Annotated in this window: 100 protein-coding genes, 1 pseudogene and 1 riboswitch (1 of these 102 running past the window's edge); of the genes and pseudogenes, 52 read left to right on the top strand and 49 right to left on the bottom strand. The window is 58.3% G+C overall.

Annotated elements, in window-relative coordinates; all coding sequences use genetic code 11:
• Positions 1-114: the 3' portion of a PA3496 family putative envelope integrity protein gene (locus ACWKV9_RS01825; protein WP_483834374.1), read on the top strand. It extends 69 nt beyond the left edge of the window; 114 of the gene's 183 nt are visible here — the last part of the coding sequence; its start codon lies off the left edge, out of view; the stop codon is at positions 112-114.
• Between the two features lie 143 nt (positions 115-257).
• On the opposite strand, the gene ACWKV9_RS01820 is transcribed toward ACWKV9_RS01825, so the two are convergent.
• The gene (locus ACWKV9_RS01820) at positions 258-884 is read right to left on the bottom strand and encodes a response regulator (RefSeq protein WP_483834373.1); all 627 of its coding nucleotides are present in this window, start codon (positions 882-884) and stop codon (positions 258-260) included.
• Positions 885-2,037: 1,153 nt separating this feature from the next.
• Here ACWKV9_RS01820 and ACWKV9_RS01815 point away from each other — a divergent pair.
• The 3 genes from ACWKV9_RS01815 (at position 2,038) to ACWKV9_RS01805 (ending at position 3,825) form a co-directional block, all read left to right on the top strand.
• Entirely contained in the window at positions 2,038-2,589 is a 552-nt protein-coding gene (locus ACWKV9_RS01815) for a hypothetical protein (protein ID WP_483834372.1), read from the top strand.
• 255 nt (positions 2,590-2,844) lie between these two features.
• The gene (locus tag ACWKV9_RS01810) at positions 2,845-3,219 is read left to right on the top strand and encodes a hypothetical protein (RefSeq protein ID WP_483834371.1); all 375 of its coding nucleotides are present in this window, start codon (positions 2,845-2,847) and stop codon (positions 3,217-3,219) included.
• A 330-nt stretch (positions 3,220-3,549) separates the two neighbouring features.
• Positions 3,550-3,825: a hypothetical protein gene (locus ACWKV9_RS01805; protein WP_483834370.1), complete on the top strand. Its 276-nt coding sequence runs from the start codon at positions 3,550-3,552 to the stop codon at positions 3,823-3,825.
• Between the two features lie 86 nt (positions 3,826-3,911).
• On the opposite strand, the gene ACWKV9_RS01800 is transcribed toward ACWKV9_RS01805, so the two are convergent.
• Together ACWKV9_RS01800 and ACWKV9_RS01795 are read right to left on the bottom strand one after the other, a co-directional pair.
• Positions 3,912-5,129, bottom strand: a complete 1,218-nt coding sequence (locus ACWKV9_RS01800; RefSeq protein ID WP_483834369.1) for an argininosuccinate synthase — start codon at positions 5,127-5,129, stop codon at positions 3,912-3,914.
• A 129-nt stretch (positions 5,130-5,258) separates the two neighbouring features.
• On the bottom strand, positions 5,259-6,167 hold the full coding sequence (locus ACWKV9_RS01795) for a flagellar protein MotY (RefSeq protein ID WP_483834368.1): 909 nt from the start codon (positions 6,165-6,167) through the stop codon (positions 5,259-5,261).
• A gap of 148 nt (positions 6,168-6,315) precedes the next feature.
• On the opposite strand from ACWKV9_RS01795, the gene pyrC reads away from it, so the two are divergent.
• From pyrC to bfr, 4 genes are all read left to right on the top strand, one after another.
• Positions 6,316-7,362, top strand: coding sequence for a dihydroorotase (pyrC, locus tag ACWKV9_RS01790; protein ID WP_483834367.1), 1,047 nt, complete (start codon positions 6,316-6,318; stop codon positions 7,360-7,362).
• The gene (gene rnt / locus ACWKV9_RS01785; protein WP_483834366.1) at positions 7,359-8,036 is read left to right on the top strand and encodes a ribonuclease T; all 678 of its coding nucleotides are present in this window, start codon (positions 7,359-7,361) and stop codon (positions 8,034-8,036) included. Before pyrC ends, rnt begins: the two co-directional genes overlap by 4 nt.
• A gap of 175 nt (positions 8,037-8,211) precedes the next feature.
• Positions 8,212-8,430: a bacterioferritin-associated ferredoxin gene (locus tag ACWKV9_RS01780; protein ID WP_483834720.1), complete on the top strand. Its 219-nt coding sequence runs from the start codon at positions 8,212-8,214 to the stop codon at positions 8,428-8,430.
• A 200-nt stretch (positions 8,431-8,630) separates the two neighbouring features.
• On the top strand, positions 8,631-9,104 hold the full coding sequence (gene bfr, locus ACWKV9_RS01775; protein ID WP_483834365.1) for a bacterioferritin: 474 nt from the start codon (positions 8,631-8,633) through the stop codon (positions 9,102-9,104).
• A gap of 66 nt (positions 9,105-9,170) precedes the next feature.
• Here bfr and grxD read toward each other — a convergent pair whose 3' ends face one another.
• The 3 genes from grxD to ACWKV9_RS01760 form a co-directional block, all read right to left on the bottom strand.
• A complete protein-coding gene (gene grxD / locus ACWKV9_RS01770; protein WP_483834364.1) occupies positions 9,171-9,500 on the bottom strand; it encodes a Grx4 family monothiol glutaredoxin in 330 nt (109 codons plus the stop codon).
• 112 nt (positions 9,501-9,612) lie between these two features.
• Positions 9,613-11,721, bottom strand: coding sequence for a molybdopterin oxidoreductase family protein (locus tag ACWKV9_RS01765; protein WP_483834363.1), 2,109 nt, complete (start codon positions 11,719-11,721; stop codon positions 9,613-9,615).
• A gap of 282 nt (positions 11,722-12,003) precedes the next feature.
• Positions 12,004-12,306, bottom strand: coding sequence for a hypothetical protein (locus tag ACWKV9_RS01760; protein WP_483834362.1), 303 nt, complete (start codon positions 12,304-12,306; stop codon positions 12,004-12,006).
• Between the two features lie 448 nt (positions 12,307-12,754).
• Here ACWKV9_RS01760 and argF point away from each other — a divergent pair, with 448 nt between their 5' ends.
• Together argF and ACWKV9_RS01750 are read left to right on the top strand one after the other, a co-directional pair.
• Positions 12,755-13,675: an ornithine carbamoyltransferase gene (argF, locus tag ACWKV9_RS01755; RefSeq protein ID WP_483834361.1), complete on the top strand. Its 921-nt coding sequence runs from the start codon at positions 12,755-12,757 to the stop codon at positions 13,673-13,675.
• A complete protein-coding gene (locus ACWKV9_RS01750; protein WP_483834360.1) occupies positions 13,672-14,739 on the top strand; it encodes an ABC transporter ATP-binding protein in 1,068 nt (355 codons plus the stop codon). Before argF ends, ACWKV9_RS01750 begins: the two co-directional genes overlap by 4 nt.
• Positions 14,740-14,781: 42 nt before the next feature.
• On the opposite strand, the gene ACWKV9_RS01745 is transcribed toward ACWKV9_RS01750, so the two are convergent.
• Entirely contained in the window at positions 14,782-15,564 is a 783-nt protein-coding gene (locus tag ACWKV9_RS01745; protein WP_483834359.1) for a PhzF family phenazine biosynthesis protein, read from the bottom strand.
• 100 nt (positions 15,565-15,664) lie between these two features.
• Positions 15,665-16,135 carry a Cys-tRNA(Pro) deacylase gene (gene ybaK, locus ACWKV9_RS01740; RefSeq protein WP_483834358.1) on the bottom strand — a complete coding sequence of 157 codons (471 nt, stop codon included), beginning with the start codon at positions 16,133-16,135 and terminating at the stop codon, positions 15,665-15,667.
• A gap of 236 nt (positions 16,136-16,371) precedes the next feature.
• Between ybaK and glpK the strand changes: the two genes are divergently transcribed.
• From glpK to aauR, 9 genes are all read left to right on the top strand, one after another.
• On the top strand, positions 16,372-17,877 hold the full coding sequence (gene glpK / locus ACWKV9_RS01735) for a glycerol kinase GlpK (RefSeq protein ID WP_483834357.1): 1,506 nt from the start codon (positions 16,372-16,374) through the stop codon (positions 17,875-17,877).
• A gap of 180 nt (positions 17,878-18,057) precedes the next feature.
• On the top strand, positions 18,058-18,813 hold the full coding sequence (locus ACWKV9_RS01730; RefSeq protein ID WP_037012305.1) for a DeoR/GlpR family transcriptional regulator: 756 nt from the start codon (positions 18,058-18,060) through the stop codon (positions 18,811-18,813).
• Between the two features lie 342 nt (positions 18,814-19,155).
• Positions 19,156-20,694 carry a glycerol-3-phosphate dehydrogenase gene (gene glpD / locus ACWKV9_RS01725; protein WP_483834356.1) on the top strand — a complete coding sequence of 513 codons (1,539 nt, stop codon included), beginning with the start codon at positions 19,156-19,158 and terminating at the stop codon, positions 20,692-20,694.
• Between the two features lie 358 nt (positions 20,695-21,052).
• Complete coding sequence (locus ACWKV9_RS01720; RefSeq protein ID WP_483834355.1) at positions 21,053-21,967, top strand: glutamate/aspartate ABC transporter substrate-binding protein; 915 nt, start codon at positions 21,053-21,055, stop codon at positions 21,965-21,967.
• A gap of 113 nt (positions 21,968-22,080) precedes the next feature.
• Complete coding sequence (locus ACWKV9_RS01715; protein ID WP_483834354.1) at positions 22,081-22,827, top strand: amino acid ABC transporter permease; 747 nt, start codon at positions 22,081-22,083, stop codon at positions 22,825-22,827.
• Positions 22,824-23,492, top strand: a complete 669-nt coding sequence (locus ACWKV9_RS01710; protein WP_483834719.1) for an amino acid ABC transporter permease — start codon at positions 22,824-22,826, stop codon at positions 23,490-23,492. Before ACWKV9_RS01715 ends, ACWKV9_RS01710 begins: the two co-directional genes overlap by 4 nt.
• Positions 23,489-24,223: an amino acid ABC transporter ATP-binding protein gene (locus ACWKV9_RS01705; protein ID WP_483834353.1), complete on the top strand. Its 735-nt coding sequence runs from the start codon at positions 23,489-23,491 to the stop codon at positions 24,221-24,223. The genes ACWKV9_RS01710 and ACWKV9_RS01705 overlap by 4 nt, the downstream gene beginning before the upstream one ends.
• A gap of 87 nt (positions 24,224-24,310) precedes the next feature.
• Positions 24,311-26,200 carry a two-component sensor histidine kinase AauS gene (aauS, locus tag ACWKV9_RS01700; protein WP_483834352.1) on the top strand — a complete coding sequence of 630 codons (1,890 nt, stop codon included), beginning with the start codon at positions 24,311-24,313 and terminating at the stop codon, positions 26,198-26,200.
• A gap of 141 nt (positions 26,201-26,341) precedes the next feature.
• On the top strand, positions 26,342-27,667 hold the full coding sequence (gene aauR / locus ACWKV9_RS01695; RefSeq protein ID WP_483834351.1) for a two-component response regulator AauR: 1,326 nt from the start codon (positions 26,342-26,344) through the stop codon (positions 27,665-27,667).
• A 206-nt stretch (positions 27,668-27,873) separates the two neighbouring features.
• On the opposite strand, the gene ACWKV9_RS01690 is transcribed toward aauR, so the two are convergent.
• The 7 genes and pseudogenes from ACWKV9_RS01690 to ACWKV9_RS01660 all read right to left on the bottom strand — a co-directional run.
• Positions 27,874-28,806, bottom strand: a complete 933-nt coding sequence (locus ACWKV9_RS01690; protein ID WP_483834350.1) for a PfkB family carbohydrate kinase — start codon at positions 28,804-28,806, stop codon at positions 27,874-27,876.
• Positions 28,796-30,265, bottom strand: a complete 1,470-nt coding sequence (locus ACWKV9_RS01685) for a purine-cytosine permease family protein (RefSeq protein WP_483834349.1) — start codon at positions 30,263-30,265, stop codon at positions 28,796-28,798. Before ACWKV9_RS01685 ends, ACWKV9_RS01690 begins: the two co-directional genes overlap by 11 nt.
• A gap of 166 nt (positions 30,266-30,431) precedes the next feature.
• Positions 30,432-31,448 (bottom strand): ADP-ribosylglycohydrolase family protein, encoded by a 1,017-nt coding sequence (locus tag ACWKV9_RS01680; RefSeq protein WP_483834348.1) that lies wholly within the window; start codon positions 31,446-31,448, stop codon positions 30,432-30,434.
• The gene (locus tag ACWKV9_RS01675; protein WP_483834347.1) at positions 31,445-32,158 is read right to left on the bottom strand and encodes a GntR family transcriptional regulator; all 714 of its coding nucleotides are present in this window, start codon (positions 32,156-32,158) and stop codon (positions 31,445-31,447) included. The genes ACWKV9_RS01680 and ACWKV9_RS01675 overlap by 4 nt, the downstream gene beginning before the upstream one ends.
• A 180-nt stretch (positions 32,159-32,338) precedes the next feature.
• Positions 32,339-32,995: a DsbA family oxidoreductase gene (locus tag ACWKV9_RS01670; RefSeq protein WP_483834346.1), complete on the bottom strand. Its 657-nt coding sequence runs from the start codon at positions 32,993-32,995 to the stop codon at positions 32,339-32,341.
• Positions 32,996-33,160: 165 nt separating this feature from the next.
• Positions 33,161-34,153: an alpha/beta fold hydrolase gene (locus ACWKV9_RS01665; protein WP_483834345.1), complete on the bottom strand. Its 993-nt coding sequence runs from the start codon at positions 34,151-34,153 to the stop codon at positions 33,161-33,163.
• A gap of 234 nt (positions 34,154-34,387) precedes the next feature.
• Positions 34,388-35,395: pseudogene (locus tag ACWKV9_RS01660) on the bottom strand (5-methyltetrahydropteroyltriglutamate--homocysteine S-methyltransferase); the annotation flags it as partial.
• A gap of 107 nt (positions 35,396-35,502) precedes the next feature.
• On the opposite strand from ACWKV9_RS01660, the gene metR reads away from it, so the two are divergent.
• Complete coding sequence (gene metR, locus ACWKV9_RS01655) at positions 35,503-36,420, top strand: transcriptional regulator MetR (protein WP_483834344.1); 918 nt, start codon at positions 35,503-35,505, stop codon at positions 36,418-36,420.
• A gap of 128 nt (positions 36,421-36,548) precedes the next feature.
• Here the strand turns inward: metR and ddlA are convergent, their stop codons facing one another.
• Both ddlA and ACWKV9_RS01645 read right to left on the bottom strand, forming a co-directional pair.
• On the bottom strand, positions 36,549-37,640 hold the full coding sequence (ddlA, locus tag ACWKV9_RS01650; protein WP_483834343.1) for a D-alanine--D-alanine ligase: 1,092 nt from the start codon (positions 37,638-37,640) through the stop codon (positions 36,549-36,551).
• Between the two features lie 167 nt (positions 37,641-37,807).
• The gene (locus tag ACWKV9_RS01645; protein WP_483834342.1) at positions 37,808-38,089 is read right to left on the bottom strand and encodes a type B 50S ribosomal protein L31; all 282 of its coding nucleotides are present in this window, start codon (positions 38,087-38,089) and stop codon (positions 37,808-37,810) included.
• Between the two features lie 205 nt (positions 38,090-38,294).
• Between ACWKV9_RS01645 and ACWKV9_RS01640 the strand changes: the two genes are divergently transcribed.
• Positions 38,295-38,663, top strand: a complete 369-nt coding sequence (locus tag ACWKV9_RS01640) for a hypothetical protein (RefSeq protein ID WP_483834341.1) — start codon at positions 38,295-38,297, stop codon at positions 38,661-38,663.
• A gap of 58 nt (positions 38,664-38,721) precedes the next feature.
• Here the strand turns inward: ACWKV9_RS01640 and ACWKV9_RS01635 are convergent, their stop codons facing one another.
• Positions 38,722-40,047, bottom strand: a complete 1,326-nt coding sequence (locus tag ACWKV9_RS01635; protein WP_483834340.1) for an APC family permease — start codon at positions 40,045-40,047, stop codon at positions 38,722-38,724.
• A 129-nt stretch (positions 40,048-40,176) separates the two neighbouring features.
• Positions 40,177-40,998 carry a carbon-nitrogen hydrolase family protein gene (locus tag ACWKV9_RS01630; RefSeq protein WP_483834339.1) on the bottom strand — a complete coding sequence of 274 codons (822 nt, stop codon included), beginning with the start codon at positions 40,996-40,998 and terminating at the stop codon, positions 40,177-40,179.
• Positions 40,999-41,132: 134 nt separating this feature from the next.
• Between ACWKV9_RS01630 and ACWKV9_RS01625 the strand changes: the two genes are divergently transcribed.
• Both ACWKV9_RS01625 and ACWKV9_RS01620 read left to right on the top strand, forming a co-directional pair.
• Positions 41,133-41,945: a helix-turn-helix transcriptional regulator gene (locus tag ACWKV9_RS01625; protein ID WP_483834338.1), complete on the top strand. Its 813-nt coding sequence runs from the start codon at positions 41,133-41,135 to the stop codon at positions 41,943-41,945.
• Between the two features lie 97 nt (positions 41,946-42,042).
• The gene (locus tag ACWKV9_RS01620; protein ID WP_483834337.1) at positions 42,043-43,653 is read left to right on the top strand and encodes an FMN-binding glutamate synthase family protein; all 1,611 of its coding nucleotides are present in this window, start codon (positions 42,043-42,045) and stop codon (positions 43,651-43,653) included.
• A 42-nt stretch (positions 43,654-43,695) separates the two neighbouring features.
• Here the strand turns inward: ACWKV9_RS01620 and ACWKV9_RS01615 are convergent, their stop codons facing one another.
• From ACWKV9_RS01615 to ACWKV9_RS01605, 3 genes are read right to left on the bottom strand one after another with little or no spacing between them, the layout of a single operon-like run.
• Positions 43,696-45,213 carry a glucosyltransferase domain-containing protein gene (locus tag ACWKV9_RS01615; protein ID WP_483834336.1) on the bottom strand — a complete coding sequence of 506 codons (1,518 nt, stop codon included), beginning with the start codon at positions 45,211-45,213 and terminating at the stop codon, positions 43,696-43,698.
• On the bottom strand, positions 45,200-46,183 hold the full coding sequence (locus tag ACWKV9_RS01610; RefSeq protein ID WP_483834335.1) for a glycosyltransferase family 2 protein: 984 nt from the start codon (positions 46,181-46,183) through the stop codon (positions 45,200-45,202). Before ACWKV9_RS01610 ends, ACWKV9_RS01615 begins: the two co-directional genes overlap by 14 nt.
• Positions 46,180-46,551 carry a GtrA family protein gene (locus tag ACWKV9_RS01605; protein ID WP_483834334.1) on the bottom strand — a complete coding sequence of 124 codons (372 nt, stop codon included), beginning with the start codon at positions 46,549-46,551 and terminating at the stop codon, positions 46,180-46,182. The genes ACWKV9_RS01610 and ACWKV9_RS01605 overlap by 4 nt, the downstream gene beginning before the upstream one ends.
• 292 nt (positions 46,552-46,843) lie before the next feature.
• On the opposite strand from ACWKV9_RS01605, the gene opgC reads away from it, so the two are divergent.
• The 4 genes from opgC (at position 46,844) to ACWKV9_RS01585 (ending at position 52,938) form a co-directional block, all read left to right on the top strand.
• Entirely contained in the window at positions 46,844-47,980 is a 1,137-nt protein-coding gene (gene opgC, locus ACWKV9_RS01600; RefSeq protein WP_483834333.1) for an OpgC domain-containing protein, read from the top strand.
• A gap of 253 nt (positions 47,981-48,233) precedes the next feature.
• Positions 48,234-51,353, top strand: coding sequence for a transglycosylase domain-containing protein (locus tag ACWKV9_RS01595; protein WP_483834332.1), 3,120 nt, complete (start codon positions 48,234-48,236; stop codon positions 51,351-51,353).
• A gap of 197 nt (positions 51,354-51,550) precedes the next feature.
• Positions 51,551-52,171, top strand: a complete 621-nt coding sequence (locus tag ACWKV9_RS01590; protein WP_483834331.1) for a PadR family transcriptional regulator — start codon at positions 51,551-51,553, stop codon at positions 52,169-52,171.
• A complete protein-coding gene (locus tag ACWKV9_RS01585; protein ID WP_483834330.1) occupies positions 52,168-52,938 on the top strand; it encodes a siderophore-interacting protein in 771 nt (256 codons plus the stop codon). Before ACWKV9_RS01590 ends, ACWKV9_RS01585 begins: the two co-directional genes overlap by 4 nt.
• An 83-nt stretch (positions 52,939-53,021) precedes the next feature.
• Here ACWKV9_RS01585 and ACWKV9_RS01580 read toward each other — a convergent pair whose 3' ends face one another.
• Both ACWKV9_RS01580 and ACWKV9_RS01575 read right to left on the bottom strand, forming a co-directional pair.
• Positions 53,022-53,672 carry a Pr6Pr family membrane protein gene (locus ACWKV9_RS01580; RefSeq protein WP_483834329.1) on the bottom strand — a complete coding sequence of 217 codons (651 nt, stop codon included), beginning with the start codon at positions 53,670-53,672 and terminating at the stop codon, positions 53,022-53,024.
• On the bottom strand, positions 53,673-53,900 hold the full coding sequence (locus ACWKV9_RS01575; protein ID WP_483834328.1) for a VF530 family protein: 228 nt from the start codon (positions 53,898-53,900) through the stop codon (positions 53,673-53,675).
• A 291-nt stretch (positions 53,901-54,191) separates the two neighbouring features.
• Between ACWKV9_RS01575 and ACWKV9_RS01570 the strand changes: the two genes are divergently transcribed.
• Both ACWKV9_RS01570 and ACWKV9_RS01565 read left to right on the top strand, forming a co-directional pair.
• On the top strand, positions 54,192-55,553 hold the full coding sequence (locus ACWKV9_RS01570; protein WP_483834327.1) for a carbohydrate porin: 1,362 nt from the start codon (positions 54,192-54,194) through the stop codon (positions 55,551-55,553).
• A gap of 128 nt (positions 55,554-55,681) precedes the next feature.
• Positions 55,682-58,102, top strand: coding sequence for a glucose/quinate/shikimate family membrane-bound PQQ-dependent dehydrogenase (locus ACWKV9_RS01565; RefSeq protein ID WP_483834326.1), 2,421 nt, complete (start codon positions 55,682-55,684; stop codon positions 58,100-58,102).
• Positions 58,103-58,557: 455 nt separating this feature from the next.
• On the opposite strand, the gene ACWKV9_RS01560 is transcribed toward ACWKV9_RS01565, so the two are convergent.
• The 4 genes from ACWKV9_RS01560 to ACWKV9_RS01545 form a co-directional block, all read right to left on the bottom strand.
• Entirely contained in the window at positions 58,558-58,989 is a 432-nt protein-coding gene (locus tag ACWKV9_RS01560) for a group I truncated hemoglobin (protein WP_483834325.1), read from the bottom strand.
• Positions 58,989-59,807: a DUF3034 family protein gene (locus ACWKV9_RS01555; RefSeq protein ID WP_483834718.1), complete on the bottom strand. Its 819-nt coding sequence runs from the start codon at positions 59,805-59,807 to the stop codon at positions 58,989-58,991. Before ACWKV9_RS01555 ends, ACWKV9_RS01560 begins: the two co-directional genes overlap by 1 nt.
• 93 nt (positions 59,808-59,900) lie before the next feature.
• Positions 59,901-62,255: a bifunctional diguanylate cyclase/phosphodiesterase gene (locus tag ACWKV9_RS01550; RefSeq protein WP_483834324.1), complete on the bottom strand. Its 2,355-nt coding sequence runs from the start codon at positions 62,253-62,255 to the stop codon at positions 59,901-59,903.
• Positions 62,239-62,925, bottom strand: coding sequence for a methylamine utilization protein (locus tag ACWKV9_RS01545; protein ID WP_483834323.1), 687 nt, complete (start codon positions 62,923-62,925; stop codon positions 62,239-62,241). The genes ACWKV9_RS01550 and ACWKV9_RS01545 overlap by 17 nt, the downstream gene beginning before the upstream one ends.
• A 263-nt stretch (positions 62,926-63,188) precedes the next feature.
• Between ACWKV9_RS01545 and lon the strand changes: the two genes are divergently transcribed.
• The 3 genes from lon (at position 63,189) to ACWKV9_RS01530 (ending at position 66,618) form a co-directional block, all read left to right on the top strand.
• A complete protein-coding gene (lon, locus tag ACWKV9_RS01540) occupies positions 63,189-65,609 on the top strand; it encodes an endopeptidase La (protein ID WP_483834322.1) in 2,421 nt (806 codons plus the stop codon).
• Between the two features lie 180 nt (positions 65,610-65,789).
• A complete protein-coding gene (locus ACWKV9_RS01535) occupies positions 65,790-66,182 on the top strand; it encodes a protease inhibitor I42 family protein (RefSeq protein WP_483834321.1) in 393 nt (130 codons plus the stop codon).
• Between the two features lies 1 nt (position 66,183).
• Positions 66,184-66,618, top strand: a complete 435-nt coding sequence (locus ACWKV9_RS01530; RefSeq protein ID WP_483834320.1) for a GNAT family N-acetyltransferase — start codon at positions 66,184-66,186, stop codon at positions 66,616-66,618.
• Positions 66,619-66,694: 76 nt separating this feature from the next.
• Here the strand turns inward: ACWKV9_RS01530 and ACWKV9_RS01525 are convergent, their stop codons facing one another.
• On the bottom strand, positions 66,695-67,483 hold the full coding sequence (locus ACWKV9_RS01525) for an NAD(P)H-dependent oxidoreductase (RefSeq protein ID WP_483834319.1): 789 nt from the start codon (positions 67,481-67,483) through the stop codon (positions 66,695-66,697).
• A gap of 85 nt (positions 67,484-67,568) precedes the next feature.
• Between ACWKV9_RS01525 and ACWKV9_RS01520 the strand changes: the two genes are divergently transcribed.
• Positions 67,569-68,477, top strand: a complete 909-nt coding sequence (locus tag ACWKV9_RS01520) for a LysR family transcriptional regulator (RefSeq protein WP_483834318.1) — start codon at positions 67,569-67,571, stop codon at positions 68,475-68,477.
• Between the two features lie 27 nt (positions 68,478-68,504).
• Here the strand turns inward: ACWKV9_RS01520 and ACWKV9_RS01515 are convergent, their stop codons facing one another.
• From ACWKV9_RS01515 to ACWKV9_RS01505, 3 genes are all read right to left on the bottom strand, one after another.
• Positions 68,505-70,301, bottom strand: a complete 1,797-nt coding sequence (locus ACWKV9_RS01515; RefSeq protein ID WP_483834317.1) for a methyl-accepting chemotaxis protein — start codon at positions 70,299-70,301, stop codon at positions 68,505-68,507.
• Between the two features lie 305 nt (positions 70,302-70,606).
• The gene (gene katG, locus ACWKV9_RS01510; protein WP_483834316.1) at positions 70,607-72,877 is read right to left on the bottom strand and encodes a catalase/peroxidase HPI; all 2,271 of its coding nucleotides are present in this window, start codon (positions 72,875-72,877) and stop codon (positions 70,607-70,609) included.
• A gap of 225 nt (positions 72,878-73,102) precedes the next feature.
• Positions 73,103-75,124, bottom strand: a complete 2,022-nt coding sequence (locus tag ACWKV9_RS01505; RefSeq protein WP_483834315.1) for an acyltransferase family protein — start codon at positions 75,122-75,124, stop codon at positions 73,103-73,105.
• A 429-nt stretch (positions 75,125-75,553) separates the two neighbouring features.
• Between ACWKV9_RS01505 and ACWKV9_RS01500 the strand changes: the two genes are divergently transcribed.
• The 3 genes from ACWKV9_RS01500 (at position 75,554) to cmoB (ending at position 79,736) form a co-directional block, all read left to right on the top strand.
• Entirely contained in the window at positions 75,554-77,674 is a 2,121-nt protein-coding gene (locus ACWKV9_RS01500) for a TonB-dependent siderophore receptor (RefSeq protein ID WP_483834314.1), read from the top strand.
• 362 nt (positions 77,675-78,036) lie between these two features.
• Positions 78,037-78,780: a carboxy-S-adenosyl-L-methionine synthase CmoA gene (gene cmoA / locus ACWKV9_RS01495; protein ID WP_483834313.1), complete on the top strand. Its 744-nt coding sequence runs from the start codon at positions 78,037-78,039 to the stop codon at positions 78,778-78,780.
• Positions 78,777-79,736: a tRNA 5-methoxyuridine(34)/uridine 5-oxyacetic acid(34) synthase CmoB gene (gene cmoB / locus ACWKV9_RS01490; RefSeq protein WP_483834312.1), complete on the top strand. Its 960-nt coding sequence runs from the start codon at positions 78,777-78,779 to the stop codon at positions 79,734-79,736. Before cmoA ends, cmoB begins: the two co-directional genes overlap by 4 nt.
• Positions 79,737-79,861: 125 nt before the next feature.
• Here cmoB and pdxJ read toward each other — a convergent pair whose 3' ends face one another.
• The 7 genes from pdxJ to lepA all read right to left on the bottom strand — a co-directional run bounded on the left by pdxJ (position 79,862) and on the right by lepA (position 86,251).
• The gene (gene pdxJ, locus ACWKV9_RS01485; protein ID WP_483834311.1) at positions 79,862-80,608 is read right to left on the bottom strand and encodes a pyridoxine 5'-phosphate synthase; all 747 of its coding nucleotides are present in this window, start codon (positions 80,606-80,608) and stop codon (positions 79,862-79,864) included.
• A gap of 68 nt (positions 80,609-80,676) precedes the next feature.
• The gene (gene recO, locus ACWKV9_RS01480; RefSeq protein ID WP_483834310.1) at positions 80,677-81,366 is read right to left on the bottom strand and encodes a DNA repair protein RecO; all 690 of its coding nucleotides are present in this window, start codon (positions 81,364-81,366) and stop codon (positions 80,677-80,679) included.
• 163 nt (positions 81,367-81,529) lie between these two features.
• Entirely contained in the window at positions 81,530-82,432 is a 903-nt protein-coding gene (gene era / locus ACWKV9_RS01475; protein ID WP_483834309.1) for a GTPase Era, read from the bottom strand.
• Entirely contained in the window at positions 82,425-83,114 is a 690-nt protein-coding gene (gene rnc / locus ACWKV9_RS01470; protein ID WP_483834308.1) for a ribonuclease III, read from the bottom strand. Before rnc ends, era begins: the two co-directional genes overlap by 8 nt.
• Positions 83,111-83,488, bottom strand: coding sequence for a DUF4845 domain-containing protein (locus ACWKV9_RS01465; RefSeq protein WP_483834307.1), 378 nt, complete (start codon positions 83,486-83,488; stop codon positions 83,111-83,113). Before ACWKV9_RS01465 ends, rnc begins: the two co-directional genes overlap by 4 nt.
• 111 nt (positions 83,489-83,599) lie before the next feature.
• Positions 83,600-84,454 (bottom strand): signal peptidase I, encoded by an 855-nt coding sequence (lepB, locus tag ACWKV9_RS01460; RefSeq protein WP_483834306.1) that lies wholly within the window; start codon positions 84,452-84,454, stop codon positions 83,600-83,602.
• 9 nt (positions 84,455-84,463) lie between these two features.
• Positions 84,464-86,251 (bottom strand): translation elongation factor 4, encoded by a 1,788-nt coding sequence (gene lepA, locus ACWKV9_RS01455; RefSeq protein ID WP_483834717.1) that lies wholly within the window; start codon positions 86,249-86,251, stop codon positions 84,464-84,466.
• Here lepA and ACWKV9_RS01450 point away from each other — a divergent pair.
• Positions 86,135-86,473, top strand: a complete 339-nt coding sequence (locus ACWKV9_RS01450; protein WP_483834737.1) for a hypothetical protein — start codon at positions 86,135-86,137, stop codon at positions 86,471-86,473. The genes lepA and ACWKV9_RS01450 overlap by 117 nt on opposite strands.
• Here ACWKV9_RS01450 and ACWKV9_RS01445 read toward each other — a convergent pair.
• The 4 genes from ACWKV9_RS01445 to rpoE all read right to left on the bottom strand — a co-directional run bounded on the left by ACWKV9_RS01445 (position 86,431) and on the right by rpoE (position 90,344).
• The gene (locus ACWKV9_RS01445) at positions 86,431-87,873 is read right to left on the bottom strand and encodes a DegQ family serine endoprotease (protein WP_483834305.1); all 1,443 of its coding nucleotides are present in this window, start codon (positions 87,871-87,873) and stop codon (positions 86,431-86,433) included. The two genes, ACWKV9_RS01450 and ACWKV9_RS01445, sit on opposite strands and share 43 nt — an antisense overlap.
• 293 nt (positions 87,874-88,166) lie before the next feature.
• The gene (locus ACWKV9_RS01440) at positions 88,167-89,132 is read right to left on the bottom strand and encodes a MucB/RseB C-terminal domain-containing protein (protein ID WP_483834304.1); all 966 of its coding nucleotides are present in this window, start codon (positions 89,130-89,132) and stop codon (positions 88,167-88,169) included.
• Between the two features lie 8 nt (positions 89,133-89,140).
• A complete protein-coding gene (locus ACWKV9_RS01435; protein ID WP_483834303.1) occupies positions 89,141-89,728 on the bottom strand; it encodes a sigma-E factor negative regulatory protein in 588 nt (195 codons plus the stop codon).
• Between the two features lie 34 nt (positions 89,729-89,762).
• Positions 89,763-90,344, bottom strand: a complete 582-nt coding sequence (rpoE, locus tag ACWKV9_RS01430; protein WP_268797658.1) for an RNA polymerase sigma factor RpoE/AlgU — start codon at positions 90,342-90,344, stop codon at positions 89,763-89,765.
• Between the two features lie 496 nt (positions 90,345-90,840).
• Here rpoE and nadB point away from each other — a divergent pair, with 496 nt between their 5' ends.
• A complete protein-coding gene (gene nadB / locus ACWKV9_RS01425) occupies positions 90,841-92,457 on the top strand; it encodes an L-aspartate oxidase (RefSeq protein ID WP_483834302.1) in 1,617 nt (538 codons plus the stop codon).
• On the opposite strand, the gene ACWKV9_RS01420 is transcribed toward nadB, so the two are convergent.
• Together ACWKV9_RS01420 and ACWKV9_RS01415 are read right to left on the bottom strand one after the other, a co-directional pair.
• The gene (locus tag ACWKV9_RS01420; RefSeq protein ID WP_483834301.1) at positions 92,426-92,893 is read right to left on the bottom strand and encodes a protein YgfX; all 468 of its coding nucleotides are present in this window, start codon (positions 92,891-92,893) and stop codon (positions 92,426-92,428) included. The two genes, nadB and ACWKV9_RS01420, sit on opposite strands and share 32 nt — an antisense overlap.
• Positions 92,877-93,131, bottom strand: coding sequence for an FAD assembly factor SdhE (locus ACWKV9_RS01415; RefSeq protein WP_483834300.1), 255 nt, complete (start codon positions 93,129-93,131; stop codon positions 92,877-92,879). The genes ACWKV9_RS01420 and ACWKV9_RS01415 overlap by 17 nt, the downstream gene beginning before the upstream one ends.
• A gap of 142 nt (positions 93,132-93,273) precedes the next feature.
• Here ACWKV9_RS01415 and ygfZ point away from each other — a divergent pair, with 142 nt between their 5' ends.
• Both ygfZ and ACWKV9_RS01405 read left to right on the top strand, forming a co-directional pair.
• On the top strand, positions 93,274-94,215 hold the full coding sequence (ygfZ, locus tag ACWKV9_RS01410) for a CAF17-like 4Fe-4S cluster assembly/insertion protein YgfZ (RefSeq protein ID WP_483834299.1): 942 nt from the start codon (positions 93,274-93,276) through the stop codon (positions 94,213-94,215).
• Positions 94,216-94,317: 102 nt separating this feature from the next.
• On the top strand, positions 94,318-95,139 hold the full coding sequence (locus ACWKV9_RS01405; protein WP_483834298.1) for an HDOD domain-containing protein: 822 nt from the start codon (positions 94,318-94,320) through the stop codon (positions 95,137-95,139).
• A gap of 145 nt (positions 95,140-95,284) precedes the next feature.
• Here ACWKV9_RS01405 and ACWKV9_RS01400 read toward each other — a convergent pair whose 3' ends face one another.
• Entirely contained in the window at positions 95,285-96,709 is a 1,425-nt protein-coding gene (locus tag ACWKV9_RS01400; protein ID WP_483834297.1) for a sensor histidine kinase, read from the bottom strand.
• Positions 96,702-97,373: a response regulator gene (locus ACWKV9_RS01395; protein ID WP_483834296.1), complete on the bottom strand. Its 672-nt coding sequence runs from the start codon at positions 97,371-97,373 to the stop codon at positions 96,702-96,704. Before ACWKV9_RS01395 ends, ACWKV9_RS01400 begins: the two co-directional genes overlap by 8 nt.
• Before the next feature lie 524 nt (positions 97,374-97,897).
• On the opposite strand from ACWKV9_RS01395, the gene ACWKV9_RS01390 reads away from it, so the two are divergent.
• The 4 genes from ACWKV9_RS01390 (at position 97,898) to ACWKV9_RS01375 (ending at position 101,899) form a co-directional block, all read left to right on the top strand.
• Positions 97,898-98,836 carry a Bug family tripartite tricarboxylate transporter substrate binding protein gene (locus ACWKV9_RS01390; RefSeq protein ID WP_483834716.1) on the top strand — a complete coding sequence of 313 codons (939 nt, stop codon included), beginning with the start codon at positions 97,898-97,900 and terminating at the stop codon, positions 98,834-98,836.
• Positions 98,837-98,900: 64 nt separating this feature from the next.
• A complete protein-coding gene (locus tag ACWKV9_RS01385; RefSeq protein WP_483834295.1) occupies positions 98,901-99,359 on the top strand; it encodes a tripartite tricarboxylate transporter TctB family protein in 459 nt (152 codons plus the stop codon).
• A 1-nt stretch (position 99,360) separates the two neighbouring features.
• The gene (locus tag ACWKV9_RS01380; protein ID WP_483834294.1) at positions 99,361-100,875 is read left to right on the top strand and encodes a tripartite tricarboxylate transporter permease; all 1,515 of its coding nucleotides are present in this window, start codon (positions 99,361-99,363) and stop codon (positions 100,873-100,875) included.
• Positions 100,868-101,899, top strand: coding sequence for an AbrB family transcriptional regulator (locus tag ACWKV9_RS01375; protein WP_483834293.1), 1,032 nt, complete (start codon positions 100,868-100,870; stop codon positions 101,897-101,899). The genes ACWKV9_RS01380 and ACWKV9_RS01375 overlap by 8 nt, the downstream gene beginning before the upstream one ends.
• 113 nt (positions 101,900-102,012) lie before the next feature.
• Here ACWKV9_RS01375 and ung read toward each other — a convergent pair whose 3' ends face one another.
• Complete coding sequence (gene ung / locus ACWKV9_RS01370) at positions 102,013-102,708, bottom strand: uracil-DNA glycosylase (RefSeq protein WP_483834292.1); 696 nt, start codon at positions 102,706-102,708, stop codon at positions 102,013-102,015.
• A gap of 170 nt (positions 102,709-102,878) precedes the next feature.
• Between ung and ACWKV9_RS01365 the strand changes: the two genes are divergently transcribed.
• Positions 102,879-103,991, top strand: a complete 1,113-nt coding sequence (locus ACWKV9_RS01365; RefSeq protein ID WP_483834291.1) for an enoyl-CoA hydratase/isomerase family protein — start codon at positions 102,879-102,881, stop codon at positions 103,989-103,991.
• Between the two features lie 78 nt (positions 103,992-104,069).
• Here the strand turns inward: ACWKV9_RS01365 and ACWKV9_RS01360 are convergent, their stop codons facing one another.
• Positions 104,070-104,648 carry a hypothetical protein gene (locus tag ACWKV9_RS01360; protein ID WP_483834290.1) on the bottom strand — a complete coding sequence of 193 codons (579 nt, stop codon included), beginning with the start codon at positions 104,646-104,648 and terminating at the stop codon, positions 104,070-104,072.
• Positions 104,649-104,948: 300 nt separating this feature from the next.
• A riboswitch (guanidine-I (ykkC/yxkD leader) is annotated at positions 104,949-105,050 on the top strand.
• A 59-nt stretch (positions 105,051-105,109) separates the two neighbouring features.
• Between ACWKV9_RS01360 and ACWKV9_RS01355 the strand changes: the two genes are divergently transcribed.
• The 7 genes from ACWKV9_RS01355 (at position 105,110) to atzF (ending at position 114,985) form a co-directional block, all read left to right on the top strand.
• Complete coding sequence (locus ACWKV9_RS01355) at positions 105,110-106,177, top strand: putative urea ABC transporter substrate-binding protein (RefSeq protein ID WP_483834289.1); 1,068 nt, start codon at positions 105,110-105,112, stop codon at positions 106,175-106,177.
• A 28-nt stretch (positions 106,178-106,205) separates the two neighbouring features.
• Positions 106,206-107,021, top strand: a complete 816-nt coding sequence (locus tag ACWKV9_RS01350) for an ABC transporter permease (RefSeq protein ID WP_483834288.1) — start codon at positions 106,206-106,208, stop codon at positions 107,019-107,021.
• On the top strand, positions 107,018-107,782 hold the full coding sequence (locus ACWKV9_RS01345; protein WP_483834287.1) for an ABC transporter ATP-binding protein: 765 nt from the start codon (positions 107,018-107,020) through the stop codon (positions 107,780-107,782). Before ACWKV9_RS01350 ends, ACWKV9_RS01345 begins: the two co-directional genes overlap by 4 nt.
• Positions 107,783-107,794: 12 nt before the next feature.
• Positions 107,795-108,520 (top strand): urea amidolyase associated protein UAAP1, encoded by a 726-nt coding sequence (locus tag ACWKV9_RS01340; RefSeq protein WP_483834286.1) that lies wholly within the window; start codon positions 107,795-107,797, stop codon positions 108,518-108,520.
• 10 nt (positions 108,521-108,530) lie between these two features.
• Positions 108,531-109,154 (top strand): urea amidolyase associated protein UAAP2, encoded by a 624-nt coding sequence (locus tag ACWKV9_RS01335; protein WP_483834285.1) that lies wholly within the window; start codon positions 108,531-108,533, stop codon positions 109,152-109,154.
• 121 nt (positions 109,155-109,275) lie between these two features.
• Complete coding sequence (locus ACWKV9_RS01330) at positions 109,276-113,136, top strand: urea carboxylase (RefSeq protein ID WP_483834284.1); 3,861 nt, start codon at positions 109,276-109,278, stop codon at positions 113,134-113,136.
• Positions 113,137-113,173: 37 nt separating this feature from the next.
• Positions 113,174-114,985, top strand: a complete 1,812-nt coding sequence (gene atzF, locus ACWKV9_RS01325; protein WP_483834283.1) for an allophanate hydrolase — start codon at positions 113,174-113,176, stop codon at positions 114,983-114,985.
• The last annotated feature ends 358 nt before the right edge of the window (positions 114,986-115,343 follow it).

Here is a 115,343-nt window from a genome sequence, read left to right as displayed (position 1 = left end):
CAATCCCCTGTTGAGACCGCGAAAACGAACCTTAGCAAACGACGCACAATCGATAACCTTCTGGAGGAGCGTCGCCTGCAGAGGCAGCTGGCGGACTATGATTTCGATCTTTGAATTCTAGTCTGCTCGCACCGTCCTAAGCGTTAGCCGGCTAAGCCTCTCATGTAGGTGTCGAAAGGCTGTCTACCGGCTTTGTCGAATTCAATAGGTACAACCTCACACGCGCGCAACGTCCTGCCTCTTACCTTCCTAGATCCCTAGACAAGCCCGTTCCGTTGCGCGAGTTCGATAAGATCCACCAGCGAATGTGCATTCAGCTTCAGCAGGAGCCTTGTCTTATAGGTACTGACTGTTTTATTGCTCAAAAACATACCGTCGGCAATTTCCTTGTTAGTTCTGCCGCGAGCTAATTGTTGCAAGACCATCATCTCTCGGCCGGACAGTCGGTCAACCATTTCCGCCTCACTGGCATTACCCAAACTTGAACGAACAGTGTGCAAAGCCTGATTCGGAAAATAACTGTAACCCGACAGTACAGCTTTGATGGCACTGAGTAGCTCTGTAAGGTCTTGCTGCTTACAGACGTAGCCTGCAGCACCGGCTTGCATGCAGCGCATGGAGAAATGCCCCGGCGCCTGCGAGGTGAGGATCAGTACCTTGAAAGGTAAGGTCATTGCCGAAAGCCTGGCGATGACTTCAAGACCGTCGAGCTTGGGAATACCGATGTCCAGGATGACGATATCAGGCAGATGCTCGCGTGCCAGCTGCAGGGCATCCACTCCATTATCCGTCTCTGCGACGACCTCATAACCATGACGCTCCATTAGCATGCGCACGGCAAGGCGAATGACAGGGTGATCATCGACGATCAACACTTTATTCATGAGCAGTCCATTTTTTGCTGTTCGAATTTTTGGAGCCCGCACAATAGCCTAGTCGTTTAGTACTTTGCATGGCGCTCCCCCCCGCAGAACAACAGGCAAAGACCGTTCTCACGACTACAACAGAAACTTCCTACAGGATTTGCCTTAATCGACGTCAATTTGGATGTAGTCACAGCATCCCCTCCATGGGATAGGGCAGTAGGTACGTCAGCCATATTTCGCGGGCATTTGTCCGTAATCGGCGTTCAATCATTACTGTAGTAGAAACGTACATCGCTAATACCTCGTTGGCCGTTATTCCTGACCGCTGGCTGGGGAGTGAGTATCAGACGTTTGTCAGGGTCCAGATCGAAGGCAACCTTGGCAGAGCGCGGGTGACTAACTGTGGGCTATTCCAGCGCTGTGCTTAGGCCGATTACCCGAGTATCGCGCCTTCGCTAACCCTCATGCTTGTCAGCGTAAGCCTAATCCCGCGTCGAGCCAAAAAAACAAGAATCATAAAATATTTCGGAGTACGCCGATCAGTGTGACTGACACTGGGTGTTTAAAAATACACACGCACGGAGGCATATTGCTATATTTATTTACTCAGAGAATATTCCTACACGGGTTACAGAAATCTCTTATAAATGTCGTAGCGTGCTCGTCATAAGTCTCACAAACGCCGGATCGAGACGAGCACAGGTAGAAGCTGAATAATTAAATGTTACGCCTCCATACACGCGGCGCTCTGCATGCTAGACCTATTGTCAGCCAAAGTTCGTCCGACCTCCACGTAATACGAAATCACTTCGCAAATCCAGACCTAACATGTAGAAGAAGAAAAGTACTACAAAACTAAAAGACGCGCACGAACTTAATGTAAGACAAGGACTTGTGAAAAAAAACAATTCAAAGAAAGAGCATTTTTTACTTGCATATTTTATTACCAGTCGTTACTTTTTTGATAGTGAAGCGCCAATAGTCACGAAAGCTCTATCTCAACTCATCGCTGACGAGATAACGATCGAAACAAAAACCTCCAGTTACTTTATATGACCGAGCATGAATAATATTGACGGATTAAATATGACTGCCCGGTCGCGAATGCTTAGGCACAAGAGGTGCATGGCATCTGGATGCATGTTATCAATCTATCCAAAAGGACTTTGTCATGAACAAGAAAACTTGCACTACATCGCTGCATGACAGTGAAAGCAACAAACTTTCTACAGCAGTTAAACTATTCGTTGCCGAAGGCGGAGTTATTGATATTGTGCAAAGCGGGGAGTCCGGAGAATCAGTATCCGGGCCTGCAATCCTGGAAACACCAGAGCCAGAGGCTGACGCCGATGTACTGATGAAAACAAAGGTGGAACTGCTCAAAGGCCTTATCGCCAAGGGCGCGGGGGTGTCTGCCCTGCAGTACTCGCTGCGAATGAACAGGAAAGACATAAAGCGTCTGGCCCAAGAGAACGGGTTGACGATTCGATACAGCCAACCTGTGCGAGGTCACAGGCCTGGCAGACAAAAGGAATCGGTGGCTTCGGATGACGTCGTCGCTGGCCACGCAATGCATTACTCAAGCCTGGGCTATACCGCACCGGAGATCGCGCAACTGCTGGGCTTGAGCATCCGCGATGTCTGGAATATCGGCAAAGCCTATCGCATCGAATTCAAGCAACCGTCGACCAGGGAAGCGGGTGGGAGTGGGTCACCCGATTAACTCCCGCCATCGACTACGCTTACGCTGCGAATTCTGGATCTGGTTATGCGGGTCCACTGGAGGCTGGCGTCGTGTTCGGTAGCCTAACGGGTGCCGCCTCCAAAGTGGATGCACCGTACCCAGCTGTACACATAACTTCCGCCAACGCCCTGCCCAGTATCCTCATTCTGTTTATTGCAATTCGAACCACATACTGATTAAACAAAGAACAGGGACTGGTTTCCCTTCACCTATTGTGCCTATCAGGGATTCGCTATGAAGAGCCTTAACCGAATCATCACCCCCCTTAACTTCCTTGCTATATTTGCTGCCCTTTCTGAGGCATCTGCCGCAACCACTCTTCCATATCTGGACGAGGAATCCAGAAAATTCTTTATTGGGTTCATTATTGTTTTTCCATGCGTATTGTCAGCCATGTGGTTCTTTGTAATGCGCTCTCACAGCCGCACGGCGATTCATCCGACAGAGCCTGAATGCCTAACCGACCGGCCACCGATCTCGCGGGTTGTACATGCCGGTTTTTTGTCAACGTCGCTGGACGCTGCGCAGCTCACTCTATTCACGGGCGCCGCGCCAACGGCCCTCTATAAAAAAAATCAGTTCGAAGTGTTACTGATACAACACACATGACCACTATGGGATCACGGCGCGAAAGTAGGAAGCTGGGCAACTCACCGCCCCTCAATATACCGAGAAACAAATGGAATTACCGATGTGATAAGTGGGAAACGGCGACTTCGGATATTCCCTTTTTCCTCCCATAGGAGGGGATCTTTGCTAGCCCCCTGTTTTATATAGGCAACTCGTGTCGACACATATCAAACATTGATTATTTTCTGAAAGGAGCAACGGGACGATGTTGAGAAAAAAAGACTAGAGTTACCTGAAACCCGCCGTTACGTAAAACGAACGTCACCCTGCTGTACTGAAATCATCACTACAACAAATAACGGAAATACTATGTCTCGACTAAAACAGTTCCATGATTTGGAAGATGCCTTGAAGATCCAGATAGCTCAGCTGGAGATTCTAAAAAAAGAAGACGAGCTGATTGCAGAGCTTGAATTCGAAAAGAAATTGACCACGCTTATGAAGCGGCACGGCAAATGTTCGGACGATGTTATCGCGATACTGAAATGGCATCTATCCTCGGCCTCAGATACGGTTCATGAAAGCAAAGCCGACTATGCCCCCAACAACAAGCTGCGCGAAAAAAAGCCTGCAGCTAAGCGCTGACAGACCTGGAGCTTCACAAGGCATTTATTGCCAGGCGCAAAAAAAGCAGCCTCTATTGAGGCTGCTCTCTGTTCGGTAGCAGCGGCTTAGAACAATTTGCGATTCTTGTTCGCGGCAATCCGCATGCGCAGTGCGTTGAGTTTAATGAAGCCTGCTGCGTCGGCCTGGTTGTAGGCACCACCATCTTCTTCGAATGTAGCGATGTTGGCATCGAACAACGAATCGTCGGACTTGCGGCCGGTCACGATGACGTTCCCTTTATACAACTTCAGGCGAACCACACCATTAACGTGAGCCTGAGAAGCATCGATCATCTGTTGCATCATCAAACGCTCAGGGCTCCACCAGTAACCGGTATAGATCATGCTCGCGTACTTGGGCATCAACTCGTCTTTCAGGTGAGCGACTTCCCGATCAAGCGTGATCGACTCGATGGCACGGTGCGCGCGCAGCATAATGGTCCCGCCCGGGGTTTCGTAGCAACCGCGAGACTTCATGCCCACATAACGGTTTTCAACGATGTCCAGACGACCGATACCATTCTCGCCGCCAATCCGGTTGAGAGTGGCGAGAACCGTTGCCGGGGTCATTTCGACGCCGTCCAGCGCAACGATATCGCCGTTACGGTAGGTCAGTTCGAGATAAGTCGGGGTGTTGGGCGCGTTTTCAGGGGATTTGGTCCAACGCCACATGTCTTCTTCGTGCTCGGTCCAGGTATCTTCCAGCACGCCACCTTCGTAGGAGATGTGCAGCAGATTGGCGTCCATGGAGTACGGAGATTTTTTCTTGCCGTGACGCTCGATCGGGATCGAATGCTTTTCAGCGTAATCCATCAGTTTTTCACGAGAGAGCAAGTCCCACTCACGCCATGGAGCGATAACTTTCACGCCTGGCTTGAGGGCATAGGCGCCCAATTCAAAGCGAACTTGATCGTTTCCTTTGCCGGTCGCGCCGTGGGAAATGGCATCAGCGCCAGTTTCGTTGGCGATCTCGATCAGACGCTTGGCGATCAACGGACGGGCAATGGACGTACCGAGCAGGTACTCGCCTTCGTAGACAGTGTTGGCGCGAAACATTGGAAACACGAAGTCGCGCACGAATTCTTCACGCAGGTCGTCGATGTAGATTTCCTTGACGCCCATGGCTTGTGCCTTGGCACGCGCTGGCTCGACTTCTTCACCCTGACCGAGGTCGGCTGTGAAGGTCACCACTTCGCAGTTGTACGTATCCTGCAGCCACTTGAGGATTACCGAAGTATCCAGGCCTCCGGAATACGCGAGAACTACCTTGTTTACGTCCGCCATGCCATCACTCCAACGCGTTGTACGGAAAACCGACGATTCTACCGTTCAAACCCGTGGATTTACAGTCTCGCGACAGCTTGTGACGACGAAGCGACAAAACGTATCGACAATACGACGTGTGTTTGGCGATCAGGAAGTGGCGCCAGTGCTTCCCGCAGATGCAACGGGCGCAGGCCTGTTGTCCGGCGCAACGCGTTCAAGATGGAGGTTCACCCGCCTGTTACGGGCGCGATTGGCGTTGTTGGTATTAGGTACCAGCGGATATCGCTCGCCGTGAAAACGCAGAGTGACTTGCTCTTCGGGGATACCTTGAGCTTTGAGATAGTCCATCACGGCCAGGGCGCGACGCCGCGACAAATCACGGTTGGTGAGACGGTTGCCGCTGTTGTCCGAGTGACCGTCCAGTTCGACACGATTCACTGTGGGATCGGCCTTCATATACGCCACCACGACATCCAGCTTCGCCTTGCCCGCTGTATCGAGGTCGATCCCGCCGCCTGGGAAGCCGATTTCAGCCTGTTTTACTTGCTCGTAGTTCATCGGCAACAGCTTTGTGGTGCATATCTGAAAATCGCTGAAGGCTTTGCTGAATTTCACTGGCAGTAGTCGGACCTCCATGGCGCCGCCACCGTCCCGCGCGAAATGCCTGATTACCGGACTGCGCCCGTCCATCAAGCCGCTGATCAACCTGCCCGCCTGAGCCTGGGAAGTGTTGAAGGGAATTTGACCGTTGATCACTTTCACGGCGCCCAGATTCAGGTCGCCTCGACCCGGCTGCCATGGCGCGGCTGCTGCCAGCAACGTGGCGGACCCTGCCCCGAGCGCATAACCGGTGGCTTTGAGCCGAAAGGTCGCCTGCTCGCCAGCACGCCGCACGAACTCACCAGCTCCAAAGTCGGTAATCGGCTGAGTCAGACGGCATTCGAACTGATCGCCTTCTACCTTCCACTCAATATTTTCCAGACGCGTCTGGAAAGTGATCGCCATGGCCGGCAGGCTGGCAAACACGCTGAGCAGGGCTAGATATCGCTGGCGCACGGGAGGCTCCACAAAGATTTTTTCGCGTTTCAAAATTTATTGCTTACACGGGGGCTATCGGTTCGTTCCTGTAAAACTTGATAGCGAGTGCCTGGATGAGTCTTTTCCGGTAGCATTCCCAGCGAGTTTGACCCGCCTGGAATCCCCAATGTCCGACCGCCTGACCCTCCTGCGCCCCGACGACTGGCACATCCATCTTCGAGATGGCGCTGTTTTGCCACACACTGTCGCGGACGTTGCTCGCACCTTTAGCCGCGCCATCATCATGCCAAACCTGGTTCCTCCGGTACGCAACGCCGAGGAGGCCGACGCGTATCGTCAGCGCATCTTGGCTGCACGCCCCGCAGGCAGCCGCTTTGAGCCCCTGATGGTGCTTTATTTGACCGACCTGACCCAGCCGCAAGACATTCGCGCTGCCAAGGCCAGTGGCTTCGTGTACGCCGCCAAGCTTTACCCGGCCGGTGCGACCACCAACTCCGACTCCGGCGTCACCAGTATCGACAAGATTCTGCCGACGCTTGAAGCCATGGCCGAAGTCGGCATGCCGCTGTTGGTCCATGGCGAGGTCACACGCGGTGACATCGACGTGTTCGACCGCGAAAAGATCTTCATTGATGAGCATCTGCGCCGTGTCGTCGAGCTATTACCAACGCTGAAAGTGGTGTTTGAACACATCACCACGGCCGAGGCTGTGCACTTCGTCAATGAGGCGTCGGCCAACGTGGGAGCGACGATCACGGCGCACCATTTGCTCTACAACCGCAATCACATGCTGGTGGGCGGTATTCGCCCGCACTTCTATTGCTTGCCGATCCTAAAGCGCAACACGCATCAGATTGCACTGCTCGATGCCGCAACCAGCGGCAGCAGCAAGTTCTTTCTGGGCACCGATTCTGCGCCCCATGCTCAGCATGCCAAAGAAGCCGCCTGTGGCTGCGCCGGTTGCTATACCGCGTTTGCCGCGATCGAGCTGTACGCCGAAGCGTTCGAACAGCGCAATGCGCTGGACAAGCTCGAAGGCTTCGCGAGCCGCAACGGGCCGGCGTTTTACGGTCTGCCGGTCAACACCGACACCATTACCCTGGTTCGTGAAGAGTGGACTGCGCCAACCAGCCTGCCATTTGGCGAGCTTTCTGTTATCCCGCTGCGCGCCGGTGAAAAACTGCGCTGGCGCCTGCTGGAGGAACACGCGTGAGTGAAGACCAATACGACGACGATCAGGAAGGCTCTGGCGGCGGTACAGGTTCCAGGCACCCTATGGCGGCCCGCTTTCGCGGTTACCTGCCCGTTGTCGTTGATGTAGAAACCGGCGGCTTCAACTCGGCCACCGACGCCCTGCTGGAAATCGCCGCAGTGACCATCGGCATGGACGAGAAAGGTTTCGTGTTCCCTGAACACACCTACTTTTTCCGGGTAGAGCCGTTCGTAGGCGCGAACATTGAAGCAGCAGCGCTTGAGTTCACCGGTATCAAGCTCGATCACCCACTGCGCATGGCTGTCAGTGAAGAAACTGCGCTGACTGATATCTTCCGTGGCGTGCGCAAAGCGTTGAAAGCCAACGGCTGCAAGCGCGCGATCCTGGTTGGCCACAATGCCAGTTTTGATTTGGGTTTTCTCAACGCGGCAGTTGCGCGTCTGGACATGAAGCGCAATCCGTTTCACCCCTTCTCAAGCTTTGATACCGCAACGCTTGCTGGCCTGGCTTATGGTCAAACAGTATTGGCGAAAGCCTGCCAGGCTGCTGACGTGGATTTCGACGGTCGCGAGGCTCACTCAGCGCGCTACGACACAGAGAAGACCGCTGAGCTGTTCTGCGGCATCGTAAATCGCTGGAAAGAGATGGGCGGCTGGGAAGACTTTAACGACTGAGTTTGCACGCATCCCGAGAACCGGCCGATATGGCCGGTTTTTTGTTTCTATCGTGGGGGCGTCGTAACCACTCATCGGGCTTCACACGTGAGGCAGGAAGTAGTTTTGACAAGCATTCTCATTAACATTAGTATCCATCGCATTGAGCAAATCACTCAGCGACGGTCCTTTATTTATGTATGTCTGCCTCTGCCAAGGTGTTACTGACGGACAAATCCGCGAAGCGATCATGGAAGGATGCTGCAGCTATCGCGAGGTTCGCGAAACGCTGAATGTAGCCAGTAAATGTGGTAAATGTGCCTGCCTTGCCAAGCAAGTGGTGCGTGAAACCCTGACTGAGCTGCAAGTGAGCCATGCAGCGCTGGCCTATCCCGCAGAATTTTCAGCTGCCTGATCTACCGAATTTCGAAGAACCGGACCTTGCGTCCGGTTTTTTTATGCCTTTAATTCAATCGCTTAGCGTTCGGATGCGGAACACAAACATTCTTATTCTTATTTAATTTCACTTATTATTCAATAACTTAGGTTTGACAGAGTTATAGGCGGCGCTCAAACTTGCGCTCTATATGTGACTTCATCGACAGGACCCCGATCATGAAAGGCGACATTACAGTCATCCAGCATCTCAACAAGATCCTCGGAAACGAGCTGGTCGCGATCAACCAGTATTTTTTGCATGCTCGGATGTACGAAGATTGGGGTCTGAACAAGTTGGGCAAACACGAGTACCACGAGTCCATCGACGAGATGAAACACGCGGACAAGCTGATCAAGCGCATCCTGTTTCTCGAAGGCCTGCCAAACCTGCAAGACCTGGGCAAAATCCTGATCGGTGAACACACCAAGGAAATGCTCGAGTGCGACCTGCGCATCGAGCGCACGGGCCACGCAGACCTGAAAGCCGCCATTGCTCACTGTGAAGTGGTTGGCGATTTTGGCAGCCGTGAACTGCTCGAAGATATTCTTGAGTCAGAAGAAGAGCACATCGACTGGCTGGAAACCCAGCTGGGCCTGATCGACAAAGTCGGCATCGAGAACTACCTGCAATCGCAGATGGGCGAAGAGTAAGTCAGCGCCCACAAAAAGCCCCGCTCTCGTAAGAGAAGCGGGGCTTTTTTACGTCTTGCATGCAGATCAAGCAGTCGCGTTTTTCGCTACAGCTTCTTTGACTAGCGTTTGCAGCGAGCCATCTGCCTGCATCTCGGTGATGATGTCGCTACCGCCTACCAACTCACCGCCGACCCACAATTGTGGGAAAGTTGGCCAGTTAGCGTATTTTGGCAGGTTGGCGCGGATTTCCGGGTTCTGCAGGATATCGACATAAGCGAACTTTTCGCCGCACGCCATCAATGCCTGAGAAGCCTTGGCCGAAAAACCGCACTGCGGAGCATTCGGAGCGCCTTTCATGTACAGCAGAACGGTGTTGTTGGCGATCTGCTCTTTAATCGTTTCGATGATATCCATGGAACACCTCGGCTTAACTTTACGACTCTGTGAGTCGACACGGTGGCGCATTGTAACGGAATCCCTAGCGTAACGCTCGGACATGGCTTTAGTCGAACGTCCGCCAGCCTTTTCACGCCGCTTCAACGCGCACCGGCACTCCATTTAACGCAGCATTGCCGGACAGTGCATCGAGTTGCCGCTCGTCGGTCAGGTCATTGGCGCTGACGCCTGGCTGGTCCCTGGCAATATCCATTTTTACACCTGGCCGCGCATGTCCCCAGCCATGGGGCAGGCTCACCACGCCCTGCATCATGTCGGTCGATCCCAGCACCTGCACTTCAATCACCCCGACTCGCGAACTGACGCGCACGATCTGTCCGTCGACCAGCCCACGGTTCGCAAGATCCTGGGGATGCATGAGAAGTTGATGCCGTGGCTTGCCCTTCACCAGCCGATGATAGTTGTGCATCCAAGAGTTATTGCTGCGCACATGACGACGACCAATCAACAACAATTCATCCGCCTGCGGCACCGAAGCCTCTTTGAAGCGCACCAGGTCAGCGAGAATGATCGCAGGGGCAGCCTGAACGTGCTGGTTCGCCGTTTTCAGGCGCCCCGCGAGGTTAGGCTTCAATGCACCGAGATCAAGCCCGTGAGGGTAGTCCGCCAGTGCATCGATCGACAGCTTCCACGCCGAGGAGTCGCCATACAGGCCGCCACGTATACCGCGATCAACAATTTGTGCCGGAGCGATTGTCGGTTTCAGTTCGCGGCCACCCTTGGCGGCAAACGCTGTGGCCAGCCCGACGAAGATTTCCCAATCATGTAAAGCGCCTTCGGGCTTACTCAGAATTGCCTTGTTGAAACGCGTGACGTTGCGCACCGCAAACATGTTGAACGTGGTGTCGTAATGATCGTTTTCCAGCGCCGATGTGGACGGCAGAATCAAATCCGCATAACGGGTGGTTTCGTTGATGTACAGATCTATGCTGAGCATGAACTCCAGACCTTCAAGCGCCTGTTCCAGACGCCGGCCATTGGGCGTCGACAGCACCGGATTGCCCGCCACCGTAATAAGCGCCCTCACCTGCCCTTCGCCCTCGGTGAGCATCTCTTCGGCCAGCGCCGACACAGGCAACTCGCCACTGTATTCGGGAAGTCCGGACACTCGGCTCTGCCAGCGATTGAACCCGCCGCCAGAAGTCGACTGCACCAGATCGAGCGCCGGCTCGGTACACAGCGCACCGCCAACACGATCAAGATTGCCTGTCACCAGATTGATCAGTTGCACCAGCCAATGGCAAAGCGTGCCAAATGACTGCGTGGAAATCCCCATTCGGCCATAGCAGACCGCTTTGTCAGCGGTGGCAAAATCCCGTGCGAGCTGACGAATAATCTCGGCCGGGATGCCACAGCGCGGGCTCATGCTATCCGCGTCCAGGTCCGCTACGGCGTGCCGCACCTCGTCCAGACCATCGATGGGCAGATGGCTGTCTCGGGTCAGACCTTCCGCAAATAAAGTGTGGAGCAGGCCCAACAACAAGGCGGCATCACCTCCCGGTCGCACGAATACATGCTGATCAGCAATGGCGGCTGTTTCACTGCGTCTCGGGTCAATCACGACTACCTTGCCACCGCGCGCCTGGATCGCTTTCAGCCGCTTTTCGACATCCGGCACGGTCATAATGCTGCCGTTGGAAGCCAGCGGATTACCCCCCAGGATCAGCATGAAATCGGTGTGGTCGATGTCGGCAATCGGCAGCAACAGGCCATGGCCGTACATCAGGTAGCTGGTGAGGTGATGCGGGAGTTGGTCCACCGATGTGGCCGAGAAGCGGTTGCGGGTCTTCAACTGGCCCAGGAAGTAATTGCTGTGGGTCATCAGCCCGTAGTTATGAACGCTCGGATTGCCTTGATACACCGCAACAGCGTTTTGCCCGTGCCGCTGCTGGATATCGAGCAAGCGCTCTGCAATCAGGTCGAACGCAGCGTGCCACTCGATGGGCTGCCAATCGTTACCGATCCGCCGCATGGGCTGTCGCAGCCGGTCAGGGTCATTCTGGATGTCTTGCAGCGCTACCGCCTTGGGGCAGATGTGACCACGACTGAAGGTGTCCAGCGGGTCACCCTTGATCGAGGTAATACGAGGTTTAGCGTTGTCTTCAACGGTGGTTTCGATGGTCAGGCCGCAAATGGCCTCACACAAATGACAGGCTCGGTGGTGGAGAGTCTTGGTCATCGCCAGTCTCATATTCTTGTAGGGCGATCAGGATGATCACGCAAACAAAACTATGGCGTGGGACGCGTCACTTCGCCAGAAAGGTTCGTGACGTGAATCGGGCAGCATCAGGCGAGCCGATAGGGTTCGCATGGGACGCGCCAAGGAGAGTGGGAGGGAGCTTGCTCGCGATTGAATAGCTCAAGCGACAAACTTGTAAGTCATATTACGGCCCTTCGCGAGCGAGCTCCCTCCCCCGATCAACTCCGCAGTCGAAAAGAACTGCAGGGAAGACGACTCAGATCAGGAACCAGACCCACCAATCGGCGTGACCACTTTGCGCTGCAACTGAATTTCGTGAACGGTTTCGACCTGCTCCTGAGAGACCTGGATGCCCGTCAACTCACCAATCAGGCGCCAATGATCATCAAGACCTGAACTGATGGTCGCCATGCGATCGATCATGCGGCGACCTGCCGAACGTGTGACTTCGTCTTCACTGCGCATCAATTCAAAGGACATCGAGGTCATGGACGCGGTGAGGTGCGTGAGGGTGCGGGCAGTGAGCCCGAGCAGTTCCGTTAGTTGTTTCTCTTTTGAATCCATTCCCCACCCCCTGAGGTGTACATAAGCGCTATTTATAACTCACGCCCGATATTTAAGAAACGTCCGGGTTTCCGAGGCGTGAAGCATGTCGCATAAGGCGCTGCGGCAGTTTCTCACTGTTACAGATTCGGCAGCAATTGCCAACGCTGACGATGGCAGTGTACAACTGAGCACCTCGACACGCGTGACGGTGGCGAAGTGCCTTAATGTCTATGCCACTGTAGCATCTGGAAACACTCATAGCGCCTGAAAACGCCACTTTCCAGCTACCGAGCGTCTGAGGGGATTAACCCGATGACCTAGGCCCTTGGCATCAAGCGACATTTTCTTATACCCTCGCGCCTTCCCTATTCGTCGCCCCGTGCGGCTTTCGCCGCAGGTCTCGCCCGTTTTCCCGATAAAACCCGGCTTTGAGTATCTGCGGTCTGTTGCAGAAAGGTAGTTAATGATGAGCGCAAGGCACTTTCTCTCGATGATGGATTACACGCCGGATGAGCTCCTCGGCGTGCTTCGTCGCGGCATAGAGCTAAAAGACCTGCGTAACCGCGGCGTACTTTTCGAGCCGCTACGAGGCCGCGTGCTGGCCATGATCTTCGAGAAATCTTCGACTCGTACCCGTGTTTCCTTCGAAGCGGGCATGATCCAACTCGGCGGCCAGGCTATTTTTCTATCCCCCCGTGACACCCAGCTGGGCCGTGGCGAGCCTATCGCTGATGGCGCGCGAGTCATGTCGCGCATGGTCGATGCGGTGATGATCCGCACCTTCGCTCACAGCAATCTCACAGAATTTGCAGCCAATTCTCGCGTTCCGGTCATCAACGGCCTGTCGGATGACCTGCACCCCTGCCAGTTGCTGGCGGACATGCAGACTTTTCTTGAGCACCGCGGCTCGATCAAGGGCAAGACCGTGGCCTGGATCGGCGATGGCAACAACATGTGCAACAGCTATATAGAAGCGGCGATCCAGTTCGACTTTAATCTGCGTATCGCCTGCCCTGACGGCTATGAGCCGGACCAGCGTTTCCTGGCCCTCGCCGGAAATCGCGTGACCCTCACCCGCGATCCCCGGGAAGCAGTAAAGGGCGCGCATCTTGTCAGTACCGACGTCTGGACCTCCATGGGCCAGGAAGAGGAAACCGCCAAGCGCATCGCCCTGTTCACGCCATTTCAGGTCACCCGCGCGTTGTTGGACCTGGCCGCTGACGACGTACTGTTCATGCATTGCCTGCCAGCGCACCGGGGCGAAGAAATCAGCCAGGACTTACTCGACGATGTCCGGTCAGTGGCATGGGATCAGGCGGAAAACCGCTTGCACGCTCAAAAGGCCTTGCTGGAATTCCTCGTCGCGCCTGCTTTGCAGCCTGCATGAGTGCGCCGATGCTGTTGAAACTGCGAAATCTGGCCTGCGGCTATGAGGACCAGCGTGTGGTGCAGGATTTGAACCTGCACCTCAACGCAGGAGACATCGGCTGTTTGCTGGGTTCTTCAGGCTGCGGCAAGACCACAACCCTGCGCGCCATTGCCGGGTTCGAGCCAGTGCATGATGGTGAAATCATTCTGGATGGCGAAGTCATTTCCCGCGCGGGCTATACGCTGGCCCCGGAAAAGCGCCGAATCGGTATGGTGTTTCAAGACTACGCGCTGTTTCCGCACCTGACAGTCGCTGAAAACATTGCGTTCGGTATTCGCAAGCACCCGCGTCTGGCGCAGTTGACCAGCGAGATGCTAGAGCTGGTCAATCTAGGTGCGCTGGGCAAGCGCTACCCTCACGAACTTTCCGGCGGGCAACAGCAGCGTGTGGCGTTGGCCCGCGCGTTGGCGCCTGAACCGCAGTTGTTATTGCTGGATGAGCCGTTTTCCAATCTGGATGGGGAATTGCGTCGGCGTTTGAGTCATGAGGTGCGCGACATCCTCAAGGCACGCGGCACCAGCGCCATTCTCGTCACCCATGATCAGGAAGAAGCCTTCGCGGTCAGCGATCACGTTGGCGTCTTCAAGGAGGGTCGACTGGAACAATGGGACACGCCCTACAACTTGTATCACGAACCGGCCACGCCATTTGTAGCCAGCTTCATCGGCCAGGGTTACTTCATTCGAGGGCAACTGGTCGACGCAGAATCGGTACAGACCGAAGTGGGCGTGCTGCGTGGCAATCGCGCCTATGCTGGTGTCAGCGGTGCGCCTATGGATGTGCTGCTAAGGCCCGATGACATTATTTATGCGCCGGACAGTGCGCTTAAGGCACGGGTTGCGAGCAAGAGTTTCCAGGGCGCGGCGACGCTGTATCGCCTGCAACTGCCGACCGGCACGCAATTGGAGGGATTGTTCCCAAGCCACGCCGATCTGAATCCTGGCGATCAGGTGGGCATTCAAGTGGCGGCCGAGCATTTGGTGTTGTTTCCGGCGGTGGGCAGCGTCCCGGTCCACTCTTGAGCGCGCTCCTACAAAAAACCGAGTCCGATGCAGAATCTGCTTTCACCCCACCTTCAGCGTCCCGCTCGCCACCAGGGTCGCATAACCGCCGATTTTCACCCGATCTCCTTCCAGCCGGCAGAACAACTCCCCGCCCCGCGCCGAACATTGAAACGCGCTCAAACTGAGTTTATTCAGCCGCCCGGACCAGTACGGAATCAATGAGCAATGGGTCGAACCGGTGACTGAGTCTTCGACGATCCCCAGCCCCGGGGCAAAGTAGCGGGAAACGAAATCATGCTGATCGCCTTTGGCCGTGATGATCACGCCCGGCCATGGCAAGCGAGCGATGGCGGCCATGTCGGGTTTGCAGTCGCGCACTGCCTGTTCGGATTCCAGCACCACCAGCAATTCAGCCGCGCCCAGCACATCGACCACTTCAACGCCCAGCGCTCGCTCGATGTCGACCGTCACGCCCACCTCGCTGGGCGGCATCGCCGGGAAATCCAGAAGCAGGCGCCCGCCCTCGCGGCTGACGCTCAACGGCCCGGACTTGCCGACGAACTCAATGGTGTCCGACGTCTCGCCGTATATTTCAAAGAGCACATGGGCACTGGCCAGCGTCGCATGGCCGCACAGCGGGACCTCGGTGGTCGGGGTGAACCAGCGAATGTGCCAGCCCAGCGTTTCGCGCACAAAAAAAGCGGTCTCGGCCAAATTGTGCTCAGCGGCGATGCGTTGCATCAGCTCATCCGCAAGCCAGGTGTCGAGGCGATACACCATCGCAGGGTTGCCAGCAAATGGCCGATCACTGAAAGCATCGACCTGATGAAATTCTAGCTGCATGCAAGACGTCCCCATTAGTTAATCGCCACAGCGGCCATGCGGACGCCAGACATCATTACTGCACAACCGAGAATCGGAAATCGTCGAGCCGTAGCCCAGATCACTCACGGCCAATTTGCGCAAATGTCGCATGGGTATGCTCAGCGAGTACAGCAGCGGATAACTCAACTTCAAGCCCGCGTCGTCCGGCGCTGACGTAAATGGTCGCGAACGGTTGAGCGGACACGTCGATGAACGTGCGAAGACGTTTTTTCTGGCCCAGCGGGCTGATGCCACCCAGTAAATAACCGGTCGCCCGCTGCGCCGCTACCGGGTCAGCCATTTCGGCCTTTTTCGCGCCCGCCGCGTGGGCAAGTGCCTTGAGATCCAGGGTGCCAACCACCGGCACCACTGCCACCAGCAGCTCGTGCTTTTCGGTGCTGGCCAACAAAGTCTTGAACACCTGAGCGGGTGGCAGACTCAGCTTTTCAGCGGCTTCCAGGCCGTAAGACGCTGCCTTGGGATCATGCTCATAGCTGTGAACACGATGGTCGGCCCGGGCTTTTTTCAATAGATCCAATGCGGGTGTCATTCAGGCACTCCAGGCGTACTGGGCAATGTGTTGGCAGATGCCGCTACTTTAGGCCATCTGCCCGGCAAACGCTTTCGTCCCGTTACGGACGCGACTGTTCAGTTCCGACTTTGACAGGCTTCGTTTATGTCTATATTTTTTCGAATACGAATATCCAGAGCTGTACTGCCTCACTCATGGGTCTGGCTGGATTTTGGACGTAAACTGACGCCACGCTTTACTACCAGGCAATCGACATGACTGACACAGACAATAAAAACTACATCATCGCCCTCGACCAAGGTACGACCAGCTCCCGTGCCATTATTTTCGACCGCGATGCCAATGTGGTCAGCACGGCGCAAAGTGAATTCGTTCAGCATTACCCGCAACCGGGCTGGGTCGAGCACGACCCCATGGAAATCTTTGCCAGCCAGACCGCCTGCATGACCAAGGTTCTGGCGCAGGCCAATCTGCACCACAACCAGATCGCTGCCATCGGCATCACTAATCAGCGTGAAACCACGGTGGTCTGGGAAAAGGACACCGGCCGACCCATCTACAACGCTGTGGTCTGGCAGTGCCGTCGCAGCACCGAGATCTGTCAGCAACTCAAGCGTGATGGCCTTGAGGACTACATCAAGGAAACCACCGGTCTGGTCATCGACCCTTATTTTTCCGGCAGCAAACTCAAGTGGATTCTCGATCACGTCGAAGGCAGCCGTGAACGCGCCCGACGTGGCGAGCTGCTGTTCGGCACCGTCGATAGCTGGCTGATCTGGAAATTCACCGGCGGCACCACCCACGTTACCGATTACACCAACGCCTCGCGCACCATGATGTTCAACATCCACAAACTGGAGTGGGACCAGCGCATGCTCGACGTGCTGGACGTGCCGCGAGAAATGCTCCCCGAGGTCAAGTCGTCTTCAGAAGTCTATGGCCACAGCAAGAGCGGCATCCCTATCGCCGGAATCGCCGGGGACCAGCAATCGGCGCTGTTCGGCCAAATGTGCGTCGAAGCAGGCCAAGCCAAAAACACCTACGGCACCGGCTGCTTCCTGCTGATGAACACCGGCAAAAAAGCGGTGAAGTCCAATCATGGCCTGCTGACCACCATCGGTTGCGGCCCACGGGGCGAAGTGGCTTATGCACTGGAGGGCGCGGTATTCAACGGCGGCTCGACCGTGCAGTGGTTGCGTGACGAGCTGAAAATCGTCAATGACTCGATGGACACGGAGTACTTCGCCACTAAGGTCAAGGACAGCAACGGCGTGTACCTGGTGCCGGCGTTCACTGGCCTGGGCGCCCCCTATTGGGACCCGTACGCCCGAGGCGCGCTGTTCGGCCTGACTCGCGGCGTGAAGGTCGATCACATCATTCGTGCGGCACTCGAATCAATCGCCTATCAAACCCGGGACGTGTTGGACGCCATGCAGCAGGACGCTGGCGAACGCCTCAAAGCCTTGCGGGTGGATGGCGGCGCGGTGGCGAACAACTTCCTGATGCAGTTCCAGGCCGACATTCTGGGCACCGAAGTGGAGCGCCCGAAAATGCGCGAAACCACAGCGCTTGGTGCCGCGTACCTGGCAGGGTTGGCGATCGGGTTTTGGAGCAGTCTGGACGAATTGAAAGACAAAGCAGTGATCGAGCGCCGATTCGAACCGCAGTGCGGTGAGGAGCAGAAAGAAAAACTCTACGCTGGCTGGAAAAAAGCGGTGGATCGCACGCGGGATTGGGAGCCGCACGAAACGGCGGATTAAGTTCACAGCCCCCTGCAGGAGCGAACTTGTTCGCGAAGCGTCATAAACGGCGCACCGCGTCAGACGCCTCGCCAACAAGTTGGCTCCTACCGAAACTCCAATCCTGTGCTTCATATTTTTCCGGCTGACAGGTAATGCGCGCCTGCGGCATGATGGGCGCCCTTGCCCGAAGGAAGAAAAATGAATCTGCCACCCCGTCAACAGCAGATCCTCGAGCTGGTCCGTGAGCGCGGCTACGTCAGTATCGAAGAAATGGCCCAGCTATTCGTCGTCACCCCGCAAACCATCCGTCGCGACATCAATCAGCTGGCAGAAATGAACCTGCTGCGTCGCTATCACGGTGGTGCTGCCTACGATTCCAGCATCGAAAACACCGCTTACGCCATGCGCGCCGATCAGATGCGCGACGAAAAGCAACGCATCGCTGAAGCCATCGCCGCGCAGATTCCCGATCACGCCTCGCTGTTCATCAACATCGGCACCACAACCGAATCCATTGCTCGCGCTTTGCTCAATCACAACCACCTGAAGATCATCACCAACAACCTGCATGTCGCTTCGATTCTTAGCGGCAAGGATGATTTCGAGGTGCTGCTCGCCGGTGGCAATGTTCGTCGCGACGGTGGCGTCGTCGGTCAGGCCAGCGTTGATTTCATTACCCAGTTCAAGGTCGATTTCGCACTGGTGGGGATCAGCGGCATCGACGAAGACGGTAGTCTGCTGGACTTCGATTATCAGGAAGTGCGGGTTTCCCAAGCGATTATCGCCAACGCGCGCCAAGTCATTCTGGCTGCTGACTCCAGCAAGTTCGGGCGCAACGCGATGGTCCGGCTCGGGCCAATCACGCTGATCGATTGCCTGGTCACCGATCAGGCGCCCGTACCAGCGTTGGCGCAATTGCTGACACAGAACAAGATTCGGCTGGAAGTGGTTTAACGCCATACTCCGCTGGCATAGGGTAAACGCGCCCCGTGGGAGCGGGCCTGTCCGCGAAGGGTCCGGTAGGTGCGCTGCATTTTTCGCTGTCCGGACCATCGCATTCGCGGACAGGTCCGCTCCCACGTTTCGCCTTCAGACGGCCAAAGCGTGGCATTAGCCCAAAGCCATCCATGTTCGTTTTTGTTCCTTTCCTCTCTCCTTGATCAGTATTTTCAATCAATACCGGCTGGCTGGTGCCTTCTGTTTGCGCTACTATTTTCGGAAATGAACATTAATGTTCGAATCTAGCCTTTCGCGGTCATCATTCGAACTCGAAAAAAACGCACACAGGAGGCTCCGATGCCCCATTCCACACTGTCTACGCCGCCGCTCTCCGAGATTTACGACATTGCTGTCATCGGTGGCGGCATCAATGGTGTTGGCATTGCCGCAGATGCTGCAGGGCGCGGCCTCTCGGTTTTCCTGTGTGAGAAAGACGATCTGGCCAGCCACACTTCATCAGCCAGCAGCAAGCTGATTCATGGCGGCCTGCGTTATCTGGAGCATTACGAATTTCGCCTGGTGCGCGAGGCATTGGCGGAACGTGAAGTGCTGCTGGAAAAAGCCCCGCACATCGTCAAGCCAATGCGTTTCGTTCTACCCCATCGTCCCCATTTGCGCCCTGCCTGGATGATTCGCGCCGGTCTGTTCATGTATGACCACTTGGGCAAACGCGAGAAGCTTGCTGCGTCCAAAAGCCTGCGCTTTGGGGCCAACAGCCCGCTTAAGTCTTCCATCACCCGCGGTTTCGAATATTCCGATTGCTGGGTCGACGACGCCCGATTGGTGGTGCTCAACGCCATGGCTGCCCGTGAAAAAGGCGCGCACATTCATACCCAGACACGCTGCCTGAACGCTCGCCGGAGCAAAGGCCTGTGGCATCTGAACATGGAGCGTGCCGATGGCAGCCTGTTTTCTATTCGTGCCAAAGCATTGGTCAACGCAGCTGGCCCTTGGGTAGCAAAGTTCATCCGCGAAGACTTGAAGCTGGAGTCGCAATACGGCATCCGTCTGATTCAGGGCAGCCACCTGATCGTGCCGAAACTGTATGAAGGCGAGAACGCGTTCATCCTGCAGAACGAAGATCAGCGCATCGTGTTCGCGATTCCGTATCTGGAGCGATTCACCATAATTGGCACGACGGACCGTGAGTACACCGGCGATCCGAGCAAAGTGGCAATCACCGAAGGTGAGACCGATTACCTGCTGAAGATCGTTAACGAACACTTCAAGGCGCAACTGAGCCGCGATGACATCATCCGCACTTACTCCGGCGTTCGGCCGCTGTGCAACGACGAGTCGGACAACCCGTCAGCGATTACCCGCGACTACACGCTGTCGTTGACGGGCAGTGCCGAAGAAGCACCGATTCTGTCGGTGTTCGGCGGCAAGCTCACCACTTACCGTAAGCTCGCTGAATCGGCAATGCAGCAATTGGCACCTTTCTTCCCGCAGATGAAGCCAAGCTGGACCGCCAAAGGCAGCCTGCCCGGTGGCGAGGATATGACTACGCCTGATGCGTTGGCCGGCGACCTGCAGCGGCGCTGCCCATGGCTGCCCGCTGAAACCGCCCGACGCTGGGCCATCACCTATGGCAGCCGCGCCCTGCGAATCGTCGAAGGCGTGCAAAGTCTGGCGGACATGGGTGAGCATCTGGGCGGCGACTTGTACTCTCGTGAAGTCGATTACCTGTGTGCCGAGGAGTGGGCAACCCAGGCTGATGACATCTTGTGGCGCCGGACCAAGCTGGGGCTGTTCACCACCGCTGAGGAGCAGCATAACGTTCAGGTCTATCTCGATAAGGTCGCCAGCAGCAAAAGTGCTATAGCAGCCGCCTGATCAATCTGTAGGAGCGAATTTATTCGCGAGGCGGTGTGGCTGTGACTACCGCGCCACCGCCTCGCCAACAAGTTGGCTCCTACAGATATCTCTTCCCATTCGGTTTTCCGAACGCATCTTCCGCGGTAATTCGGCATCCCGGACACCGCCCTCTCCCCGCTCAACCCTCCTCAACTTAAAATCCATAAAGATCAATTGGTTAGCCTGCGTCACATCCTTGGCATGAGTCATGCTCTACACTTGTCAACGATTGCTCCGACCGTAGCGTGCGCCTGATTGGGCCGCCGTTGAAGCGTTCTGAAACAAGCGGGCCGTCCACCATCGGTCCCATAAAAAAAACAAAGTCGAGGATTCATTGATGCGCATCGTTCCCCATCTCCTGGGCGCAGCTATCACTGCTGCTCTGATCACCACTCCAGTTTTCGCCGCCGAACTCACCGGCACTCTGAAGAAAATCAAAGAGTCTGGCACCATCACCCTCGGTCACCGCGACTCATCCATTCCGTTTTCCTACATCGCAGACGCCTCGGGCGTTCCGGTTGGCTACTCCGCCGACATCCAGCTGAAGATCGTTGAAGCGATCAAAAAAGATCTGGACATGCCGGACCTGAAGGTCAAATACAACCTCGTTACCTCCCAAACCCGTATCCCATTGGTCCAAAACGGCACTGTTGACGTTGAATGTGGTTCGACCACCAACAACGCCGAGCGCGGCCAGCAAGTCGACTTCTCCGTCGGCATCTTCGAAATCGGTACTCGTCTGCTCTCCAAAGCTGATTCGTCCTACAAAGATTTCGACGACCTGAAAGGCAAAAACGTCGTCACCACCGCTGGCACCACGTCAGAACGCATTCTCAAGTCCATGAACGCTGACAAGCAGATGGGCATGAACGTCATCTCCGCCAAAGACCACGGCGAGTCCTTCCAGATGCTGGAATCGGGCCGCGCTGTTGCCTTCATGATGGACGACGCACTGCTCGCCGGTGAGATGGCCAAGGCCAAGAAGCCAACCGACTGGGCCGTAACCGGCACTCCGCAATCCTACGAAATCTATGGCTGCATGGTTCGCAAGGGCGATGCTGACTTCAAGAAAGCCGTCGACGACGCCATCGTTGCAACCTACAAATCGGGCGAGATCAACAAGATCTACGACAAGTGGTTCACCCAGCCGATTCCACCAAAAGGCCTGAACCTGATGTTCCCGATGAGCGAACAGCTCAAGGCTCTGATCGCCAACCCGAACGACAAGCCGGCGCCGGACAAGAAGGCCTGAGTAACCACTCTCAAGCCCCAACCGTGACAGCCTGATCCTGGGGGAAACTTCGGTTCCCCCAGGATTCGCTAACAAGAAAGCGTGCATAACGATCGATCAGAGGGGAGACCCTGATGAATTACAACTGGGACTGGGGCGTGTTCTTCAAGTCCACGGGCGTTGGCAGCGAGACCTATCTGGACTGGTACATTACCGGGCTGGGCTGGACCATCGCGATTGCCGTCGCCGCCTGGATCATCGCGTTAATCCTGGGCTCAGTGCTCGGGGTCATGCGCACGGTACCAAACCGTCTGGTATCGACCATCGCCACGGTATACGTGGAAATTTTCCGTAATGTGCCACTGCTGGTGCAGCTGTTCATCTGGTACTTCCTGGTGCCGGACCTGCTGCCTGAAAACCTGCAGGAGTGGTACAAGCAAGACCTCAACCCCACCACCTCGGCGTTTCTGAGCGTGGTCGTGTGCCTGGGCCTGTTCACCGCTGCACGGGTTTGCGAGCAAGTGCGCACCGGTATTCAGGCGCTGCCCCGGGGCCAGGAATCCGCCGCCCGTGCGATGGGTTTCAAACTGCCGCAAATCTACTGGAACGTGCTGCTGCCTCAGGCCTACCGGATCATCATTCCGCCGCTCACCTCCGAATTCCTCAACGTGTTCAAGAACTCGTCCGTGGCTTCGTTGATCGGCTTGATGGAGCTACTGGCGCAAACCAAACAAACCGCTGAATTCTCGGCCAACCTGTTCGAAGCCTTCACATTGGCCACGCTGATCTACTTCACGCTGAACATGAGCCTGATGCTGTTGATGCGCGTGATTGAGAAGAAAGTCGCGGTGCCGGGCCTGATTTCCGTGGGGGGCAAATAATGGACTTCTCTGGAATCGTCCCTGCCATTCCCGGCATGTGGAACGGCATGATCATGACCCTGCAATTGATGGTCATGGGTATCGTGGGCGGCATCATTCTTGGCACGTTGCTGGCGCTGATGCGTCTGTCGTCCAACAAGCTGCTGTCCAACGTCGCTGGCGCATACGTCAACTATTTCCGCTCTATCCCGCTGCTGCTGGTTATCACCTGGTTCTATCTGGCAGTGCCTTTCGTGCTGCGCTGGATCACGGGCGAAGACACGCCAATCGGCGCGTTCACCTCCTGCGTCGTGGCTTTCATGATGTTCGAGGCCGCTTACTTCTGTGAAATCGTCCGCGCCGGTGTGCAGTCGATTTCTCGCGGTCAGATGGGCGCCGCGCAAGCGCTGGGCATGACGTACGGCCAGATGATGCGCCTGATCATCCTGCCTCAGGCGTTCCGCAAGATGACCCCTCTGCTGTTGCAGCAGAGCATCATCCTGTTTCAGGACACCTCGCTGGTTTACACCGTGGGTCTGGTGGACTTCCTCAACGCCTCGCGCTCCAGCGGCGACATCATTGGCCGCTCCAATGAATTCCTGATCTTCGCCGGTCTGGTCTACTTCATCATCAGCTTCGCTGCCTCGCGCCTGGTGAAGCTTCTGCAGAAAAGGTTTGCCGTATGATTTCCATCAAAAATATCAACAAGTGGTATGGGGACTTTCAGGTACTGACCGATTGCAGCACCGACGTCGCCAAAGGCGAAGTGGTGGTGGTCTGCGGTCCGTCGGGCTCGGGTAAATCGACCCTGATCAAATGCGTCAACGCGCTGGAACCGTTCCAGAAAGGCGACATCGTGGTCGACGGCACCTCCATCGCCGACTCGAAAACCAACCTGCCAAAACTGCGTTCGCGCGTGGGCATGGTGTTTCAGCATTTCGAACTGTTCCCGCACCTGACCATCGTCGAAAACCTGACCATTGCGCAGATCAAGGTCCTGGGTCGCAGCAAGGAAGAAGCCACCAAAAAAGGCCTGGCCCTGCTAGAACGCGTCGGGCTGTCGGCTCACGCACACAAGCATCCAGGGCAACTGTCCGGCGGCCAGCAGCAGCGCGTGGCGATTGCCCGTGCGCTGGCGATGGACCCGGTAGTCATGCTGTTCGACGAACCGACCTCGGCGCTGGACCCGGAAATGGTCAACGAAGTGTTGGACGTCATGGTGCAACTGGCCCATGAGGGTATGACCATGATGTGCGTGACCCACGAAATGGGCTTCGCCCGCAAAGTAGCGAACCGGGTGATCTTCATGGACCAGGGCCAGATCGTCGAAGACTGCGCCAAGGAAGAGTTTTTCGGTGACGTCAGCGCACGTTCCGAACGTGCCCAGCAGTTCCTCGCCAAAATCCTGCAGCACTAAAAAAGCCCCACAAGGGCACAAAACCCTCCGGCCGCTCGTTTTCCGATATCCAGGAAACGCGCGGCTGGTCGGTCCAGGACGACTGTGATGAAATGCGACCCCCCTCTCTATCGCGACCCGCCGCCATCACTCGCCGTGAAACCCCGTCTGATACGCCAAATGTTCCTGCCGCCGCTGATCATCCTGTTGATGATCGGGTTGGGCTACGTCAGCTATCTGTTCAGCGAAACCAACGGCATCAAGGCCCTGAGCGAAAACGGCGAGCGCCAGCTTGAGCTGCATGCGCGCACCGTCGAAAGCGAGATCAACAAATACAACTATCTGCCCAGCGTGCTGGAGCTTGAATCCAACGTATCGGATTTGCTCAACGGGCCGTCTCCCGAACTGCGCGGCAAGGTCAACGATTACCTTGAAGGCCTCAACCGCCGCAGCCGTAGCCGCGCGATTTATGTGCTCGACACCACAGGCCGCGTGCTGGCCACCAGCAACTGGCGCGATGCCGACAGCTATCTGGGCGAGGACCTGTCGTTCCGCGCCTATTACCAGGATGCGATTCGCGGCCTGCCCGGTCGCTTTTATGGCATCGGAAGCACTACTGGCGAGCCGGGTTATTACCTGGCCCATGGCCTGGAAGAGAAAGGCAAGATCATCGGCGTGGCGGTGATCAAGGTCCGGCTTGAAGCATTGGAAGAGCGCTGGCAGCGGGCCCGTCTGGAAGCGTTCGTCAGCGACGAGAACGGCATCATTATCTTGTCCAGCGACCCGGCCCGGCGGCTCAAGTCAGTGCGCGCCCTTACCCCGGAAGTCAAAGAACGTCTGGCGCGCAGCCTGCAGTACTACTGGTGGCCGCTGAACGAGTTGGTGCCGCTGGAGCGCGAATCGATTTCCGAAGGGGTGGAAAAGCTCACCTTTCCCGCCAACAGCAGCGTCGACCATGAGCACACAGTGGTCAGCTATCTGGCACAAACCAGAGATTTGGCCGACACGCCTTGGCACCTCACCCTACTGACGCCGCTCGAAGATCTGCGTCGTGAAGCGGCCAATCAGGGAATGCTGGTTGCAGTAGCCTGTGCGTTGGTGGCGTTTTTGCTGATTGCCTGGAACGAGCGGCGCAAGGTGATTTCCACTCGCCTCGCGGCCCGTGAAGCATTGGAACAAGCCAATAACGAGCTGGAGCGGCGGATCACCGAACGCACGGCTGATCTGCGCGCCAGCAACGAGCGGCTCAAGGGTCAGATTCGTGAACGTCGGCAAGCGGAAGACACCTTGCGACAGGCGCAGGATGAGCTGGTGCAGGCCGGAAAACTAGCGGCCATTGGGCAGATGTCCACCAGCATCGCCCACGAACTCAACCAGCCGCTGGCAGCGTTGCGAACGTTGTCCGGCAATACCGTGCGTTTCATCGAGCGTGGCATGTTGGATACCGCCAGCACCAATCTGCGCACGATCAATGACCTGGTGGATCGCATGGGCCGCATTACCGCCAGCCTGCGCGCCTTCGCCCGTCGGGGCGAAGACAAAGGCCAGGCCTCGCTGGGCAAGGCGGTTGAAGCAGCGCTGCAATTGCTCGCCGCTCGCGTTGAGAAAAGCTCGCTGCAACTGCATCAGGATTTCAACGACGTCGCGCTGATGATTGATCAAACGCGTCTGGAGCAGATTCTGGTCAACCTGATTGGCAATGCCCTTGACGCCATGCAAGCCCAACCTTTGCCGGAACTGTGGCTGGAAGGTGAAGTAGCTGAAGGGCGCTATCGCTTGCGGGTCCGGGACAACGGTCATGGCATCGACGCCGAAGCGCGCAAGCACCTGTTCGAGCCGTTTTTCACCACCAAGCCGGGTGAGCAAGGGCTGGGATTAGGATTGACCTTGTCCGCCAGCCTCGCTGCGGCAGCGGGTGGCAGTTTGAACGCCGAGCATCCGCCGGAGGGTGGCACGGTGTTTGTGTTGAGTGTGCCGATGGTGGGGCCAAGCGCATGAAAACACGCCGCAGAACACATCGCATTTGTAGGAGCGCGCTTGCCCGCGATGGCGGTGTGAAAGGCTACATAGATATCTCTGATCCACTGCTATCGCGGGCAAGCGCGCTCCTACAACGGGCCTCACCAATCGGAATTTCCAATGAACACTGACCTCACCGTCCTCATCGTCGAGGACGACCCCCACGTGCTGCTCGGCTGCCAACAGGCGCTCGCGCTGGAAGACATTCACAGCGAAGGCGTGGCCAGCGCCGAGGAAGCACTGGAGCGAGTGGGCGATAACTTCCCGGGCATCGTCGTCAGCGATATTCGCCTGCCCGGCATCGATGGCCTGGAGTTGCTGACCCGCCTCAAAGCGCGGGACCGCAGCCTACCCGTCGTGCTGATCACTGGGCACGGCGACGTGACCATGGCCGTCAATGCCATGCGCGACGGCGCCTACGATTTCATGGAAAAGCCCTTCTCCCCCGAGCGCCTTGTCGATGTGGCGCGGCGTGCGCTGGAACAACGCGGGCTCGCGCGGGAAGTCTGGTCGCTGCGCAAGCAATTGGCTGAACGTGATTCGCTGGAAGGCAAAATCATTGGCCGCTCCCCGGCCATGCAACAGCTTCGGGCGCTGATCGCCAACGTCGCCGACACCTCGGCCAATGTCCTGATCGAGGGGGAAACAGGTACTGGCAAGGAACTGGTCGCCCGTTGCTTGCACGATTTCAGCCGTCGGCATTCACAGCAGTTCGTCGCGCTGAACTGCGGCGGGCTGCCGGAGAACCTGTTCGAAAGCGAGATATTCGGTCACGAAGCCAACGCGTTCACCGGCGCGGGCAAACGTCGGATCGGCAAGATCGAACACGCGCACAACGGCACGCTGTTCCTCGATGAAGTGGAAAGCATGCCGATCAGCCTGCAGATCAAACTGCTGCGGGTGTTACAGGAGCGCACGCTGGAACGGTTGGGTTCGAACCAGAGCCTGGCCGTGGATTGCCGGGTGATCGCGGCTACCAAATCGGATCTGGCCGAGCTGAGTAAAGTCAGCCAGTTCCGTAGCGACCTCTATTACCGTCTGAACGTGGTGACGCTGGAAATTCCGCCGCTGCGTGAGCGTCGCGAGGACATCCTGCAACTGTTCGAGCACTTTTTGCAGTTGTCAGCGTTGCGCTTCGACCGCGAGCCCGCACAACTGGACGCGCAAACGATGTCTGCGTTGATGAGCCACGACTGGCCCGGCAACGTGCGCGAGTTGCGAAATGTGGCCGAGCGGTATGCATTGGGCCTGCCAGCGTTCAAGAAGAGCGGTGCCATTGCATACAGCCAGAGCCTGGGGTTTTCGGAAGCGGTGGAAGCCTTCGAGAAAAACCTGCTCAGCGAGGCGTTGCAACGCAGCGGCGGCAACCTGAGCCAGGCCAGTCTGGAATTGAGCATGGCCAAAACCACGTTGTTCGACAAAGTGAAGAAGTACGGGTTGGGGTGACACCCACATTCTCTGTAGGAGCGAACTTGTTCGCGAGACGGCTTACATGACACGCCTCCAAATCGCCTCGCCAACAAGTTGGCTCCTACAGGCAGAAAGGACGCGGCAGTAAGTCGCCCACCCTGCGCATTCTCTGTAGGAGCGAACTTGTTCGCGAGACGGCTTACATGACACGCCTCGAAACCGCCTCGCCAACAAGTTGGCTCCTACAGATCAGGGTTCGCTGCGATTAAGGCGTCAACCTCCGCGGCGGTGGGCGATGTCGCAGGGCCCCAGCGGGTGACGGCGATGGCCGCCGCTGCATTGGCGCGCAACGCCGCCTGTTCCGCCGAATACCCCGCCGCCAGGTTGGCCAGCAACACACCGGCATGGGCATCACCCGCGCCGTTAGTGTCGATGGCCGTCACCGGAAAGCCGCGCACCTGCTTCGTTTTCGCGCCCTGACGAATCCAACAGCCCTGCGGCCCGTCGCGCACCACAATCAACGCATCGCGCTTGAGCAATTCACTCAACCGATCAAGCGCATCGGCGATCTCTTCGCACTGGGTAAAGCGCAGCGCCTCTTCACAATTGCTGGTCCACAGCGAGATCAGCGGCAACACGGCCCTCATCTGCGGGCCGTCCGGTGAATTGACCAACGGCCCCGGATCGAACACCACGCCAGCGCCCTCGGGCAAATCAGCCAGCCAGGCCAGCAAACTCGGCACCTTGTCCTCGTGCAACAGACTGTAACCGCTGACAAACACATAATCATCGGCCTGCACTGACACGCTGCTCAGATCCTGCGCCGACAACCCGCCTTCGGCCCCCACATAGGAAATGAATGAGCGCTCGGCAGAGGGTTCGATCAGCGCAACCGACAAGCCGGTGTCCTGATCGTCCGACGCTGGCGTGGCGATTTCGATGCCTTCAGCTGCCATCGACTGACGCGCCAGATCACCAAATCGCCCCTTGCCATGACGACCGAGGTACACCGTTTGCAGACCATTCCTACAAGCAGCGGCCATCACATTGAAGCCCCCGCCAGTCTCGAATTTCGCTGAACTGGCAAGCACGTCGCCACCCGAACGGGGCAGCGCGTCAAGGGCCATGACCAGGTCAACCACGACTTGGCCGGTATAAAGCAATCTAGCGGGCATGAGCAGACTCGTTTGTGGCCAGACGACGGTCGCGAGAACCGCCGAGAAGTGCGTACAGGCCGCCAGCAACCACGAAGGTCACGATCCAGCCCAGGCCGTTATGACCGAACCAGGAATCAGACAAAAAGCCCTTGAACAGCACGTTTTCCGGGGTGGTGGCTACGGTGGTGAAGCTGAAACCGAGGATGATCGCCAAGGCCCAGGCACCAACTGCACGCCACTCCACGCCGCCGCGATACCAGTAAGCACTGGTTGGCGTGGTGTCCATCAGGTCTTCGGCCGAGTAGTAATGGCGATGGATCAGGTCGACGATGAAGATCCCGACCCACGCGGTGATCGGTACCGCCAACATCGAAATGAAGGTAATGAACGGGCCGTAGAAACTGTCGGCGATCAGCATGAAGTAAATGGAGCCAGCGAAGATCGCGACGATATCGACGATCACCGCGTGAACCCTTTTGATCTTCAAACCCAGAGTCAGGGTGGTCAGACCGGCCGAATACACCGACAGGTTGTTGGACAGCAACAGACCGCCAAATGCAGTGATCAGGTAAGGAACGGCCATCCAGGTCGGCAGCAATTCACGAATCGCGATGATCGGGTCGGTGGCTGAAGCCAAATGATCGTTGCCCACCGACAGCAGGCCGCCGAGGGTAATCAACAGCACCAGCGGAATGCCCGCGCCAAATGCTGCGGACGCTACAAGCCCTGCAGCTTTGACGCTGCGATGTTGATAACGCGACATGTCCGCGCCTGCGTTGGCCCAGCCAATACCGGTGCCAGCGGCCATGGTGCCGACGCCGATGATCATGGCGCTGAGCGGCGCAGGCGTGGCGTTGAACACCGCTGTCCAGTCAATGTGCGCAATAAGGAAACCGCCGACGACTATGTTCAGCGCACCGAAGATGTAGGTGGCCCATTTCTGAATGACCAGCAGCGTGGCGTGACCTAGACCGGAAACCGAAAGAGTCATCAGCACGAAGATCGCGATGAACAACAGCGTCAGACCTGGCGCGCTCTTGGCTTCAACGGGCGTGCCGAACAGAATTGCGCACAGCGACAGCAGTACAAAAGCGGCCGTTGTGGTGTTGACCGTCTCCCAGCCAAGGCGCGACATCAGCGAGACAATGGTAGGACCGATATTGCCGCGCACACCGAAAATGGCGCGGGACAGCGTCAGACTCGGCGCTCGTCCGCGTCGGCCAGCAATCGATATGACGCCGACCACCGCGAACGAACCTGCTGCGCCGAGAATCGCGACGATGATCGCTTGCCAGATGGACAGCCCCCGAAACGCAATGAGCGTTGCGCCAAGCGGCAGTCCGAGGATGCTGATGTTGGCAGCGAACCATACCCAGAACAGTTGCAGCGGATGGCCGTTGCATTCGTTTTCCGGAACCGGCTCGATGCCGCGTGTTTCAAGTTGTCCTGCGCCTTGAGTGGCGTTGGATGAAGTCATGGGTTTGCTCCTGTTGCCGTTTATTCTGGTTGTGGGCAGTGCGCAATCCAAACGACATCCGTGTCATGCGGGGCTTTTCAGGCTGCAAAAAGCCCCAGGTCGCCGCCGAACAGTCGGCCGCAACTTGTCAGTCTTATTAAATGTTCTGCGTTGCTGCGGGCGGCTGTCAGACCGCGCGCAGGGACAACAAATGCTCGACCAGCGAATACAGATCCAGATCGTTGACAGACTTGATCTGCTCGATCATGTCCGTGGGCCACGCGTTCAAGCCTTGGCATGCACCGAGCATGGCGCCAAGAATGGCCGCGATGGTGTCAGTGTCGCCGCCCAGACTGGCCGCCATGCACACGGCATCGAACGCCGACAACCGACCTGCCGCCACCTGATGCGCCAGTGCAAACGCTGCCACCACCGACTCCTGCGACGCCACCGATGTGCCGATCACGTCGTAGATCAATGTCGGCAGTTGCTGGTTATCGCAATCAGCGCAAAGTTTTTGCGCCCACTGAATACGCGCAGCGATACGACCGCCAGCGACCCAGTGACCAAATTTTTCGGCCTGCTGCGCAATCGTCACGCCAATTTCCAGAGCATCGCCCAGGGACTGACCGTTTATCCCGGCAGAAACCACTGCCGCCACCGCAGCAGCACTGGAAATACCCAGCGTCGTGTTGTGGGTGACCTGACAGGCCTGAACCACAGCCTCGACGAATTGCGTCTGATCACTCACGTCCGCAGCGATACCCACGGGCGTGATGCGCATCGCGGCGCCGTTTGTAGTGCCGAAGCGGCCAGCCTCTTCCGGGCTGTGGCCTGCGAGGATCATTTCAATCGCGCGCTTGGTCGACGGGCCAAGCAGGTCCTGCGAGCCTTTGGCCTGCATGACCGCTTCCCAGTCGATTAGGCTCTGCGCCAGGTCCGAGGGATCAATCCGCCCCCCCCCGGTGACCAGCAATTCGCCTACCAGGACCGCCTGCTCGGTGTCGTCGGTGATGGAACCGGCGGCCATGTTCGGTGCAATCGGCTGGTCGGCATCCGCTGCGGTCAGCGTGGTGATGCGGCCGAAGCGTTGCTTGATCTGCTCGCGACTCAATGACTGGGTCGGCATACCCAGGGCATCGCCCAGTGCCAGGCCGTAAAACGCACCCAGTGCGCGGTCGCGGGTATCAATAAGAGCGGTCATGAGGAGGTTCCAAACGCCAGATGCAGACGGAAATGCACGGGGTCCAGAAGACTTTCCACATGCTCCATGAAACGTTCGCGGCGGTCGTACGTTGTGCGCAGGGCCTTGAGGAAGACCGTGCCGGGCTCGCGCATCACCAGCGTGGCATCGTCGGCGGTCAGCGGCTCGGCGCCGATCCACTGATCGCCGCGATCACCGACGAAACCGTGAGCGGCCAGTGTGATGGTCAGGGAATCTTCAATCAGGCCGGTTTTTGGCACGCTTTCCAGGCCATCGCTGGCCGGGATCAGTGCGCGCTCCAACGAAACGACACTGCCATCGGCAGCGGTGCGACGACGGTCCAGTGCGATGAAGTGCCGCGTGCCGAATCGGCTTTCAAGGTCCGGACGCTCGACTTCCACCAGACGCAAAATTTCGGTGTCGATTCGCGCGCCGGTGTCAGCTAGCGCCTGCGCCCAGCCGCTGCGCTGATCCAGCGAGATGCCATCGTAGGTGACAATCGAACCGACACCCGATTGGGTGGCGATGTAATTGCGCCGCTTGAGTTCGGAAAGGGCCTCACGCAGCGTGCCGCGGCTGACATCGAATTCCTGCGCCAGCAAATGCTCTCCGGGCAGAAGATCACCGGACTCCATCTCACCGGATTCGATGCGTCGGGCGAGCTCGTCGACCACGCGTTTTTTCTTGTCAAATCGAACATGTCTAATCATGTACAAATTGATAGCGGAAAGTGGGTGAGATGAGCAAGCGATTTTTGTTACAGATCAGATATCAGTGGCCTTTGATTTGCCGCTTTCGCGGACCGGTCCGCTCCCACAAAGAAAGCATTTATCCCGTGGGAGCGGACCTGTCAGCGAAGAAGCCAGCCTAAACGACGCGTGATTGAGCGATTAAATGACCTTGCCCTGCTCATCAATCACCTGACGAATGGCACCGACAAATACGTCCACCGGCTGCCCTCCCGACACGGCATATTGATCATTGAACACGATGGTCGGCACCGAACTCACGCCGCGCTGTACCCATAGCTGTTCAAGTTCTCGGACCTCGGCGCTGTATTCGTCCGATGCCAGAATTGCCTCAGCACGCAGGCGGTCCAGCCCGACCTTTTGCGAGGTGTCGGCCAATACCCGATGGCTTGAAGGATCAGCGTGCTGACTGAAGTACGCGGCAAACAAGGCGTTTTTCAGTTCGTGCTGCTTGCCTTCCAGTTCGGCCCAATGCAGCAATCGGTGAGCGTCGAAGGTGTTGTAAATGCGCCGATCCCCCTCTTTGAAAACAAAACCCAGCTCAGCGCCGCGCTCGCGGATGTGTTCGCGGTTGGCTTTGGATTGCTCGGGCGTCGAGCCGTATTTCTGGAAAATGTGTTCGTTGAGGTCTTGGCCTTCGGGCGGCATGTTCGGGTTGAGTTCGAACGGCTGGAAGTGGATCTGCGCCTGAACGTCGTCGCCCAGATATTCCAGCGCCTGATCCAGCGCGCGCAGACCGATGACGCACCAAGGGCAGGAAACGTCGGAGATAAAATCGATTTTCAGCGGAGTGCTCATGGAAAGGCTCACTCGGTGGGAGGAAACTTCGCACGATACGCTGACAGGCTTCTTACGCAACCCGTTGTAGGAGCGCGCTTGCCCGCGAATACATTGCGTCAGGCGACATTTTTGCTGCTGACACACCTAATCGCGGGCAAGCGCGCTCCTACGACGGGATTGCATTCAGAGCTGTGCGACGTGCGAAGCATCTTCGCGATGCTCGCGCAAATACGGCAGCACCGCCCCGAGCAACGGTGCTTTGAACGCCTCTTGAAACCGATGCGCCAATCCCGGAATCAGCTTCAGCTGGCTGCCCTGGATGTGCGCCGCGACATGGATGCCGTGCATCACCGGCAGCAACGGATCTGCCGTGCCGTGCACCACCAGCGTAGGTACACGTAGGCGATTCAACAATTCCACGCGGCTGGGTTCGGCCAGTATCGCCAAAATCTGCCGTTTCACCCCTTCAGGATTGAACGCTCGATCGTAGGAAGCGGCCGCCTGTTGCAGCAGCGCTTGGCGGTCGTCTTTGACTTCCGGGCTGCCGAGCGCCGCCAGCAAATCCGCCTGCTGCTCTAAAGCAGTCTGCCGGTCAGGGGCACCCCGCCGCGCCAGCAATTGCAGCAACGCCGGGCTCGGCATCGGCAGGCCGGGCGCGCCGGAGCTGGTCATGATCAGCGTCAGGCTTTCCACCCGTTTGGGGGCCATGTCCGCCAGATGTTGGGCAATCATGCCTCCCATGCTCGCGCCCAGGACGTGAAACTGCTGCACGTGCAACGTGTCCATCAGACCCAGCGCGTCCTGCGCCATGTCCGTCAGCGAATACGGGGCAGACACAGGCAACCCGATCTTGTAGCGCAGCACTTCGTAAGTCAGGTTTGGTGAAGAAGGCGCTTGTACCCAGGTCGACAGGCCGACATCGCGGTTATCGTAACGAATGACACGAAAACCCTGCTGACACAGGGCGACTACCACCTCATCCGGCCAGTGAATCAGCTGTCCGCCCAGCCCCATGACCAGCAGCAACGCAGGGTCGGACTCGCGCCCGATGCTCTGATAGGCCAGGTGCACATCATTGAGCTCGGCCACTTGCGTGGGAACGTTGACATCGCATCGAGAAGCCGCAAAAGACGGCAGGCTGCAGAACAAGGCAGCCAGAAAAAGTAAAACCCGCATGAAAAACACCGAAACGCAGAACCCCAGTAGGCCGCGAGTCTGATGAAGTTTTCTAAAGCGCGCTGCCACAGTTGCGTGACAGTTTGATGAAGGGGGCTGAGCGGTAGCAAACCCTGTAGGAGCGAACCTGTTCGCAAGACAGTTTAACGGGCACGCCGCGTGAGCCGCATCGCCAACAAGTTGGCTCCTAGGGGAGCATTTCAGTTACGCCGCTGCCGCGCTGCGACCATCCTGCAACGTGCTGGAAGTGGCGACCCACAAGTTAGTGCCAAAACGCAATTCGGCTTCTTTGAGCAGTGCCAGTGCGTTATCGAGATCACAGCGCGAGACGTTGCGGCCGTCGACCACGCCCAAAGACAAGATCTTGTAGGTCGGCAAGCGATCAAACACCAACCCGAGCTGATCAGGTGCACAAGCCAGATCCACGTGCAAGCCATCCACAGGCAGCGACACGGCGAGGCCAAGGTTGGCTCCTAGGCCACCCAAATACGTCGCGATGAGTTTTTTCAGCGGCGAATATTGCAAGCTGTGATAGGCGCGTTCGAAAGCGTTTTTCCAGTCCTGAGGCAGATCAAGGCTGAGAATCGGCTCATCGATTTGCACCCATTCCACGCCCTGCCCGGCCAGACGACCGAGGATTTCGCCGTAGATCGGCAGCAACCGGTCCAGCAAATCCAGCTTGTCAAAAGTGTCGCCTTTGGCTTTGCCCAGCCAAAGATAGGTGAGCGGCCCAATCAATACTGGCTTGACCATGTGGCCCAGCGCGATGGCTTCGTCGACTTCTTCGAACAGCTGTTCCCAACTCAGCTTGAAGCGCTGGTCTTCCGTGAATTCGGGGGCCAGATAATGGTGGTTGGTATCGAACCACTTAGTCAGCTGCTGCGTATATTGCGTTTCGCCGTGATCTCCATGAGAACCGGTGTCGGTGGCGCCGCGGACCATCGCGAACAGGGTATCCAGAGTGGGCAAGCGGCGAGCGTCTTTGGTGTCGGCGAAGCGCTCAGGGGTCACACCGAACGTCAGGGAATGGGTCAGGACCCGATCGTGCCAGGCGAAATCACCGACCGGCACCAGATCGATGCCAGCCTCTTTTTGCAGTTGCCAATGAGCGGCACGCAATTGCTGGCCAACCAGACGCAAACCTTCCTGATCAAGATCACCCTTCCAATACGCTTCCAGTGCTTTTTCCAATTCACGATCCGCGCCGATACGCGGGAATCCAAGAGTGTGGGCCAGGGCCATGTCAGGTCCTCCATGCAAAAGATGGCGCCATTGTCGACACTGAACACAACATGAGACAAACTCATTGTATTCGTGTTGATCACAAGTTTTACTCATGGAGCACAGCCGTGCTGGAAATACGCCACCTCAAAACCCTGCATGCACTGCGTGAAGCCGACAGCCTTGTAGACGCCGCTGACCGGCTGCATCTGACGCAGTCAGCGCTCTCGCACCAATTCAAAGAGCTGGAAGAGCGCATGGGCATGCCGCTGTTTGTGCGTAAGACCAAACCCGTGCGTTTCACCAGTGCAGGGCTGCGTCTGCTGCAACTGGCGGACTCGGTGCTGCCGCAGCTACGCGCGGCCGAGCGCGACATCTCACGGCTGGCGGGTGGTGTGGCTGGGCGCTTGCACATGGCGATCGAATGTCACAGCTGCTTTCAGTGGCTGATGCCGACCATCGATCAGTTTCGTGATGCCTGGCCCGAGGTCGAGCTGGACTTGGCTTCCGGTTTTGCCTTCGCGCCGCTTCCGGCCCTGGCCCGCGGCGATCTGGATCTGGTCGTCACTTCGGACCCGCTGGAACTGGTCGGCATCACCTATGTGCCACTGTTTACTTACGAAGCGATGCTCGCAGTCGCCAATCAACACGCGCTGGCGAGCAAACCCTATATCGTGCCGGAAGATCTGACGACCGAAACGCTGATTACCTACCCCGTCGAACGTGATCGCCTGGATATCTTCACGCGTTTTCTGGAGCCTGCTGACGTGGAACCCGCGCAGGTGCGCACCTCCGAGCTGACGGTCATGATGATGCAGCTTGTCGCCAGCGGCCGAGGCGTGTGTGGGATGCCGCACTGGGCCCTGCATGAATACAGCTCACGGGGCTATGTGAAGGCAAAACGTCTAGGCGAGAAAGGCCTGTTTGCCACGCTCTATGCCGGCATCCGCGCCGACATGCTGGATGCGCCGTACATGAGGGATTTTCTACTGACGGCCAAAGACACGTCGTTTTCGACGCTAGATGGGGTGAGCGCGGTTCGGTAGCAAATGGACGAAGCTTTGTAGGAACGCGCTTGCCCGCGAATAGGGAGGGTCAGAGTCGAATATGTCGTCTGATCCACCTCAATCGCGGGCAAGCGCGCTCCTACATAACGCGTGTCAGCAAATTTCCCTCAAACAAACGCCTCATGCTTCAACGCACCGATCTCGTCTGCGCGCTCGAAGGCCAGCACGATCAAGCGATCGATCAGTTCCGGATAGGTCAAACCGCTGGCCTGCCAGAGCTTGGGGTACATGCTGATGGAGGTGAAACCCGGCAGCGTGTTGATCTCGTTGATGATGATTTCGCGGGCGGCGGTGACGAAGAAATCGACGCGGGCCAGCCCTGCACAACCCAGTACCTGATAGGCCTGAAGAGCCACAGCGCGAACCTCGTCGCTGAGGTCTTGGGGCATGTCGGCGGGAATCGCGATACGCGCCTGACCATCGTTCAGGTACTTGGTGTCGTAGGCATAAAACTCGTCATTGGCGATGACCTCGCCACACACGCTGACCTGCGGTTCGCGGTTGCCGAGCACGGCGCATTCCACTTCGCGGCCCACCATGCCCTGCTCGATCAAGACCTTGGTGTCGTAATCAAAGGCGAGTTTCAGCGCATCGGCAAAACCTGCGGCGTCCATAACCTTGCTCACGCCGACTGACGACCCCTGGCACGCGGGCTTGACGAACATCGGCAAGCCCAATTTCGCCGAGACGGTGTCGAAATCCACGGACTGGCCGCGCTCAAGTACCACGAATGGCGCCACTGCGATCCCTGCGTCGCGCAGCAGGCGCTTGGTCACGTCCTTGTCCATGCACGCCGCCGAACTCAGCACATCCGGCCCTACGCACGGAATATCCATCAAGCGCAGCAAACCTTGCAGGGAGCCATCTTCGCCCAGATTGCCGTGGATCAGCGGGAACACCACGTCAATGCGCGGCAGCTCCAACCCGCTTACGACCTCAACGAACTGCGCCCCCCGGCTGCCCGGCAGCAGCGACAGCAACAAGCCTGATTCACTGAGCTTGATGGTCGAAGGATCAGTCGCGTTCTGCAGGTAATCGCGCTCGTCAAAACGCAGCCAGCGGCCTTGTTTGTCGACGCCAATGAGGGTGAGGAAATAGCTGTTGCGATCAATCGCGTTGATCACGTTGCGTGCCGATTGCAGCGACACTTCATGCTCGGAGGACTGACCGCCGAAGACGATGGCGACTGATTTTTTCAAAACGCAAACTCCTGGATTTCAGGTCGCAAAGCTAAAAGCAATTTGCGGCCTACGTCCAGTCCCGCGATCGGCTGTTTGGCGCAATGCTGCCCGGTTTCTGACGGACACAAAAAACCCGCGCCCTGAAAGAGTCCTTGGGATCTTCCGGGGCGCGGGCAGCGAAACGGTCATTCAGCAGCAGATGAATCTGTTTTGCCGCCTGAACCAAAGGTTGCGAACCGCTTGTTGAAGCCAGCGATACGGCCTTCGGACGTGCTTTTGCGTTGCTGACCTGTGTACATCGGGTGCGAAGCGCTGGACACGTCGAGCGCTACATAGGGATAGGTATTGCCGTCAGTGTGTTGTTGCGTGCGTTCGGTATCAACGGTGGAGCCGATTAGGAAAAACACATCGGCAGCGGTGTCGTGGAACAGCACAGGGCGGTATTGGGGATGGATATCGGGTTTCATGTCTGTCTCCAGATTTAAGTGATCATGTAATATGTTATACAGTAACAATCGAGAGAAGTTCAACTCAAACAAATTTTGTTACGGTTACATTTTTTGGCTTTTCCCGGTCCGGCGCAGGAGGCTAAGGTTCGCGCCGCTGCAAAACTGCTCACGCCTGATGCATCTTCAGGAATGGAGTGAAGAATCCACCAAGGAGGTTTTTGCCATGTTGATGATTGATCGCTATGAACTGTCCCTCGCAGGCCATGAACGCCTGCTCCATGCTCAGCAATCGCTGCGCGAACTCGACAACTACATCAAGAATGCCAATGGCGGTTATGACCTGCACACCCTCAGGGATCAGGCTGATGCCGCACGCAAGGCGCTGGATAAAGTTGTCGAAGACTCCCTTGCCGTCGATGGCCGTGACGCGTTCATGCGCAAGGCATGCGAGTGGGGGTTCATCGGGCTTGCGCCTGTCGAACGTGCGCTGATTCACCACGTGCGCGTGAGCAGCGCAGAGGGCGCAAAGGAAATCCATGAAATGGCCGAGACAACAGCCAGAACCAGGCCCTACGTCAAGGAAGACATCTGAGTCTTCAACGGCGGCACTGCAAACCGGAGGGCGCGCAATTGCTGCGCGCCCTCTCTGCTCAAGCTGATTCCTGAAAGTCCATCTCAGGCGGTTGGCGACGAAAGCCGCCCGTCAGCCACGCCAGATAGATGCAGCCAATGGCGAGCCAGCTAACTCCGAGCATGATCGCCAGCTTGTCCAGGCTAACCATCAGCCACAAGTCCGCAAGCAGCCCGATCAACGGGAAAATCAAAAACAGGACCAGCTCACGCAAGCCACGTTTTTGGCCGCCAATCCAGTAATGGAAAATCACCGACAGGTTGACGAGGCTGAACGCCAGGAACGCACCAAAATTGATGAACGACGTCGAGGTGGTCACATCGAGTTTCAGCGCCAGCAACGCCACAACTGCGCACAGCAAGATGCTATTGACCGGCGTGCCGTAACGTTCGCTCAAGGTCCCGAAAAAGCTTTTTGGCAGCACACCGTCACGGCCCATGGCGAATAGCAGGCGTGAGCCGCTGGCCTGAGCGGAAAGTCCGGACGCAAACTGACCGACGATCAGGCCGACCAGAAACAGGGTCACGAACACGTCGCCACCGATGTTGCGGGCGATTTCATAGGCCGCCGAATCGACGCTCTCGAACTGAAACGAAGGATGCGCCAGCTGCACGAAGTACGACACACCGACAAAGATCAAACCGCCGATGAGCGTGATCAGCATGATCGCTCTAGGAATGGTGCGGCGGGGATCTTTGGTTTCTTCGGTCAACGTACTCACCGCGTCGAAACCCAGGAAGGAGTAACAGGCAATCGCGGCCCCGCTCATGATCAACGGCATTTGCATGTCGCCATTGAAGAACGGCGTCAGGGTCCACAACGGTTTGCTGGCATCGCCACCGATGTAGTGGATGCACAGGCCGATGAATGCTGCGAGCACCAGAAACTGCACGATCATCAGCAATGCATTGACCGTATTGGCCAGCTTTAACCCGACGATGTTGATCAGGCTGGTGATCACGATAAACGCCAGCACCCAGATTGGCTGCGGAATGGATGGGAAGGCTGACCCCAGATACGCCGCACCGATCAGCCAGATCGCCATCGGCAAGAACAGATAATCGAGCAGCACCGCCCAGCCAGCGATAAATCCAAGCTTTGGGCTGATGGCTTTGCGCACGTAACTATAAGCCGAGCCTGCGACCGGAAACGCCGAGGCCATGCGCCCGTAACTCATGGCGGTGAAAAACATCGCCACCAATGCTGCCAGGTAAGCCGCAGGCACCGCGCCATTGGTGGACTGCGCCAGAATGCCGAACGTGCCAAGCACAATAATGGGTGTCATATAAGCGATGCCGAACAGCACCACCGACCCTAATGAAAGGGTGCGTTGCAAACGAGCCATGAGCGACTACTCCGAATTTATAGGTTTTATGGCAGAGAAAAGTTCGGCAGAACAAAGGCATTTCTTATAGAAAATCAGCTATGGGTGGATCGTCCGCTTATGGATGCGGATCGATCGCGAAGTCACTGCTTATGGGTGTGGTATCAACAACTCCCGGCGACCGTCCGGGTGCTCAATCACTTCGCCTGGCAACCGCAGGCGCTGATCATCCAGATAGCGGTAATCCCGCCGCGCTACTGTCAGTTGGTCGAGGTCCAGTTCAACGCTGAAATGGCATTCGTCGCGTCCGGCTTCCTGGATCAGCGTGCCAAACGGGTCCACCAGCGCGCTGCCGCCAGCGAACACCAGACCGCCCTCGCCTTCGCCAACGCGGTTGACCATCAGCGCGAACGCCTGGTTTTCCTGGGCGCGGGCCATGATTGCGGTGCGATGGGTCGGGCCGTAGGGGTCCATGTTGCCATTGGTGACAATGATCAGATCGGCGCCCAACTGAGCCAGCGCGCGGGCGGACTCTGGGAATTCGATGTCGTAGCAGATCAGCATCCCGACCCGCAGCCCGTTCCACTCGCAGGTGGTGTAGCGGTCGCCGGGGCTGAACACGCCACGATCCGACGCCCACAAATGAGTCTTGCGATAGCGCAGCGCGACGCCTTCGGGGGTGATCAACACGGTGGTATTGAAGAATTGGCCCTGGTCGCTTTCCGCGAAACCGACAACGACCGACACCTTGCGCTCGCGCGCGGCCCGAACAACGGCTTGCACCGTCGGGCCGTCCAGCGGCTCGGCGACACTCGCGACGCTGTCGCTCGACGGAAAGCCCATCAGGTGTGTTTCCGGAAACACAATCAACGCCGTGTCGGTAGCGCAGGTGGCAATGGCGGCCAGCGCGCGTTGCAAATTGTGGGCGGTGCCATTGTCTTGCCCCGTCAGTTGGGCGAGTTCGACCTTCATGGGTTCTCCTTATCGAGTGGCGTGGCCGCTCAGACACAAAATGCTGGCCTGACCGTTGGCTCTGCGGGCAGTATGCGCATCAGCCAGTGTTACCGGGTATTACGCAGCTGTAGTAACCCAATAGGGGTAGTTCAATGACAATCGCACTTGGGGATATTGCGTGGCATCGCTCGGTGGCGCAGATGATCGACGCCCTGGACAAGCCCAATTTCTGGGCACAACTGGTGCGCCTGCTCAATCAATACGTCAGCTTCGATAGCTGGGTCGTGCTGCAATTCAGCACCAGTCAGCGGCCGATGGTGTTTGCCGAATCTCCCGGCGAAGACGGCAGCCCCGATCAGTTGTTTCAGGACTACCTCAAAGGCCTGTATCTGCTCGACCCCTTTTACATCGCCAGCCGTGAGCGCGCGCAGACCGGACTGTTTCGCCTGGCCGAAGTCGCGCCTGAGCATTTTGAATTGACCGAGTACTACCAGCGCTATTTCCGGCTCAACGTGGTGGCTGACGAAATCCAGTTCAATTGCCAGCTCGATACCGATCGCACACTCTGCCTGTCGCTGGGTTCGACCCAGCGCTTCAGTCCCGAAACTGTCGCCTTGTTGTCATTGATCGAGCCGTGGGTGGTGGCGTTGCTGCGCCAGCGATTACCGTTCGAAATGGCAGACCAGGTATCAGACGACGATCCAGCGCCGGTGCAACAACCGGTCAACGACTGGCGCGCCCAACTTGAAGCCTCGGTTCAGCTGAGTCGCGGGGCGCAGTTGACCGCCCGGGAGCTGGACGTCGGAAGGTTGATGCTCAGCGGCTGCTCCAGCAAGGAAATCGCGCGAAAACTGGCCATCTCAGCCGAGACCGTGCGTGTCCACAAGAAGCACATCTACAGCAAACTGGGCATCAAATCCCAGTCCGAACTGTTTTCGATTTTTCTTCAGGCGCAAAGCGCTTGAAACAAGGCAATGTCTTACCTGCTCGTTATAGGAAGAAGGCGCGGCACAGCGCCAAAGCTGATCTGTCATTAACCGTGAATTGACCCCAGGATCCCGTATGAGCCTGTCCCTACTCAGTCGTTATGCTGTCTTCGTTGGCTGCGTGCTATTTACGCTATTGAGCCTTCCGTTTCTGCACCACGAATGGCTTTGGCCCTTCACCCTGACCACCGCCATCCTCAGCCTGGTCGGCATTTTTGACCTGCTGCAATCGCCCCATTCGGTGCGGCGCAATTATCCGATCCTTGGCAACATCCGCTACGCCGTCGAAGCCATCCGCCCTGAGATCCGCCAGTATCTGCTGGAGTCCGACAGCGATGCCCTGCCCTTCTCCCGCGCTCAGCGTTCGCTGGTGTATTCCCGCGCCAAGAACGAGTCGGCGGACAAGCCTTTCGGCACCTTGATCGATGTCTACCAGACGGGCTTTGAATACATCAGCCACTCCATGCGCCCGGCGCCACTGGCCGACCCGAATTCGTTTCGGGTAACGGTAGGCGGTCCGCAGTGCACGCAGCCGTATTCGGCGTCGATCCTCAACATCTCAGCCATGAGTTTCGGCTCCCTGAGCGCCAACGCGATTCGCGCGTTGAACCGGGGGGCGAAGCTCGGCAACTTCGCCCACGACACCGGCGAGGGCAGCATCAGCCCGTATCATCGTGAGAACGGCGGCGACCTGACGTGGGAATTGGGCAGCGGCTATTTCGGTTGTCGCGCAGCAGATGGTCGTTTCGACCCTGAACGCTTTGCGCAGCAGGCCCAGGACCCGCAAATCCGCATGATCGAAATCAAGATGAGCCAAGGCGCCAAACCGGGCCACGGCGGGATCTTGCCCAAGGACAAAGTGACCAAGGAAATCGCCGAAACCCGTGGCGTGCCCATGGGTGAAGACTGCGTTTCGCCGTCCCGTCACAGCGCCTTTTCTACCCCTCTGGAGATGATGCAGTTCGTTGCGCAACTGCGTGAACTCTCCGGCGGCAAACCGGTGGGTTTCAAGTTCTGCCTGGGGCATCCGTGGGAATTCATGGGGATCTGCAAGGCCATGATGGAAACCGGCATCCTGCCTGACTTCATCGTCGTCGACGGCACCGAAGGCGGCACCGGCGCTGCGCCTGTGGAGTTCACCGACCACATGGGCTCGCCGATGCGCGAAGGCTTGCTGTTCGTGCACAACACCCTGGTGGGGATGAACCTGCGGGACAAGATCAAGCTCGGCGCCAGCGGCAAGATCGTCAGCGCGTTCGACATCGCCAGCGTACTGTCCATTGGCGCTGACTGGGCGAACGCGGCGCGGGGTTTCATGTTCGCCATCGGTTGCATTCAGTCGCAGTCATGCCACACCAACAAATGCCCGACCGGGGTCGCCACGCAGGACGCCCTGCGCCAGCGCGCCCTTGTTGTGCCGGACAAAGCCCAGCGGGTGTTCAACTTCCATCGCAATACGCTGAAAGCGTTGGCCGAAATGCTGGCTGCTGCCGGACTGGATGCGCCATCACAGCTGGAAGCCAAGCACTTGGTGCGCCGCATGTCCGCCACCGAAATCAAACTGTTTTCCCAGTCCCATGTGTTTCTTGAGCCTGGCCAACTGTTGAACGGCGTGGTGGATGAAAGCTTCTACTCACGGATGTGGCGCATGGCACGGGCCGACAGTTTTGAGCCCAACGCTATTTGATCGATGAACGTGCGATCAACACACATTGTTGTTGGTCGCTACTCACCATCGATATTTGTAGTTAGGTAACTCCTCCGGGGTTTTCATCAAGATGTACCCCACGTCCTTGACTCGGAATATGTCGTAAAACTTGTTGTCGACCAGCATGACCCGATCGGTGGCAATCGAAGCCATGTTGAATACGCGGGGATCGATTCCCGACACGTTGTTGATACCCGCCATAGGCAATCGCTCGGCGATGGTGATTTGCTCAAAGCTCAACACGAACCTGAGCGCAGGCATCTTATCCAGCGTCGCAGCCACTGCTGGCACCCACAGCTGACCATTTTCGGGCGGGATCAGGTAGAAATCCTTGATCTCGCGCAACGCTTGGCGAGAGGAAAACTCATAACCGATGCTGTAAACGACACTGGTTTCAAAAGCCTTTTGGGCCACCAGAATACGACCGTATGCATATGAAAAAGACAGCATCCAAAACAGCGGTACGAGCAGTACGACATTAGCGAGGGGGTTTATTGTCTCAAGCGCTTTATAGGAGCAATAGAGCACCAGCACCAAGAGGCAGGACAGTCCCATAAGCGTTCTGGCGTAAAGCGCGAAGTCCTCCAAGACCAATATTGATCCGGGTACCGAGAGTAATAAAACAAGTAGCGCAACCACGCACAGTACGAGCAGCAACAGACGCTCCCACAAAGGTTTGGAAGCTCTGAAGGCTCTCGACAGAGTTAGCAAAAAACCTATGCCTGCAACAATGCCAATAAATATAAACAACCAGGCATTGGCGTCGTTGATCAACAGACCGACCGATCCCGACACCTTGGCGACGCGCTCATCGAGCATCTGCAACCACCCGAGGGGCGGTTGTACGAGGCCTCCGCGCCAACTGGCATAAAAACGGAAAGCGGTCAGGTAATAAAACAAAGAACCCAAGAGTAACTGGAGAACTTTTTCGGCTAGCACGCCGATGATATGCCCAAGTGACTGAACCTCACCGACCCGGCGCACACACTCGATGCAGCACAGACCGATGAATACCTGCGCAGTAATCTGATAAAAACTCAGCGCGACGGCCAGTAAAGCCGCACAAAACAACGTACGCACCCAGTAGCGTTCAGATTGAAAACTGACTGCATACATCACGCACGACAACGCGAGCACCATCATCGGACCGTCGTATTGGTACGTGAGATTGCCCAGGAAAAATGGGCTGTAGCACAGCGGCAGAACGACCAGACACTCCAGTACCGTCGGATGAGGAAAGTACTGTTTGCACAACGAAGCAAGTGCGCCTGCGAACACTGGCAGCACAATGAACATAGGCAGCGGAAATACATTGACCGTATCGGCGTTAAAGCTGACAACGCCCTGAAACAGCTCCATCAACAACCGGCCTTGCTCGCGCCAGAGATCTTTACCCAACAGCAGTTCGCGCCCCGTGTCGTCATAAAACGCGTAGTCCGCTTCAAGCACCGGGTACACGAACAACAACACTGCCGCTGCAAAAAATATCAGCAGCTGGCGTTGGCTCAGAGGCCGTAGCAACGCATCAAGCCTGCCCACATTCAGGCGCTCCTGTTTCTGCGAGCGAGACGCCAGCGGGTGAGTGCCTATGACTGGTCACATCCCGGATGACATAGCGCGGACGATGCTTGCTCTCCAGATAAATGCGGCCGATATATTCACCGAGGATGCCGATGCCTATGAGTTGGATTCCTCCCAAGAACAGGATCGACACCATTACCGAAGAATAGCCAGCAGTAGGATTGCCATTTAGCAGGTAATCGAGCACCAGGTAACCGGCATAGATAATTGCCAGAAACGAGATTGCGCTGCCAATGTAAGTCCACACGCGAAGTGGCACAGTGCTGAAAGAAGTGATGCCGTCCAGCGCCAGGTTCCACAACTTCCAGAAGTTGAATTTACTGTGACCTGCAGCTCGGGCGCAGCGATGGTAGTGGACCGTAACGGTTTTAAAACCAGCCCAGGCCAGCACCCCTTTCATGAACAACTGTTGCTCCGGTAATGCCTTGATAACCTCAATGACCTTGCGATCCATCAGTCGAAAATCGCCGACATTTTCTTCAATCCGCGTTGCTGATATCTGATGAATGAGTTTGTAGAAAAGCGACGCGCAATGACGCTTCAAAAAGCTGTCTTCTGTACGCGTCATACGCTTGGCCAAAACAATTTCCGCGCCGTCCTGCCACGCTTCGATGAGCTGCGCGATGACACTTATCGGGTCTTGAAGGTCCGCATCCAGAGGGATGACAGCGTCGCCGGTTGCGTATTCGATCCCGGCGAACAGCGCCGCTTCTTTGCCGAAGTTTCGCGAAAAAGTAAGCACTACGACGTTCTGATCTGCCTGCGCTATTTCTTTAGCCAATCTGCCGGTTAAATCCTCACTGCCGTCATCAATGAAAACGATTTCAACATCGTTTAACTGCAACACCGGATCACACTTGATTGCCCGATAGAACGGCCCGATAGCGTCCTCCTCGTTGTAAAGCGGGACCACCAGCGAGACGTTCAAGATCGCCTCCCCGGGAACACCAAACGCCGAGAAACGTAGTAACCGCAGCACAAACTGATTGCCGAGAAGAGAAGCAAGGTCGACACCGGCGGCCATGCGAACACGTCGCCAGCAAGGCCAGTGCCCAGACTGAGCGACGCCATTAAGCTCGAGTAGAGAAGATACCGACGCCACGACCGTTCACTGTCGAAGGTGAAGCGGGCATTGAGCCAATAGGACAACGACACCGCCGACAGAAAGCCAGCGAGATTGCTCCAGGTTTGATTGATACCCAGCATCCGGTTGAAGAACAGGAATACGGCGGCATGCAACGCGGTATTCGCCAGTCCCACCGAGCAGTAGCTTGCGAATCCGTTCAGCCCTTGCATGACTCACGTCCTGTGTTCAGCCAGTAACCGTCAACGACAGATGCAACCTCCTGCTGCACCATTGACGTCTGCCGATAACAGTAAAGAGGACCGGCGCCCTCCACGCACGACCACTCGTCACCGATGCGTCATCCAGCGGTCCACGGTTGCGAGACATTCTGTAATACCCGTCCTTTGCATTACGAGGGCAAACCCGCCACCCTTCGCGCCGCCGATCAGCTCTGGCCGGCGGCGCGGAACAATGGCCTCCTCTGGCCTCTCTCTATCAAACTGACTTCAAGAGCCCACTGGCATGACGAACGGACGCGACCATCGAATCGACTTCTTTCGAGGTCTGGCGCTGATCTTCATTTTTTGGGATCACGTGCCAGACAACCCTTTCGCTCAATTAACCCTGCGTAATTTCGGCTTCAGCGACGCCGCCGAGGTGTTCGTCTTCCTCGCGGGATATGCTGCAATCCTGGCTTATGGACGCATTGCACAACGCGACGGCTTTGTCGTGGCGTGCGTGCGCATCCTGCGCCGAACCTGGGTGCTTTACGTCGTCCATATCTTCCTGCTGACATTGCTCATGGGCATCGTCTTCGTCGCCAACAACCACGTCGAAACCCGTGACATGGTTCGGGAAATGGGCCTTGAGTACTTCGTCGGCAACCCACAACAAGCCCTGGCCGATGAACTGCTGCTGCGCTTCAAGCCCAACCTCACCGACCCGCTGCCACTCTATATTCTGCTGATGCTGGCCCTGCCGTTGATCCTGCCGATCATGCTGCGCAAGGCCGAAATAGCGGTTGGCCTGTCTGTCGCGCTGTACATGATGGTGCCGCTACTGGGCTGGAACCTGTCAGCCTATGAAGGCGGCGGCGTGTGGTACTTCAACCCGGTGGCGTGGCAGTTGATCTTCGTACTCGGCGGCGCCTGCGCGATGTACTCACAGCGTGAGGCCGTTGTTCGCCCGGTATTACGCCCGCTCTGGTTTCAGCCGACATTCCTGATTGCTGCGGCTTACCTGCTCGTCACCGGTGTGATTACCTTCCTGTGGAAATTCCCGCAGATCCACGACGCCCTGATGCCTAAAGCCTTGAGCGACCTCATCTACCCCATCAGCAAAACAGACCTGTCGCCGCTACGGCTGATCCACTTCATCGCGCTGGTGTATGTCGTCGCCAAGCTGCTCCCTGCCTCCCCCGGCTGGCTCGATAACTGGCCTGCGCAACAAACCTGCCGCATGGGCCGCTACTCGCTGGAAGTCTTCTGCCTGGGCGTCCTGCTCGCGCCACTGGCCGACATGGCCAACGCGCTGTCAGGTGACATCTGGCAAATGCGCGTCATCACCGGCCTGCTTGGCTTGGGGCTGATGTTGCTGATGTCGAACTTCCTGGAGCTGAACAAACGGCTGGGCAAGCCTGCGCAGGTGGTGCGGGTTTAAGAACGGGCAGTACATCACTGTGGGAGGGAGCTTGCTCGCGATGAGGCCAGTACATCCGCCGCCTCACTAAGGTGCCCGCTATCCACTCGCGAGCAAGCTCCCTCCCACTAGCCCCTGCTTGAAGCGTTGAAATGCGCGCGATCTGCAACACATCGGAAATCCCTCACCGTCCCGTCACAAAAACCTCACCTGTCTCAAGCACCGGCTACGCTTGAGACAGGTGCGATTAACAGGTTTAACCGGGCCAACCGATATGGGCGCTTTGTGGCATTCAGATGTGAAGAAGACTGCGGTTGTAGGTGACAGTCAGAGCGATGTTCCGATGCCAAAAAACCCGCGCCGCAGACACTATGTCTGGCGTGTGTTCTGGCTATTGGTGCTGATCGCATTGTTGATCCTCGGATTTGCCGTTTTCTCGGAAATTCGCAGTTCGAAATTGCAAGCCAAAGAGTTCAGCCGCTTTGCCAAAGAGCTGAGTTATTCGCTCCAGCCAGGTCCGAGCGACGCGATTCTTTTCCCAGGCGACGGCCCGTTCGATAAGCGTCTGGGCTACTCGTCACTGGGTGAGTTCATGCCCAGACTGCTCAAGCGCGACTACCTGATCACCCAGCAAGCTCACTTTTCTCCCGACCTTTTGGCCTACACCAAACGCGGCTTTTTCGTGCCGTATCAGGAGAAAATTCAGTCGGGCCTGACCATCACCGACTGTCGCGGCGCGCCGCTTTATCAGTTCACGTATCCGCAGCAGCTCTATTCGACTTTCGCTTCGATCCCACTGGTACTGGTGAACAGTCTTTTATTCATCGAAAACCGCGACCTGCTGGCTGAAAATCAACCTACGGCAAACCCTGCAGTGGACTGGCCACGATTTTTGAAGGCGGCGGTTACGCAGGTGGCGAAAATGGTCGGCCTGCCCGGTCAGTCCGCGGGAGGCAGTACGCTGGCGACGCAGTTGGAGAAGTATCGGCACTCGCCGGATGGCCTGACACAATCAGGCAGTGAAAAGCTGCGCCAGATGATTTCCGCCAGTGTCCGGGCTTATCAGACTGGCCCGCAAACTCTGGAGGCCCGACAACACGTGGTGCGCGATTACCTGAACAGCGTGCCGTTGTCGGCGGTGCCTGGTCATGGCGAAGTGCATGGCATGGCCGAAGGGTTGCGCGTCTGGTACGGCGCCGACTTCGAACGCACCAATCAATTGTTGGCGACCCCTGCCACAGACTCCAAAACCCTGGCCGAGCAAGGCTTGGCGCTGCGTGAAGTGCTGTCGCTGGTGATCGCGCAGCGGCGTCCTTCGCATTTCCTGGCCAAAGGTCGCACTGAGCTTGCGGATTTGACTGACAGCCATATTCGCCTCCTCGCACAAAACAAGGTGATCGCTCCTACGCTTGCCGATGCCGCGCTGTCCGCCACCGTGACCTATCGCGACTGGGTGCAGCAACCGACGATCCAGCCGATCGAAACCAACAAAGGCATCAGCGTCGCCCGCACGCGGCTTTCCAACCTGCTCAACCGCCCGCTTTACGATCTGGATCGCCTGGACCTGTCCGCCACCAGCACGTTGCAAAACGACTTGCAGGTCAAGGTCGGTCAGTACCTGCGCGATCTGGCCAAACCAGAATTCGCTAACCAGATCGGCTTGTTGGGGGAGCATTTACTGACACCGGCCAGCACCCAGCAAGTGCGCTACAGCTTCACGCTGTTCGAGCGCGGCCCCGATGGCTCAAGAGTGCGAGTACAAACCGACAGCACCGATCAGCCGTTCGACATCAACGAGGGCAGCAAGCTGGAATTGGGCTCGACTGCCAAGATGCGCGTGCTGACGACCTATCTGCAGATCATCGCCGAACTGCATGACCGCTACGGCGCCCTGAAAAATGCGGAGCTGAAAAAGGTGCCGGTGGAGGACCCTGACCGACTGACGCGCTGGGCCATCGATTACCTGATGCAGAACAACGATCGCGACCTGTCGAAAATGCTGTCGGCCGCGCTGGATCGCAAGTACTCGGCGAGCCCCGGCGAAAGCTTTTTCACGGGCGGCGGGATGCACCATTTCAACAACTTCCGCAACGAGGACAACGGGCGTTTGCCCACCCTGCGTGAGGCGCTTCAGGAGTCGATTAACCTGCCGTTCATTCGCCTGATGCGCGACGTGGTCCGCTACAGCATTTATCACGGCCCCAGCAACAGCGCCGAACTGATGAAGGATGACAGCGACCCACGGCGTCAGGAATATCTGGCGAACTTCGCCGATCGCGAGGGCACGGTGTTTTTGTTGCGCTTCTGGAAACGCTACAAAGGCAAGAACACTCAAGAGCGGCTCGATACCTTCCTGGACGGCGTGCATCCGGCGGCCAGTCGGCTTGCAGCGGTGCATCGTTACCTGCTGCCCAATGCCAGCCCGGCGGCGTTCAACAGCTTCGTGCGGGCGCGCATGGTTCAGGACAAAACCAAACCGGCGGTGAGCGAAAAACGCTTGGCCGACATGTATCAAAGTTACGGCCCCGGTGCCTACGACCTGCCCGATCAAGGCTATATCGCCAGGGTCCATCCGCTGGATATGTGGCTGGTGGGCTACCTGATGCAGCATCCGGATGCGCAGTTCAAGGACGCTGTGGCAGCCAGCCGTTTCGAGCGTCAGGAAGTTTATAGCTGGCTGTTCAAGAGTCGGCACAAGAGCGCACGCGACAGCCGGATTCGCACGATGCTGGAGATCGAGGCGTTCCTGGATATACATCAGCGCTGGCAGCGTCTGGGCTATCCCTTCGATCACTTGGTGCCGTCCCTGGCCACGGCGATTGGCAGTTCGGGCGACCGTCCTGCTGCGCTCGCGGAGCTGATCGGGATCATCCAGAACGACGGCATTCGGCTGCCGACGTTGCGCATCGACAGCCTGCATTTCGCCGCCGATACACCCTATGAAACGCAACTGGCGAACAATCCTGACCTGGGCAAACGCGTGTTGCCTTCCGAAGTGGCTGCAGCCATGCGCGACGCGCTGTCACGAGTGGTGGATGCGGGCACGGCGCGGCGGGTGTCGGGCAGTTTCAAGCTCGACGACGGCAGCGTTCTGGCCATGGGCGGCAAGACCGGGACCGGCGACAACCGCATCGAAAGCATCGGTGCAGGCGGACGGATTCTGGCGTCTCGGGCGATCAACCGGACGGCCACGTTCGTGTTTTACATCGGCGATAACCATTTCGGCACGCTAACGGCCTTCGTGCCGGGCCGCGCGGCGGAAGGCTTCCGCTTCACCTCGGCGCTGCCAGTGCAAGTGCTCAAAGGCATGGCGCCGATTCTCAACCCGTACCTGGCGCCGGGGCTGCATACCCAATGCGCCGCGCCGGGGCAAACGGTGGCGAGCGTCCCGTAAAACCTGTGGCCGCGCTTGCCCGTGATTGCGGTGTCTCCAATACGAATCCGCCAGCGGGACGAACCGTTTCGCGGGCAAGCGCGCTCCTACCAATCCTCGCCGTCCGAGAAGATGAGAACCGTTCGTCTTAACACCTCTTGCGGACTCGTTAAGATATATCTTAAGGTATATCTAACTTGTAACAGGAGATGAAAGAAATGGGAGACCACCCACATAAACCGCCGCATGATCACCATCCTCACCATCGCCCTCACTTCGGTGAGCACGGCGAAGGACGAGACGGTTTCGAGAAACGTCCCGGCCGGGAACGTGGAGGCCGAGGCCCGCGCGTGTTCGCACCGGGCGACCTGAAATTACTGCTGCTGGCATTGATCTCCGATCAGCCGTGCCACGGCTACGACCTGATTCGCCAGATCGAAAGCATGTTCGACGGCGCTTACAGCCCAAGCCCCGGCGTGATTTACCCGACGCTGACCTTTCTGGAAGAAAGCGAACTGATTCTGGGCGACGCCGAAGGTGGCAAAAAACGCTACTCCATAACCGAAGCAGGGCAGCAATCGCTGACCGACCAAGCAGTTGCGCTGGACGGCGTGAAGATGCGCATCGACGTCAGTAAGCGCTCACTGCGCGGCCATGATCGTCCACCGGAAATCCATGAAGCCGTTCACAACTTGCGTCATGCGCTGCAATTGCATCATGGCCGCTGGAATCCGGAAGAAATCGTCCGGGTTCGCGACCTGCTCAATGACACCGCTCGCGCCATCGTTGACGGCAATCAAGACACTCTTCCTACAAACGCATCGGAGCCGTCCGAATGAATTCACAGCAATCGATTCACCGTGTCAGCCACGAAATCAAACGCCGAAAACTGCTGGTGCTGCGCGTCACCGACCTGACCCCGCGCATGCGCCGGGTCACGCTTCATGGCCCGGAGCTGACAGGTTTCATCAGCCTGGGCACTGACGATCACGTCAAATTGCTGTTCGCCACCACGCCCGAAGAACAGGCCGCGCTGGAGAGCTTCACTCCCGGCGGCAGCAGCGAAGGCTCCCGCCCGGTCATGCGTGACTACACCCCCCGTCGCTACGACCCGGTGTCGGGTGAACTGGATATCGACTTCGTGCTGCATGGCGACGGTCCGGCCGCAACCTGGGCCGAGCAGGTAGAGCCCGGGCAATCGCTATACATCGCCGGACCACGGGGTTCGATGATCGTCCCGGACATGTTCGACAGCTACCTGTTGATCGGCGACGAAACCGCCCTGCCCGCCATCGCCCGTCGCCTGGAAGAACTGCCCGCAGGCCGCCGTGCTTTGGTGGTGGTAGAAATCCAGGACGATGCCGAACGCCAGGTTCTGCAAAGCAACGCGCAGGTCGAGGTGATCTGGGTCGTGCGAGGCCAGCAGGATTTGCTGCAGGTCGTCGCAGGATTGCAGCCGCCAGCGGGGGATTTGTATGCCTGGGTGGCGACTGAGTCAGCGTTGTCGCGCAAAGTGCGGCGGGTGTTGCTGGACGATTTAGGCCTGGATGAAGCAGCCGTGAAGGCCGCCGGGTATTGGCGGCTCGATGAGTCAGAAGAAGCCTGAGTCGCTGTCCTCTGTAGGAGCCGACTTGTTGGCGAGCGGTCGAGGATTGCAGCCTCCCCTCGCGAATGATTCGCTCCTACAGGCTAGCGACTTCGGAGCTTATCCACGCCCCACAACACTAACCCCATCACCACAAACCCAGCCAGCACGCCCAGCGCATTGAGAAACGCCTGGGCGAACCCGATCGTGCCGACATCGATGAACGGATATACGTAGTCGCCGATCAGGTTTCCGCGCAGCAGTACGTAGGCAAAGTAAACGACTGGGTAGGCGATCCACGCCAGCACGTGGGTCAATCGCAGCGAACCCTTGGGCACGTACAGCCACCAGTAGAGCAAAAACGCCAGGGGCATGATGTCGTGTAGTACTTCGTCGGCAACCCGCTGCCAGCCTTCGGGTTGCCACAAATGCCGCAGCAACAGGTTGTAGGCGATACCGACCAGCAGGATGCTGACAGTGATGCCACCGCACACAATGGGCGATCTGAAAAACCGATGCACTGCTGAATTCTGCCGAGTAACGGCGCAGGTCAAAGTGACGGCCACGAGGGTATTGGTCAGGATCGTGAAGAAGCTGAAAAACTTCACCAGTCCGCCCATCACGCTGGCGTGTGTCTCCCAGCGGGCATACACAATCAAATACAGCTGAACCGCCAGCCCGAACCAGCCCAACAGCGCTGCTGCTATGGCGTATGTTTTGTGGCCGCGAGGGTGTTGCAAAGAATGTGCAAACATTTACCAGCCCTTGCTCCGCGCCAGCTTCACATACAGCCCCTCGACTTTCTCGCGGGCCCACGGGGTTTTGCGCAGGAACGTCAGGCTCGACTTTATGCTCGGGTCGCTCTTGAAGCAGCGAATATCGATACGCTCCGCCAGCCCCGACCACTCGTAGTGCTCGACCAGGGCATGAAGGATCTGCTCCAGCGTCACTCCGTGCAGCGGGTTGTTGTTGGATGTGGTCATGCCAGGCCTATTTACGCTCGGTGAGGGGGGATTCGAGAGGTGCGCACCTTAGCCGAGGTCGTCTGTGGCGGGAAGGGTTCGCCGTCAGAGTTTAGGACTGTTACCGACATCGCAACAATTCATGTCCAAAAATCTACTGTTTAATCGTTCGTTAGCGTCCTATCATTAGCGCCCTAAATACTGAATCGATTCATCCGTCTTTCAATAAGATAAGCCTGCTTCGCTGCGCCTTGTGCATGCCACGGCCAGCTTGCGCTTGCTCGTCAATAACTCGAAAAGAATCTGCCGCCCATGTCCAGTTCCCTGCCGCCCCGCACCGCTCGACCTATCAGCTCTAAATCCGCGCTAGGCCTTGCCTTGCTGGGCCTTGCTACTTGTGCAAACGCCGCCGACGCGTTCGACAGTGACTCGCCCTGGATGCTCGGTGACTGGGGCGGCAAGCGCACTGAGCTGTCGCAGCAGGGCTATGATTTCAAGCTCGACTCGGTCATGGAAATGGGCTCGAACCTGCATGGCGGCTACGACCACGACAAGACATTTCGTTACAGCGATCAATACGCTCTGGGAGCGCACCTGGATCTGCAGAAGATTCTGGGCTGGCACGACGCTGAGTTCCAACTGACGCTGACCAACCGTAACGGCGACAACATCAGTAACGATCGCGTGGGTGATCCCCGCGTCGGCACTATCTCCTCGTCCCAGGAAGTCTGGGGCCGGGGCAGCATCACGCGCCTGACAGACCTGTGGTATCAACAGAAATTTCTCGATCAGGCGTTGAGCATCAAAGTCGGTCGGTTCAACGAGGGCGAGGATTTCAATACCTTCCCCTGCGACTTCCAGAACCTGGCGTTGTGCGGCTCGCAGGTCGGTAACTGGGGCGGCGGCATCTGGTACAACTGGCCCGTCAGCCAATGGGCGGCGCGGGTCAAATACCAGATCAATCCAGAACTGTTCGTGCAGGTCGGCGCATTCGAGCAGAACCCCTCGAACCTTGAAAACGACAACGCCTTCAAACTCAGCGGCAGCGGCACCCAAGGCGCAGTGATCCCGGTGGAAGCGGTTTGGTCGCCGAAGGTCAACGGGCTCCCGGGTGAGTACCGCCTCGGTTATTACTACAGCACTGCCGACAGCACCGACGTTTATAAAGACAGCAATGGCGGTTACGCCGCAGTGTCCGGCGACGACTACCGCGCATCGAGCAGCAAGCACGGCATGTGGCTGACCCTGCGCCAGCAAGTCACCAGCGTTGCCAGCGACAACAGCCGAGGGCTGAGCCTGTTCTTCAACGGCACGCTGCACGACAAGAAAACCAACATGATCGACAACTACGTCGCCCTGGGCGCTACTTACAAAGGCCCGTTCGATGCGCGTCCTGAAGACGACATTGGCGTGGGCATCAGCCGCATTCATGTCAATCCGGCGTACCGCAAAAACGTCAATCTGCAGAATCAGGTCGCAGGCGTCTCGGACTACAACGACCCTGCCTTCATGCCGCTGCAGGACACTGAATACAACGCCGAACTGTATTACGGCGTTCACGTCACGAATTGGCTGACAGTGCGCCCGAACCTGCAATTCATCCGTCATCCAGGCGGTGTGAATCAGGTGGATGACGCCCTGGTGGCCGGCCTGAAGATTCAATCCTCATTCTGATCGGCTTATTTCGCCTTTCTGTATGTCGTTTTAGGAACTAGCGTGAATAGCATGGCTTCAAAGGGTCATGTTTCCCGCTACAAGAACTAGAAAGCGTCAATCAACTTAATGTTACGGAGTACGACACTATGAGCACTGACGGTGCTTTCGGTAAGAATCGCCTGTTGCCGAGCCTGCTCGGGCTGGTGATTCTGATCATGGGCCTGGCGTTGCTGGCCGGGGGCGTAAAACTACTGCAACTGGGTGGCTCGCTGTATTACCTGCTGGCCGGTATCGGTTTCGCCATCACTGGCGTCTTGCTGATCATGGGACGCCGCTCGGCGTTCGGCCTGTTCGCGCTGGTGCTGTTCGCGAGCACGGTCTGGGCCCTGTGGGAAGTTGGCCTGAATTGGTGGCAACTGGTGCCGCGTCTGGCACTTTGGTTTGTCCTTGGCATCGTCATGCTCTTGCCATGGTTCCGCCGTCCGATTCAGCGTGGCCTGCCGGGTGGTCTGCCAACTACCGCACTGAGCATTGCCGTGGTATTGGCCGGTCTGACTGCACTGGCCAGCCAGTTCACCAGCCCTGGTGAAATCAAAGGCACGCTGGACCGTGACGACGCGGGTGTTGCGTACGATCCGCAACCGATGCCCGACGGCGACTGGCAGGCTTACGGCCGCTCCGAGCACGGCAATCGTTATTCGCCGCTCAAGCAGATCACGCCTGAGAACGTCGGCAAACTGCAGGAAGCCTGGCGCATCCGCACCGGCGATCTGCCGACTGCCGAAGACCCGGTTGAGCTGACCAACGAAAACACCCCGCTGAAGGTCAACGGCATGGTCTATGCCTGCACACCGCACAGCAAGGTGCTGGCGCTGGACCCTGATACCGGCAAAACGATCTGGTCTTACGACCCGCAGATCTCCAAAGAAGGCGCCAAGAACTTCACTGGCTGGGCGCACATGACCTGCCGTGGCGTGTCGTACTACGACGAAGCTGCCTACGCCAAGTCTGACGTCGGTGCTCCTGCCGCTGCGTTGTCGGCTGCCGGCACTGCAATTGCGAGTTCTTGCCCGCGTCGCCTGTACCTGCCGACTGCCGATGCCCGCCTGATCGCGCTGAACGCCGACACCGGTAAAGTCTGCGAAGACTTCGCCAACAAAGGCGCCATCGACCTGCGTGCCAACATCGGGCCGTTCACTGCGGGTGGTTACTACTCCACCTCGCCTGCCGCGATCACTCGTAATCTGATCATCATCGGCGGCCACGTCACCGATAACGAATCGACCAACGAGCCATCCGGCGTGATTCGCGCCTACGACGTACACGATGGCAGCCTGGTGTGGAACTGGGACCCAAACAACCCGGACGCTACCGCGCCGATTGCTGCTGACCAGTTCTATTCGCGCAACGCGCCGAACATGTGGTCGCTGGCCAGCGTCGATGAAAAACTCGGTCTGGTGTTCCTGCCTTTGGGCAACCAGATGCCTGACCAGTACGGCGGCGACCGTACCCCTGGCGCCGAGAAATACAGCGCAGGTCTGGTAGCACTGGACGTCAACACCGGCAAGGTGCGCTGGAACTATCAGTTCACTCACCATGACCTATGGGACATGGACGTACCGAGCCAGCCAACGCTGATCAATCTGAAGACCAAGGATGGCGTCAAGCCAGCCGTGATTCAGCCGACCAAGCAAGGCAGCCTGTATGTGCTGGACCGTCGCGACGGCACGCCGATCGTACCGATCCATGAAGTGCCAGTGCCAGGTGGTGCTGCCAAGGGCGATCACACTTCGCCGACCCAGGCTCGTTCCGAGCTGAACATGCTGCCTCCGGAACTGACCGAGAAGGACATGTGGGGTGGCAGCCCGTTCGACCAGATGCTGTGCCGCATCCAGTTCAAAGAGCTGCGTTATGAAGGCCAATACACGCCTCCGTCGGAACAGGGCAGCCTGATCTATCCAGGTAACGTGGGTGTGTTCAACTGGGGCGCGGTGTCGGTCGACCCTGTTCGTCAGCTGATGTTTACCAGCCCGAACTACATGGCCTTCGTCTCCAAACTGGTGCCACGTGCCCAAGTCGAAGCGGGCAGCAAGCGCGAAAGCGAAACCAGTGGCGTGCAGCCAAACACCGGCGCGCCATATGCAGTGATCATGCATCCGCTGATGTCGCAACTGGGCCTGCCGTGCCAGGCGCCATCGTGGGGTAACGTTGCCGCTGTCGACCTGACCACCAATCAAGTGGTCTGGAAGCACAAAAACGGCACCAGCCGCGACAATACTCCAGTGCCAATCGGCCTGCCGGTCGGCGTTCCAAGCATGGGCGGTTCGATGGTGACGGCCGGTGGCGTTGGCTTCCTGGCTGGCACGCTGGACCAATACCTGCGTGCTTACGACGTCAAAAACGGTAAAGAGCTGTTCGCCGGACGTCTGCCAGCAGGCGGTCAAGCGACGCCAATGACTTACACCGGCAAGGACGGCAAGCAATACGTCCTGATCGTCGCCGGCGGTCACGGTTCGCTGGGCACGCGTATGGGCGATTACATCATTGCCTACAAGCTGCCGGATTGAGGCTGCAGGCTACAAGCTGTGAAGCTCGCAGCTTGAAGTAGAAAACGAAAAGGCGGCCATCTCACGATGGCCGCCTTTTTTGTGCCTGATCCCCGGTGCCCCGTAGGAGCGCGCTTGCCCGCGATTGCGGTGGGTCTGATAAATACCTGTCATTGTCGGAATGCATTCGCGGGCAAGCGCGCTCCTACACATGCGGCGCTGCGTACGCGATGGTTGTTGATTCTGCCCGGAGGGCGTAGGAGTCCGGCTTGCCGACGATTGGCCGCGAAGCGGTCATGGGGCCTGAGGGCCAGGTTTGTCTGATACACCGAGGCGCCGGGTTTACTGCCGCTGCGCGCCAGATCGCCTGCAAGCAAGGCTCCTACGCCTGCGGCAGAAGCGGTCGTGCCGAATACCTGTCATTGACGCAACGCATTCGCGGGCAAGCGCGCTTCTACAGGGTTCAACGGCCACACTCACTTCTCGATCACTTCCCCACGCTGCGGCGCCAATCGGGCGATCAAGCGGTTTTGGGTCGGGACGGGGATGTGTTGATCGTCCATCGCATCGATCAGGTTCTCCACCAGCGCATTAAAATCGCTGCGACTCAGGTTCATGCCTTTGTGCGCTTCGGCCAGGGAATCACCGGTGTAGGTGCAAGGCCCGCCCGCTTCGACGCAGAACTTCTCCACCAGCTTGTCGCGTACACGCACGATATCGACCTTGCGAAAGAACTCGACGATGCGCGGGTCTTTGGCGACGTGCAACAACATGCCTTCGACAATCTTTTGGATGCCCGGTCGCTCGCCCAGCGCGAGATACAGACTGTCGTCCTTGGGCGGTTGTTGCGCACAACTGGCCAGCAACGCCATCACAGCGACTGCCACCCAGCGCAAAGAAGACTTCATCAGAAACTCCCCTGAATCGACAGATAGGTGCCGTTCTGATCATCCAGCGTGGCGATTTCGCCCAGCCGTGCGTAGGCCAAAACGAAGGACACATGCTTGTTCGGGAAATAGCCGACAAACATATCGACCCAATCGCTCTCTCCCGCAAACGACAGGTTGTCAGGCTTCTCGCGGTAATCCACGCCCACCGCCCAGCGCGGGTTGAACAGCAGCGCAACGCCGCCCTCCTTGAGTACGCTGCGCGAATCCCGGCGATCGCCGCCAAAGCCCAGCAACCCGGTTTCATTGGCGCGGCTGTAGCGCAACCCGCCGTTAACCACGACGTTGTAACCGAAGGCCGCACCCATGAATAAACGGCTGGCGGTGAGATAACCCTCCACGTCCGAATCGCGTTTGGCGCCGATCAAGTTGGGGATGGCGAAGTCGTTCTGATGCTTGTATTCCAGCCCCAGCGACACTTGCGGCAGGTTGTCGTAGATCAAATCGCCAAACAGCCGCACTTTGACCCCGAAAACATCCTGGCTCAGGTTGTCGTCCGGCAGGCTGAATTTATTCACCAGCGACCCTAAGTCGAAGCGCTGATGAGCGTAGGAAAGCTCCACGCGGTTGCCGTAGGTTGCCGCCATCCCGGCGACGTCCAGCGTGTAGTCCGGCAAATCGACGTGGGTAGCGAACGCATTGGCGCCCCACTCGCCCTGCTCGCCATAACCGGCCAGAACCGCCCACGGAATAATCCCGCCGCCTGCGCTGCCCTCGATGCTGCTGGCGCCGCCGGTGGCAATCAAACGTCCTTGCTCGGCGCAGGCATCGGAGGCCATAGCAGCCGTGCAGCAGCCAACAATGCTCAATACAACAGGGCTTAAAACTGCTGAAAAACTACGTGTCATGTCCAATCTTCAATTTTCTACCGATCAATGAATCATCGCGCCAGGTGACTGGTGCGCCTTGAGCATCCACGCCTCGAACGCCATTGCATTGAGCGGCCGACTGATGAGGTAACCCTGGGCGGTGTCGCAATGCCAACGCTCCAGCAAGCGCAGGCTGTGGCTGTATTCAACGCCTTCGGCCACGACCCTGAGCCCAAGGTTATGGCTCATCTCGATGGTCGAGCGCACGATGACGGCGTCTTCGCTGGTCTCGTCCAGATCACGCACGAACGATTGGTCGATCTTCAATTCCTGCACCGGCAGCCGCTTCAAGTGCGCCAGCGACGAATAGCCGGTGCCGAAGTCATCCACCGACAGACTGATGCCACAGTCGCGCAGACGATTGAGCACCCGCAGCGCGTGCTCAGGCTCTTTCATCACCGCGCTTTCGGTGATCTCGAATATCAGTTGTTCGGCCGGCACGCGGTAGGACTTGAGCAGCGCTGATACCCGGTCAGCGAGATCGCCGCTGAGCAAGTCATCGGCCGAAATGTTGACTGACACCTGCACGTACAAACCACGAAGCCGCCATTCGGCCAACTGGCGCATGGCCTCCTCAATGACCCAATTGGTGAGAATCTGGATGCTGCCGGTGCGCTCGGCCAGGACGATGAACTCAGCCGGCGAGACACTGCCGAATCGCGGATGCTGCCAGCGCAGCAGGGCTTCAGCCTCGCGCACACGGCCCTGGCGGATGTCGAGTTTGGGCTGGTAATTCAACGTCAATTCGCCATTGCGGGCGGCATGCCTCAGGTCACGGATCAGGCTGATCTGACGCTGATGGGCAAGGTCTCGGCCGTCCACGTATACCTGCAGGCGCCCCGGCATCAGCGTGGCATCCTGGCGGGCAATCGCCGCGCGCTTGAGCAGTTCCGAGGCCACGTCGCCATTGGCGGGATAGGCCGCGATGCCGACGGCGCAATCAAGGGCAATGTCGTGCTCGCCGGTGCGCTGCAACTTCGCCAGCAACCGTTGCAAACGGTCAGCCAGGGCGACCGCGCTGTCGGCTTCGGCGTGTTGTACCAACAACAGAAACTCGGAGGCACTCAGGCGCGCGGCGGTGTCACCAGGCCCGAGGGGCAATTGCAACAAACGGGCAATCTCCTGCAGCAGTTGGTCGATACTTTCAGCACCGATGCTGTCGTTGATCGCGTGAATGTTATCGACGCTCAGGTGCAGCAGGGCCACCGGACGCTGGGCCGCAATCGCGCTGCCGAGGCGCTCCATCGCCAACGCCCGATTCGGCAGCCCTGTGAGTGCGTCATGCAGGGCGTTGTGCGCGAGTTGTTGCTCGCGCGCCGCGATGCCGCGTTGCATCGAATTAATCGCGCCAGCCAGCAAACCCAACTCATCGCTGCGCTCCAGCATCACCGGGGTGCTGTAGTTGCCCTGACGGATACGCTCGGCGGCCTGAGCCAGCGCGCGTACTGGCAGCGACACACTGCGCGCCAGCAACAAGGTGCCGATCAGCGAGCCGAGCAAGGCGATGAGGGTGATCCAGACAATTTTTTCGTCCAGCGGCGCAAACGCCAGCATCGCCTGATCAAGGGGGCTTTGCAGCAAGGCGACAACCTGGCCGTCGGTGGTATCTGTGGCACTGTCGAGCATCAGGGTTTTGCTCAGGAAACGCTGACTCTGGTGCTCGGTCATCTGCGTACGGCCACGGGATGGATCAAGCATCACCGCCCGCAAACCGTCGAACAGCGAGGCGGGCTGAGTGCTGACGATCTCTCCCGGCACCTGATTGACCACCGATAAAAACGACACTTCCAGGCCGCTCAACGAACGCAGCTCTTGGGCCAGATCGGTGTCCATGGCGAAACCCATCACCACACGACCGATGGGCAGCGGCGCGAGCACCGTGCTCTCAACCAACAGGTGTGGCTTGCCTTGCAGCGGCACGATCAACATCGACTGATTGCGCGCTTTCAAATCACGCAGCGCCTGGATATAGGGAAACGGCGAGCCCTCGGGGATTTGCGCGACGGTACTGGCCATGACGGTGCCGTCCATGCCCAACAGGAACATGTCATTGGCGTTAATGCGCGCACCATGGTTTTGCAGGACCGAACGAATGGTGGCCGAATCGGCCGACGCCACGGCGTCGCGAAAACCGAAGTCACTGGAGAGCAATTGCACGGCGTCGCGCAGTCTTTTGCCGCGCATTTCCAGCAAACCTTCGAAAACTCGCGTGCCCACCTGCAACTGGGCCTGGGCCTGGGATTGCACGGCGTCTTTGGTAGCCGCCTTGACTGCCAGCAACACCGCCGCCACCACAATCAGCAGCAACAGGATCAGCACACCCGCGATACGGGCCTGAAAGCTAGTGCGCAGCTTCATCATGTACTGCCTTGTTAAACGCGTCGCCAAACGCGCTGGAAGGCGGCGCCGACGGCATGTCGCTGCCCTTGGGCTGGAGAGCAAGGCTGAAGCGCTGACGCAAACCACTGGCCGGAATATCGATGTCGCCTCCTGCAACTGGCTGCATATCGGTCACCTGTGGATGCCACAGCGTCGCCGCGTAACGGCCCGGTGGCAGTTGATCGAGGATCAGCGAGCCCTGGGCGTTGCTCACCCCAAACCAAGCATCATCGGTGACATAAACATAGCCCAGCATCCAGTCATGGACATTGCAACCGAGCACCACAACCCCAGGCTTGTCGAACAGCACCGGCGCAGACGGGGTACCGCCGTAAAGCCGCAGTTCAAAACGTTTTGGGGCAGAAAAGGAATACACCTGATGCCGAATGTTGTCGCTGTTGGGAAATTTGATTTCGGTGCCGGTGCGTACAGCCAGCACGTGGGGGGCGAATTCCTGATTGCGCTGGTCCATGTCGGCCTGTGGCGCTTGATTGGGCGCGCCCGCCGGCCCTTTGAGGGTCAGCACGGCATCTCTCACCGGCTTGCCTTGGGCGTCGAAAAAGTCAGCGGTCAGGGTCGCAGCGCTGGATGCACTGCTGATAAAGACCGCAAAAACACCGGCCAGGTAAGTTGAAACAGCATGGGTCATACAAACAATCCAGAGCAGCAACGCTAATAAATGAAGTGCCAGCCCTGGCGAGTTTTTGGTTTTCAGCCGGTTCTGCCGACACGAAACCATTATCCGCCCATTTAGGAAGGCATATAGCCATCAGTCAATACTGCCGACGAAAGGTGAAATGTGCGGTTCATTTTTAACTATCGCGGTCCATCTTCAATGCTATCGACCGTAGCTATTGAAACCTGAGGGCGACTGCCCCATCTAAGGCACATCTCCATTTGCGCAGGTGCCCCATGAGCGACCAGCAAGCAGACTCACAGAATTCCTCTGACGACTTCGACGACGAACCCGAATTCAGCCTTGGCTCCGATCGTAAAAGCCTCGCGCTGCCGGGCCAGAACCTTCCGGATCAGGTCTATATCATCCCGATTCACAACCGTCCTTTCTTCCCGGCGCAGGTCTTGCCGGTCATCGTCAATGAAGAGCCCTGGGCCGAAACACTAGAGCTGGTCAGCAAGTCCGATCACCACTCCCTGGCGCTGTTCTTCATGGACACGCCGCCAGACGACCCACGCCACTTCGACACCAAGGCGCTGCCCGAATACGGCACGCTGGTGAAGGTGCACCATGCCAGCCGCGACAACGGCAAGTTGCAGTTCGTCGCCCAGGGCCTGAGCCGCGTGCGCATCAAGAACTGGCTCAAGCACCACCGCCCGCCATTTCTGGTGGAAGTCGAATATCCGCACCAGCCCAATGAGCCGACCGACGAGGTCAAGGCCTACGGCATGGCGCTGATCAACGCGATCAAAGAGCTGCTGCCGCTGAACCCGCTGTACAGCGAAGAGCTGAAAAACTATCTCAACCGCTTCAGTCCCAACGATCCTTCGCCGCTCACTGACTTCGCCGCCGCGCTGACCTCCGCCACCGGCGTTGATCTTCAGGCCGTGCTCGATTGCGTGCCGGTGCTGCGTCGTATGGAAAAAGTGCTGCCGATGCTGCGCAAGGAAGTGGAAGTTGCGCGCCTGCAGAAAGAAATCTCGGCCGAAGTGAACCGCAAGATCGGCGAGCATCAGCGCGAGTTCTTCTTGAAAGAACAGCTCAAAGTCATCCAGCAAGAGTTGGGGCTGACCAAAGACGATCGCAGCGCCGACATCGAACAGTTCGAAGAGCGGCTGGTGGGCAAAACTCTGCCAGCCCAGGCCCGCAAGCGCATCGACGAAGAGATCAACAAGCTGTCGGTGCTGGAAACCGGTTCACCGGAATACGCCGTCACACGCAATTATCTGGACTGGGCGACCTACGTGCCGTGGGGCGTGTTCGGCAAGGACAAGCTCGACCTCAAGCACGCGCGCAAAACCCTGGATGCGCACCACGCAGGTCTTGATGACATCAAGAGCCGCATCCTCGAATTTCTCGCGGTCGGCGCGTATAAGGGCGAGATCAGCGGCTCCATCGTGTTGCTGGTTGGTCCGCCAGGCGTGGGTAAAACCAGCGTCGGGCGCTCGATTGCCGAATCTCTGGGGCGTCCGTTCTATCGCTTCAGCGTTGGCGGTATGCGCGACGAAGCGGAGATCAAGGGTCACCGTCGCACTTACATCGGCGCCCAACCGGGCAAGCTGGTGCAGGCGCTCAAGGACATGGAAGTGATGAACCCGGTGATCATGCTCGACGAGATCGACAAGATGGGTCAGAGCTTCCAGGGCGACCCGGCCTCGGCGCTGCTGGAAACCCTCGATCCGGAACAGAACGTCGAATTCCTCGATCATTACCTCGACTTGCGTCTGGATTTGTCGAAAGTGCTGTTCATCTGCACCGCCAACACGCTGGATTCAATCCCCGGCCCATTGCTGGACCGGATGGAAGTAATTCGTCTGTCGGGCTATATCACCGAAGAAAAACTCGCCATCGCCAAGCGCCACCTGTGGCCCAAGCAGCTTGAGAAAGCTGGCGTCGCCAAGGACAAACTCAGCATCAGCGACACCGCTCTGCGAGCCGTAATCGAAGGTTACGCGCGGGAAGCTGGCGTGCGGCAGTTGGAGAAACAACTGGGCAAGCTGGTGCGCAAGGCCGTGGTCAAGCTGCTGGACAATCCGGACAGCGTGGTCAAGATCGGGCCGAAAGATCTGGAAGCGTCGCTGGGCATGCCGGTGTTCCGCAGCGAACAAGTCCTGTCTGGAACAGGGGTCATCACGGGCCTTGCATGGACCAGCATGGGCGGCGCCACGTTGCCGATCGAGGCCACGCGGATTCACACGCTCAATCGCGGCTTCAAGCTCACCGGGCAACTGGGTGATGTAATGAAGGAATCTGCGGAAATCGCCTACAGCTACGTCAGTTCCAATCTGGCGAAGTTTGGCGGCGACAAAACCTTCTTCGACGAAGCCTTCGTTCACTTGCACGTGCCGGAAGGCGCGACCCCGAAAGACGGCCCGAGCGCAGGCGTGACTATGGCCAGTGCGTTGCTGTCCCTGGCGCGTAATCAGGCGCCTAAAAAAGGCGTGGCCATGACTGGCGAGCTGACGTTGACCGGGCATGTCCTGCCGATTGGCGGCGTGCGTGAAAAAGTCATCGCGGCGCGGCGCCAGAAGATCTTCGAACTGATCCTGCCAGAGCCCAACCGTGGCAATTTCGAAGAACTGCCGGACTACCTGAAAGAAGGCATCACCGTGCACTTCGCGAAGAAATTCGCGGACGTGGCGAAGGTGTTGTTCTAACTAAGCAGACCCACACCCAACCTGTAGGAGCCAACTTGTTGGCGAGGCGGCTTCACAGGTTGAGCCTGGCCAGACTTCTCGCGAACAAGTTCGCTCCTACAGGTAGAGGATCACCTGCAGGGTTTCACCGCCGCACGCTTCGGTTATGCTCGGCACACGTTGCCCACGACCGGAGCCTGTATGACCCCTGCCCGCCTGCTCGTCCCCCTCAGCCTTGCCCTGTTGGCCGCCTGCGCCCAGCAACCCAAACAGGTCGTTTCCCTCGATGACCAAAGTGACTGCCCGATCAAACTCAAGACCGGTCAGACCCTGCTGCTCATGCTCCCCAGCAATCCCACCACCGGCCACCGCTGGCTGATGCAAAACCCTGCGCCGTCGATCCTGCGCAGCCTGGGGCCTGAGGTGTACAACAACCCCGAAGACATCGGCACTGTCGGCACGGCAGGTCAGTCGGTCTGGCGTTATCAGGCGGCAAAGGCAGGCGACGGACACTTGATGATGGTGTATCAGCAGCCGTGGGCGCCGGAAGTCCCACCAGAGCGCACCTTCGATTGCGCGATCACGGTGAACTGAGATGTTCACCCTGCGCGTCATGACTTTGGACGATTACGACGCCGTCCTCGACCTGATGCAGCGCACCCCCGGCGTTACCGTCCGGGATGCCGACTCACAGGAATCCACCGCCCGCTATCTACAACGCAATCCGGACCTGAGCTTCGTCGCCGAACTCAATGGCGCGCTCGCCGGATGCGTGATGTGCGGACACGACGGTCGCCGTGGCTATTTGCAGCACCTGATCGTGCTACCGGAATATCGACGCCAGGGTCTGGCAGCCTCGCTAGTTGAGCGCTCCCTGTCAGGACTGGAAAAGGAAGGCATCGTCAAATGCCACCTCGACGTGATCAAGACCAACACCGCCGCCGCTCAATACTGGAGCAGCCAGGGCTGGACATTGAGGACCGACATTGATCGGTATTCGTTGATCCGGTCAGCCAGTCAAAACGCCTGAAAGGAACGATCAGACAGTCAAAAAAAGTGGGAGCGGACTCGTCCGCGAAGAGGCCCGCCCGCACAACACAGCCCCATCAGACCCCAATCGCCCTGACATGCACCCCAAACCCGCTTTCACCCGGTGCAATCTGCGGCTGCAACGTCAACGCCGGAATCTCGTAATCCCCTCCATTTTGCTGCCGAAATGCGATCGGCGGCGTGGTACACAGATCATCCAGCCGCCGACCCAGCGCCTCACAGGTCTCGGCAAACCGGACCTCATCGACACGGCTGGTGCGATACACCAGAAACGGCGGCAGCACCTCAAAACCGGGGTAATGCAAAACCCCATGCTGGATCGGAAACAACAGATCCTCCATCGGACCATTGATTCCGCGCTCGGAATAATGGGATTCCCAGCCACCCATGGTCACCATCAGCATCGCGCGCTTGCCGCCCATGGCGCCCTCCCCATAACGCTTACCCCAACGCGCATCCGAATGCTCGCCGACGCCATAGGCGAATCCGTACGCGTAGACCCGCTCGACCCAACCCTTGAGAATCGCCGGCATCGAAAACCACCACAGCGGAAACTGCAAAATCACGGCATCAGCCCAGCGCAGTTTTTCCTGCTCACGGCTGATGTCTTCGCGCTGACGACCGTTGGCGAATGCGTGCTTTGAGTCCAGAGAAGGATTGAAACGCTCACCCAGAGGCGGGTCCTGGCTGTCATCGGCATCGACCGTCGCTTTCCATTCCATGGCGTACAAGTCCGAGACCTGCACCACATGGCCAGCCGCTTCGAGCCGCGTGACGGTAAAATCCTTGAGCGAACCATTCAGCGACTTCGGTTCGGGATGGGCGTAAACAATCAGAACATTCATGGCATGACCTCCGGTTACTGAGGCATGCACAATGAAACCACGGCGGGTATATTGGAAATGAATATCTAATATCCCAGGTATAGCCGTGAACAATCTCCAGCGCTTGGACCTCAACTTGTTGGTCACCCTCGACGTTCTGCTCACCGAGCACAACGTCACTCGTGCGGCCGAGCGTTTGCACCTGTCGCAGCCCTCGGTCAGCGTGCATCTGGCCAAGCTGCGCGACATCTTCGGCGATCCGCTGTTGTTGCCCGGCCCAAGGGGCATGCAACCAACGGCCCGAGCTGACGAGCTGCGCGAGCCCCTGAGATTGGCGCTCGAAGGACTGGGGCGCGCGGTTGCGCCTGTTGCCCCCTTCTCTCCCGCTGAGGCGACGAATACTTGGCGCATAGGGGCAGCAGACTACGGCGAATCGACCATCGTCCTGCCAGCCCTGAAGCGACTTCGCTGTGACGCACCGCTCACCCAATTGGCCGTCCTCGACCTGAGTCCTTCCCGCGTGTTCAAACACGCCGAGCAAGGCGCTATCGACCTTGCGCTTCAATCGGCCGACGATGCACCGTCCGGCCTTCACCGACAATCCTTGTTCAAGGAGCGCTACGTACTCGTAGGACGCGTCGGCCATCCGCGTCTGAAGCAACGCATGACGGTGCAAGACTTCTGCGATCTGGAACACGTTCTGGTTTCCAAAGATGGCAGCGGCGGGTTCTATGGCGTGACAGACAAATCGCTGGCAGAGGTCGGACTCACACGCCGTGTGGCGCTGTCGGTGCCGCATTTCCTGTTCGCGTTGTCAGTGCTGGCAAGCACCGATCTCGTCGCGATGCTGCCCTCACGACTGGTGCTGGGGAGAAGTGATCTACAAGCGGTCGAGGCCCCGGTTCAAGTGCCGGGGTTCGAGATGGTGATGGTGTGGCACGAGCGCGTACATCGGGATGGGGCAAACCAGTGGTTGCGTGGGGTGTTTGGCGCAGATGTGGCGGGTCGGGCATGACGCGCCGCCTGCACACGCCCGCCAGCCTCAATCGGCGAGCAATACCGCCGCGTCGAATCCCAGGCGCAAGTTGCCCCAATGCCGTCCCTCGAAGAAGAACGGCACGTCGATCTCGGTCATGATTTCGCCGGTATCACGCAGGTAAGTCTGCAGCAGGAAGCGTTGTTTATTGCTGGCCGCACGCAGGCCGATGGGGTCGGAGAACATGCGCTTGTTCCGGCAGACCGGCAGGTCAACGTCGCGATTGCCCGTAGGCTGTTTCGACACCCAGCTGTTGTTCACCGGGCAATAACCCTTGGCATCGACAATGAACGAGACTTTGCCGCCGCGCGTGCCTTTGGTCAGCGCATCGCACGCTTCCTGACAGACCTGGGCAAAGCGCTCTGTGTAGCTGGTCATGTATTGCTTCGGATCGGTATTGGGGATCAATTTGTAGGTTTGATCGAACAGGTTGACCCCTTGTTTCTGCAGCTCGGCCAGGCGTAATTGCAGCCCGTCGCGGCATTGACTGGCGCGCGTGATGGCTGCGTCCAGCGGGCCGTGGCCCAATACGAATTTGCCCAGCAGTGCCTGTACTTTTTCTGCCACGCCGGACAGATCGCGGGTAGCGGTCGCCGAATGCTGCATGCGCTGGTCGATGGACTGGCTGTCGGCATGGATTTGCGTGACGCGCTCATTGATCCCTGTGTTGCTGTCGGCAAATTGCTGGATGTGTCCGGCGATGTCGGCAAGCTTGCCGTTGGTGGACTCAAAATCCGTGATCATGCTTTCAAAATGCCCGGAGGCGCGCTCGACAACCTTCTGGGTTTCCCGGGCGCTGTGACTGATCTGCGTGGTTTGCTCGTGGGTCGAGCCGACTTCCAGCAGCATGGCGTCGATGTTTTGCGAGATGTCATCGGTGGCACGGCTGACGTTCTGCGCCAACGTACGCACTTCATCAGCCACTACCGCAAAGCCACGGCCACTCTCCCCCGCACGCGCCGCTTCGATGGCCGCATTGAGCGCCAGCAAGTTGGTCTGTGAGGAAATCTGCTGGATCAGGCCAACGATGGATTTGATGCTCGACGAGCGTTGATTCAGCGCCGACACCAGCGTGCCGAACTCATTAAGACTGCGGGAGATTTCGCTGATGTTGCCGGTCACTTCCAGCAGTTCGGAATAGGAGGCGCGCGCCATGCTCAGGTTCTGCGCGGTAGTGCCGGAAATGCCTTGCGTCTGCAGCGACACCTCTTCGATGCGCCCTACAGCCGTGTTGCTTTGCTCCATCACTTCCCTGGCGAAACGCGCCTGATGAGTGGCGCTGTCGCTGGAATCGCTGATGTTTTTCAGCGAGCGCGCCGACTCGACTGCGATGTGCACGGTCAGCGCCTGAACGTTGCTGATGATCTCTCGCTGTTTGGCCAGAAAACGGTTACAGGTACTGGCCAGCACACGGATTTCATCGTGGGTCAGCAGTGGCAGATCCTTGGACAAATCACCCTCGCCGTTGGCGATTTCTTCCAGGGCATGGGTCATGTAAGTGACCGGCCGCACGATCAGGTGGCGAAAATACCAGACCATGAAACTGACCAGACACAACGTGAACAGCGTGCTGAACAGAATCGCATTACTCAGGCCATCGAGCTTGCCTTCGATCTGCGACAGCAACCCCGCATCCAGCTGCGCAGTGCGTAGCTGCAATAAGATGTCCGCACGGATACTCAGCGCCACCCAGTAGAGCAGGCCACTGACCGCCACCAAAAGAAAAAGGCTCGACAACTTTTTGGTCAACGAGTCGAAAAACTGTCTTTCGATAGACTCGTACAAGGCCTTTAACGTCTGCATGCCGGGGCTCCCTGGGGCAAGGTGGAAAATGGTGCTCTAGGTGATGTGAATCGGCTGTCAGGACGAAAGCTTTAATGAGGGAGTTGGGGCGCAGCCCGTAAGGGGCCGGGAAAGTGCAGATGGTGATGAAATTCGACAGGACGCAGAGCGTCCGCGGCATTACCACGCGGAGCGTGGGAATGATCAAGAAGGCTGAATCAAAAGCCTACGGGAAACTGTAGGAGCGAACTTGTTCGCGAGGCGTCATACCAGATAAACCGACATAACCGCTTCGCCAACACGTTGGCTCCTACACACAGCGGTGTTTACTTCAGATCAAACCGGTCAAGGTTCATCACCTTGGTCCACGCCGCCACGAAGTCCCGCACGAAGCCTTCCTGCGCATCCGCACTGGCGTAAACCTCGGCCAGCGCACGCAGTTGAGCGTGTGAGCCAAACACCAGATCGACGCGCGTCCCGGTCCATTTCACGGCGCCGGTTTTCCGGTCACGACCCTGGAACTCATCTTTACCTGGCGCGACTGCGTTCCACTCGGTCCCCATGTCCAGCAGGTTGAGGAAGAAATCATTGGTCAGCGCTTCTGGGCGCTGGGTGAACGCCCCGTGTTTGCTCTGCCCGACATTGGCATTCAGCACCCGAAGGCCGCCCAACAGCACGGTCATTTCCGGCGCAGTCAATGTCAGCAGTTGCGCTTTATCTACCAGCAACGCCTCGGCCGAAACCGTGTATTTACCCTTCAGATAATTGCGGAAGCCATCGGCGATCGGTTCAAGGAAGCCGAAAGACTCAACATCCGTCTGATCCTGAGAAGCGTCCATACGGCCCGGTGTGAACGGGACTGTCACCGAATGACCGGCATTTTTCGCTGCTTGCTCCACACCCGCACTGCCCGCCAGCACGATCAGGTCGGCCAGTGAAATCTTCTTGCCGCCAGACTGCGCGCCATTGAACTCGCCCTGGATGCCCTCCAGAGTTTGCAGCACTCGCGCCAATTGCTCAGGCTGGTTGGACGGCCAATCCTTCTGCGGCGCGAGACGAATGCGACCACCGTTGGCGCCGCCACGCTTGTCCGAGCCGCGGAACGTCGACGCAGAGGCCCACGCGGTCGATACCAATTGCGAGACTGTCAGCCCAGAAGCCAAGACCTTGGCCTTAAGGGAAGCCACGTCATTTTCATCGACCACGGCGTGATCCAGCTCAGGAATCGGGTCCTGCCACAGCAACTCTTCAGCAGGCATTTCCGGTCCGAGATAACGCGCCAGCGGCCCCATATCACGGTGAGTCAGCTTGAACCAGGCGCGGGAAAACGCATCGGTCAGTTGATCCGGGTTGTCGCGGAAGCGGCGGGCAATCGGCTCGTAGATCGGGTCAAACCGCAGCGCCAGGTCGGAAGTCAGCATGGTGGGGGCGTGGCGTTTCGCTGGATCGTGGGCATCTGGCACCGTGCCCGCGCCGCCGCCATTTTTCGGAATCCACTGGTGCGCACCAGCGGGGCTCTTGGTCAGCTCCCACTCGAAGCGGAACAGGTTTTCCAGGTACTCGTTGCTCCATTTGGTCGGCGTCGAGGTCCAGGTCACTTCCAGGCCGCTGGTGATGGTGTCCGCGCCTTTACCGGTGCCGAAACTGTTCTTCCAGCCAAAGCCTTGTTGCTCGAGGTCTGCCGCTTCTGGCTCAGCGCCGACGTTGTCAGCCGGGCCTGCGCCGTGGGTCTTACCGAAGGCGTGACCACCTGCGATCAGGGCGACGGTTTCTTCGTCGTTCATGGCCATGCGACCGAAGGTTTCGCGGATATCGACGCCAGAGGCCACAGGATCTGGTCGACCCTCCGGGCCTTCTGGGTTCACGTAAATGAGGCCCATCTGCACCGCAGCGAGCGGGTTTTCAAGAATGCGTTCGCCATTATCAGTGCGGCTTTCTTCCTGACCATGCATTTCAGGCTCGGCAACCAGTGTGCCTTCGCCAGGTTGTTGCATGTCTTTTTGCGCGCCGTAACGGTCTTCGCCGCCGAGCCACGTCGTTTCTGCACCCCAGTACACGTCTTCGTCCGGCTCCCAGACGTCGGGACGGCCGCCGGAGAAACCGAAGGTCTTGAAGCCCATGGATTCCAGCGCGACGTTGCCAGTGAGAATGATCAGGTCAGCCCAGGAAATCTTGCGGCCGTATTTCTGTTTGATCGGCCAGATCAGCCGACGTGCCTTGTCGAGGCTGACGTTATCGGGCCAGCTGTTGAGCGGAGCAAAACGTTGCTGCCCTGCCCCTGCACCGCCGCGGCCATCGCCCGTGCGGTAGGTGCCAGCACTGTGCCAGGCCATGCGGATGAACAGCGGGCCGTAGTGTTTGAAGTCTGCTGGCCACCAATCCTGTGAATCAGTCATCAGCGCACGCAGATCTTGTTTGACGGCGGCAAAGTCCAGACTTTTAAATTCTTTGGCGTAGTCGAATTGCTCGCCCATAGGGTCGGAGAGAGCGGAGTGCTGGTGCAGGATTTTCAGATTGAGTTGGTTTGGCCACCAGTCGCGGTTGGTCGTCCCGCCGCCTGCAGCGTGATTAAAGGGGCATTTCGATTCGGTCGACATGACTTTTATTATCCTCACAGGTTGAATCGGCCAGTTTCAGCCGGCACTCGGTCAATACTAGCCGCCTGAGCGCAGACGGCTAATAGATGAAACCAACACCGACGATAGGCTACGTCTTTTACAGTTCAAAGCGGGACGTCAACGCATCTCGATAGCGAAAAAAAAAGGGGCTGATCCACCGCCTTTCAGCTATGAACCAACCCCCGGTTTGAAGCGAATGCCCAGCTATTGAAAAATGCTGGCATCAATGGTGCTGACGATCAGACTGGCCCCGTGTGCGTTGAGATGATTGAAATCTTGATACCACGAACTGTCGTCGCCAATCAGGCAGGTCTGGTCCTTGCAGAACAGATTGTCCAGTGTCACCAGCTTGATGCGGTTGCGCGCGCTTTGACTCTGGAACAGATCACGGGAAAAGCGCTGCAACGCATCGTGCTTGGCCATCGGCACCGACACATCTGACACCAGTTGCAGTTTCTGCTGTTCGGGCTCCTCGCCCAGACGCGCCAGTCGGTAATACAGATTCTTGGGATTGATCACTTGCTGCGGCACCTGCGCGACCACATACACCTGGGTGCCGATGCTGCGATACGCCTCGATCGTGCGATCAAGCGCCGCCGCAAATACCTGACGCGACGCTTCCCGCGATTTGCTGCGGCTTTGCTCGGACACCAAAAAATACTGACTGAGCTCTCTCTGGTCGTAATTGCCGTCGGTATACAGCGTCCAGCGCGAAACAAGCACCAGACGCTTGATCCCATGCGTTTTGACGTATTCAAATTCCCGTTCAGCCAAGCGGGTACAGACGCCGGGGGCATAGTTGCCATTGGCGACATCAAGCCCCATCAGCGGCGGGCAACCTCCGAGTCCGATATGCACGATGGTTTCGCCACGGCCCTTGGCCGCCGCATCGAACGCCGGCAGCAGCGCCTCCGAATGGCTGTCGCCAAACACCGCCATATCGGGGCTCGCTTGCGTATTGGCCATGCCGAACAGACAGAAATCCACCACGCCGCTTTTGCCATCGTCATTGCTGGCGCAGTGGCTGCGGATATCGGTTTCGGCAAACTCGCTGTCCAGCCCCCGGTCGATATTGAAGCGCTGGCTGAAGCCATTGCTCATATAACCGGAGAGGCCGAAGCCGATGAACAGCACCGAACCCAAGGCGCCCAAAGCAAATATCCGCTGCCGACTGAACGTGGCTTTTTGTCGAAATGCCTGTTCGATGAATCGCCAGCTCAGGTAGGCCAGCAGTAGCGAAAACGCAGCCAAGACCAACATGACGGCAACTGAGGGTTCTTTCAGCGTGCTCTGCCGCGCGAAAGCGAATACCGGTTGATGCCAGAGATAGGCGCTGTAACTGATCAGCCCGATAAAGACGAAGCCGCGACTGCTCAACAAACGACCCACCCATGTCTGAGGGGTGGCAAACAGGATGATCAATGCCGCGCCCAGCGTAGGTACAAGCGCATGCAAGCCCGGGAATTCGGTGCCGCTGTCGAAAGCAAATACGGCGTAGGCAATCAGACCAAGCCCAAGCAGCGTAGCGAACTGGTTGATCGGGGCGTGAGCGTTTTCGACACGTGGCCGCCAGGAAAAATAAAAGGCGATGAACGATCCCACCAGCAGCTCCCAGGCGCGGGCGTGCAGCAGATAGAAACTCGTGCTTGATCCCTGCGACGCGCCGATTTGCGCCATGGTCAGGCTGGCAACCGCGCCCACTGCCAGCAACGCGACAATCCAGGGGCGACCTAATTTCCAGGTCATCATCAGCAACAGTGGGAACAGCACGTAATACTGCTCCTCCACCGCCAGGGTCCAGGTGTGCAACAGCGGTTTGAGTTCAGCGGAGGCGTCGAAGTAGCCGCTTTCAAGCCAGAACAGCAGGTTCGACGAAAAGATCGGCACCGCCACCAGGCTCTTGGCGAAGTATTTGAAGTCCGGCGGGTCGAGGATCAGCCACGCCGCCGGCAAGCAGATCAGCATCATCACGAACAGCGACGGGAGAATGCGTCGGGCGCGGCGCTCGTAGAACGTCACCAGAGAAAACTTACCGGCGAGCATTTCTGACAGGATGATCGAAGTGATCAGGTAGCCCGAGATGACGAAAAACACATCGACCCCGACAAATCCTCCGGAGAACACATGCAGGCCGGAGTGAAACAGGATGACGGGGATGACAGCGACCGCGCGCAGCCCATCGACTTCGGGGCGGTACTTGAGTGCAGGGTTATGAACGTTCCCCATGATCGGGATCTTCCTTGGCAATGAACGGGCGATGACAGGTGATGGCAAGGCCATTGGCAGTACAAAACGAAGCCAAGCGACATCACGAGCTCACGCGGGACGGAAAATCCAGACGTAGCTACCGCTAGCACATTTAGTTGAGATGACGAGTGCCGCAGAAAGCGGCGAAGAAAGGGTTTGAAGCAGAATTTCTGGCGAACGCTGATTTTTTACAGGAGCCGGGAAAGCCTGTCCAGCGCGCGGGACGAATGTGCGCCCAAGCCGATAAAACGGAAAGATCAGGCCCTAAAAAGCTCGCTATCTGTATCAAAAAAGAAACACTTCCGACATGCGATAGAGATACTTCTGACATTGATTCTCACTTGAGACTTACACATAATTGCGAATAGTCCTCATTTGAAAGATCGACTTTCGGAGTTTTGTCAGTCCATGCGCATCTTGTCTCCCGTTTCACCCCACGTCCTTTCGTTCATCGCCCTCGGTATTTTCAACAGCGCCTACGCGGCCGATACCACGTTGAATCTGCCGAGCACTGACATCAGCTCCACTGCGGTCAGCAGCGACGTCGACAGCTCCGAGGGGTATCAGGGCAAGCCGAGCAGCACGACTACGCGCCTGAACCTGACCACGCAGGAAACGCCCCAAGGCGTAACCAACATAAAGCGCGAGCAGATAGACGACTTCAAACTCAACAGCATCCGCGATGTGCTGACCAGCACCCCTGGCGTCAACGTGCAGAAAGCCGAAACAGATCGGACGTACTTCACCGCGCGCGGATTCGATATCACCAATTTCCAGTACGACGGCACTGCCATGCCGCTGACCAACGGCTTGCTGGTAGGTGACATCGATCTGGCCCCCTACGAGCAGGTCGACATCCTGCACGGCGCCAACGGTCTGATGTCCGGGGCGGGCAATCCGTCGGCAACGGTCAACTTCGTGCGCAAGCGCCCTACTTACGAACCACAGGCGAAGATCGATCTGACCGCTGGATCGTGGGACAAGCGTCGCGTGGATGTCGACGTCTCCGGGCCGCTGACTGATTCGGGCAATGTGCGCGGCCGGATGATATACGCCCATGAAAACGGCAACTCGTACCTGGATCGGTATTCACGCGAGAAAAACATTTTCAGCGGCATGCTGGCTTTTGACCTGAGCGACAGCGACGTGCTGACGGTGGGCTTTGAGGATCAGAAAACCGATGCCAACGGCGCAAGCTGGGGCGCGCTGCCACTGGTCGATGGCAACGGGCAGACCATTCATTACAGCAGTACGCATTCGAACATCGCTCAACCGTGGGTGTATTGGAACATTCACACCCAGCGCGCTTTTGGTGAGTGGGAGCACACGTTCGCCAATGACTGGAAGTCCAAACTGACGGTTTCCGGCGCCGAGCACCGCGAAGACACCGAGATGTTCTATATGTACAGCTCCAGCGCGTCACCGACGGGTTACAGCGGTCTGGGCTCAAAATATAAGGACAAGAACCTGGAACTGAGCGGCGACTTTTCCCTCAGCGGGCCGTTCACCCTGGGCGGTCGCGAGCACGAACTTACATTGGGGGCCAACGCTGCACGCCAACGCAACCGTGAATCTTCGCAGTATGGCGACATCCTGAATTATTCACCGGTAACGTTGAGCGACGCATTGCATGGCTACTTGCCGCGTCCGACGTACAACGCCGCGCTGCCAGATGCCACGTCGAACTACACCGATCGGCAGAAGAGCCTCTACGCAGGGGCGCGTTTCAGCCTGGCCGACGATCTGCACCTGATCACCGGCGCACGTATGCTCAGCGCTGACAGCAACGGGGAAAACTACGGCTCGGCACGTGAAGTTCGCATCCACGGCAAGGTCACGCCCTACGCAGGGATCGTCTATGACCTGACGCCTGAATACGCGCTTTATGCCAGCTACACCGAGGTTTTCAATCCTCAGTACTACCTCGATACCCAAGGTAAGGTGCTTGATCCGCTGGAAGGCAAAAGCTACGAAGCGGGCATCAAAGGCCAACTGATGGACAAAAAGCTCAACGTCAGCGCGGCGGTATTCCATGCCAAGCAAGACAACGTCGCCGGTAACTCGACGTACGACGCATCCTTGGGCGGCTATGTTTATGAGGCCATGTCCTACGACAGCAGCGGCCTGGAGCTGGAGGCGTCCGGGGAAGTGTTGCCCGGTCTGCAGGTCAACGGCGGCTATACGTACGTCTACATTACCGATGATGACGATAACCGCGCACGCAAATTCATCCCGCGTCACTTGCTGACCTCGTCCATGACCTACCGCCTGCAAATGGCCCCGAAAGTTAAAGTCGGCGGCAGCGTCAGCTGGCAGAGCAAGACCCAAAACGACACCACGACGGCGGCCAAACAGGACGCTTACGCCTTGATCGGCCTGATGACGCGTTATGACATCGACGATCACTGGAGCACCCAGCTCAACCTCAACAACCTGACCAACGAGAAATATCTGCAAAGCCTGCGCTTCGATCAGAGCAACTACGGCGACCCGCGTAACTTCATGGCGTCGGTGAGCTGGAAGTATTGAGGGTTGGGTAGACGCGGTTAGCCACGCGGTGGGTCAGGTGCGATCGAGGTGGCTGGTTTCGGGGCCGCTTCGCGCCCCATCGCCTGCAAGCAAGGCTCCTACGCCCTTCGGGCAGAAGCGGATTGAGGCGTACACCCGCCATCAACGTTATGCCGAAACGGATCGCGGCGACGTTTTGTTTTTGATTCTGGGCGGACCCCGTAGGAGCGCAGCTTGCTCGCGATGGGCTGCGCAGCGGCCCCGAAATCAAACGTCCTCCGACAGGTTTCGCGTCTGGCGCGCGTCCTTCGTCATATGAGGTTTCGGCCGGGCGCGGTAATTGGCTAAAATGCCGCACTTTTCGCCGCCCCACCGGAATCATCGTGAGCCAAGACCCCGACCGCCTTTTCGCCCAACCGCTGCCACAGGTGCCGGACTTCGCATTCAACGAGGACGTCGTGCGGGTGTTCCCGGACATGATCAAGCGTTCGGTGCCGGGCTATCCGACGATTGTCGAAAACCTCGGCGTCCTCGCAGCGCAGTTCGCCCAGCCCCACAGCGTGCTGTATGACCTGGGCAGTTCACTGGGCGCGGTCACTCAAGCGCTGCGCCGCCATGTGCGCACGGACGATTGCCGGGTCATCGCTGTGGATAACTCAAGTGCGATGGTCGAACGCTGCCGCGAATACCTCAACGGTCAGGACTCGATGTTTCAAGAGTTACTGCCGGTTGAGGTGATCGAGGGTGACATTCTCGCGCTGGAGTTCCAGCCGGCCTCGGTGGTGGCGCTGAACTTCACGCTGCAATTCATCGCGCCTGATCAGCGCCTGCCATTGCTGCGCCGCATTCGTCAGTCGTTGCTGCCGGGCGGCGCGCTGATTCTTTCCGAAAAGCTGCGCTTCGATGACCTTCAGGAACAGGCGTTGCTCACTGATCTGCACATCGCGTTCAAACGCGCCAATGGCTACAGCGAACTGGAAATTGCGCAAAAACGCAGTGCCATCGAAAACGTGATGAAACCCGACAGCCTTGAGCAGCATCGTGAACGTCTACTGGCCGCGGGGTTTTCGAAAGTCGTGCCGTGGTTCCAGTGCCTTAATTTCGCCTCTTTGATTGCGCTGCCATGATTGATCTCGCTCCGCTGGTCCGCCGTTTGGCGGGCACCCCTCTTTACGCCTGGGCGCAAACTCTGCAGGCGCAACTCGACACCAAGATGGAAAAAGGACACGGCGATCTGGAGCGCTGGCAAGGCGCACTCAATGCGCTGCCAGCCCTGACGCCTACGCGTGTCGATCTGAAAGACAGCTTTACCCTTGAAACCGATTGCAACGGTGAAGTCCGGACACAGACGCGCAAAGCACTGATGGGCCTGTCGCCGTGGCGCAAGGGGCCGTTCAATGTGTTCGGCGTGCACATCGATACCGAGTGGCGTTCCGACTGGAAGTGGTCGCGGGTGTCGCCGCATCTGGATTTGAAGGGCAAACGCGTGCTGGATGTTGGCTGCGGCAACGGCTATTACCAGTGGCGCATGCTGGGCGCAGGCGCTGACTGCGTGATTGGCGTAGACCCAAACTGGTTGTTCTTCTGTCAGTTTCAGGCCATGCAGCGCTTTTTGCCGGATCTGCCCGCCTGGCACTTGCCGTTCACTCTGGAAGACTTGCCCGCCAAACTGGAAGGCTTCGACACCGTGTTTTCCATGGGCGTGCTGTATCACCGAAAGTCGCCAATCGACCACTTGCTCGCGCTGAAGGACTGCCTGGTCAAAGGCGGCGAACTGGTGCTGGAAACGATGGTGGTGGAAGGCGATGTGCAGCAGGTACTCGTCCCGGAAGATCGCTATTCGCAGATGCGCAACGTTTGGTTTTTGCCTTCGGTGCCCGCACTTGAGCTGTGGCTAAGGCGCGCGGGTTTTGTCGATGTGCGCTGCGTGGATGTCAGCACCACGACGGTCGAGGAACAGCGCAGTACCGAATGGATGCGCTTTCAGTCACTGCGCGACTACCTCGACCCCGAGGATCACAGCAAAACCGTAGAAGGCCTGCCAGCGCCACGACGTGCGGTAATTGTCGGGCGTAAGCCTTAGCCCCGGAGACTGCAACCTGTAGGAGCGCGCTTGCCCGCGAATCGAAGTGGGTCAGCCATGAATATGTTGGCTGAACCGCCGCACATCGCGGGCAAGCGCGCTCCTACAGAGTTGGTCGTGTTGAATCAGCCCCTGTAGGCAGCCGCCAGAATCAAAGCCTTCATCTCGGCCACCGCTGCCTTGAAACCGACGAACAGCGCATGTGCCACCAAAGCGTGGCCGATGTTCAGTTCGTTGATGCCTTTGATCGCCGCCACCGCCTCAACGTTGTGGTAATGCAGGCCGTGACCTGCGTTGACGATCAAGCCCTGCCCCAGACCAAACGCTACACCGTCGGCGATACGCTTGAGCTCTTCAGCCACTTCAGTGGGCGTTTGCGCATCGGCGTAGCGGCCAGTGTGCAATTCAATCGCCGGGGCGCCTATGCGCGAGGACGCTTCGATCTGGCGCTCGTCGGCGTCAATAAACAGCGATACTTCGCAGCCAATGGCTGACAACCGATCCACCGCAGCCTTGATCCGCGCTTCCTGACCCGCAACATCCAGCCCGCCTTCGGTGGTGAGCTCCTGCCGCGTTTCCGGCACCAGGCAGATGTGCGCAGGACGAATTCGCTCGGCGAACGCGATCATCTCGTCGGTCACGCCCATCTCGAAATTCATACGGGTCTGCAACACATCCTTAAGCAGCAACACATCGCGCTCCTGAATGTGTCGACGGTCCTCGCGCAGGTGAACGGTGATGCCATCGGCGCCGGCTTCTTCAGCGTCCAGCGCAGCCTTGACCGGATCGGGATAACGGGTGCCACGGGCCTGGCGCAAGGTGGCGACGTGGTCGATGTTCACGCCAAGAAGAATGCGGGTGCTTTGGGTCACGGGGTTCTCCTGAAAGTCTGATATGACCAGGCAGCGACGCCTGGCAATGCATGCGATAGGTGTTCGTGTCAGGGTTTGCGAAACAGCTCACGACTGACCAACGGCCGGCCGCCCAGATGAACCGCCAGTGCCTGGCGCATCAAGCGTTTGGCCGCTGAAAGCGCGCCGGGTGAAGTCCAGTCGGCCTCAGCCATCGCCAGCAGTTCGGCGCCCTGAAATTGCCCCGGCTGGAACAGGTAAACGCGCTCAAGACCTGCGTCAACCTGTAGACGGTACATGCCTTCAGCCAAAAGCGGATCGCCGTTGACGTCCACGTCGAGGGCAAAACCGTAACCCAAGTCGTCCAGCAGGCGCCACTCGAACGAGCGCAGTAATGGTTCCAGCGGGCGGCCTTCAGCCAGCGCGACCAACGTGGCAGCGTAATGATTAAACACACCAGGGTGCGGATCTTCTGCGGGAAGCAGGCGAATCAGCAGCTCGTTCAGGTACAAACCGCTGAAAAGCGCTTCGCCTTCTAGCCAGCATGAAGTGCCAAACGCCTCCATACGCCCGACGTTCTTCAACTCCCCCCGCCCGCGAAACTCGATATCCAGCGGCACAAAGGGCCTGGCGAGCGTTCCCGCCTTGCCACGTGCGCTGCGCAACACGGCACGCAGCCGACCCTGAGGCGTGATGAAGTCCACCAGCGCGCTGGTTTCTCGATAGGCGCGGCTGTGCAACACGTAGGCGAGCTGACCAGCGGGTGCGATTGAGGACATGCACTACTCGGTAAAAGAAGGCGGTTTACACAACCCATAACCAATGTGGGAGGGAGCTTGCTGGCGATGCCGGTGTAACAGCCAACATCAATGCTGAGTGTTACATCCTCATCGCGAGCAAGCGCCCTCCCACATCAGAGCCATCTGTCAGCGCCTGGACGTCTTAAAGGTCGCCGTAGCCCAGCGAACGCAGTGCGCGCTCGTCATCGGACCAGCCGCCTTTCACCTTGACCCAGAGGTTGAGCATGACTTTGGAGTCGAACAGCAGCTCCATGTCGCGCCGCGCATCAGTGCCGATACGCTTGATGCGATCACCCTTGTCGCCAATGATGATCTTCTTCTGGCCGTCGCGCTCAACGAGAATCAGCGCGTGGATGTGCAGAGTCTTGCCCTGCTGCTTGAACTCTTCAATCTCGACGGTGATCTGGTACGGAACCTCGGCACCCAACTGACGCATGATCTTCTCGCGAACCAGCTCGGCGGCCAGGAATCGGCTGCTGCGGTCAGTGATCTGATCCTCAGGGAAGAAGTGATCGTTCTCCGGCAAGTGAGTGGCGATCAGGGTCTCCAGCGCTTCAAGGTTATGCCCGTGCTGCGCGGAGATCGGCATGATCGAGGCATTGGGCAACTGACCCTGCAGCCACTCCAGGTGCGGCATCAACTCAGCCTTGTCTTCAATGCGATCAGTTTTGTTGATCGCCAGAATCACAGGCCCCTGCACGTACTGCACGCGCTCGAGAACCATTTGGTCTTCGTCGGTCCAGCGGGTGCGATCAACCACGAAAATCACTACATCGACGTCTTTCAAAGCAGCCGATGCGGTCTTGTTCATGTAGCGGTTGAGGGCTTTCTCGCCATTCTTGTGCATGCCGGGCGTATCGACATAGATCGCCTGCACAGCGCCCTCAGTCTTGATACCGAGCATGTTGTGACGGGTGGTCTGCGGCTTGCGCGAAGTGATCGCAAGCTTTTGGCCGAGGATGTGGTTCAGCAGCGTGGACTTGCCCACGTTGGGCCGGCCAACAATGGCGACGTAGCCACAGCGTGTTGCAGTTGAATCAGTCATTGCCGTTCTCCACGCCGAGAGCGATGAGTGCTGCGGCCGCTGCTACCTGTTCGGCAATGCGACGGCTGACACCCTGTCCCCGGCTTTTTTCATTCAATAAGGTGATCTCGCATTCGACGAAAAACGTCCGGCAATGCGGTTCGCCCTGGATATCCACCACTTCGTAGCGAGGCAGATCACAGGCGCGCGATTGCAGAAATTCCTGCAATCGGGTTTTAGGGTCTTTGTTGGTGTCCACCAGCGTCAGGCTGTCGAACTCGGTGGTCAGCCAGGCCAGCACGCGATCACGCGCAACCTCCATACCGGCGTCCAGATAGATCGCGCCGATCAGGGCTTCAAGAGCGTCCGCGAGGATCGACTCACGGCGAAACCCGCCGCTTTTCAGCTCCCCGGAACCCAGGCGCAGGTATTCACCCAGATCAAATCCCCGTGCCAGCAGCGCAAGGGTCTCGCCCTTTACCAAGCGCGCACGCAGGCGAGACAGCTGACCTTCGCGAGCCTGAGGAAAGCGATCAAACAGCGCTTCACCGGCAACGAAATTAAGGATCGCATCGCCGAGAAACTCAAGACGCTCGTTGTTGCGGCCAGCGAAACTGCGATGTGTCAGAGCCAGAATCATCAGTTCCTGGTCCTTGAAGGTGTAGCCGAGCTGACGCTCGAGGCGACTCAATGAAACGCTCACGGTTTACCCACGCTGAATTCGTGGTCGAACTTGACCACCAGATCGATGTTCTGGATCAATGGCTCACGTTTTTCGTAGTTCAAATGGGCGAGGAACCTGCTGTTCTCCGTCGTCACGCTTAACGCCTTCTTCAAATCCAAATCCCGAATGTTATTGATCTGCATGCCTTTAGCGACATAGCCGTAGAAATCATCGACCGTCACCACGCTCGCAGCCTTGTCGGTCCCGACTGCTTCGATGATTTTCTTCATCGACATGTAATCGAGGTAGTGCGGCACCACTTTGGCAGCTGTACTCGCAACGAAGGCGAGAACGGCCAACAGCGCCAGCCACCCCAGGAACGACAAGCCTTTCTGCGAACGGGCGACTGTCATGTACGACCTCAAGAATAGTCCTTCAAATCTGTCTGCAAGGTGAATAGAGCCCCACCCTGTTGTTGCCTGCCGAAATGACATACGGCGCTGTCAGAAACAGCGCCGTATCGGCTACTTGATCAACCCGACTCGCGAGAAGTTGGGGAAGTGACTCAACTTGGGTTCTGGCCAGCTCATCCACACCGCAAACGCCTTGCCCACGATGTTTTTGTCCGGGACCATGCCCAGCTCATCCTTGGGAATATTGGGGTCATCCCAATAGCGGCTGTCGTTGGAGTTGTCGCGGTTGTCGCCCATCATGAAGTAATGAGCTGCCGGAACTGTCCATTCGCTGTCAGGTGGCGCGCGGTAGCGGCTCATTTCCTGACGGATCTGGTGTTCGACGTCGCCCAGTTTTTCCTGATAAAGCTCCGCGCTGCCCAACGTGCCTGGCTCGGTGCCAATCAGCTGTTTGGCAACCAGTTCGCCGTTGATGAACAGTTTCTTGTCACTGGTGTAGCGAATCTTGTCGCCCGGCAGACCGACTACACGCTTGATGTAGTTTACGGTCGGGTCGCTTGGATAGCGGAACACCATCACATCGCCACGCTGCGGGTCCCCGATCTGGATGACCTTCTGATCCAGCACCGGCAGGCGGATGCCATACGAGAACTTGTTCACCAGAATGAAATCGCCCACATCGAGCGTCGGCTTCATTGAACCCGACGGGATCTGGAAAGGCTCAACCAGAAACGAGCGCAGGACCAGCACGATAAACAGCACCGGAAAGAACGACTTGCCGTATTCAACCAGCAAGGGCTCTTTGTTCAACTGCTCGACAACGCCGACGTCAGGCTGGCTGACGCTGCCCTGATAGGTGGCTATCGCGGTACGCCGACGTGGCGCGAGAACGATCAGGTCGAACAAAGCCAACAGACCGCAAACGGCGACGGCGATGACCAACAACAGCGGGAAATTTAGTGACATAGGGCCTGACTATTCCAACCTGAGCACTGCAAGGAAGGCTTCCTGTGGAATTTCCACGTTGCCCACCTGCTTCATGCGTTTCTTACCGGCTTTCTGTTTTTCCAGCAGCTTGCGCTTACGACTGACGTCGCCGCCGTAACATTTGGCCAGTACGTTCTTTCTGAGGGCCTTGACGGTTGTACGCGCCACAACCTGCCCGCCAATGGCGGCCTGGATTGCCACGTCGAACATCTGACGAGGAATCAGCTCTTTCATCTTTTCGGTCAACGCACGTCCTTTGTAGTTCGCGTTGTCCCGGTGAACGATCAATGCCAACGCATCGACTTTCTCACCGTTGATCAGTACATCCAGCTTCACCAGATTGGCAGACTGGTAACGATCGAAATGGTAATCCAGGGAAGCATAGCCACGGCTGACCGACTTCAGGCGATCGAAGAAGTCCAAGACCACTTCGTTCATCGGCAAGTCGTAGGTCACTTGCACCTGAGTACCCAAAAACAGCATGTCGTGCTGAACGCCACGCTTTTCGATGCACAGCGTAATGACGTTACCAAGGTGCTCCTGAGGCACAAGGATGTTCGCGCGCACGATTGGCTCGCGCATATCCTCAATGCTCGACAGGTCCGGCAATTTGGACGGGTTGTCGACGTAAATCGTTTCACCGGTCTTGAGCAGCAGCTCGAAGATTACCGTTGGCGCTGTGGTGATCAGGTCCAGATCGTATTCACGTTCCAGCCGCTCCTGGATGATCTCCATGTGGAGCATGCCAAGGAAGCCACAGCGGAAGCCGAAGCCCAGTGCATCGGAGCTTTCTGGCGAATACTGCAGCGAAGAATCGTTCAGCGTCAGCTTTTGCAGCGCTTCGCGGAAGTCTTCAAAGTCATCGGAACTGACCGGAAACAGACCGGCATACACTTGAGGCTGGATGCGCTTGAAACCTGGCAATACCTCGACGTCCGGGGTGGTGCTCAGGGTCAGGGTGTCACCCACTGGCGCGCCGTGAATGTCTTTGATACCGGCGATGATGAAGCCTACTTCGCCAGCTTTGAGGTCTACCGTAGCGGTGTGCTTGGGGTTGAACACGCCCACGCTGTCCACCAGGTGCAGCTTGCCGGTGGATTTGACCAGAATCTTGTCGCCCTTTTTCACACGGCCATGGCGCACGCGAACCAGGGAAACAACGCCCAGGTAGTTGTCGAACCAGGAGTCGATGATCAGCGCTTGTAGGGGGTCTTCGATATTGCCGGTAGGCGCCGGAATGGTTTGTACCAGACGCTCCAGCACCTCATCCACGCCCAAACCGGTTTTGGCGCTGCAAACTACAGCGTCGGTCGCGTCGATGCCGATGATCTTTTCGATCTCTTCCTTGACGCGGTCCGGATCAGCCTGAGGCAGGTCGATCTTGTTCAACACCGGCATGACCTCAAGGCCCTGCTCGATGGCGGTATAGCAGTTGGCAACGGACTGGGCTTCGACACCCTGACCGGCGTCGACCACCAGCAGCGCACCCTCACACGCTGCCAGCGAGCGGCTGACTTCGTAGGTGAAGTCAACGTGGCCGGGCGTATCGATGAAGTTCAGTTGGTAGGTAATGCCGTCTTTCGCGGTGTAATACAAGGTAACGCTATGGGCCTTGATGGTGATCCCGCGCTCGCGCTCAAGGTCCATGGAGTCAAGTACTTGAGCCTCCATCTCGCGCTCGGACAAGCCGCCGCACATTTGAATGAACCGGTCAGCCAGCGTCGACTTGCCATGGTCAATGTGGGCGATGATGGAGAAATTGCGGATATGACTCAAATCACTCACGGATCAACACTCAAAAGGTTGCAGGCAGACTGCCCGCCGAAAAATAGCCGGGAATTGTACCTGAAGGAAGGCTGGGGCGTCACGTTCGCACTCGACGCCACGCCGGAGCCGTTCTTGCGGGCACAAAAAAAGGAGCGGGAAAACCGCTCCTTTTTCATTGGCCTGGCTGCTTATTCGGCCAGTTTGAAGGTGATGAACGTTGCACGCCCCTGACGCAGCACGCGCATCGACACCGAACGATTCTTCGGCAGGCCTTTGGCGACGTCCGTGAATTGCTTGGCTGAGGTGAGCGCCTGATTGTTCAGGTGAGTGATCACATCGCCGGTTTGCAGACCGATCAAGGAAGCAGGACCGTCCTGGATATCTTTGATAATCACGCCACCCTTGAGGTCCAGACTTTTCAACTGTTCAGCGGTCAGGTCTGCAACCGAAACACCCAGACGATTGCTGTTGCGCTCAACGCCATCTTCCGAGGCGCCCATTTCCTTACCCTCATCAGGTAAAGCGCCTACGGTGACCGTCAGCTTCTGACGCTTGCCATCACGGATCACTTCCAACTCAGCTTTGCTACCGTCTTTCAGATTACCAATCAAGTGTGGCAGGTCGGCCGACATGACAATCGGCTGACCGTTGGCGCTCAGGATCACGTCACCAACTTGCAGGCCGCCTTTGGCAGCAGGACCGTCATCAAGCACCTGGGCGACCAGCGCACCGGCTGGTTTGTCCAGGCCAAACGACTCAGCGAGGTCCTTGTTCACTTCCTGAATCACCACGCCCAACCAGCCGCGATTGACCTTGCCGCTGGCTTTAAGCTGATTGGAGACATCCAGCGCGACATCGATCGGGATGGCGAACGACAGGCCCATGAAGCCGCCCGAACGGGTGAAGATCTGCGAGTTGATCCCCACGACCTCTCCCGCCATGTTGAACAATGGACCACCGGAGTTACCCGGGTTGATCGCAACGTCGGTCTGGATGAATGGCACATAGGTATCGTTCGGTAGGCTGCGGCCCTTGGCGCTGACGATGCCTTTGGTTACCGAGTGATCGAAGCCAAACGGCGAACCGATTGCCAATACCCACTCGCCAACTTTCAGCTTGTCGGAATTACCCAGCTTGACTGTGGGCAGGTCTTTACCGTCGATTTTGAGCAGCGCTACGTCAGTCCGGGGATCGGTCCCCACCAGCTTGGCTTTCAACTCACTACGGTCGGACAATCGCACGAGTATTTCGTCTGCGCCGTCGATAACGTGGTTGTTCGTCATGACATAGCCATCGGAGGAGATGATGAAACCTGAACCCAGCGATTGCGCTTCGCGTTGTCGATCACCCTTGCCTGAGCCCGAACCTGGCGGCCGCGACCCTGGCGGAACACTGCGCTCAAGAAATTCGCGCAGCATCGGAGGCAGACCTTCGAGATCGGGCATCTGGCCTTGAGCCACGGAGCGGTCCGGAAGCTTTTGCCGAGTGCTGATGTTCACCACAGCGGGCGAGGCCTGCTCCACCAAAGAAGTGAAGTCTGGCAAGGCTTCTGCCTGCGCAGTGACCGCCTGACCGAGCATCAACACGGCGGCCATCAGGGAAAAATAAGATTTCAAGCGAAGTATGGACATACGGCTCCCGTTCATAACGAGCATGGTTAAGCGGTACGGACCGGCAGGTCCGAAGAGCATGCGTGCAATGCAGCATAGTGCGGCACCGCTCTCTCAGGCAGCATTCCGGTCCCGGAAACAAAAAAGGCCAGAGCTGCGAAGCTGTGACCTATAGAAAAAAAAGTGTTTTTTTGCAACCCGCAAAGCTCACCAAACATTTCAACATGTCTCGGCAGGCCGCTATCAGCCTGATTGGCATGGGAGGAGGCCCAAAATGAAACCTTTTTCACAGTGGGCGCATCTGGTTGCTCAGTTCACTTCTTGACGGGCGCGGCAGCATCGCTGCGCATCGACAAGGCTATGCGCTCTGCTGTGCCAATCGGGATTTCTCCAACAACTGTCACCATTGCATCTCCCTTGGGCGTATTCAGGCGACGGGATACGGCAACAGTCGGGCCAAGCTGAGTACGAATATCCGTGACTGCAGCGCCAGAAACCGGCTCTATGAACACGGAGAAACGCGCGAGGCCATCGTCATACATCAGGCTGGTGACAAGAGACTTGGAGTCCGGATCCTTGCGAGCTGCAGAGCTGCTCAACTCGAAGCCGGGCGGAAGCCAGTCCGAATGCCATGCAACTGGCGCAGTTTTGGCCGCGTCAGGCTTGGGCTTGGCAACATCGACTTGCTTGCAGTCAGCGCTGGCGGACAGCATCTGATCGGTAGGAACGTCGGTGGTGTTTAGCTCAGTGAACTGGAAACGCTCAAGCAGTTGCCCCTTGTCACTGAGCAACAACGATTTCAAGGGCAAGCCAGTCTCGGCGTCTAGATGCAGTTCGATTCCGTAGCGATGCTGGTCCTTCGGCGTCAAGGTGACAATGACAGCCGACCGACCCGCAACGCGAGACTTACCCGCTACCGCCATGTCATACCACGCAGACAATTTTGCCGCGTCGAATGCATGGGCCGGAGAGTCAGGGATGTTAGTCACGCCTTGAACGAGAGTGCCGCTTACGCATTGGGTCACCCCGTCTATGCGCAGTACCTCTTGAGCGGAACCATCGAGCTGGAGAAGGTGCTCACGAACTTTACCATCGGCGACGCGATGCCAAATCCGGTGAGTTGAAAAGCTGCCATTACGCTCGTAAACGAATGTGCCTTGATAGCTTTGCTTTTGTTCTGCCTGCGCAAGACGCTTGAGCTGGTCTTGCGCATCATCGGCATGAACTGGAAGGACCAGCCATCCACCTAGCAGAAGCGGCAATAGACGGATGGGACGCATGATCCTCCTTAACGGTTTTCCAGACTTGCAGCGCGTGCATACGGCAATGCGCTTTCAGTGCCTTTCAACGCAGCTTGCTGAGCGTGTTGGCGCAGATAGCCTGGGAGTCGCTGATCGTGCCATCCGGCTTGACCTTGCAGCACACCGCTGGCCATAGGGCCTGGCGCTTGCTCGCTTTCAGTGTAACCAGCCAGGACCGCAGGACCTTTAACCTGAGGCGCCAGGTTAGCAGGCTGAGCCGATTGCTGTGCCAGTTGAGCGCCAGCGATATCGTCCTGGTTATACAAACGAACGCCTGCAAGCACAGCCACGGTGACCGATGCAGCAACGGCCAGGCGACCCAAAGTACGCCATGGACCACGACCCGCCTTGAGAGGACTGACCTCATCAGCGATCGCTGCAGCAACAGCTGCCGAGATATCCAGATGCGGGATCAACAATTCCTTGTGCATGGCTGCACGAGCGATCTGATAACGCGACCATGTGGCACGTGTATCCGCATCGTCGATTGCGCTGAGCACTCGACGTAATTCCAATTCGTCCGCTTCGTTATCCATCACCGCGGACAGCGATTCCTGCAGGGCTTCACGACTCATGGCGGTTCCTCTCTTTTTGGCTATCGCCGCTGTCTCAGGATTCCTGCAACAAAGGCTGCAGGGCTTTATCAATGGCTTCCCGAGCGCGGAAGATGCGTGAGCGCACGGTACCAACCGGACACTGCATGACGCTTGCAATGTCTTCGTAACTCAGACCGTCGAACTCACGTAAAGTTAAAGCTGTACGCAAATCTTCCGGAAGTAGCTGGATAGTTCGATGGACGGTGCCCTCGATCTCATCCCGTAGCAATGCTCTCTCCGGTGACTCGATGTCCTTGAGGCCATGATCGCCGTCGTAGAACTCCGCGTCTTCAGATCTGACATCACTGTCCGGCGGTCGCCGACCTCGCGACACCAGATAGTTCTTCGCCGTGTTGATGGCGATGCGGTACAGCCAAGTGTAAAAGGCGCTGTCTCCGCGAAAATTGCCGAGTGCGCGATAAGCCTTGATAAAGGCCTCTTGCGCAACATCTTGTGCTTCATGGGTGTCGTGGACGAATCGCACGATCAACCCAAGAATTTTGTGCTGATATTTCACCACTAGCAGATCAAATGCTCGCTTGTCGCCGCGCTGTACGCGTTCGACCAGTTGCTGATCCTCTTCCTGGGTTAGCATGCATACTCCTCATAAAGCTTAAAGGAGCGTTGCAACGGCTCATTCACAGGCTTGCAAACATAGACTCGGGCTTTTGGCAAAAGTTCTCCCCCCTTCAAGCTAGTTTCCGGCGAGCGATGGTGGCCCGCACGAAAAACGCAGCTCGAACCAGGTCGGCTGCGTGAATAATCTTGTCGTCGAACGCGCTGGCAATGGCCATGTATTTATCCCCGCCTAGCGCCGACGCTGTCCCTTTATCGGCAACCTACTATTGAACGTGACGCTTATTAAAAAGTTCCACATTCATTTTAGGTCGTAAGACACACGTCAATCCGTTTGTAGGAAGAAATCGAGAGCAGCCTATCGATGTTTCGAACTTGCCAAACGGTATGCACGGTGCTCCGGAGTAGCGCACAATCCGGGCCCGCTGTGGATTCACGATTGCCATAAAATCGCCGCTATTGTGCCGCTACACCCCTACATATAGCTAGTGGCCGAATAAGAGAGCCAAATTCAGATGAGCCGACATTTTCAACACGACGTTCTCGTGATTGGCAGCGGTGCTGCCGGACTGAGCCTGGCCCTGACTTTGCCGGAGCATTTAAGCATTGCCGTGCTGAGCAAAGGCGATCTGGCGAACGGCTCTACATTCTGGGCTCAGGGTGGCGTTGCGGCGGTCCTGGACAATACCGATACGGTTGATTCCCATGTTGAGGACACGCTGAATGCGGGCGGCGGGCTGTGCAACGAAGACGCTGTTCGGTTCACCGTCGAACACAGCCGCGAAGCCATTGAGTGGCTGATTGACCTGGGCGTGCCGTTCACCCGCGACGACGAGAATATTACTGAAGACGGCGGATTCGAGTTCCACCTCACCCGCGAAGGCGGTCACAGCCACCGCCGCATCATTCATGCGGCCGACGCCACTGGCGCTGCTATCTTCACCACGCTGCTGGCTGAAACCAAGGCCCGCCCCAATATAGAGCTGCTGGAACAGCGCGTAGCTGTCGATCTGATCACCGAACGCCGTCTTGGCCTCGAAGGTCAACGCTGCCTTGGCGCCTATGTGCTGGATCGCTCCACCGGCGAAGTGGATACGCACAGTGCGCGCTTCACGATCCTGGCCTCGGGCGGGGCCGCTAAAGTTTATCTGTACACCAGCAACCCCGACGGCGCCTGCGGAGACGGCATCGCCATGGCATGGCGCGCGGGTTGCAGGGTCGGCAATCTGGAATTCAACCAGTTCCACCCGACCTGTCTTTACCATCCGCAAGCCAAAAGCTTTCTGATCACTGAAGCGCTGCGCGGTGAAGGCGCTTACCTGAAGCTGCCCAACGGCGAGCGCTTCATGCAGCGTTTCGACCCACGCGCAGAACTTGCGCCCCGAGACATCGTTGCCCGCGCCATCGACCATGAAATGAAGCGACTGGGGATTGACTGCGTTTATCTGGATATCAGCCATAAGCCCGAAGGCTTCATCAAGACGCACTTCCCCACGGTGTACGAACGCTGCCTGGAATTTTCCATCGACATCACGCAGCAGCCGATTCCAGTGGTGCCAGCGGCGCACTACACATGTGGTGGGGTCGTGGTCGATCAGCACGGGCGCACCGATGTGCCAGGCCTGTATGCGATTGGCGAAACCAGCTTCACCGGCCTGCACGGCGCCAATCGTATGGCCAGCAACTCGCTGCTCGAATGTTTTGTATACGCGCGCTCGGCAGCGGCGGATATCGTCGGCCAGCTGTCGCAGATTACTGGCCCACAGCCTTTACCTACGTGGGACGCCAGCCAGGTCACCGATTCCGACGAAGACGTGATCATCGCCCACAACTGGGATGAGCTGCGGCGGTTCATGTGGGATTACGTCGGCATCGTGCGCACCAACAAGCGTTTGCAGCGCGCAGCGCATCGCGTGCGGCTGCTGCTGGACGAAATCGACGAGTTCTACAGCAACTATAAGGTAAGCCGGGATTTGATCGAGCTACGCAATCTGGCACAGGTGGCCGAGCTGATGATCAGTTCAGCGATGGCGCGCAAGGAAAGCCGCGGGCTACATTACACGCTGGACTATCCAGGCATGTTGCCCGAGGCCGTCGACACTATTCTGGTGCCGCCCACCTTCGTCGGCTGAACTTCAGGCGCAAGCGCAGGCGTCGGTGAGCGTCTGGCTCCAAGGAATCACTGGGAATGCAGACGCTGCTAACCCACCAGCGGTCCATCCAGCGTCCCGCAGTCACTCGAAAACGTAAGATCACGATCAGTGGCAGCGCAATACTGTCACGCTGCAATCGCACAGGCTGCCAGCCGGAGCGGTCACTCCACAGCTGCCAGCCGTCACCGTCACGCCGCAAACCGGTAAATGCCTGTTCATCCGACAACACAATGCAGCGACGCCAGTAGCGGACGCCGTGCCACAGGCACAATAAAACGCCGATCAGCTTGATCCCGACGGGAATACTCAAGAAATACAGGGCGATCAATGCAAGCGCCTGGGCGGAGAGATACGCCGTCAGCAGCCTGCGTGAGGCGTGCCAACGGCATTCGAAGTGATTACTTGGGTTGGACACGGTCCAGAATCATGCGAACCATGCGTTGCAGCTCGGGATCTTCAGATTCTGCGCGCTGCATGAACCAGCCAAACATGTCCTGGTCTTCACAGGTCAGCAGACGCACATAGAGATCGCGGTCCACCTGATTGAGGCTTGGGTAGACCTCTTTTACAAACGGCACCAGCAAGACATCCAGCTCCAGCATGCCTCGGCGGCTGTGCCAGAAGAGGCGATTGAGTTCAACATCTTCGACCATGGAGGGCTCCTCGAATTTGGCGGCGAGTATACAGGGGCATCGCGGCTGGGCGTACCCGCACTTCGTCTCAGCAGTTTTCATGTACCCAACGACCACGCTCGGCACTATCATGGTGCCTCAGACTTTAACCCTGCGATGACCCATGGCCGACTCAGCTTTCTTCTGCACTCTCTCCCACGAAGGTGTTCTCGCCGTTCGAGGCGTGGACGCCGGAAAATTCCTTCAGGGCCAATTGACCTGCAACCTCGACTACCTGAGCGACGCCAAAGCCAGTCTCGGCGCGCGCTGCACGCAAAAAGGCCGCATGCAGTCCAGCTTCCGAATCCTGCCAGAAGGTGATGGCTACCTGCTGGCGATGGCCAGTGAGCTGATCGAAGCACAATTGCTGGACCTCAAGAAATACGCTGTGTTTTCCAAGTCTAAACTGACGGACGAAAGCGCGTCCTGGGCCCGATTTGGCCTTGCTGGCGGTGATAGCGCTTTGGCGGCGCTGGGTGTCTATCTCGGGCAAGAGATCGATGCAGTTGCTCGCGGAAATGACTTGATCGCCATCCGTGTGTCCCCCGGCCGCGCCGAGCTATGGGTTCACGCAGAAAAAGCCAGCGATATTCGCACCCAGCTCGCCGTTTCGCTTGTGGAAGGAACGCTCAATGATTGGCTGCTGGGCCAGATCCGTGCCGGTATCGGTCAAGTGGTCGGGCAGACCCGTGAGACATTCATCCCACAGATGATCAACCTGCAAGCCGTCGGCGGCGTCAGTTTTAAAAAGGGCTGCTACACCGGACAGGAAATCGTTGCCCGCATGCAGTATCTGGGCAAACTCAAGCGCCGTCTTTACCGGCTGAACCTTTCCAGTGGCGAAGTGCCTGAAGCGGGAACCCCTTTGTTTTCACCGGTTCACGGCAGTGCTGTCGGCGAAGTTGTGATCGCGGCAAACAGTGGCGAGGGCGTCGAGCTGCTGGCTGTGTTACAGGCCGACGCTGCAGAAGATGGCCACATCCATCTTGGTGCGCCCGAAGGTCTGGCGTTGCAAATGTCAGAGCTGCCCTACACTCTGGACAGCAAACTTGAGACACAGCGCTAAGCCGTTGCAACAATCGTTTCATCACACCGTCAGCGTATTCGTCGCGCCCCTGGCTTGCCACAGCAAAGGACGCGACTCCATGCAACGCCTTAGAGATGCGATATGAGCAACATGGCTGACGAGGTGCAAAGGGATCTGATCAGGGCGATCGACAGAGACGCTCTGTTTCTGCCGACACTCCCTGAAGTAGCGCTAAGAATCCGTCTCGCAGCGGAAGACGCCGAAATCAGCATTGCCGCTTTGAGCAAAGTCATCGGCAGCGACACCGCATTGTCGGCACGCCTGATCAAAGTCGTGAATAGCCCGCTGCTGCGCCCCAATTTCGAAGTCAGCGATGTCCTGACGGCCATTCGTCGGTTGGGCGTCAACTACACCTGCAATCTGGCCATCGGTCTGGTGGTCGAGCAGATGTTTCACGCCAAATCCGCTGTGATCGACGCCAAGATGCGCGACATCTGGAAGCTCAGCCTGCAAGTGGCAGGCGTCAGCAGCAGCCTGTGCCACAGAACTCATCATCTGCGTGCAGATCAGGCAACGCTTGCAGGCCTGATTCACTTGATCGGCGTGCTGCCGATCCTGACGTACGCTGAAGACAATTTCGAACTGCTGTCCGATGCCGTCAGCCTCAATCATGTGATCGAGCGCATTCACCCGGTGATCGGTGAACGGCTGCTGCGTTCCTGGGATTTCCCGGAAGCGCTGGCGATTGTTCCTACCCAGTTTCAGGATTTCGAGCGCGTATCCCTGCGGCCCGATTACGTTGATTTGGTGCAGGTGGCGACCGTGCATGTGCATGACGTGACAGGTAAGGCGTTTCCGAATACGGATTTGAGTGTCTTGCCCGCTACTCGCCAGTTGGGGCTGGACCCGGCGGAAGGTGCCCTGATCATTGAAATGAATGAGGCGATGACGCTGCTTTATTAAGGCCTGCAGGAAGAAACTTCGAGAACAAGTTCGCTCCTACAGACAGAAGATCACGCAACCCTGTAGGAGCCAACTTGTTGGCGAGGTCGTTGATCCTCAAAAACGTCTCGCGAACAAGTTCGCTCCTACAGGAGATCGCGCCGCGCTAACTTGTTGGCGAAGGGGTGTGTCCTGACTCCAGCGCCACGAAACTTACCCGCACCTTCAACCCCCGCTCCGCACCGTCGTGCAAACTGATCTGCGCCAGATGCGCGCGGCAGATCTCGCCGACGATCGCCAACCCCAAACCAGATCCCAGCTGATTGCGGCGATAAAATCGCTCGAACACGCGATCTCGCTCAAGCACTGGAATCCCCGGCCCGTCGTCTTCGACTTCCAGCACGCACGGGGCATGCACTCGCAAGATGACATTGCCGCCTTGGGGTGTATGGGCAAGCGCGTTGTCGATCAGATTGCTCAGCAATTCGTTTAGCAGCGTCGGCTCCCCTCGCAGCCAGATCGGCGCATCAGCCTCCAACGCCAATGCGACGCCTCGGGCGTGGGCCAAGGGCGCCATCGCCATGCCCAACTCCCGGGCCAGCTGACTGAGGTCGATGACTTCAGCACCGCCTTCGGAAATGGCCCGCGCGCCGTTTTCAATACGCGCCAGCGACAACAGCTGATTGGCCAGGTGCGTCAGCTTGTCCGTGCCGACGGCGGCTGTTTCCAGGGTCGAGCGCCACGTGGCCGGGTCGTTGTCGCGCAAACCCAGTTCCACACGCGCTTTAAGCGCGGCAAGTGGCGTTCGCAATTCGTGAGCGGCGTCGGCGATGAACTGCGCCTGACGTTCGAATTGCAGACGCAGCCGCTCGGTGAAATGGTTGAGCGAACTCACCAGCGGCCGCAACTCATGCTGTACTTCGACCAGTGGCAATGAGCGCAAATCATCCGGCTGCCGCTCTTCCACCGCCGTGCGCAAGCGATCCAGCGGGCGCAACGCCGCGCTGACCGTGAACCACACCAACAGCAGCGCGCCACCACCCAGCATGCCCAACCGCAGCAGCGTATCGGCCATCAAGCCACGGGCCATCGTCACCCGCGCTTCCTCAGTCTCGGCGACACGAATTTCGGCCATGCCGTTCATATTCGGCTCACTGACCGCTTTGAGCAGGCTCACCACCCGCACGTCCTGGCCCTGATAGCGCGCGCTGTAGAACTTCGCCAGCGCGGGATACGCATCAGTGCGGGGCGTTCCGGCAGGCGGTCCTGGCAGGTTTTCATAGCCGGAAATCAACTTTTTGTTGATGTCGTTAACTTGGTAGTAGATCCGCCCAGCGCTGTCGTACGCGAAGGTGTCGAGGGCGACGTAAGGCACGTCGGCGCTCAAAGTACCGTCGCGCTCGGACAAACCAGCAGCGATGGTCCGGGCCGAAGCCAGCAGCGTGCGGTCATACGCGGTGTCCGCCGCCTCGCGCCCGTTCCAGTAGGCGCTCATGCCGCTGGCGATCATCAATACCACGAGCAACAGCCCCAGATTCCAGAGCAATCGCCAGCGCAGGCTGTTTTCCCGATCGGGAAACAGACTAGACATCGCGGCTTTCCAGCAGATAACCCAAGCCACGGAACGTCACGATAGCGATGGGTTGACCATCGAGCTTCTTGCGCAAACGATGCACATAGATTTCGATGGCGTCGGGGCTGGCTTCTTCGTCCAGGCCGAAGACCTGCGCGGCCAGTTGCTCCTTGCTCATCACACGACCGGGCCGGGCAATCAGCGCTTCGAGCACCGACTGCTCGCGAGAAGTCAGCGTCAGCAACTCTTCACCGACGGTAAAACGACGAGTATCCAGGTCGTACACCAACACGCCGCAGCGTTGCTGACGTTCGCCGCCCAGCACGCTGCGTCGCAGCAGGGCCTTGACCCGTGCCTCAAGCTCGGACAATTCAAAGGGTTTGGCCAGGTAATCGTCGGCCCCCAGATTCAGGCCGTGGACCCGGTCTTTGACGTCGCTGCGGGCGGTCAACATCAGTACCGGCAGGTTTTTGCCCCGGGCCCGCAATCGCGCCAGCACCTCGAAACCATCCATGCGTGGCAGCCCCACGTCGAGAATCACCACAGCGTATTCCTCGCTGCTTAATGCCAGATCGGCCGCAACACCGTCGTGCAGAACGTCCACGGTCAGCCCGCCACTCTTGAGAGCCTGAGCGACGCTTTCGGCCAGTTGCAGATGGTCTTCGACGAGCAGGACACGCATCGACTTCTCCAGATTGAGGCGTTGGGTGGAGGCGGAGTTTACAGGCGCCGTAAGGTCTGTGAAGCGCCAACTCATTGTCAGTCACAGACCGATGCCATCTGTGTAGCGTCGCTGGGAGGTTAATGAAAGGTAGTTGAAAGGTTAATGAAAGCTTCGCGGATTAGGATCGAGTTACGACTTGTTACCGTTTGAGCATTACCCGGGTCGCAACGAAAAACGCCTCGATGCGTTTTCAACAATAAAAACAATATCGGAGTCACCGTGATGCTGCATATCCTGCCCATGGCCCCTGCGCCTGATCGTCGTATTTCCCCCCAAGCACTTATTCAGAATGTTCTCGATGCGGCTTCCTGCGCGCGTCATGTCACCCTGCCTTTTGGTTCAATCATCGCGGCTCTACCCTGCCCCGCTTGATGATTGCGCATTAACCGCCTGATCACCCTCATCACCTCAAAAACAACAACTCCTTTGGAGACTGACCAATGAGCTCGACACTGCGCCGTTTCAGCGTCGCCGCCAGCTGCATGCTGGTAGCCACCCAACTGTGGGCCGCCGAACCCAATCGCCCTGAATGCATCGCCCCCGCCTCCCCCGGCGGCGGCTTCGACCTGACGTGCAAGCTGGTGCAAAGCGCACTGGTCAACGAGAAGATTCTGTCCAAGCCGATGCGTGTGACCTACATGCCCGGCGGCGTGGGCGCCGTGGCCTACAACGCGGTAGTTGCGCAGCGTCCTGCTGATGCGGGCACGTTGGTGGCTTGGTCCAGCGGTTCGCTGTTGAACCTGGCGCAAGGCAAATTCGGGCGTTACGACGAGACTCAGGTTCGCTGGCTGGCCGCCGTCGGCACCAGCTACGGGGCTATCGCGGTGAAAGCCGACTCGCCGTACAAAAACCTCGATGACTTGGTTAAGGCGCTGAAAGCCGACCCAAGCAAAGTAGTGATCGGTTCAGGTGGCACCGTGGGCAGCCAGGACTGGATGCAAACTGCGCTGATCGCCAAGGCCGCCGGGATCAACCCCCGCGACCTGCGTTATGTCGCGCTCGAAGGCGGTGGTGAAATCGCGACCGCCCTGCTCGGCGGCCACATTCAGGTGGGCAGTACTGACATTTCCGACTCCATGCCACACATCCTGAGCGGTGACATGCGCCTGCTGGCGGTGTTCTCGGACGAGCGTCTGGACGAGCCGGAAATGAAAAACATCCCGACCGCCAAAGAACAAGGCTACGACATCGTCTGGCCCGTGGTTCGCGGCTTCTACCTCGGGCCAAAAGTTACCGACGAAGAATACAACTGGTGGAAAGCGGCGTTCGACAAGCTGCTGGCCTCCGAAGACTTCGCCAAATTGCGCGATCAGCGCGAGCTGTTCCCGTTCGCCATGACCGGTGACGAACTCGATAAATACGTCAAGCAGCGTGTCGCCGAATACAAAACCATGGCCAAGGAATTCGGCCTGATTCAGTGATTGCACTCGATTGACTGACGCGTGGTTGTGCCACCTGCGCGGTGGCGCAACCCAGGAGTTTTCCATGGTCCTGCAACGAATTTTCGCCTTTGTGCTGCTGCTGGTGTGTATCGGCCTGGCGCTGATGGCGTGGCCTTACAAGGCCCCCTTTTCCTACGAACCCGTCGGCCCGCGCGCGTTTCCGCTGCTGATGCTGGCGCTGATGGGTATTTCCCTGCTGTACATGGTGTTTCGCCCTGCGCCCATCGTGCATTCCGAAGACGAACCCGAGCTGGACCGCCCGACACTGATCAAGATCGCGATTTGCATCGGTCTGCTGTTGATCTTCGCCGGCCTGTTCGAACCGCTGGGCTTCATCCTCAGCAGCATTCTGATCGGAATTCCGATGGCACGGCTTTATGGCGGTCGCTGGGTGCCCAGCGTCGTGATCATTACGTTGATGAGCATTGGTCTTTACGTGCTGTTCGACAAAGTCATGGACGTGCCTCTGCCCCTCGGTCTGCTCGACGTACTGGAGAAATAATATGGACACTCTCGGCTATCTGGGCCAAGGCTTCGGCGTCGCGCTGACCCCGTACAACCTCATCACCGCACTCTCCGGCACCTTGATCGGCACCGTCGTCGGCCTGCTGCCGGGCCTTGGGCCAATCAACGGCGTCGCGTTGTTGATCCCTATCGCATTCGCCTTGGGCTTGCCGCCTGAATCGGCGTTGATTCTGCTGGCAGCGGTGTATCTGGGCTGCGAATACGGCGGTCGTATCAGCTCCATTCTGCTGAACATTCCGGGTGAAGCTTCAACCGTCATGACTGCACTGGACGGCTACCCAATGGCGCGCCAGGGCATGGCCGGTGTGGCATTGTCCCTGTCGGCGTGGAGTTCGTTCATCGGCGCCTTCATCGCTACCTGCGGCATGGTGATGTTCGCCCCGTTGCTGGCCAAATGGGCGATTGCCTTTGGACCAGCGGAGTACTTTGTGCTGATGGTATTTGCCATCGTCTGTTTGGGCGGCATGGCCGGCGACAGACCGCTGAAAACATTTGTCGCCGCATTGATCGGGCTGTTTCTGTCGACCATCGGTATCGATGCCAACAGCGGCGTGTATCGTTTCACTGGCGATAACATCCACCTGGCAGACGGCATCCAGTTCGTCGTGCTGGTGCTGGGCCTGTTCTCTGTCAGCGAAATCCTCTTGCTGCTTGAGAAGACTCATCGCGGGCAGGAAGCCGTCAAAGCCACCGGCCGGATGATGTTCAACTTCAAGGAAGCCAGCGCAGTGTTCGCCGTGAACATCCGCTGCGGCCTGATGGGCTTCATCATGGGCGTATTGCCTGGCGCCGGAGCTACTCTGGCCAGCGCCGTGGCCTACATGACCGAGAAACGTATCGCGGGCGCCAGCGGTAAATTCGGACAAGGCGACATGCGCGGTCTGGCAGCGCCGGAAACCGCCATCGGCGCAACAGCTTGCGGTGCGCTGGTACCGATGTTGACGCTGGGCGTTCCGGGGTCGGGCACCACGGCGGTGATGATCGGCGCGCTGTCGCTGTACAACATCACGCCCGGTCCGCTGCTGTTTCAACAACAACCGGACATCGTCTGGGGCCTGATTGCGTCGTTGTTCGTCGCCAACATCATGCTGGTGATCCTCAATATCCCGATGATCCGCATCTTCACCCGCATCCTTGCCGTGCCGAACTGGGCGCTGGTGCCGGTCATCGCGATCATCACCGGGATTGGCGTCTACGCGGTCCACGCCACCACCTTCGACCTGTTCCTGATGGTTGGCATCGGCATTTTCGGCTACATCCTGCGCAAGCTGGACTTCCCGCTGTCGCCGATCTTGCTGGGGTTTATCCTCGGCGGTCTGATGGAGCAAAACCTGCGTCGCGCGTTGTCGATCTCCAACGGTGCGCTGGAAATCCTCTGGTCGAGCCCGATCACCCTCGGCGTCTGGGTAGTGACGGCGTTCATGCTGGTGTTCCCGCTGATCCGCATCTGGCGCAAGCGTGCACGTCAGCGTCGTGAATTGGCGAATGTCTGACAGGCCGTTCAAAACCTGGTGGGGTACGCCTCTGGTCGGCCTGCTCGGCGGCTACCTCGCCAGTCTGGTCGGCTGGCCCTTACCGTGGATGGTCGGCTCGTTACTGGCGATCATCCTTGTCCGCTGCCTGACCCCATGGCAGCTGGCTGAAATCCCCGGAGGCCGCAAGTGCGGCCAATGGGTGGTCGGCATCGGCATCGGCCTGCACTTCACCCCCGTCGTTATCGAGCAAGTCCTCTCCCACTTCGGTTTGATTTTCATCGGCGCATTGGTGACCAGCGTCTCCAGCGTGGTCGGCGTGTGGCTGATGCTGCGCACCGGCGAAGACCGCGCCACGGCATTCTTCTCCAGCATGCCCGGCGGCTCGGGCGAGATGGTCAATCTGGGCGCGCGCAATGGTGCGATCCTCAGCAATGTCGCAGCGGGTCAAAGCCTGCGGGTGTTGTGCGTGGTTTTGTGTGTACCGGCGATTTTCAAATACCTCTTGGGCGCCAGCGCGCCGGCCTTGCATCCGGTGACGGTGGATTGGGCGTGGCTGGCGATTTTGTTCCCGGCGGGCGCGGCGATGGCTTATCTATGGCAGCGCTTGAAGCAGCCCAACCCTTGGCTGTTCGGGCCGCTGTTGGTGAGTGCGGTGGTTAGCGTGAGTTTTGATCTGCACATCGGTTTGCCAAATGGCGGCAGTCAGATCGGGCAGTGGCTGATTGGCAGTGGTTTGGGCTGTCATTTCAATCGGGCGTTCTTTCGCCGCGCACCTTCGTTCATAGGCCGCACGTTGGTCGGCACTGCGCTGACCATGATCATCGCCGCCGCCTCCGCCTTTGTTTTAAGCATGTTGACGCTGCTGGATTTGCGTTCGCTGACGCTGGGCATGATGCCGGGGGGCATTGCCGAAATGAGCCTGACGGCCGAGGTGTTGCAGCTGTCAGTGCCGCTGGTAACGGCGATGCAGGTGATGCGCTTGCTGTTCGTGCTGTTTCTGGCGGAGCCGTTGTTTCGCTACTGGATTCGGCGGACTGTCTGACTGACGCAAATCATCCTGTAGGAGCGCGCTTGCCCGCGACTGCGTAGCGTCAGTCGATGCATCAGGTGCAGAAAGATCGCATTCGCGGGCAAGCGCGCTCCTACAGGGGATGACTAAACCGTGGCAGGCAACCGCCACTCAATCGGCGCAATGCCGTTCTGCTCCAGAAACTTGTTGGCCTTGCTGAAGTGCCCGCAGCCCAAAAACCCTTTGTACGCCGACAGCGGCGAGGGGTGGACGGAGGTCAGGACCAAGTGCTTGGTGGCGTCGATCAGCTTCTGTTTGCTCTGCGCATGGGCGCCCCATAGCAAAAACACCAAGTGCGGCTGATGGGCGCTGACTTCTTCGATCACTTTGTCAGTGAAATGCTGCCAGCCCTTGCCCGCATGGGACGCGGCGTTGGCGCGCTCGACAGTCAGGGTGGTGTTGAGCATTAATACCCCCTGATCCGCCCACGACTGCAAATACCCATGATTAGGGATGTCGATATTCAGATCGCGTTTCAGCTCTTTGTAGATATTGACCAGCGAAGGCGGCGCGGGCACGCCCGGCTGCACGGAGAAGCAAAGACCGTGGGCCTGATTCGGCCCGTGATACGGGTCCTGCCCCAGAATCACCACTTTCACGTTGTCCAGAGGCGTTGAGTTCAGCGCATTGAAAATCAGCGGTCCGGGCGGATAAATTTCTTTGCCCGCTGCGTGTTCGTGGCGCAGAAACTCGCGCAGCACGCCCATGTAGGGCTTTTCGAATTCCTCGCGCAGCGCGTGCTTCCAGCTGGGCTCGAGTTTGATGCGGTCATCGCTTGTCATGGTTTTATCCGGCAAAAACTATGCGCGGACTGTAGGGGCTGTCAGTCATTATTTCCAGCGCAGCGCGTCTGGCGTTTCCTACACTCTCCTCAGATCAGATGTGCAACTTCTGCGCGTCACGGGGACTCACAACCTCGATAGATGCTCCGTACCACTCACTTGAGGTCACGATGAATCTGCAATTCGAAGAACTCACCGGTACTGACGGCGCCCGCATCGGGATCGCCAGTCTGGATGCCGAACAATCATTGAATGCCCTGTCGCTGCCAATGATTCTGGCGCTACAGGACCGCCTCGATGCCTGGGCCAGCGACCCGCAAATTGTCTGCGTGCTGCTGCGCGGCAATGGCCCGAAAGCCTTCTGCGCCGGAGGCGATGTGCGTGCACTGGTAGAAGCAGGCCGCAACCATAAGGGCGAGGTGCCTCCGCTGGCAGCGCAGTTTTTCGCCGCTGAATATCGTCTGGACTACTCGCTGCACACCTATCCCAAACCGCTCATCTGCTGGGGGCACGGCTACGTGCTAGGGGGCGGTATGGGCTTGTTGCAGGGCGCCAATATTCGCGTGGTGACACCCAGCAGTCGGTTGGCGATGCCGGAGATCAGCATCGGTCTGTATCCGGATGTGGGCGCCAGCTGGTTTCTGTCGAGACTGCCAGGCAAGTTGGGCTTGTTTCTGGGCCTGACCGGTGCCCACATCAATGGCCATGACGCGCTGGATCTGGATCTGGCCGACCGCTTCCTGCTGGACGACCAGCAAGAGGAAATGATCGAACGCCTGCTGCAACTCAATTGGCAGGAGCAGACCGCCGTGCAGCTCAACAGCCTGTTCAAAGCGCTTGAGCATGAAGCCAGGCCGCAATTGCCGCCAGCGCAGTGGCTGCCGCGTCGGGAGCAAATCGACGAGCTGCTGGACATTGCCGACGTGCCTTGTGCCTGGAATGCCATCAAGCACCAGCTCGGCGGCAATGACGCGCTGCTGGCCAAAGCCGCCAAGACCTTGACCGAAGGTTGTCCATTAACCGCGCATCTGGTGTGGGAGCAGATCGCCCGGGCCAAACATATGTCCCTGGCCGAGGTGTTCCAGATGGAATACACCATGAGCCTTAATTGTTGCCGTCATCCTGAATTCAGCGAAGGGGTGCGCGCGCGATTGATCGACAAAGACCACACCCCGCACTGGCACTGGCAGGACGTCGCAACGATTCCGCTTGCGGTGATCGACGCGCATTTTGAAAAGGCGTGGGAGGGACGGCATCCGTTGGCGGATTTATCCGAGTATTGACTGCCGCTGAGGTGAAAAGGTATGTGGCGGCTGGATAAAAAACGGCGCTCCTGAGAGCGCCGTTTTTGTGTTTGGGAATCAGCGATTCCCGCCGCCCGGCCCACCATGGCCGCCGTTACCGAAATTGCCATCCTGGCGCATGTTGCCGCCGCTTGGGCGGCTTGGGCCTGGGCCCGGCTGATGTCCCCCGCCACCGCCTCCGGGATTACCGTTCCAGCCGGGACGCGGACCACCGCCACCTCCGCCGCCACCGGGTGGTCGGCCGGGTTGATAGCCGGAGCCAGGGCGAGGTCCGCCGTTCCAGCCGTGACCACCGCCAGGTCGGCCGTCGCCGTAACCAGGCCTGGGTCCATTCCAGCCCGGACCGCCATAACCCGGTCGTGGTCCGCCGTAGCCTGGGCGACCGCCATAGCCGTTGTAGTAACGCGGCGGTGGCGCGTAATAACGTGGCGCTACATACACATCACGCCGGTAGGAGCGATAACCGCCGTCATAGATGTAGGTGCTGCCGTACCCGCCTCCGTAAACCGGTTGGGTATAAACAGGCTGAGCATAGACCGGCTGCGTATACACCTCTTCCTGGTAGTAGCCGGAATCTGCGTAACAACCTGCAAGCGTGGAAGTCATGAAAAGAGTAAGCAGGATTCGTCGATACATGGCGGCCTCCCGGACCGCGGTAGGGCTCGAACCAGCGACGCTGGTCGGCATCCGCCAAGCAGCAGGCAGACAAGTAAATAGACTGCAAAACCATGATCGAGTGCCCCGACACGTATCGCAGCCGCCGGACGGCGCCCCGAGACGGTGCGGTTTATGTGCAAATAAAATCACGTAACTGACCTCTTGATATCGCAGACATCGCTGAACCCCGCGCTGGCGCAGACTTATAGCGAATTGGCACAACTCTCGCTTAAGAATTCATCGTGCAGGAGTCATCACAGGTTCGCGGCACCACAATTTGCAATAGCCGACTAGGGTTCCGGCTCGCGATTCGCGAGTGGCTGGTCCGAGAGTTGGCGACCTCCAGTAGAGGTTACACGGCGGGATAAAAGCCCGGGAGACAGGACACCAGTGGTGTCGCCGTGCTCCTGACCGCCCCTTTTCGCTACTGGAGATACCCCATGCAAAAGTCCCGTCTATTGAGTCTGCTCACCGCAGGCGTCTTCGCAGCCCTCAGCCTCTCGGCCACCGCCGCCCCCAAGAAAGACTTCAACGTCTGCTGGACCATCTACGCAGGCTGGATGCCGTGGGAATACGCTGGCACTCAAGGCATCGTCGACAAGTGGGCCAAGAAGTACAACATCAACATCAAAGTCACCCAGCTCAACGACTACGTCGAATCGATCAACCAATACACCGCTGGCCAGTTCGATGGCTGCACCATGACCAACATGGATGCACTGACCATCCCTGCCGCTGGCGGCGTGGAAAGCACCGCGCTGATCGTCAGCGACTTCTCCAACGGCAACGACGGCATCGTGATCAAGGGCGAAGGCAAGAAAGTCGCTGACCTCAAGGGCATGGACGTCAACCTTGTGGAGCTGTCGGTTTCCCACTACCTGCTGGCCCGCGCGCTGGACACCGTCGATCTCACCGAAAAAGACCTGAAAGTCGTCAACACCTCCGACGCTGACATCGCTGCCGCTTTCAACACCAGTGACGTCAAAGCCGTCACCACCTGGAACCCGATGCTTTCTGAGATCAAGGCCAAGCCCGGCGTCACCGAAGTGTTCGATTCGAGCAAGATCCCCGGCGAAATCATGGACATGATGGTGGTCAACACCCAGACCCTCAAAGACAACCCTGCGTTGGGCAAAGCACTGACTGGTGCCTGGTTTGAAGTGATGGACACCATGAACGCCAAGACCGCCGCGTCCACCGAAGCCCTTGAGCACATGGCCAAAGCCTCAGGCACCGACCTTGCCGGCTTCAAGTCGCAACTGGCGACCACCAAGCTGTTCTTCACCCCGAAAGAAACTCTTGAGTTCGCCAACAGCAAAGCGCTGCCAACCACCATGCGCAAAGTGGCGGACTTCTCCTTTGAGCACGGCCTGCTGGGTGAAGGCGCCAAAGACGCCAGCGCTGTCGGCATGACTTTCGCCAATAACGTGACCGAAGGCGACAAGGCTAATCTCAAGCTGCACTTCGACCCGAGCTACGTGCAGATGGCTGCCGACGGCAAGTTGTAAATCGTCACTCGTTTCGAAGGTCTTTGTTATGCGACTGATTAACCGCCGTCCGGATCGCGCCAGCCGTTTGATTCTGGTGATCCTGCCGTTCGCCCTGTTGCTGCTTGCCTATTTCATGGGCTCGGCGACGCGGCTGACGGAAAACCCCAACGACAAGCTGTTGCCCAGCGCTGTGCAAATGACCGAGGCGATCAAACGCGTTGCGATTGTTCCGGATACCCGGACCGGGGAATACCTGTTGTGGCAGGACACCGCCGCCAGCCTGCAACGGCTGGCAATCGGCCTTGGCATCAGCGCTCTCGTCGGGCTGTGCCTGGGTACGGCGTCAGGCATTCTGCCGATGTTCGGCGCACCGCTGTCGCCGTTGCTGACAGTGCTGTCGATGGTGCCGCCGCTGGCGATCCTCCCCATCCTGTTCATCGTTTTTGGCCTGGGCGAGCTGTCGAAAGTGATGCTGATCGTGATCGGCATCACGCCGATTCTGGCCCGTGATCTGGAGCAACGCGCACGGGAAATCCCGGTGGAGCTGCTGATCAAGGCACAAACCCTGGGTGCCACAACCTGGACGTTGATCCTGCGCGTCGTGCTGCCACAAGTGCTGCCACGCTTGTTGATCTCGTTGCGGCTGGTGCTGGGCTCTGCGTGGCTGTTTTTGATCGCTGCCGAGGCCATCGCTTCCACGGACGGCCTCGGTTACCGGATCTTCCTGGTGCGCCGTTACCTGGCGATGGACGTGATCCTGCCCTACGTGGTGTGGATCACCCTCCTTGCCTGGCTGATGGATTGGGGCCTAAAAGCGCTGACTCGCAAGGCGTTCCCCTGGTACGAAGGAGCGCGGCCATGAGCTTCATTTCGGTGAATAACGTCTGGCAGCAATACGACGATCAAGTGGTGCTCGAAGGCTTGAATCTGAGCGTGGCCGAGGGTGAATTCTGCACATTGGTCGGCGCGTCGGGCTGCGGCAAATCAACCTTCCTGCGTCTGCTGCTGGGTCAGGAAGTGCCGAGCAAGGGCTCGATTCTGCTGGACGGCAAACCCTTGGCCAGCGAACCGGATTCCAGCCGTGGCGTGGTGTTTCAGCGCTACTCGGTGTTCCCGCACTTGAGCGTGCTGGACAACGTCGCGCTGGGCCTGGAACTGCCGCACTCGGCATTGCTAGGTCGCCTGTTCGGCAACGCCAAGCGCGAGGCTCGCGACCAGGCGTCGGTTTTGCTGCACAAAGTCGGGCTCGGTCACTCGCTGGACAAATACCCGACGCAACTCTCAGGCGGGATGCAGCAACGTCTGGCCATCGCTCAAGCGCTGATCATGAAGCCTCGGGTTTTGCTGCTCGATGAGCCATTCGGCGCGCTGGACCCCGGCATCCGCAAAGACATGCACGCCCTGTTGCTGGAGCTGTGGCGCGAGACCCAACTGACGGTGTTCATGGTTACTCACGACCTCTCCGAAGGCTTCAACCTGGGCACGCGGCTGATGGTTTTCGACAAGGTCCGCCACGACCCGCACGCCCCCGGTGCCTATGGCGCCCGCATCACTTACGACATTCCCCTGAACAGCGATCGCCGCGCCGCACGCGCCGCCATTGAATCGCTGCAAACGGTCTAGAGGACTTTTCACATGACTGATTCCACCCCGCTGTTCCCCGTGTTTGCCGAAGACGTTTTGCCCGGCGGCGGACACTTGTCATTCGTGCTCAAGCGCGGCGAATTGCTGCGCCTGACTGATTTAAATGGCAACGCCAACGTCAGCCTGACGATGCTCAACGCCAACGAGAAAACCGAGCGTTTGAACCTGCCCGACAGCCTCAAATGCCAACACACCGCCAAGCTCACCGACGGCCACTGCCTGTATTCGGACATGGGCCGGGTGCTGGCGGCGATCACTGCCGACACCTGTGGTTGGAGCGACAGCATCGGTGGCGTGCTTTGCGCCGAAGAAGTCGCCGAAAAGTACGGCCAGGGGCGCTATCAGGAACTGCGCAACGGGTTCTTCCGTAATGGCGCGGACAACCTGTTGGTGGAGTTGGGCAAGTGGGATCTGGGTCTGGCTGACTTACTGATGACCCTGAATCTGTTCAGCCGGGTCAACGTCGACGACCAAGGGGCCCTGGCATTCGTCGCCAACAACTCGAAAGCCGGTGACTACATCGAGCTGTACGCGCCGATGGACACCCTCATCGTGCTGACCGCGTTGCAGCACCCGATGGACCCCAACCCTGAATACGCGCCGCAACCGGTCAAGCTGACCTGGATGAAGGCCGACGCCAGCGTCGCCGAGCACTGCCGCACTTCTCGCGCCGAAAACGTGCGCGGTTTTATCAACACCGACCGCCTGTTCGCCTGAGGAGGCCCCCATGACAACTCCAGCCACCACAGCTCCCGTTTCCATCACGCACGTCGCGGCAGGCGAGCCTTCACTGACCGAACTCAAGGCCGGACAAACCCTGCGCTTGCTGGACCTTGAAGGCAATCAGGCGGTGGACACGCTGTTTTACAGCCTGGCCAATCCACGTGAACGCTACGACGTGCAGCGCACGTTGCGTCGGCAGAACAACGTGTACCTGAGCAAAGGCAGCGTGCTGTATTCCAACCTCGGTCGGCCGATGCTGACCATCGTCGAAGACACCTGCGGGCGTCACGACACCCTCGGCGGCGCCTGCGCTCAGGAGAGCAACACCGTGCGTTACGCCCTGGATAAACGCCACATGCACAGCTGCCGCGACAGCTTTCTGCGGGCCTGCATCCACGACGGTCGGCTGGGCAAGCGCGACATCAGCCCGAACATCAATTTCTTCATGAACGTCCCGGTCACCGCCGATGGCGGCCTGACGTTTGAAGACGGGATTTCCGGCGCTGGCAAGTACGTGGAGCTGCGCGCTGAAATGGACGTGATCGTGCTGATCTCCAACTGCCCGCAACTGAACAACCCGTGCAACGGCTACAACCCGACAGCGGCCGAGTTGCTGGTCTGGGACTGATCGCTCAGCGCCCCAGTATTGGTTCAGCCACAGCGGACGACCGTTGTGCAGATCGTTTAACAGCGGGACGGCCCGCTTCCCAGTTTGGGATTGATCACACTCAATCCCCGGGGTCACCACCATGTTCGACAAACTGCTGATCGCTAACCGCGGCGCCATTGCCTGCCGCATTCTGCGCACACTGCGGGACCTGAACGTAGAAGGCGTTGCGGTCTACTCCGAAGCCGACGCCGCCAGCCTGCACATTCTTCAAGCCGACGAGGCACATAGCCTGGGCGAAGGCGGCGCGGCGGGCACCTATCTGGCGGTGGACAAGATTCTTGCTATCGCTCAAGCAACGGGCGCCAAGGCCATTCATCCCGGTTATGGGTTTCTTTCGGAGAACGCTGCCTTCGCCCAAGCCTGCGAAGACGCGGGCATCGCCTTCGTTGGGCCGACGCCTCAGCAACTGCGGGTATTTGGGCTCAAGCACACGGCACGCGCCCTCGCCAAGCAGCACGGCGTGCCGATGCTCGAAGGCACTGAGTTGCTGGACAGCATTGAGTCGGCTCTGTCGGCCGCTGAAATAATCGGCTACCCGGTGATGCTGAAAAGCACGGCGGGCGGCGGCGGTATTGGCATGCGTGTGTGCCGCAGCGCCAGCGAACTGAGCGAGTCGTTCGAGGCCGTCAAACGCCTGGGACAGAACAATTTCAGCGACGCAGGCGTATTCATCGAGAAATACATTCAGCGCGCCCGCCATCTGGAAGTTCAGGTGTTCGGCGACGGTCAGGGCGAGGTCATTGCCCTGGGGGTGCGCGACTGTTCGGTGCAGCGCCGCAATCAGAAAGTCCTCGAGGAAACCCCTGCGCCGAACCTGCCCGAAGGTATGGCCGAGGAGTTGTGCGCGGCGGCGATCAAGCTGGCCAAAGCGGTGGACTACCGCAGCGCCGGGACCGTGGAATTCGTGTTCGACAGCGATGATCAGCGCTTTTACTTCCTGGAAGTGAACACTCGTTTGCAGGTCGAGCATGGTGTGACTGAGCAGGTCTGGAACGTCGATCTGGTGAGCTGGATGGTGCAATTGGCCGCCGGAGATTTGCCGCCGTTGTCCGAGCTACAAACCGGCTTGAAGGCCAGCGGCCATGCGATTCAGGCGCGGCTGTACGCTGAAGATCCGGGTCGGGATTTTCGACCAAGTCCCGGCTTGCTGACGGCGGTGCACTTCCCCGCTGCCGATGGGAAACAGTTGCGCATCGACACGTGGGTGGAAGCCGGCTGCGAAATTCCGCCTTACTTCGATCCGATGATCGCCAAGTTGATCAGTTGGGCGCCCGACCGGGCCACCGCCAGCGCCGGGCTGGAACAAGCGCTGCGCGACAGCCGCTTGTACGGTGTGGAAACCAACCGCGATTACCTGCGCCAGATCATCAGCGACGCCCCATTCGCCAGCGGTCAGCCGTGGACCCGATGCCTGGAGAATCTGGTCTACCGCGCCGATACGTTTGAAGTGTTGAGCGGCGGCACGCAGACCAGCGTGCAGGACTACCCCGGCCGTCTCGGTTACTGGGCCGTCGGTGTACCGCCGTCAGGACCAATGGACAGCCGCTCATTGCGCCTGGGCAATCTGTTGCTGGGTAATGCCGAGGGCTGCGCCGCGCTGGAAATCACCATGAGCGGACCGGTGCTGCGCTTCAATACTGATGCGGTGGTGGCAGTGACTGGCGCGGTGATTCCACTGACGCTGGATGGTGTGTCGCAGCCGATGAACACGGCGCTGCTGATCGGCGCTGGGTCGACGCTGGCAATTGGCACCATCCTCGGTGCTGGCGCTCGCAGTTATCTGTGCGTGCACGGCGGGCTGGACGTGCCGGATTATCTAGGCAGTAAAAGCACCTTTACGTTGGGGCAGTTTGGCGGGCATGGCGGTCGGGCGCTGCGCGCCGGGGATGTGCTGCATCTGTCGTCGCTGGCTGATCACGAAGCATCTGCATCGCCTGTAGGAGCGCGCTTGCCCGCGAATGCAGTGTGTCAGTCAATGGAAACGAGCCGCTTGGTGGGGCAGCAGCTCATGGACGATCAGGTTCATGAGCTGCCTGCGGTGCGTGATATCCGGGTGATTTACGGCCCCCACGGCGCGCCGGAATATTTCACTGAACAGTACATCGAGACCTTCTTCGCCACCGACTGGGAAGTGCATTTCAACTCCAGCCGCACCGGCGTGCGGCTGATCGGGCCCAAGCCGGAATGGGTGCGGGCCGATGGTGGGGAGGCAGGTTTGCACCCCTCAAATATCCACGACAATCCGTATGCGATCGGCGCAGTGGATTTCACCGGGGACATGCCCGTGATCCTGGGGCCAGACGGTCCAAGCCTGGGCGGGTTTGTCTGCCCGGTGACGATCATCGAGGCGGATTTGTGGCAGTTGGGGCAGTTGAAGGCGGGGGATAAAGTACGGTTTTCGCCGGTCACCGTCGAAGCGGCTCGCGCCCTAAAATTGAAAAACGATCTCCGTGGGAGGGAGCTTGCTCGCGAAGAGGCCGGTGAATCCCCGACATCCCCAGAGACAGAAACACCGCAATCGCGAGCAAGCTCCCTCCCACAGGGGATCAGTGTCGCGGCGCAAAACCCGGCAGCACCACAAAACCGTGGGAGCGGACCTGTCCGCGAAGAGGCTGGTACATGCGACGCACCTTCATCGCCTGAGACACCGCATTCGCGGACAGGTCCGCTCCCACAGGAGATCGCCCTGACATCGCCGGTTGTGCTGGATATCGGCAGCGACGACACGCGTCTGGTCGCGAGGCTCTCGGGGGACACGCACTTGCTGCTGGAAATCGGTGCGCCGGAACTGGACCTGGTGCTGCGCTTCCGGGGCCACGCGCTGATGCAGGCACTGCAAGCCAAATCCCTGCACGGGGTGATCGATCTGACGCCGGGCATTCGCTCGCTGCAAGTGCATTACCAGCCCGAACAACTGCCGCTGGCCGATCTGCTGGACATCGTCGCCGGTGAATGGGATGCCGTGTGCGCCAGCAAAAACCTGGAAGTGCCCTCGCGTATCGTCCACTTGCCGCTGTCCTGGGACGATCCGGCTTGCCAGCTTGCCATCGAAAAATACATGACCACCGTGCGCAAGGACGCCCCTTGGTGCCCAAGTAATCTGGAGTTCATCCGTCGCATCAACGACCTGCCCAATCTGGACGAAGTGCAGCGCACGGTATTCGACGCCAGCTATCTGGTCATGGGCCTGGGAGACGTCTATCTCGGGGCGCCGGTCGCCACGCCGCTGGACCCGCGTCATCGTCTGGTCACCACCAAATACAACCCGGCCCGCACCTGGACCGCCGAGAACTCCGTAGGCATCGGCGGCGCGTACATGTGCGTCTACGGCATGGAAGGCCCCGGCGGCTACCAGTTCGTCGGGCGCACGCTGCAGATGTGGAATCGCTACCGTGAAGTCGCCGCGTTCGACGGCAAACCGTGGCTGCTGCGCTTCTTCGATCAGATCCGCTTCTACCCGGTCAGCGCCGAAGAACTGCTGCGCATTCGTCGGGATTTCCCCCTTGGGCGCTACCCGCTACAGATCGAACACAGCATCTTGAATCTGGTCGATTACCAGGCATTTCTCGTCCAGGAAGCCGAAGGTATCGCCGCGTTTCGTGAGCAACAGCAAAGCGCCTTTCAGGCTGAGCGCGAGCGCTGGATCGCCAACGGTCAGGCGACGTTCGAGAGCGATGAAGCGGTTGTCGAAGCCACCGATGAAGCACCACTGCAATCAGGTCAGACCAGCGTCGACAGCCACATCGCTGGCAACTTGTGGCAAGTGCAGGTCAGCGTCGGCCAACGGGTGGAAGCCGGGGAAACCCTGGTAATTCTGGAATCGATGAAGATGGAAATTCCTGTCCTCGCGCCGATTACCGGCGTGGTGCGGGAAGTGCGCGTGCAACCCGGATCGGCCGTGCGCGCCGGGCAACGGGTTGTGGTGCTGGCAGCCGAATGAAGCGGTTCAACTTTTTTAACGACTATGGAATCTTGCTATGACTGACAACACGTCTTCATTCGACCTGCGCCTGGACAGCGTGCGCGCCGCTTACCAAAACGGCAGCCAGACGCCTCGCCAGTTGATCCTCGCCCTGCGCGAAAAAGCGGCGGCGCTGAATCCCGACTATCACTTGTTCATTCACCTGCTCAGCGTCGAGGAACTGGAGCCCTATCTGTCCGCGCTGGAAGGCCGCGAGTTAAAAGATTTGCCGCTGTATGGCGTGCCTTTTTCGATCAAGGACAACATTGATCTGGCGGGCATTCCAACCACCGCCGCCTGCCCCGACTTCGCCTATACGCCGGAGCGTTCGGCAACTATCGTCGAACAGTTGCTGAGCCTTGGCGCGATCCCGCTGGGCAAGACCAATCTGGACCAGTTCGCCACCGGTTTGAACGGCAGCCGATCGCCCTATGGAGCCTGCCCAAACAGCGTGAACATGGATTATCCGTCCGGAGGATCGAGCGCCGGTTCGTCCCTGGCAGTAGCGCTGGGCGTGTCCAGTTTTGCGCTGGGCACGGACACCGCAGGTTCAGGCCGCGTGCCGGCTGGGCTGAATAATCTGGTGGGCATGAAAGCCACCAAAGGGCTGATTTCAACCGGCGGCGTGGTGCCTGCCTGCCGCACCCTGGATTGCGTCACCACGTTTACCGCCACCGCGCGCGAAGCCAGTCAGTTGCTCGCTCTAACCGCCCGCCTCGACCCACGCGACGAGTACAGCCGCCGTAATCCGTCCTGGAACGATGGCTCTGCGTTCGGTAAACCGCGTCCCTTCCGCTTCGGCGTGCCGCGAGCGCAAGACCTGGAATATTTTGGCTGCGCCCAAGGACCGCTGCTGTTCGGTGATGCCATTGACCGGCTTACCGCCATGGGTGGCGAGCAGGTGACGCTGGACCTCTCGCCCTTCCTGGAAGCCGCGCGCTTGCTGTACGAAGGGCCGTGGGTTGCTGAGCGCTACAGCGTCGTCGAGGACTTGATGACGAAAAATCCCGAAGCCATATTGCCGGTGATACGCGCCGTACTCGGCAAAGCACCCTCGGTGACCGGCGTGCAAACCTTCCGCGCGCAGTACCGTTTGCAGGCGCTCAAGGCTCAGTGTGACGCGTTGCTCGAAGGGCTGGATTTCGTCGTCACGCCGACCATCGGCCGTCCGGTGACGCTCGCTGAGCTGGACGCGGAACCGGTGCTGCGCAACTCCGAATTGGGTTATTACACCAACTTCGTCAACCTGCTGGACTACGCCGCCATCGCCGTGCCGAGCGCGTTCATGGACAACGGCATGCCGTGGGGAGTGACCCTTTTCGGCGGCGCGTTCACTGATCAATATTTGCTGAGCGTGGCCCAGGCGTTTCAGGCCGAAACTCAATTGCCGTTGATTGGCGGGCAGTCGCTGGACGTAAGCGCGCTTGCCAACGCCGCACGCAATGATGTCGCGCGCCTGGTGGTGTGCGGCGCGCACCTGGACGGTCTGGCGCTTAACTGGCAGCTCAAACAACGCGGCGCCCGGCTCATTGAAGCGACGCAAAGCTCGCCGGATTATCAGCTATACGCACTGGCAGGTGGCCCGCCGTTTCGTCCAGGCATGGTGCGAGTGGAACAGGGCGGCGTAGCGATCGACATCGAGGTGTGGGAGTTGCCGAGCCTTGAATTGGGCTCATTCCTGACCGGCATTCCGGCGCCTTTAGGTCTGGGCAAAGTGCAACTGGCAGATGGTCGATGGGAAACCGGTTTTATCTGCGAAAACTATGGCCTGAACGGCGCAACCGACATCAGCCATTTCGGCGGCTGGCGCGCCTATCTGAAGGGCTGACGGATTGCTCTGTAGGAGCCAACTTGTTGGCGAGAGGCGCGATGGGGGGTGTCAGGCATGACGCTCGCGAACAAGTTCGCTCCTGCAGATTCAATAATTGCCGAGGGCCTCGCGATACATATGTAGCTCACATAAAAATTCGTCTTCTGTAGGAGCCAACTTGTTGGCGAGAGGCGCGATGAGGTGTGTCAGGCATGACGCTTCGCGAACAAGTTCGCTCCTACAGATTCCATAATTGCCGAGGGCCTCGCGATACATATGTAGCCCACATGAAAATCTATTCTGTAGGAGCCAACTTGTTGGCGAGAGGCGCGATGGGGGGTGTCAGGCATGACGCTCGCGAACAAGTTCGCTCCTG

Source organism: Pseudomonas corni (assembly GCF_057128765.1).
This window is presented reverse-complemented; position numbering and strand designations above follow the sequence as displayed.

Coding starts and splice junctions, on each gene's coding strand:
- ACWKV9_RS01720 (WP_483834355.1), top strand. CDS start 21,053: ATGCGCATCGTTCCCCATCTCCTGGGCGCAGCTATCACTGCTGCTCTG.
- ACWKV9_RS01395 (WP_483834296.1), bottom strand. CDS start 97,373: ATGCGTGTCCTGCTCGTCGAAGACCATCTGCAACTGGCCGAAAGCGTC.
- argF (WP_483834361.1), top strand. CDS start 12,755: ATGAGCGCAAGGCACTTTCTCTCGATGATGGATTACACGCCGGATGAG.
- ACWKV9_RS01380 (WP_483834294.1), top strand. CDS start 99,361: ATGGACACTCTCGGCTATCTGGGCCAAGGCTTCGGCGTCGCGCTGACC.
- ACWKV9_RS01405 (WP_483834298.1), top strand. CDS start 94,318: ATGAGCAACATGGCTGACGAGGTGCAAAGGGATCTGATCAGGGCGATC.
- aauR (WP_483834351.1), top strand. CDS start 26,342: ATGAACACTGACCTCACCGTCCTCATCGTCGAGGACGACCCCCACGTG.
- ACWKV9_RS01730 (WP_037012305.1), top strand. CDS start 18,058: ATGAATCTGCCACCCCGTCAACAGCAGATCCTCGAGCTGGTCCGTGAG.
- ACWKV9_RS01390 (WP_483834716.1), top strand. CDS start 97,898: ATGCTGGTAGCCACCCAACTGTGGGCCGCCGAACCCAATCGCCCTGAA.
- bfr (WP_483834365.1), top strand. CDS start 8,631: ATGAAAGGCGACATTACAGTCATCCAGCATCTCAACAAGATCCTCGGA.
- ACWKV9_RS01550 (WP_483834324.1), bottom strand. CDS start 62,255: ATGAAGCTGCGCACTAGCTTTCAGGCCCGTATCGCGGGTGTGCTGATC.
- ACWKV9_RS01340 (WP_483834286.1), top strand. CDS start 107,795: ATGACTGATTCCACCCCGCTGTTCCCCGTGTTTGCCGAAGACGTTTTG.
- ACWKV9_RS01565 (WP_483834326.1), top strand. CDS start 55,682: ATGAGCACTGACGGTGCTTTCGGTAAGAATCGCCTGTTGCCGAGCCTG.
- ACWKV9_RS01590 (WP_483834331.1), top strand. CDS start 51,551: ATGGGAGACCACCCACATAAACCGCCGCATGATCACCATCCTCACCAT.
- ACWKV9_RS01375 (WP_483834293.1), top strand. CDS start 100,868: ATGTCTGACAGGCCGTTCAAAACCTGGTGGGGTACGCCTCTGGTCGGC.
- ung (WP_483834292.1), bottom strand. CDS start 102,708: ATGACAAGCGATGACCGCATCAAACTCGAGCCCAGCTGGAAGCACGCG.
- ACWKV9_RS01500 (WP_483834314.1), top strand. CDS start 75,554: ATGCGCATCTTGTCTCCCGTTTCACCCCACGTCCTTTCGTTCATCGCC.
- ACWKV9_RS01505 (WP_483834315.1), bottom strand. CDS start 75,124: ATGGGGAACGTTCATAACCCTGCACTCAAGTACCGCCCCGAAGTCGAT.
- ACWKV9_RS01440 (WP_483834304.1), bottom strand. CDS start 89,132: ATGCGTCCCATCCGTCTATTGCCGCTTCTGCTAGGTGGATGGCTGGTC.
- ACWKV9_RS01715 (WP_483834354.1), top strand. CDS start 22,081: ATGAATTACAACTGGGACTGGGGCGTGTTCTTCAAGTCCACGGGCGTT.
- ACWKV9_RS01665 (WP_483834345.1), bottom strand. CDS start 34,153: ATGCGGGTTTTACTTTTTCTGGCTGCCTTGTTCTGCAGCCTGCCGTCT.
- ACWKV9_RS01805 (WP_483834370.1), top strand. CDS start 3,550: ATGTCTCGACTAAAACAGTTCCATGATTTGGAAGATGCCTTGAAGATC.
- lepB (WP_483834306.1), bottom strand. CDS start 84,454: ATGTCACTAAATTTCCCGCTGTTGTTGGTCATCGCCGTCGCCGTTTGC.
- ACWKV9_RS01605 (WP_483834334.1), bottom strand. CDS start 46,551: ATGCAAGGGCTGAACGGATTCGCAAGCTACTGCTCGGTGGGACTGGCG.
- ACWKV9_RS01630 (WP_483834339.1), bottom strand. CDS start 40,998: ATGAAGGTCGAACTCGCCCAACTGACGGGGCAAGACAATGGCACCGCC.
- ybaK (WP_483834358.1), bottom strand. CDS start 16,135: ATGACACCCGCATTGGATCTATTGAAAAAAGCCCGGGCCGACCATCGT.
- ACWKV9_RS01815 (WP_483834372.1), top strand. CDS start 2,038: ATGAACAAGAAAACTTGCACTACATCGCTGCATGACAGTGAAAGCAAC.
- ACWKV9_RS01515 (WP_483834317.1), bottom strand. CDS start 70,301: ATGCAGACGTTAAAGGCCTTGTACGAGTCTATCGAAAGACAGTTTTTC.
- ACWKV9_RS01445 (WP_483834305.1), bottom strand. CDS start 87,873: ATGTCCATACTTCGCTTGAAATCTTATTTTTCCCTGATGGCCGCCGTG.
- recO (WP_483834310.1), bottom strand. CDS start 81,366: ATGTCCTCAATCGCACCCGCTGGTCAGCTCGCCTACGTGTTGCACAGC.
- ACWKV9_RS01765 (WP_483834363.1), bottom strand. CDS start 11,721: ATGACCAAGACTCTCCACCACCGAGCCTGTCATTTGTGTGAGGCCATT.
- ygfZ (WP_483834299.1), top strand. CDS start 93,274: ATGGCCGACTCAGCTTTCTTCTGCACTCTCTCCCACGAAGGTGTTCTC.
- ACWKV9_RS01780 (WP_483834720.1), top strand. CDS start 8,212: ATGTATGTCTGCCTCTGCCAAGGTGTTACTGACGGACAAATCCGCGAA.
- ACWKV9_RS01385 (WP_483834295.1), top strand. CDS start 98,901: ATGGTCCTGCAACGAATTTTCGCCTTTGTGCTGCTGCTGGTGTGTATC.
- ACWKV9_RS01435 (WP_483834303.1), bottom strand. CDS start 89,728: ATGAGTCGTGAAGCCCTGCAGGAATCGCTGTCCGCGGTGATGGATAAC.
- ACWKV9_RS01555 (WP_483834718.1), bottom strand. CDS start 59,807: ATGGCCTCCGATGCCTGCGCCGAGCAAGGACGTTTGATTGCCACCGGC.
- nadB (WP_483834302.1), top strand. CDS start 90,841: ATGAGCCGACATTTTCAACACGACGTTCTCGTGATTGGCAGCGGTGCT.
- ACWKV9_RS01530 (WP_483834320.1), top strand. CDS start 66,184: ATGTTCACCCTGCGCGTCATGACTTTGGACGATTACGACGCCGTCCTC.
- ACWKV9_RS01580 (WP_483834329.1), bottom strand. CDS start 53,672: ATGTTTGCACATTCTTTGCAACACCCTCGCGGCCACAAAACATACGCC.
- pyrC (WP_483834367.1), top strand. CDS start 6,316: ATGTCCGACCGCCTGACCCTCCTGCGCCCCGACGACTGGCACATCCAT.
- glpK (WP_483834357.1), top strand. CDS start 16,372: ATGACTGACACAGACAATAAAAACTACATCATCGCCCTCGACCAAGGT.
- ACWKV9_RS01675 (WP_483834347.1), bottom strand. CDS start 32,158: ATGATTAGACATGTTCGATTTGACAAGAAAAAACGCGTGGTCGACGAG.
- ACWKV9_RS01365 (WP_483834291.1), top strand. CDS start 102,879: ATGAATCTGCAATTCGAAGAACTCACCGGTACTGACGGCGCCCGCATC.
- ACWKV9_RS01335 (WP_483834285.1), top strand. CDS start 108,531: ATGACAACTCCAGCCACCACAGCTCCCGTTTCCATCACGCACGTCGCG.
- ACWKV9_RS01355 (WP_483834289.1), top strand. CDS start 105,110: ATGCAAAAGTCCCGTCTATTGAGTCTGCTCACCGCAGGCGTCTTCGCA.
- ACWKV9_RS01745 (WP_483834359.1), bottom strand. CDS start 15,564: ATGCAGCTAGAATTTCATCAGGTCGATGCTTTCAGTGATCGGCCATTT.
- ACWKV9_RS01800 (WP_483834369.1), bottom strand. CDS start 5,129: ATGGCGGACGTAAACAAGGTAGTTCTCGCGTATTCCGGAGGCCTGGAT.
- cmoB (WP_483834312.1), top strand. CDS start 78,777: ATGATTGATCTCGCTCCGCTGGTCCGCCGTTTGGCGGGCACCCCTCTT.
- ACWKV9_RS01570 (WP_483834327.1), top strand. CDS start 54,192: ATGTCCAGTTCCCTGCCGCCCCGCACCGCTCGACCTATCAGCTCTAAA.
- ACWKV9_RS01595 (WP_483834332.1), top strand. CDS start 48,234: ATGGGCGCTTTGTGGCATTCAGATGTGAAGAAGACTGCGGTTGTAGGT.
- opgC (WP_483834333.1), top strand. CDS start 46,844: ATGACGAACGGACGCGACCATCGAATCGACTTCTTTCGAGGTCTGGCG.
- ACWKV9_RS01400 (WP_483834297.1), bottom strand. CDS start 96,709: ATGTCTAGTCTGTTTCCCGATCGGGAAAACAGCCTGCGCTGGCGATTG.
- ACWKV9_RS01645 (WP_483834342.1), bottom strand. CDS start 38,089: ATGAAACCCGATATCCATCCCCAATACCGCCCTGTGCTGTTCCACGAC.
- ACWKV9_RS01545 (WP_483834323.1), bottom strand. CDS start 62,925: ATGACCCATGCTGTTTCAACTTACCTGGCCGGTGTTTTTGCGGTCTTT.
- ACWKV9_RS01585 (WP_483834330.1), top strand. CDS start 52,168: ATGAATTCACAGCAATCGATTCACCGTGTCAGCCACGAAATCAAACGC.
- ACWKV9_RS01350 (WP_483834288.1), top strand. CDS start 106,206: ATGCGACTGATTAACCGCCGTCCGGATCGCGCCAGCCGTTTGATTCTG.
- ACWKV9_RS01620 (WP_483834337.1), top strand. CDS start 42,043: ATGAGCCTGTCCCTACTCAGTCGTTATGCTGTCTTCGTTGGCTGCGTG.
- ACWKV9_RS01535 (WP_483834321.1), top strand. CDS start 65,790: ATGACCCCTGCCCGCCTGCTCGTCCCCCTCAGCCTTGCCCTGTTGGCC.
- era (WP_483834309.1), bottom strand. CDS start 82,432: ATGACTGATTCAACTGCAACACGCTGTGGCTACGTCGCCATTGTTGGC.
- rpoE (WP_268797658.1), bottom strand. CDS start 90,344: ATGCTAACCCAGGAAGAGGATCAGCAACTGGTCGAACGCGTACAGCGC.
- atzF (WP_483834283.1), top strand. CDS start 113,174: ATGACTGACAACACGTCTTCATTCGACCTGCGCCTGGACAGCGTGCGC.
- lon (WP_483834322.1), top strand. CDS start 63,189: ATGAGCGACCAGCAAGCAGACTCACAGAATTCCTCTGACGACTTCGAC.
- ACWKV9_RS01345 (WP_483834287.1), top strand. CDS start 107,018: ATGAGCTTCATTTCGGTGAATAACGTCTGGCAGCAATACGACGATCAA.
- ACWKV9_RS01525 (WP_483834319.1), bottom strand. CDS start 67,483: ATGAATGTTCTGATTGTTTACGCCCATCCCGAACCGAAGTCGCTGAAT.
- ACWKV9_RS01705 (WP_483834353.1), top strand. CDS start 23,489: ATGATTTCCATCAAAAATATCAACAAGTGGTATGGGGACTTTCAGGTA.
- ACWKV9_RS01670 (WP_483834346.1), bottom strand. CDS start 32,995: ATGAGCACTCCGCTGAAAATCGATTTTATCTCCGACGTTTCCTGCCCT.
- ACWKV9_RS01680 (WP_483834348.1), bottom strand. CDS start 31,448: ATGACCGCTCTTATTGATACCCGCGACCGCGCACTGGGTGCGTTTTAC.
- ACWKV9_RS01575 (WP_483834328.1), bottom strand. CDS start 53,900: ATGACCACATCCAACAACAACCCGCTGCACGGAGTGACGCTGGAGCAG.
- ACWKV9_RS01465 (WP_483834307.1), bottom strand. CDS start 83,488: ATGACAGTCGCCCGTTCGCAGAAAGGCTTGTCGTTCCTGGGGTGGCTG.
- ACWKV9_RS01685 (WP_483834349.1), bottom strand. CDS start 30,265: ATGACTTCATCCAACGCCACTCAAGGCGCAGGACAACTTGAAACACGC.
- ACWKV9_RS01810 (WP_483834371.1), top strand. CDS start 2,845: ATGAAGAGCCTTAACCGAATCATCACCCCCCTTAACTTCCTTGCTATA.
- grxD (WP_483834364.1), bottom strand. CDS start 9,500: ATGGATATCATCGAAACGATTAAAGAGCAGATCGCCAACAACACCGTT.
- aauS (WP_483834352.1), top strand. CDS start 24,311: ATGAAATGCGACCCCCCTCTCTATCGCGACCCGCCGCCATCACTCGCC.
- ACWKV9_RS01690 (WP_483834350.1), bottom strand. CDS start 28,806: ATGCCCGCTAGATTGCTTTATACCGGCCAAGTCGTGGTTGACCTGGTC.
- ACWKV9_RS01560 (WP_483834325.1), bottom strand. CDS start 58,989: ATGAAGTCTTCTTTGCGCTGGGTGGCAGTCGCTGTGATGGCGTTGCTG.
- ACWKV9_RS01760 (WP_483834362.1), bottom strand. CDS start 12,306: ATGGATTCAAAAGAGAAACAACTAACGGAACTGCTCGGGCTCACTGCC.
- glpD (WP_483834356.1), top strand. CDS start 19,156: ATGCCCCATTCCACACTGTCTACGCCGCCGCTCTCCGAGATTTACGAC.
- ACWKV9_RS01820 (WP_483834373.1), bottom strand. CDS start 884: ATGAATAAAGTGTTGATCGTCGATGATCACCCTGTCATTCGCCTTGCC.
- ACWKV9_RS01360 (WP_483834290.1), bottom strand. CDS start 104,648: ATGTATCGACGAATCCTGCTTACTCTTTTCATGACTTCCACGCTTGCA.
- ACWKV9_RS01640 (WP_483834341.1), top strand. CDS start 38,295: ATGTTGATGATTGATCGCTATGAACTGTCCCTCGCAGGCCATGAACGC.
- ACWKV9_RS01415 (WP_483834300.1), bottom strand. CDS start 93,131: ATGGTCGAAGATGTTGAACTCAATCGCCTCTTCTGGCACAGCCGCCGA.
- katG (WP_483834316.1), bottom strand. CDS start 72,877: ATGTCGACCGAATCGAAATGCCCCTTTAATCACGCTGCAGGCGGCGGG.
- ACWKV9_RS01635 (WP_483834340.1), bottom strand. CDS start 40,047: ATGGCTCGTTTGCAACGCACCCTTTCATTAGGGTCGGTGGTGCTGTTC.
- ACWKV9_RS01330 (WP_483834284.1), top strand. CDS start 109,276: ATGTTCGACAAACTGCTGATCGCTAACCGCGGCGCCATTGCCTGCCGC.
- ACWKV9_RS01750 (WP_483834360.1), top strand. CDS start 13,672: ATGAGTGCGCCGATGCTGTTGAAACTGCGAAATCTGGCCTGCGGCTAT.
- ACWKV9_RS01625 (WP_483834338.1), top strand. CDS start 41,133: ATGACAATCGCACTTGGGGATATTGCGTGGCATCGCTCGGTGGCGCAG.